The 115,343-nt window shown below is 71.9% G+C and carries 82 protein-coding genes and 2 pseudogenes (1 of these 84 running past the window's edge); 53 read left to right on the forward strand and 31 right to left on the reverse strand.

The genetic code is table 11. From position 1 onward, the window contains the following. Positions 1-399 precede the first annotated feature (399 nt). Complete coding sequence (locus ABZT17_RS02435) at positions 400-1,290, reverse strand: 2-hydroxy-3-oxopropionate reductase (RefSeq protein ID WP_356342681.1); 891 nt, start codon at positions 1,288-1,290, stop codon at positions 400-402. A 25-nt stretch (positions 1,291-1,315) separates the two neighbouring features. After that, positions 1,316-2,155, reverse strand: a complete 840-nt coding sequence (locus ABZT17_RS02440; RefSeq protein ID WP_356342683.1) for a TIM barrel protein — start codon at positions 2,153-2,155, stop codon at positions 1,316-1,318. Positions 2,156-2,300: 145 nt separating this feature from the next. Between ABZT17_RS02440 and polX the strand changes: the two genes are divergently transcribed. The 8 genes from polX to ABZT17_RS02480 all read left to right on the forward strand — a co-directional run bounded on the left by polX (position 2,301) and on the right by ABZT17_RS02480 (position 8,899). Further along, positions 2,301-4,043: a DNA polymerase/3'-5' exonuclease PolX gene (gene polX, locus ABZT17_RS02445; protein WP_356342685.1), complete on the forward strand. Its 1,743-nt coding sequence runs from the start codon at positions 2,301-2,303 to the stop codon at positions 4,041-4,043. Positions 4,044-4,107: 64 nt separating this feature from the next. Then, on the forward strand, positions 4,108-4,359 hold the full coding sequence (locus ABZT17_RS02450; protein WP_356342688.1) for a hypothetical protein: 252 nt from the start codon (positions 4,108-4,110) through the stop codon (positions 4,357-4,359). After that, positions 4,356-4,724 (forward strand): helix-turn-helix domain-containing protein, encoded by a 369-nt coding sequence (locus ABZT17_RS02455; protein ID WP_356342690.1) that lies wholly within the window; start codon positions 4,356-4,358, stop codon positions 4,722-4,724. The genes ABZT17_RS02450 and ABZT17_RS02455 overlap by 4 nt, the downstream gene beginning before the upstream one ends. A 77-nt stretch (positions 4,725-4,801) precedes the next feature. Then, entirely contained in the window at positions 4,802-5,311 is a 510-nt protein-coding gene (gene uraD, locus ABZT17_RS02460; protein WP_356342693.1) for a 2-oxo-4-hydroxy-4-carboxy-5-ureidoimidazoline decarboxylase, read from the forward strand. A gap of 48 nt (positions 5,312-5,359) precedes the next feature. Next, positions 5,360-5,773, forward strand: coding sequence for a hydroxyisourate hydrolase (gene uraH, locus ABZT17_RS02465; RefSeq protein ID WP_356342696.1), 414 nt, complete (start codon positions 5,360-5,362; stop codon positions 5,771-5,773). Positions 5,774-5,777: 4 nt separating this feature from the next. Beyond that, on the forward strand, positions 5,778-6,707 hold the full coding sequence (gene pucL / locus ABZT17_RS02470; RefSeq protein ID WP_356342698.1) for a factor-independent urate hydroxylase: 930 nt from the start codon (positions 5,778-5,780) through the stop codon (positions 6,705-6,707). Positions 6,708-6,717: 10 nt separating this feature from the next. Then, the gene (locus ABZT17_RS02475; RefSeq protein WP_356342700.1) at positions 6,718-8,097 is read left to right on the forward strand and encodes an 8-oxoguanine deaminase; all 1,380 of its coding nucleotides are present in this window, start codon (positions 6,718-6,720) and stop codon (positions 8,095-8,097) included. A 181-nt stretch (positions 8,098-8,278) separates the two neighbouring features. After that, positions 8,279-8,899 (forward strand): TMEM175 family protein, encoded by a 621-nt coding sequence (locus ABZT17_RS02480; protein ID WP_356342703.1) that lies wholly within the window; start codon positions 8,279-8,281, stop codon positions 8,897-8,899. Positions 8,900-8,937: 38 nt separating this feature from the next. Here ABZT17_RS02480 and ABZT17_RS02485 read toward each other — a convergent pair whose 3' ends face one another. Next, complete coding sequence (locus ABZT17_RS02485) at positions 8,938-9,735, reverse strand: helix-turn-helix domain-containing protein (RefSeq protein WP_356342705.1); 798 nt, start codon at positions 9,733-9,735, stop codon at positions 8,938-8,940. Between the two features lie 87 nt (positions 9,736-9,822). On the opposite strand from ABZT17_RS02485, the gene ABZT17_RS02490 reads away from it, so the two are divergent. Then, positions 9,823-10,680, forward strand: a complete 858-nt coding sequence (locus tag ABZT17_RS02490) for an NAD(P)H-binding protein (protein ID WP_356343043.1) — start codon at positions 9,823-9,825, stop codon at positions 10,678-10,680. A gap of 92 nt (positions 10,681-10,772) precedes the next feature. On the opposite strand, the gene ABZT17_RS02495 is transcribed toward ABZT17_RS02490, so the two are convergent. From ABZT17_RS02495 to ABZT17_RS02510, 4 genes are all read right to left on the reverse strand, one after another. Next, positions 10,773-11,195, reverse strand: a complete 423-nt coding sequence (locus ABZT17_RS02495; protein ID WP_356342707.1) for an acyl-CoA thioesterase — start codon at positions 11,193-11,195, stop codon at positions 10,773-10,775. A 65-nt stretch (positions 11,196-11,260) separates the two neighbouring features. Further along, positions 11,261-11,950 (reverse strand): hypothetical protein, encoded by a 690-nt coding sequence (locus ABZT17_RS02500; protein WP_356342709.1) that lies wholly within the window; start codon positions 11,948-11,950, stop codon positions 11,261-11,263. Between the two features lie 266 nt (positions 11,951-12,216). Then, the gene (locus ABZT17_RS02505; protein WP_356342711.1) at positions 12,217-12,816 is read right to left on the reverse strand and encodes a histidine phosphatase family protein; all 600 of its coding nucleotides are present in this window, start codon (positions 12,814-12,816) and stop codon (positions 12,217-12,219) included. A gap of 41 nt (positions 12,817-12,857) precedes the next feature. Beyond that, positions 12,858-14,066 (reverse strand): pyridoxal phosphate-dependent aminotransferase, encoded by a 1,209-nt coding sequence (locus ABZT17_RS02510; protein WP_356342713.1) that lies wholly within the window; start codon positions 14,064-14,066, stop codon positions 12,858-12,860. Between the two features lie 87 nt (positions 14,067-14,153). On the opposite strand from ABZT17_RS02510, the gene ABZT17_RS02515 reads away from it, so the two are divergent. Beyond that, positions 14,154-14,789: a helix-turn-helix domain-containing protein gene (locus tag ABZT17_RS02515; RefSeq protein ID WP_356342715.1), complete on the forward strand. Its 636-nt coding sequence runs from the start codon at positions 14,154-14,156 to the stop codon at positions 14,787-14,789. A gap of 46 nt (positions 14,790-14,835) precedes the next feature. Here the strand turns inward: ABZT17_RS02515 and ABZT17_RS02520 are convergent, their stop codons facing one another. The 3 genes from ABZT17_RS02520 to ABZT17_RS02530 form a co-directional block, all read right to left on the reverse strand. Next, positions 14,836-15,660, reverse strand: a complete 825-nt coding sequence (locus tag ABZT17_RS02520) for a hypothetical protein (protein ID WP_356342717.1) — start codon at positions 15,658-15,660, stop codon at positions 14,836-14,838. Beyond that, positions 15,660-16,925: a VWA domain-containing protein gene (locus ABZT17_RS02525; RefSeq protein WP_356342719.1), complete on the reverse strand. Its 1,266-nt coding sequence runs from the start codon at positions 16,923-16,925 to the stop codon at positions 15,660-15,662. Before ABZT17_RS02525 ends, ABZT17_RS02520 begins: the two co-directional genes overlap by 1 nt. A gap of 150 nt (positions 16,926-17,075) precedes the next feature. Next, positions 17,076-18,575, reverse strand: a complete 1,500-nt coding sequence (locus ABZT17_RS02530; protein ID WP_356342722.1) for an IucA/IucC family protein — start codon at positions 18,573-18,575, stop codon at positions 17,076-17,078. A 93-nt stretch (positions 18,576-18,668) separates the two neighbouring features. Here ABZT17_RS02530 and ABZT17_RS02535 point away from each other — a divergent pair, with 93 nt between their 5' ends. Continuing rightward, positions 18,669-20,147 (forward strand): IucA/IucC family protein, encoded by a 1,479-nt coding sequence (locus tag ABZT17_RS02535; protein ID WP_356342724.1) that lies wholly within the window; start codon positions 18,669-18,671, stop codon positions 20,145-20,147. 22 nt (positions 20,148-20,169) lie between these two features. Here the strand turns inward: ABZT17_RS02535 and ABZT17_RS02540 are convergent, their stop codons facing one another. Next, the gene (locus tag ABZT17_RS02540; protein WP_356342726.1) at positions 20,170-21,462 is read right to left on the reverse strand and encodes a hypothetical protein; all 1,293 of its coding nucleotides are present in this window, start codon (positions 21,460-21,462) and stop codon (positions 20,170-20,172) included. A 585-nt stretch (positions 21,463-22,047) separates the two neighbouring features. Here ABZT17_RS02540 and ABZT17_RS02545 point away from each other — a divergent pair. Continuing rightward, complete coding sequence (locus tag ABZT17_RS02545; RefSeq protein ID WP_356342728.1) at positions 22,048-25,392, forward strand: right-handed parallel beta-helix repeat-containing protein; 3,345 nt, start codon at positions 22,048-22,050, stop codon at positions 25,390-25,392. 38 nt (positions 25,393-25,430) lie between these two features. Beyond that, entirely contained in the window at positions 25,431-26,675 is a 1,245-nt protein-coding gene (locus ABZT17_RS02550) for a S8 family serine peptidase (protein WP_356342730.1), read from the forward strand. A 404-nt stretch (positions 26,676-27,079) separates the two neighbouring features. On the opposite strand, the gene eccCa is transcribed toward ABZT17_RS02550, so the two are convergent. Beyond that, entirely contained in the window at positions 27,080-31,009 is a 3,930-nt protein-coding gene (gene eccCa, locus ABZT17_RS02555; protein ID WP_356343046.1) for a type VII secretion protein EccCa, read from the reverse strand. 322 nt (positions 31,010-31,331) lie between these two features. Here eccCa and eccD point away from each other — a divergent pair, with 322 nt between their 5' ends. The 12 genes from eccD to ABZT17_RS02615 all read left to right on the forward strand — a co-directional run bounded on the left by eccD (position 31,332) and on the right by ABZT17_RS02615 (position 63,885). Continuing rightward, on the forward strand, positions 31,332-32,732 hold the full coding sequence (gene eccD / locus ABZT17_RS02560) for a type VII secretion integral membrane protein EccD (protein WP_356342733.1): 1,401 nt from the start codon (positions 31,332-31,334) through the stop codon (positions 32,730-32,732). 54 nt (positions 32,733-32,786) lie between these two features. After that, positions 32,787-34,292: a type VII secretion protein EccB gene (eccB, locus tag ABZT17_RS02565; RefSeq protein WP_356342735.1), complete on the forward strand. Its 1,506-nt coding sequence runs from the start codon at positions 32,787-32,789 to the stop codon at positions 34,290-34,292. Positions 34,293-34,513: 221 nt separating this feature from the next. Beyond that, the gene (locus ABZT17_RS02570; protein WP_356342738.1) at positions 34,514-34,852 is read left to right on the forward strand and encodes a hypothetical protein; all 339 of its coding nucleotides are present in this window, start codon (positions 34,514-34,516) and stop codon (positions 34,850-34,852) included. Between the two features lie 46 nt (positions 34,853-34,898). Continuing rightward, positions 34,899-35,222, forward strand: coding sequence for a WXG100 family type VII secretion target (locus ABZT17_RS02575; RefSeq protein ID WP_356342741.1), 324 nt, complete (start codon positions 34,899-34,901; stop codon positions 35,220-35,222). Between the two features lie 117 nt (positions 35,223-35,339). Further along, on the forward strand, positions 35,340-35,792 hold the full coding sequence (locus tag ABZT17_RS02580; RefSeq protein ID WP_356342743.1) for a type VII secretion system-associated protein: 453 nt from the start codon (positions 35,340-35,342) through the stop codon (positions 35,790-35,792). A 91-nt stretch (positions 35,793-35,883) separates the two neighbouring features. Next, complete coding sequence (locus ABZT17_RS02585; RefSeq protein ID WP_356342746.1) at positions 35,884-38,991, forward strand: AAWKG family protein; 3,108 nt, start codon at positions 35,884-35,886, stop codon at positions 38,989-38,991. Then, positions 38,988-39,437: a YbaB/EbfC family nucleoid-associated protein gene (locus ABZT17_RS02590; protein ID WP_356342748.1), complete on the forward strand. Its 450-nt coding sequence runs from the start codon at positions 38,988-38,990 to the stop codon at positions 39,435-39,437. Before ABZT17_RS02585 ends, ABZT17_RS02590 begins: the two co-directional genes overlap by 4 nt. 7 nt (positions 39,438-39,444) lie before the next feature. Then, positions 39,445-39,810 carry a hypothetical protein gene (locus tag ABZT17_RS02595; RefSeq protein ID WP_356342750.1) on the forward strand — a complete coding sequence of 122 codons (366 nt, stop codon included), beginning with the start codon at positions 39,445-39,447 and terminating at the stop codon, positions 39,808-39,810. An 18-nt stretch (positions 39,811-39,828) separates the two neighbouring features. Next, on the forward strand, positions 39,829-61,221 hold the full coding sequence (locus ABZT17_RS02600; protein WP_356342753.1) for a hypothetical protein: 21,393 nt from the start codon (positions 39,829-39,831) through the stop codon (positions 61,219-61,221). 40 nt (positions 61,222-61,261) lie between these two features. Further along, the gene (locus ABZT17_RS02605; RefSeq protein ID WP_356342755.1) at positions 61,262-62,605 is read left to right on the forward strand and encodes a ricin-type beta-trefoil lectin domain protein; all 1,344 of its coding nucleotides are present in this window, start codon (positions 61,262-61,264) and stop codon (positions 62,603-62,605) included. Positions 62,606-62,713: 108 nt separating this feature from the next. After that, entirely contained in the window at positions 62,714-63,619 is a 906-nt protein-coding gene (locus ABZT17_RS02610; RefSeq protein WP_356342757.1) for a HipA family kinase, read from the forward strand. Then, a complete protein-coding gene (locus ABZT17_RS02615; protein ID WP_356342759.1) occupies positions 63,616-63,885 on the forward strand; it encodes a SelT/SelW/SelH family protein in 270 nt (89 codons plus the stop codon). The genes ABZT17_RS02610 and ABZT17_RS02615 overlap by 4 nt, the downstream gene beginning before the upstream one ends. Before the next feature lie 25 nt (positions 63,886-63,910). Here the strand turns inward: ABZT17_RS02615 and aceB are convergent, their stop codons facing one another. Beyond that, complete coding sequence (gene aceB / locus ABZT17_RS02620; RefSeq protein WP_356342762.1) at positions 63,911-65,536, reverse strand: malate synthase A; 1,626 nt, start codon at positions 65,534-65,536, stop codon at positions 63,911-63,913. A gap of 195 nt (positions 65,537-65,731) precedes the next feature. Beyond that, positions 65,732-66,331 (reverse strand): nucleotidyltransferase family protein, encoded by a 600-nt coding sequence (locus ABZT17_RS02625; protein WP_356342764.1) that lies wholly within the window; start codon positions 66,329-66,331, stop codon positions 65,732-65,734. 215 nt (positions 66,332-66,546) lie between these two features. Here ABZT17_RS02625 and ABZT17_RS02630 point away from each other — a divergent pair, with 215 nt between their 5' ends. After that, entirely contained in the window at positions 66,547-66,831 is a 285-nt protein-coding gene (locus tag ABZT17_RS02630) for a DUF5955 family protein (RefSeq protein ID WP_356342766.1), read from the forward strand. A 4-nt stretch (positions 66,832-66,835) separates the two neighbouring features. Here the strand turns inward: ABZT17_RS02630 and ABZT17_RS02635 are convergent, their stop codons facing one another. Further along, positions 66,836-67,525 (reverse strand): DUF6304 family protein, encoded by a 690-nt coding sequence (locus ABZT17_RS02635; RefSeq protein ID WP_356342769.1) that lies wholly within the window; start codon positions 67,523-67,525, stop codon positions 66,836-66,838. Next, the gene (locus tag ABZT17_RS02640) at positions 67,522-68,316 is read right to left on the reverse strand and encodes an IclR family transcriptional regulator (RefSeq protein ID WP_356342771.1); all 795 of its coding nucleotides are present in this window, start codon (positions 68,314-68,316) and stop codon (positions 67,522-67,524) included. The genes ABZT17_RS02635 and ABZT17_RS02640 overlap by 4 nt, the downstream gene beginning before the upstream one ends. 272 nt (positions 68,317-68,588) lie before the next feature. Here ABZT17_RS02640 and allB point away from each other — a divergent pair, with 272 nt between their 5' ends. The 4 genes from allB to ABZT17_RS02660 all read left to right on the forward strand — a co-directional run bounded on the left by allB (position 68,589) and on the right by ABZT17_RS02660 (position 72,702). After that, entirely contained in the window at positions 68,589-69,926 is a 1,338-nt protein-coding gene (allB, locus tag ABZT17_RS02645) for an allantoinase AllB (protein WP_356342773.1), read from the forward strand. A 50-nt stretch (positions 69,927-69,976) separates the two neighbouring features. Further along, a complete protein-coding gene (gene alc / locus ABZT17_RS02650; RefSeq protein WP_356342776.1) occupies positions 69,977-71,092 on the forward strand; it encodes an allantoicase in 1,116 nt (371 codons plus the stop codon). Positions 71,093-71,170: 78 nt separating this feature from the next. After that, a complete protein-coding gene (locus ABZT17_RS02655; protein WP_356342778.1) occupies positions 71,171-71,986 on the forward strand; it encodes an AIM24 family protein in 816 nt (271 codons plus the stop codon). Between the two features lie 89 nt (positions 71,987-72,075). After that, positions 72,076-72,702, forward strand: a complete 627-nt coding sequence (locus ABZT17_RS02660; RefSeq protein ID WP_356342780.1) for a dihydrofolate reductase family protein — start codon at positions 72,076-72,078, stop codon at positions 72,700-72,702. 73 nt (positions 72,703-72,775) lie between these two features. On the opposite strand, the gene ABZT17_RS02665 is transcribed toward ABZT17_RS02660, so the two are convergent. The 4 genes from ABZT17_RS02665 to ABZT17_RS02680 all read right to left on the reverse strand — a co-directional run bounded on the left by ABZT17_RS02665 (position 72,776) and on the right by ABZT17_RS02680 (position 75,960). Then, positions 72,776-73,435 carry a zinc ribbon domain-containing protein gene (locus ABZT17_RS02665; protein WP_356342782.1) on the reverse strand — a complete coding sequence of 220 codons (660 nt, stop codon included), beginning with the start codon at positions 73,433-73,435 and terminating at the stop codon, positions 72,776-72,778. A 131-nt stretch (positions 73,436-73,566) separates the two neighbouring features. Continuing rightward, the gene (locus ABZT17_RS02670; protein ID WP_356342784.1) at positions 73,567-74,598 is read right to left on the reverse strand and encodes a LacI family DNA-binding transcriptional regulator; all 1,032 of its coding nucleotides are present in this window, start codon (positions 74,596-74,598) and stop codon (positions 73,567-73,569) included. Positions 74,599-74,751: 153 nt separating this feature from the next. Continuing rightward, complete coding sequence (locus ABZT17_RS02675; RefSeq protein ID WP_356342787.1) at positions 74,752-75,534, reverse strand: TIM barrel protein; 783 nt, start codon at positions 75,532-75,534, stop codon at positions 74,752-74,754. A 234-nt stretch (positions 75,535-75,768) separates the two neighbouring features. Continuing rightward, entirely contained in the window at positions 75,769-75,960 is a 192-nt protein-coding gene (locus tag ABZT17_RS02680; RefSeq protein ID WP_356342789.1) for a hypothetical protein, read from the reverse strand. A gap of 58 nt (positions 75,961-76,018) precedes the next feature. On the opposite strand from ABZT17_RS02680, the gene ABZT17_RS02685 reads away from it, so the two are divergent. The 4 genes from ABZT17_RS02685 to ABZT17_RS02700 all read left to right on the forward strand — a co-directional run bounded on the left by ABZT17_RS02685 (position 76,019) and on the right by ABZT17_RS02700 (position 79,594). Continuing rightward, positions 76,019-77,215: a DNA/RNA non-specific endonuclease gene (locus tag ABZT17_RS02685; RefSeq protein ID WP_356342791.1), complete on the forward strand. Its 1,197-nt coding sequence runs from the start codon at positions 76,019-76,021 to the stop codon at positions 77,213-77,215. Positions 77,216-77,315: 100 nt separating this feature from the next. Continuing rightward, complete coding sequence (locus tag ABZT17_RS02690; protein ID WP_356342793.1) at positions 77,316-78,386, forward strand: hypothetical protein; 1,071 nt, start codon at positions 77,316-77,318, stop codon at positions 78,384-78,386. Between the two features lie 38 nt (positions 78,387-78,424). Continuing rightward, positions 78,425-78,868 (forward strand): hypothetical protein, encoded by a 444-nt coding sequence (locus ABZT17_RS02695; RefSeq protein WP_356342796.1) that lies wholly within the window; start codon positions 78,425-78,427, stop codon positions 78,866-78,868. Positions 78,869-79,114: 246 nt separating this feature from the next. Then, complete coding sequence (locus tag ABZT17_RS02700; protein ID WP_356342798.1) at positions 79,115-79,594, forward strand: hypothetical protein; 480 nt, start codon at positions 79,115-79,117, stop codon at positions 79,592-79,594. On the opposite strand, the gene ABZT17_RS02705 is transcribed toward ABZT17_RS02700, so the two are convergent. The 6 genes from ABZT17_RS02705 to ABZT17_RS02730 form a co-directional block, all read right to left on the reverse strand. After that, complete coding sequence (locus ABZT17_RS02705) at positions 79,578-80,246, reverse strand: response regulator transcription factor (protein ID WP_356342800.1); 669 nt, start codon at positions 80,244-80,246, stop codon at positions 79,578-79,580. The genes ABZT17_RS02700 and ABZT17_RS02705 overlap by 17 nt on opposite strands. After that, positions 80,243-81,607: a histidine kinase gene (locus ABZT17_RS02710; RefSeq protein ID WP_356342802.1), complete on the reverse strand. Its 1,365-nt coding sequence runs from the start codon at positions 81,605-81,607 to the stop codon at positions 80,243-80,245. The genes ABZT17_RS02705 and ABZT17_RS02710 overlap by 4 nt, the downstream gene beginning before the upstream one ends. Before the next feature lie 26 nt (positions 81,608-81,633). Continuing rightward, complete coding sequence (locus tag ABZT17_RS02715; protein ID WP_356342804.1) at positions 81,634-82,488, reverse strand: ABC transporter permease subunit; 855 nt, start codon at positions 82,486-82,488, stop codon at positions 81,634-81,636. Next, positions 82,488-83,414, reverse strand: coding sequence for an ATP-binding cassette domain-containing protein (locus ABZT17_RS02720; RefSeq protein WP_356342807.1), 927 nt, complete (start codon positions 83,412-83,414; stop codon positions 82,488-82,490). Before ABZT17_RS02720 ends, ABZT17_RS02715 begins: the two co-directional genes overlap by 1 nt. Positions 83,415-83,841: 427 nt before the next feature. Then, the gene (locus ABZT17_RS02725) at positions 83,842-85,350 is read right to left on the reverse strand and encodes an MFS transporter (protein ID WP_356342809.1); all 1,509 of its coding nucleotides are present in this window, start codon (positions 85,348-85,350) and stop codon (positions 83,842-83,844) included. A gap of 118 nt (positions 85,351-85,468) precedes the next feature. Further along, positions 85,469-86,692, reverse strand: coding sequence for an oxygenase MpaB family protein (locus ABZT17_RS02730; protein ID WP_356342811.1), 1,224 nt, complete (start codon positions 86,690-86,692; stop codon positions 85,469-85,471). A gap of 254 nt (positions 86,693-86,946) precedes the next feature. Here ABZT17_RS02730 and ABZT17_RS02735 point away from each other — a divergent pair, with 254 nt between their 5' ends. From ABZT17_RS02735 to ABZT17_RS02755, 5 genes are all read left to right on the forward strand, one after another. Further along, positions 86,947-87,549: a TetR/AcrR family transcriptional regulator gene (locus ABZT17_RS02735; protein ID WP_356342813.1), complete on the forward strand. Its 603-nt coding sequence runs from the start codon at positions 86,947-86,949 to the stop codon at positions 87,547-87,549. A 277-nt stretch (positions 87,550-87,826) separates the two neighbouring features. Further along, entirely contained in the window at positions 87,827-88,408 is a 582-nt protein-coding gene (locus ABZT17_RS02740) for a hypothetical protein (protein ID WP_356342815.1), read from the forward strand. 90 nt (positions 88,409-88,498) lie between these two features. Beyond that, positions 88,499-88,813, forward strand: a complete 315-nt coding sequence (locus ABZT17_RS02745; protein WP_356342818.1) for a hypothetical protein — start codon at positions 88,499-88,501, stop codon at positions 88,811-88,813. Positions 88,814-89,035: 222 nt separating this feature from the next. Then, positions 89,036-90,253, forward strand: a complete 1,218-nt coding sequence (locus ABZT17_RS02750; RefSeq protein WP_356342820.1) for a hypothetical protein — start codon at positions 89,036-89,038, stop codon at positions 90,251-90,253. Between the two features lie 245 nt (positions 90,254-90,498). Next, complete coding sequence (locus tag ABZT17_RS02755; RefSeq protein WP_356342823.1) at positions 90,499-91,095, forward strand: hypothetical protein; 597 nt, start codon at positions 90,499-90,501, stop codon at positions 91,093-91,095. Positions 91,096-91,301: 206 nt separating this feature from the next. Here the strand turns inward: ABZT17_RS02755 and ABZT17_RS02760 are convergent. Further along, positions 91,302-91,430 (reverse strand): annotated as a pseudogene (locus ABZT17_RS02760) (ribonuclease); the annotation flags it as partial. Between the two features lie 140 nt (positions 91,431-91,570). Here ABZT17_RS02760 and ABZT17_RS02765 point away from each other — a divergent pair. The 4 genes and pseudogenes from ABZT17_RS02765 to ABZT17_RS02780 all read left to right on the forward strand — a co-directional run. Further along, a pseudogene (locus ABZT17_RS02765) lies at positions 91,571-91,840 on the forward strand (ABC transporter ATP-binding protein); the annotation flags it as partial. 242 nt (positions 91,841-92,082) lie between these two features. After that, positions 92,083-93,342, forward strand: coding sequence for a histidine kinase (locus tag ABZT17_RS02770; RefSeq protein ID WP_356342825.1), 1,260 nt, complete (start codon positions 92,083-92,085; stop codon positions 93,340-93,342). 79 nt (positions 93,343-93,421) lie between these two features. Continuing rightward, positions 93,422-94,102: a response regulator transcription factor gene (locus ABZT17_RS02775; protein WP_356342828.1), complete on the forward strand. Its 681-nt coding sequence runs from the start codon at positions 93,422-93,424 to the stop codon at positions 94,100-94,102. A gap of 73 nt (positions 94,103-94,175) precedes the next feature. Beyond that, positions 94,176-95,360: a cytochrome P450 gene (locus ABZT17_RS02780; RefSeq protein ID WP_356342830.1), complete on the forward strand. Its 1,185-nt coding sequence runs from the start codon at positions 94,176-94,178 to the stop codon at positions 95,358-95,360. Positions 95,361-95,594: 234 nt separating this feature from the next. Here the strand turns inward: ABZT17_RS02780 and ABZT17_RS02785 are convergent, their stop codons facing one another. Next, entirely contained in the window at positions 95,595-96,617 is a 1,023-nt protein-coding gene (locus ABZT17_RS02785; protein WP_356342832.1) for a Gfo/Idh/MocA family oxidoreductase, read from the reverse strand. 117 nt (positions 96,618-96,734) lie between these two features. Between ABZT17_RS02785 and ABZT17_RS02790 the strand changes: the two genes are divergently transcribed. From ABZT17_RS02790 to ABZT17_RS02825, 8 genes are all read left to right on the forward strand, one after another. Beyond that, positions 96,735-97,484, forward strand: coding sequence for a GntR family transcriptional regulator (locus ABZT17_RS02790; protein WP_356343048.1), 750 nt, complete (start codon positions 96,735-96,737; stop codon positions 97,482-97,484). A gap of 232 nt (positions 97,485-97,716) precedes the next feature. Continuing rightward, positions 97,717-98,865, forward strand: coding sequence for an ROK family glucokinase (locus ABZT17_RS02795; protein WP_356342835.1), 1,149 nt, complete (start codon positions 97,717-97,719; stop codon positions 98,863-98,865). Then, positions 98,862-99,443 (forward strand): sugar kinase, encoded by a 582-nt coding sequence (locus ABZT17_RS02800; protein ID WP_356342837.1) that lies wholly within the window; start codon positions 98,862-98,864, stop codon positions 99,441-99,443. The genes ABZT17_RS02795 and ABZT17_RS02800 overlap by 4 nt, the downstream gene beginning before the upstream one ends. Before the next feature lie 100 nt (positions 99,444-99,543). Then, positions 99,544-102,369: a DEAD/DEAH box helicase gene (locus tag ABZT17_RS02805; RefSeq protein WP_356342839.1), complete on the forward strand. Its 2,826-nt coding sequence runs from the start codon at positions 99,544-99,546 to the stop codon at positions 102,367-102,369. Positions 102,370-103,742: 1,373 nt separating this feature from the next. Further along, positions 103,743-105,272: an SWIM zinc finger family protein gene (locus ABZT17_RS02810; RefSeq protein WP_356342841.1), complete on the forward strand. Its 1,530-nt coding sequence runs from the start codon at positions 103,743-103,745 to the stop codon at positions 105,270-105,272. A gap of 209 nt (positions 105,273-105,481) precedes the next feature. After that, positions 105,482-106,780: a 4-carboxymuconolactone decarboxylase gene (gene pcaC, locus ABZT17_RS02815; RefSeq protein WP_356342843.1), complete on the forward strand. Its 1,299-nt coding sequence runs from the start codon at positions 105,482-105,484 to the stop codon at positions 106,778-106,780. A gap of 69 nt (positions 106,781-106,849) precedes the next feature. Then, entirely contained in the window at positions 106,850-107,485 is a 636-nt protein-coding gene (locus ABZT17_RS02820; protein WP_356342846.1) for an MBL fold metallo-hydrolase, read from the forward strand. Positions 107,486-107,606: 121 nt separating this feature from the next. Beyond that, a complete protein-coding gene (locus ABZT17_RS02825; protein WP_356342848.1) occupies positions 107,607-108,386 on the forward strand; it encodes an exodeoxyribonuclease III in 780 nt (259 codons plus the stop codon). Between the two features lie 91 nt (positions 108,387-108,477). Here the strand turns inward: ABZT17_RS02825 and ABZT17_RS02830 are convergent, their stop codons facing one another. Then, entirely contained in the window at positions 108,478-110,232 is a 1,755-nt protein-coding gene (locus ABZT17_RS02830; RefSeq protein WP_356342851.1) for an SGNH/GDSL hydrolase family protein, read from the reverse strand. 165 nt (positions 110,233-110,397) lie between these two features. Between ABZT17_RS02830 and ABZT17_RS02835 the strand changes: the two genes are divergently transcribed. Next, positions 110,398-110,805, forward strand: coding sequence for a DUF6278 family protein (locus tag ABZT17_RS02835; protein WP_356342853.1), 408 nt, complete (start codon positions 110,398-110,400; stop codon positions 110,803-110,805). A gap of 243 nt (positions 110,806-111,048) precedes the next feature. On the opposite strand, the gene ABZT17_RS02840 is transcribed toward ABZT17_RS02835, so the two are convergent. Further along, positions 111,049-112,614: a CocE/NonD family hydrolase gene (locus ABZT17_RS02840; RefSeq protein WP_356342855.1), complete on the reverse strand. Its 1,566-nt coding sequence runs from the start codon at positions 112,612-112,614 to the stop codon at positions 111,049-111,051. Between the two features lie 115 nt (positions 112,615-112,729). Continuing rightward, the gene (locus ABZT17_RS02845; RefSeq protein ID WP_356342857.1) at positions 112,730-113,491 is read right to left on the reverse strand and encodes a hypothetical protein; all 762 of its coding nucleotides are present in this window, start codon (positions 113,489-113,491) and stop codon (positions 112,730-112,732) included. Positions 113,492-113,634: 143 nt separating this feature from the next. Between ABZT17_RS02845 and ggt the strand changes: the two genes are divergently transcribed. Next, a protein-coding gene (ggt, locus tag ABZT17_RS02850) for a gamma-glutamyltransferase (protein WP_356342859.1) crosses the window boundary here: on the forward strand, positions 113,635-115,343 show its 5' portion. It continues 100 nt past the right edge of the window; 1,709 of the gene's 1,809 nt are visible here — the first part of the coding sequence; it begins with the start codon at positions 113,635-113,637; its stop codon lies off the right edge, out of view.

Consider the following 115,343-nt stretch of genomic DNA (forward strand, 5'->3'; position numbering starts at 1 on the left):
AGTACGGCTCGCTCTACGGCGCCGAGGCGGCCGCCGATCTGCTGATGGACCCGGCGGTCTGGCAGTCCATGGTCGACCAGCAGTACCGGTTGCTGTTCGCCATGAGTCTGTGAATCTTTCTCGGCATCCGACCGGCCACCCCTCATCCGGGCCGTTCGGTCCTCGCGGGCCGCCAGGGGGTCAGTCCTCGTGCACGGCGCGGACCGCCTCCTCCGCCCGCCCGCCGTACGCGGGGCCGGTGGCGTGGAAGCGGGCGGGCATCTCCAGGACGCGCGGGGACATGGTGTTCTTCCAGACGTGTACGGATGGTTGGAGCGGGAGGCATGGGTCCGGTCCGCGGCGGCGCCTGGGCGCGACAGGACAGATGTTGGCGCCGCCGCGGACCGGAGGCTCGGGAGGTCAGACCTGGGCGCCGGAGAGGCGCTCGACGGCCCGCAGCAGCGCCGAGTGGTCCAGGCCGCCGTCGCCCTGGGCGCGCAGCGACGCGACCAGCTGGGCGACCACGGCACCGACCGGCAGGGCCGCGCCGACGGCGCGGGCGGCGTCGGTGACGATGCCCATGTCCTTGTGGTGCAGGTCGATCCGGAAGCCCGGCGTGAAGTCGCGCTGAAGGAAGTTGTCCTTCTTGCGGGCCAGGACGGTCGAGCCCGCGAGGCCGCCGTTCAGGACGTCCAGCGCGGCCGTGAGGTCCACGCCCGACTTCTCCAGGAAGACCACGGCCTCGGCGCACGCCTGGATGTTCACGGCGACGATCAGCTGGTTGGCGGCCTTCACGGTCTGGCCGGAGCCGTGCGGACCGCACAGCACGATGGTCCTGCCGAGGGCCTCCAGCACCGGCTTCGCGGCGTCGAAGTCGGCCTGCTCGCCGCCGGCCATGATGGACAGCACGGCCTCGACGGCGCCGGCCTCGCCGCCGGAGACGGGGGCGTCCAGCACCCGGATGCCCTTGTCCGCGGCGGCCTTCGCGAGGTCCACCGAGGTCTGCGGGGTGATCGAGGACATGTCGATCAGCAGGGCGCCGGACCTGGCGTTCTCCAGGATGCCGTCGGGGCCGTAGCAGATGGCCTCGACCTGGGGGGAGGCCGGCACCATGGTGATGACGACGTCCGCGTCCCGTACGGCCTCGGCGATCGAACCGGCGGCCTTTCCGCCGGCGGCGGCCAGCCGGTCCAGCTTGTCCTGCTCCAGGGTGAAGCCGGTGACGTCGTAACCCGCCTTGATCAGGTTCTCGGACATGGGGGAGCCCATGATGCCGAGGCCTATCCAGGCGATCTTGGGGAGCGTGCTCATCGGGTGTGCCTTTCGGTGAGGGAGTTCAGCGCGCGGCGCGGGCCTCGCGGGGCAGCCAGTCGAAGGCCTCGGCGCTCGGACGGTCGCCCGGCTTGTACTCCAGGCCGACCCAGCCCTCGTATCCGGCCTTCGCCAGCTGGTCGAGGAGCTCTTCCAGCGGCAGCGTCCCGGTGCCCGGGGCGCCCCGGCCGGGGTTGTCGGCGATCTGCACATGACCGGTGCTCGCCGCGTACCGCTCGATCACCGACGGCAGGTCCTCGCCGTTCATGGACAGGTGGTAGAGGTCCATGAGGAACTTCGTGTTGCCGAGCCCCGTGGCCCGGTTGACCTTGTCGACGATCCCGATCCCGGCGGGCGCGCTCACCAGCGGGTAGAGCGGCGACTCCGGCCTGTTGAGCGTCTCGATCAGCAGGATCGCGCCGATCCGGTCGGCCGCGCGGGCCGCGAGGACCAGGTTCTCCAGCGCCAGCGCGTCCTGCTCGGCCGGGTCCACGCCCTCTACGCGGTTGCCGTACAGGGCGTTGAGCGCCGTGGTGCCCAGCGAGCGGGCGAAGCCGGCGGCCACGTCGATGTTGGCGCGGAACCGCTCCGACTCCTCGCCCGGGACGGACAGGGCGCCGCGGTCGGGGCCCGGGAGCCGCCCGGCGTAGAAGTTCAGGCCCGTGAGCCGGACGCCCGCGTCCTCGATCGCCTCGGCGAGGGCGTCGAGCTCGGACTGCTCGGGGGTGGGGGAGTCGACCCAGGGCCACCACAGCTCGACCGCGGTGAAGCCCGCCGCGGCGGCGGCCGCGGGGCGCTCCAGGAGCGGGAGTTCCGTGAAGAGGATCGACAGGTTGACGTTGAAGCGCTGATCCGCGAATCCCATGGGCCGCCGCGCTCCTTCCGTGTCGAGTGATTCCGTTTTCTGAATTCCGTATTACGGAAGTTCATTTCTGCTTAACGGAAGACTGCCCGTGGGGTGGGAGGGCTGTCAAGAGCGCCCGGGCAAACCCGCGGCCTACCCTGGAGGCGTGGCCCGGTCCAACGACGAGGTCGCCGCGCTGCTCCAGGAGTACGCGGACCTCATCTCGATCACCGGCGGAGACGCGTTCAGGGCACGCGTCTACGAGAAGGCCGCCCGCGCGGTGGGCGGCCACCACGCCGATGTCTCCACGCTCGACCTCAAGGGCCTCCAGGAGATCCCGAACGTCGGGAAGTCCATCGCCCACAAGGTGCGCGAGTACTTCGACACCGGCAGCGTGTCCGCCGTCGAGGAACTGCGGGCGAGGATCCCGGCCGGGGTGCGCCGGCTGACCGCCGTCCCCACCCTCGGCCCCAAGAAGGCCATGGCCGTCTACGAGGAGCTGGGCATCTCCTCGGTCGAGGAGCTCGCCGACGCCATCCACCGGGAGCGGCTGCGCGACCTCAGGGGCTTCGGCCCGAAGACCGAGGAGAACATCCTCCACGGCATCGAACTGCTGCGGTCCTCCGGCGGGCGCGTCCAGCTGGACGTGGCCGCCGAGCTCGCCGCCGACATCGTGGCCGCGCTGTCGGCGGTGAGCGGCTGTCTGCGCTGCGCATACGCCGGTTCGCTGCGCCGCTGCCGGGAGACGATCGGCGACATCGACATCCTCGCGGCCGCCAGGAGGCCGGCGCCGCTCATGCGGGCGTTCAGGGAGCTGCCGTACGTCACCGAGGTGATCGGGACGGGCGAGAAGAAGACCTCCGTGCGCACCAGCAGGGGCCTCGGCGTCGATCTGCGCGTCGTACCGCCGGACTCCTGGGGGGCCGCGCTCCAGTACTTCACCGGCTCCAGGGCGCACAACATCCGCACCCGCGAGCGCGCCGTCCACCACGGGCTCAAGCTCTCCGAGTACGGGCTCTTCGACGTCGAGACCGGCGAGAAGATCGTCTCCGAGACCGAGGAGGAGGTCTACGCGCGGCTCGGGCTGCCCTGGATCGCGCCGCCCCTGCGCGAGGACCGCGGCGAGATCGAGGCCGGGCTGCGGGGCGAACTGCCCGAACTCGTCCGGGAGTCGGACCTGCGCGGCGATCTGCACACCCACACCGACCTCACCGACGGGCTCGCCCCGCTGGAGGAGATGGCCGAGGCGGCGGCCCGGCGCGGCTACGCCTACTACGCGATCACCGACCACGGACCCGACATGGCCATGCAGCGCATGACCGACGAGCGGATGCTGGCCCAGCGCGAGCGGGTGCGGGCGCTGGACGGCACGTACCCCACGAAGGGCCGGCGCGGTGGGCTGCGGCTGCTGCACGGCGCCGAGCTGAACATCGGGCCGGACGGGGAGGTGGACTGGCCCGCGGAGTTCCTCGCCGGGTTCGACCTCTGTGTGGCCTCGGTCCACTCGCACTTCAACCAGGGGCGCGACGCGCTGACCCGGCGGCTGGTGCGGGCCTGCGAGAACCCGTACGTCCACCTCATCGGCCACCCCACCACCCGCCTCATCGGCCGACGCCCCGGCATCGACGCCGACCTCGACGCGGTCTTCGCCGCCTGCGCCCGCACCGGCACCGCCCTGGAGATCAACGCCCACCCCGACCGTCTCGACCTGCGCGACGAGGACATCCTGCGGGCCAGGCGGCAGGGCGTGCGGTTCGCCGTGAACAGCGACGCCCACGCCGTCCTCCACCTCGCCAACATGCGCTACGGCATCGGCACCGCCCAGCGCGGCTGGCTCACCGCCGAGGAGGTGATCAACACATGGCCGGAGCGGCGACTGCGGAGTTTCCTGCGCAAGGCCGGGCCGTGACCTGGGGGCCGGGGCGTTGTCCACAGGCGGCACGAAAATCCGTACAGGGCGTTAGGTTGAGCGCGTGCGATTGAGAGTGGAGTTCACGACCGAGCCCTTCGACCTCGACGAGGCGCCCGCGCACGCGCTGGTCGCCCGCCAGGTCGTCGAGGCGGCGGAGCTGGACGCGGTGGACGTCGGCCCCTTCGGCAACACGGCGGAGGGGCGCGCCGACGCGGTGCTCACGACCGTGGACGCCCTGCTGCGCAAGACCCTGGAGGCCGGCGCCACCCGGATCTCGCTGCAGGTCAACGTCATCGGGGAGGGCGCCGAGTGACCGGCACCGGGGACGAGCCGTTCATCACGGCCGTGAAGCCGCTGGTCGACGCCATGGGCGGGGAGATGCTCCCCCCTGACGAGGCCGGACCCGACGACGTCGTGCTCTCCTGGGAGGGCGTGGACGCGGTCGCCGTCCGGCTGCCCCAGCTCGCGGACTCCCTCGACCACATTCTGGCCGCCATGGAGCGCAAGCAGGGCAAGCCACTGGCCGAGCTGGACCGCAAGGCCAAGCAGGAGGTCGTACGGATACTCGAGGCGCGCGGCGCCTTCTCCGTGCGGCACGGTGTGGAGACCGTGGCGGGCGCGCTCGGCGTCAGCCGGTTCACCGTCTACAACTACCTCAACCGCGAGAAGGACAGCTGAGCGCCTCCCGGGTTTGTTACCCGGAATTTTCAACAAAGTGTTGACGTAATGTCGCGTGGAGGCGTTAGCTGACTCCCGTGACTTCGACTTCCGCGTCCGTGGGCCTGGCCCGGTTCAATGCCCTGGAGGAGCACGCGGCCTACGCCGCCCTCCATGCGGCGTGTGCCTCCGTGACCTGGGTGAAGCGACTGCTGGCCGCCCGCCCCTACGCCACCGCCGACGACCTCTTCGCCGCCGGCGACGCCGCCATGGCCGAGCTGACCACCGCGGACCTGGAGGAGGCCATGGCCGGACATCCGCCGATCGGCCGCCCCAAGGAGGGCGACCCGACCTCCGCCCGGGAGCAGGCCGGCATGGCCGGCGCCGCCGACGACCTCAAGGCGGAGATGCTCGAACTGAACCTGGCCTACCAGGAGAGGTTCGGTCATGTCTTCCTCATCTGCGCCACCGGCCGGAGCGGCGAGCAGATGCGCGACGCGGTCAAGGAGCGGCTCGGGAACACCCCGGAGCGGGAGCGGGAGATCGTCCGCACCGAGCTGGGCAAGATCAACCGCCTCCGGCTGGCCCGGCTCGTCGAAGAAGACTGAGGTCCAAGAAGACCGACGTCGAAGAAGACTGAAGAGGACGCCTGAGTCATGAGTACGAGCACCACCGCCTCCGTGTCCACGCACATCCTGGACACCAGCATCGGCCGCCCCGCCGAGGGAGTCGCCGTCGAGCTCGAGGCCCGCAGCGGCCGGTCCGCCCATTTCGGGCACGGAGGGGCATGGCAGGCGCTGGGTGGCTCCGCGACCGACGCGGACGGGCGGTGCAAGGACCTGCCGGCCCTCCCGGAGGGCACCACACACGTACGGCTCCACTTCGCCGTGGAGCCGTATTTCGAGAAGAAGCAAGCCGATGCGCAGCAGGACGCCCCCGCGAATCGGGACAGCGGTACGGCCGTGTTCTTCCCGGAGGTGGCGATCACGTTCGCCGTCGTGCCGGGCGAGCACTACCACGTACCGCTGCTGCTCAACCCGTTCGGCTACTCCGTTTACCGAGGGAGCTAGCTAGATGACCGTCAATTCCCGCCCCGGCCGCCCTGTGATCCTGGGACAGAACCAGTACGGCAAGGCCGAGAACCGAGTAGTGAAGATCACGCGGGACGGCGCCACCCACCACATCAAGGACCTGAACGTCTCGGTCGCGCTCTCCGGCGACATGGACGAGGTCCACTACTCCGGTTCCAACGCCAACGTCCTGCCGACCGACACCACCAAGAACACGGTGTACGCGTTCGCCAAGGAGTACGGCATCGAGTCGGCCGAGCAGTTCGGCATCCACCTGGCGCGGCACTTCGTGACCTCGCAGGAGCCCATTCACCGGGCCCGCATCCGCATCGAGGAGTACGCCTGGGAGCGGATCGAGCACACGGGGAAGGGTGAGCACTCCTTCGTCCGCAAGGGCCAGGAGACCCGGCTAGCGCAGATCACGTACGACGGCTCCTCGTGGGAGGTCGTCTCCGGCCTGAAGGACCTCACCGTCCTGAACTCCACCGACTCCGAGTTCTGGGGCTACGTCAAGGACAAGTACACCACCCTGCCGGAGGCGTACGACCGCATCCTCGCCACCGAGGTCTCCGGCCGCTGGCGCTTCAACTGGACCGACGACGCGGCGCCGGCGCCCGACTGGGACGAGTCCTACGAGCAGGCCAGGAAGCACATGCTGCAGGCCTTCGCCGAGACGTACTCCCTCTCGCTCCAGCAGACCCTGTACGCCATGGGCACGCGGATCATCGACCACCGCGACGAGATCGACGAGGTGCGTTTCTCGCTCCCGAACAAGCACCACTTCCTGGTGGACCTGGAGCCGTTCGGCCTGAAGAACGCGACCGAGGACGGTGCCGTGTACTTCGCCGCCGACCGCCCCTACGGACTGATCGAGGCGACCGTCCTGCGGGACGGCTGCGAGGCGAAGATCCCGGCGGACCTCACCAATCTCTGAAGGACGAACCATGGCAGCAGTCCAGCGCACCGTCATCGAGAACTGTTCGATCGCGACCGTCGACGCCGACGACACCGAGTACGGACACGGGTACGTCGTCATCGCCGGCAACCGCATCGAGTCGCTCGGCGCGGGCAGGGCACCCGAGGGCCTGGAGAACGTCGTACGCCGTATCGACGCCTCCGGTCACCTGGTGACCCCCGGTCTGGTCAACACCCACCACCACTTCTACCAGTGGATCACCCGCGGTCTGGCCACGGACCACAACCTCTTCGACTGGCTGGTCGCCCTGTACCCGACCTGGGCGCGCATCGACGAGCCGATGGTGTACTCGGCCGCGCAGGGCTCCCTGGCCATGATGGCCCGCGGTGGCGTCACCACCGCCATGGACCACCACTACGTCTTTCCCAAGGGCTCCGGCGACCTGTCCGGCGCCATCATCCGCGCCGCCCAGGAGACGGGCGTCCGCTTCACCCTCGCCCGCGGTTCCATGGACCGCAGCGAGAAGGACGGCGGACTGCCCCCCGACTTCGCCGTCGAGACCCTCGAAGGCGCCCTCGCCGCCACCGAGGCCACCGTCGGGGAACACCACGACGCCTCCTTCGACGCGATGACCCAGGTGGCCGTGGCCCCCTGCTCGCCGTTCTCCGTCTCCACCGAACTCCTGCGCGAGGGAGCCGAGCTGGCCCGGCGCCTCGGGGTGCGCCTGCACACCCACGGCTCGGAGACCGTCGAGGAGGAGCAGTTCTGCAAGGAGCTGTTCGGCATGGGCCCGACCGACTACTTCGAGTCCACCGGCTGGCTCGGCGAGGACGTGTGGATGGCGCACTGCGTCCATATGAACGACTCCGACATCGCCGCCTTCGCCCGGACGAAGACGGGTGTCGCCCACTGCCCGTCCTCCAACGCCCGCCTCGCGGCCGGTATCGCCCGCGTCCCCGACATGCTCGCGGCCGGCGTCCCGGTCGGCCTCGGTGTCGACGGTACGGCCTCCAACGAGTCCGGCGAACTCCACACCGAACTGCGCAACGCGCTCCTCGTCAACCGCCTCGGCGCCCACCGCGAGGCCGCCCTCAACGCCCGTCAGGCGCTGCGCCTGGGCACCTACGGGGGCGCCCAGGTCCTCGGCCGCGCCGCCGAGATCGGCTCCCTGGAGCCGGGCAAGCTCGCCGACCTGGTGCTGTGGAAGCTGGACACCCTCGCCCACGCCTCCATCGCCGACCCGGTGACCGCGCTGGTCTTCGGCGCGGCGGCCCCGGTCACCGCCTCGTTCGTGAATGGCCGTCAGATCGTCGAGGGGGGCCGCCTGACGACCGTCGACGAGGACGCGATCGCCCGCTCCACGCGCGCGCAGGCGCAGCGCCTGGCGCGCATCGCCGCCCAGGGCTGAGCTGCCGTACCCCCTGGTGGGTACGTGCGCCGGAAGCCGGAGATCTCCGGTCGAGGGGGACGGCCCTCGGCCGGTGGTCATGGACCCGAACCGGGTCCATGGCGGCCGTCCCCGGGGCGTGTGTGCGCACGCGCCCCGGAGACGGCCACGGTGCCCCCGGCGATGGGGCAGTCTGTCCCCCATGAACGAGTCCGGCCGGGTCGAGGCCTTCAGCGACGGTGTGTTCGCCATCGCCATCACCCTGCTCATCCTGGAGATCAAGGTCCCCGAGGTGGGCGAACACGGTGGCCTGTGGCAGGCGTTGGGCGCCCAGTGGCCCTCGTACGCGGCGTATGTGGTGAGCTTCCTGGTCATCGGCATCATGTGGATCAACCACCACCAGCTGTTCAGTTACGTGGCCCGCGTCGACCGGCCCCTGATGTTCCTGAACCTGCTGGTCCTGATGGTGGTCGCCGCGGTGCCGTGGCCGACGGCGGTCCTCGCGGAGTACCTGCGCGAGGACGCGGCCTCGCATGTGGCGGCGGCCGTCTACAGCCTGGTCATGGTCCTGATGGCGCTCACCTTCCAGGCCCTGTGGTGGCACCTCACCCGGACCGGACACCTCTTCGACGAACGGGTCGACATCCCGGCGGCGCGCGCGACCCGCGCCCGCTTCGCGCTGGGCACCCTGGGCTACCCGGTGACGGTCGGCCTCGCCTTCGTCTCCGCCCCCCTCACCCTCGCCGCCCACGGACTGCTCGCCCTCTACTACGGCTTCAACCAGGTACCGGTCCCCACCCGCCAGGACCCGGCCGTTTCATGACGCCGGCCTCGACTCGCAGTTGAGCGCCACGGCCGGGTTCAACCCCGGCGGATCGCCTGGCAGGGCGTCGCCAGTGGCAGACGGCCCGCGACGTACGAGCGGGGCGGCACGCCCATCAGGGTGCGGAAGTCGGTCGTCAGATGGGACTGGTCGTAGTAGCCGGTGGCGGCGGCCAGTTCGGCCCAGGGGCGGGTCATGGCATGGTCGAGTACCGTGCGCACGCGGTCGATCCGGGCGTAGTGCTTGGGGGAGAGGCCGACACCCTCGGCGAACAGCTTGCGCAACTGCCGCTCGCTCACGGCGAGTTCACGGGCCACCTCACCCACCTGCGCGGGGACGCGGCCGGCCCGGACCGACAGGGCGGCCACACCGGCCCGCACCAGCTCGGTGCGCGCGGGGTCCGTGGCGGCCGCGAGCCGCTCGGGGAGCACCTCCGCGAGCCGGTCCAGGGCCTCCTCCGGCTCCGATGGGCCCAGGGCCGCGGCGAGTCGGCGTACGAACGGGTCCGGAAGGTCCTCCAGCCGCACCGCGCGCCCGACGAGGTCGACGGCCGGGACGCCGAGAAGGGGGCGGACGGTGCCGGGCGCGAGCCGCAGCTCCAGACAGGACGCACGCCGCTTGCCCCGGTGGTAGGAGGCGCGGGCGCGCGGACCGACGACCAGGGCGCCGCGCATGCCGTGTTCGCCGGTGCGGACGACCACCTTGGTGGCGGTCTCCGGGAGATGGACGAAGGGCTGCGTCGGCACGTCGCCGACCCACACGGACCCGATGCCCGCGATCCACGGGCGCAGCACCTCGGGCGTGGGCAGGACCTCTCGGGACACGATGTTCGTCACCTCTCCACCGTAAGCGCGCCGCACGGGCGCGGGAGGGCCGAAGCCGTGCCGGAATTTCCAAGAGTTGCGGGCCACCTGCGGCCCATCGTGGTGGACATGATCCTTGTGACGGGTGCCACCGGCACCATCGGCAGTGACGTCGTACGACAGCTCGTGGCGCGCGGGGAGAAGGTCCGAGCCCTCACCCGGGACCCGGCTGCGGCACGGGTGCCGTCCGCGGTGGAGACGGCGCCGGGCCACCCCCGCGACCGGGCCTCGGTGGAGACGGCGATGGCGGGCGCGGAAGCGGCTTTCCTGGTGGGGGTGTTCGGGCCGGACGACGCCGAGCACGACCGGGGGCTGGTGGCGGCGGCACGGGCCGCGGGCGTACGGCGCATCGTGAAGCTCTCCGCGATCGGCACCGGCGACCCCGACCTGGGCGTGTTCGCCACCTGGCACATGCCCGGCGAGGAGGCGGCGCGGGACAGCGGCCTGGAGTGGACGGTCCTGCGCCCCTCCTCCTTCGCCTCCAACACGCTGAGCTGGGCCGCGGCGGTCCGTGAGGGCACGCCCGCGCCGAACATGATGGGCGACGGCCGACAGGGTGTCGTGGACCCACGGGACGTCGCCGAGATCGCCGTCACCGCACTGCTGGACCCCGGGCACGCCGGACGCACGTACACGCTGACCGGCCCCGAGACCCTCAGCGCCCACGAACAGGCCGCCGTCCTCGGCGAGGTGCTCGGCCGCCCGGTGCCGCTGCACGACCTCTCCGCGGAGGAGCGCCGCGCGCAACTCCTCGCGTCCGGCCTGGGCGAGACCTACGCGGACAGCATCATGGCCGCCGCCCGCTTCATCCAGGAGGGCGGCAACGACATCGTCACCGAGGACGTACGGCAGGTCCTGGACCGACCGGCACGGACCTACCGGGAGTGGGCGCAGGACCACCGAGGGGCGTTCGCCTGACACAAGGACGGACGTACGGAACGGGAGGGGGCCGGCCGCTGTGCAGCCCGGGGCGGCAGCCCGGGGCCTCCTCGCCGCGCGCCCGGCCCGGCTCAGAGACCGAACAGCTCCGGGTCGTTCGTCAACGCGCGGAAGTAGCTGCGCGGGTCGGACACCAGTCTGCGCTCCTGGAGGTCCAGGAGTCCGCCGACCGACCGCACCTCCGCGGAGAGCGTGCCGTCGGCCTTGGCTATCGTCTGCGCCATCCGGAACGTCTTGCCGTCACCCCACTCGAAGGCACAGCTCACGGCCACCTCGTCGCCCGCGCGCAGCTCCCGCGCATAGCGGATCGTCGTCTCCAGGACCACCGGTCCGACCCCCTTGGCGAGCAGCTCGGAGGGGCCCACCCCGGCGGCCTGGAGTATGGACCAGCGGGCGTGTTCCGCGTACTGCAGATAGACACTCTGGTTCAGATGGCCCAGGGCGTCGGTCTCGTATCCGCGGACGGTCACCGGGACGGAATACGGCTCGCTCACTGCGTTCCCTTCTCGTACTGGACTCTCGTGCCGGATGCGACGATCCCCCGATCTTGGCATGCTCATCACGCCCGACGCGGCGATGCCAGTAGATACCGCCTTCCTGTGCGCGGCTCCGCGTACTCGCCGACCTGCCAGCCCGCCCGCTCCAAGGTCACCGCACAGGCCCGCCTGGCCTCGGCCGAGGGTTCGTACACGGCGACCGCGTCCGGCTGCGGGGTGTCCCGCACCCGATAGCCGCCGGCCTCGGGATCCACCCCCGCCGGCCGATGCTCCGCCGCCTCCAGCGCCAGCGCCGCCGCCTGCGCCAGATGGGTCCGCTCCCATCCGCACGGCCGGTCCGTGGCCCCGTCCGGATTGGTCATCCGGCGCAGCTCCAGCAGCCCCTGCCAGGCACTGCGCACCTCCCGCACCCGGGCGGCCCCGCCCACGGCCACCGCCTCCTCGCCACCGATCCGCGCGGCGAACACCCCGCCCCGCCCGCCACCGTCCCCGGCGGTGGGCGCGACCGAGCCGGCGAACCCGGCCGGAGCCCCCGCTCCCTCGGTCCCCTCCGGCCGCCGTGCTCCCGATCCCTCCCGTATCCGATGCCCCGCCGGTGTCAGGAAGTGGTCGTGCGGCGGACGCGGATGCCGGAAGGCGAACCCCCACTTCACCAGCGCCGCCAGCTGCGTCTCGGTACCCCGCAGACGCCCGGTGACGGGATCGGCGGCATCGATGACCCGCCGCTGGGCGGCGGTCGGCGGTCGTGTCACGGCGTACTCCTCCCCGGCCTCGGGCCCTGCTCCCACCTGCTTCGAAGGCTACGGCGAGGGTCTGACAACCGAACGGGACCAGGCCTCCCGGACTCCCGGAACGGGGGACTGGGCCTCCCGGGGTCCCTGGGGCGTGTTGCGAAAGTCCCACCTGCCGGGCGACGCCTGGCACGCACTCTCGCCGCGCTCGAACAACCTCGCGCGGGGGCCCCATGACGCCGCCCGGCCCGCCCTGCGGGCGGACGACGGGACTTTCGCAACACGCCCTAGACGGCCGGCCGCACGTTCCACCCGGCGATCACGGGTCGCCCGTGCTCCGTGCCCAACCGGCACAGCGTTCCCGTCGCCAGCTGGAACAGTGCTCCGCCCGACGCCGGCAGGCCGAGCCGCCGTGCCGTCAGGACCCGTAGGAAATGACCGTGTGCCACGAGGACCACGGCGCCCTCGGTGTTGGCGAGGGCTGCGTCCACCTTGGCGAGCATCCGGTCCGCACGCTCCCCGACCTGCCCGGGGGTCTCCCCGGGGTGTTCCGGCGGTCCGGGCGCCACCCCGTCCGTGAAGAGGAACCAGCCCGGCCGCTCGCGCTGGATCTCCACGGTCGTGACGCCCTCGTAGCCGCCGTAGTCCCATTCCCGCAGGTCCACGTCGATCCGGACGTCGCGCAGGCCGATCAGCTCGGCCGTCTCCCGCGCCCGCTGCCGGGGACTGCAGAACGCGGCGCCGATCCGATGCGACCGGATCAACGGCACCAGCCCCCGCGCCTCCTCCCGCCCGCGCTCGGTCAGCGGAACGTCCGTCCACCCGGTGTGCCGCCCGGACCGCGACCACTCGGTCTCACCGTGCCGGACGAGAAAGACGTCACCCATGCGACCAGGCTAGGAGTCCGGCGCCGCGGACGCCCGGTGAGCTACTGCCGGTAACCGCTGAGGAAGCGTCCGATCCGCCCGATCGCCGCCTCCAGGTCGTCCGCGTGCGGGAGGGTGAGGATGCGGAAGTGGTCGGGGGTGGGCCAGTTGAAGCCGGTGCCCTGGACCACCTGGATCTTCTCGCGCAGAAGCAGGTCCAGGACGAACTTCTCGTCGTCGTGGATCCTGTGGACCTTGGGGTCGAGGCGCGGGAACGCGTAGAGCGAGCCCTGGGGCTTCACACACGACACGCCGGGGATGTCGTTGAGCTTCTCCCAGGCCACGGTGCGCTGCTCGTACAGGCGTCCGCCCGGGGCGGTGAGGTCGTTGATGGACTGGCGGCCGCCGAGCGCCGCCTGGATGGCGTACTGGGCGGGCGCGTTGGCGCACAGGCGCATGGAGGCCAGCATGGTCAGGCCCTCCAGGTAGTTCCGCGCGTGCTGCTTGGGGCCGGTGACCACCAGCCAGCCCGAGCGGAAACCCGCCACCCGGTATGTCTTCGACAGACCGCAGAAGGTGAGGACCACCAGGTCGGGGGCGAGCGCGGCGACGGAGTGGTGCACGGCGCCGTCGTAGAGGATCTGGTCGTAGATCTCGTCGGCGAAGACCATCAGGCCGTGCCGGCGGGCAAGGTCGAGGATGCCCTCGATGATCTCCTTCGGATAGACCGCGCCGGTGGGGTTGTTGGGGTTGATGATCACGACGGCCTTGGTGCGGTCGGTGATCTTCGACTCCATGTCGGCGAGGTCCGGGTACCAGTCCGACTGCTCGTCGCAGAGGTAGTGGACCGCCTTGCCCCCGGCGAGGGTCGTCACCGCCGTCCACAGCGGGAAGTCCGGGGCCGGGATCAGGATCTCGTCGCCGTCCTCCACCAGCGCCTGTACGGCCATCGAGATCAGCTCGGAGATGCCGTTGCCGAGGTAGACGTCGTCGACGCCGACCTCCAGGCCGAGGGTCTGGTAGCGCTGGGCGACCGCGCGACGGGCGGAGAGGATGCCGCGGGAGTCCGTGTAGCCGTGGGCCTGCGGGAGCATCCGGATCATGTCCTGGAGGATCTCCTCGGGCGCCTCGAAGCCGAAGAGGGCGGGGTTGCCGGTGTTCAGGCGCAGCACGCTGTGGCCGGCCTCCTCCAGCGCGTTGGCGTGCTCGATCACCGGGCCGCGGATCTCGTAGCAGACCTCGCTGAGCTTGTTCGACTGCCGGAACTCCATGCTCGCTCGCCCCTCCGGTTTCGTGTGTTGCTTGGTTTTACCAAGTTCGAGCTTGGAAAGTCCAACAACATGTCTAGACTGCGTCGCATGTCACGACGCCGAAGCTACGACCAGTACTGTTCCGCAGCCCGCGCCCTCGACCTCGTCGGCGACCGCTGGACCCTGCTGATCGTCCGCGAGCTGCTGGCCGGCCCCCGCCGCTACACCGACCTGCACGCGGATCTGCCGGGCGTGAGCACCGACGTACTCGCCTCGCGGCTGAAGGACATGGAGCGGGACGGGCTCAGCAGCCGGCGTCGGCTGCCGCCCCCGGGCGCCGCGTACGTCTACGAACTGACCTCCCGCGGAAGGGAGTTGCTGCCCGTACTGCAGGCGCTGAGCATCTGGGGGCAGGGCGAGCTGGACGAGCGGCGCCCGACCGACGCCCTGCGCGCCCACTGGTTCGCGCTGCCCCTGCTGCGCTCGCTGGAGGCCCTCGCGGGCGAGGGCATCGTCGAAGTCCGCCTGGAGGAGGGCGACTTCCACCTCCACGTCGGCGCCGAGGACGGACCGGTCTACGGCGACGGACCCGCTGCCGGCGACCCCGACGCACGCCTCGTGATGGACGCCGGCACTTGTACGGCCCTGTGCCGCGGGGAGTTGGGCATGCCCGACGCCGTGCGCGAGGGACGGGTCACGGTGACCGGCGACGGCACGCTCGCCAAGGCCCTGCGGGAGGCATGAGAAAGGCCCGCCGCGCTCCGGGCGCGGCGGGCCTCGTGCCGGAGGGTCAGGCGCCCGGCGGCACCCGTGAAGGACGGCCCGATCCACGCGTCAGCGCGTACCCGCCGATCCCCGCGAGCGCGGCCAGCACCGCGCCCACCCCGGTCCACACCCAGCGGTCCGACCACCAGCCGGAGTCCCAGCCGCCGTCGGGCTCGATGCTCGACAGCACCGCGGCCTTCGACGCATCACCGTCGTCGGTCGCGGACCCGGCCCCGGAGCCGGAGCGCGCCGCGATCCCCGGCACCAGCGGCTTCGCCAGGGAACCGTCCACGGCCGCCGAGCCGCCGATGTCCTTGGAGTCCACCCGGACCGAGGCGTGCACCGGCTGGCCGAGGTCGGCCGTGGTCAGGCTCAACGCCGTCAGCCGGATGTAGTAGGTGCCCGGCAGGGGGTCATTGGCCCACGGCTCGGACCAGGAGCGCACCGTGCGCAGCACACACGCCAACTCGAGCGAGGAGACGCCCTGTCCGGCCGTGCGGGTCTGTGCGCCGTACTGGCAGGACTGGCGGCGGCGCAGACCGTCGTAGACGTCGACCTGCCAGGACTGGGCCGCGTGCGCGGACGGCAGCTTCACCGTCGCCCTCACGGTGGGCCGTTGGCCCGCGTCCGCCGCGAACGACCAGTACAGGTAGTCGCCGGTGGACGCGCTCGCGGTGGCGTCCTGGCCCTGTTCGATCTCGGCCGCCGTACGGAAGGACGTGCCCGCCGTGGCCGGTGCCGAGCCGGTGTCCGAGGAAGCCGACGGCGACGGCGAGGAGTCGGCGGCCGCCGGGGCCACCGCCAGGCCCAGCATGAGCGCTGCCGCACCCAACACCCGGGTGATCCACATCAGTTGGTCCTCCAGACCGCGACCCGCCAGCGCGACAGCCAGCCCCAGATCAGACCGGCCAGGAACCCGACCAGCACCAGCACACCGAGCAGCCACCAGCCGCGGCCCAGGCCGAAGGAGGCCACGTCGCTCGCCTTCGACGGGGAGTCGACGACATCCACCGTCAGCTCGACCGGCATACCCGGCGTGGTCTTCACCCCGGCCGCGGCCGAGAAGGAGTTGGTGACCTGGAGGCACACGGTCTCGGCCGTCGCGTCGTCCTCGTCGCTCTCCGGCTTCGGGTAACGCAGGCCCGTGGAGATCACGTCCGTACGGCCGTCGCCCGCCGCCTCGCCACGCACGATCTCCCGGCCGTGCAGCGTCACCGCCCGCAGCAGCACGCCGTAGGACGGGTTCACGGCCCGGTCCGCCGCCACGCTCACCGAAGTACGCAGCTCCTGGCCGGGGTTGAGGTCCACCTTGTACCAGCGCTGCTGCCCGAACTCCTCGCGGTCCGTGTACAGACCCGACTTCAGGGCCGGCGCGTCCGTGCACTGCGCCGCGCCCTCCGTCGCCACCGGCGTCACCACCGGGTCGGCCGCCCGGTCCACCAACTGGTTGACCTTGTCGGTGAGTTCGTCGGTGTGCTCGACCGAGGTGTACGTGCCGCCGGTCGCCTCGGCGATACAGCTGAGCTGCTTGTTCAGCTTGGTGCTGGGGACCAGCCCGAGGGTGTCGATGGTCATCCCGATGCCCTTGGCGGCGATCTCGCGGGCCACCTCGCACGGGTCGAGCGGGGCGCAGGTGTCCTCGCCGTCGGTGATCAGCACGATCCGCTTGGAGCCGTCGCCGTCGGCGAGATCGTCGGCCGCCTTCAGCAGCGCGGGGCCGATCGGTGTCCAGCCGGTCGGCGAGAGGGTCGCCACCGCCGTCTTGGCCTCGGCGCGGTCCAGCGTGCTGACCGGGTAGAGCTGCGCGGTGTCCTTGCAGCCCGTCCGCCGGTCGTCGCCCGGGTAGTTCGCGCCGAGCGTGCGGATGCCCAGCTGGACGTCCTCGGGCGTCGCGTCCAGCACCTCGTTGAAGGCCTGCTTCGCCGCCGCCATCCGGGTGTCGCCGTCGATGTCCCGGGTCCGCATGGAGCCGCTGACGTCGAGCACCAGGTCGACCTTGGGACTCGCCCCGCTCGTGGGTTCGCCGGCGGCCGCCGCGGCCGGGAAGGCGAGCCCGGCCGCCAGGGTGGCGAGCAGGGCGCACACCCCTGCCGCCAGCCGTTGTGTTCTGATCATCGGCGGATCTTATTGATCAGGCGGGCTGTGATCCAAAACGAGGGGGGTGGTATGTGACATAGCACTGGGCGGCGTGGCGGGTGGGGGATGGTATGTGACATAGCACTGATCAGCGCAACAGGTCGGCTGTGGTATGTGACATAGCACTGATCAGCCCAGCGGATGCGGCAACCGCGTCCACTGGTCCCCCGGCGTCCCCGGCGACAGCCGCATCAACGTCAACGCCTTCGCCGGCAGCGGCTGTTCGAGCAGTGCCACCAGGTCGGGGGTGCGCGGCAGATCTCGTACGGCCGTCTCCAGCGCGGCCCCCAGCGCCTGCGCCGAACCCGCCGTGCCGGCCAAAGCGCCCGCCACCAGGGAGCCGAACAGCTTGCGGCGCAGGGTGGTTTCGTCGTCCGTGACGATCCGTCCGGTCAGCCCGGGGACCGGCACACCGTGCCGGGCGAGCCTCGCGGGGCTGACCCGGATGTCGGCGAGGTCGCGGTAGACCAGCCGCAGCGGGGCACCCGTCCGGTCCAGGACGACCAGCAGGTTCTGACCGTGCGCCTCCAGGGCCACCCCCAGCTCCAGCAGGCGCAGGCCGACGGTGAGGGCGAGGCGGGTGAACTCGGCGAGCCAGGACGGGGACCGGGGCAGTGCGGTGGTGGCCAGCGCCGCCACCGGCAGCACCCGCTCGCCCCGGTCCGTCGCCGCGTACGTCTGCGGGGACTCCCGTAGCACGGCCGCGAGATCGGGGGAGTCGGCGCCGGCCGCGCCGAGTGTGCGGGTGACGTGCAGCAGGCCCTCCGAGCGTGCCGCCAGCGTCTGCCCGAAGGACGACAGGGTCGCCGAGGCGCCGACCGAGTAGACCGAGATGTCCCGTACCGACGAGGTCAGCCGGGCGCTCAGCGCGGTCTTGACGTGCGGTCCGCCCGGGACGGCCAGGGTGCGCAGGGACATCAGCGGACGGGCCGGGAACCCGTTCTCGCAGCTCCGCTTGAGCACATGCGCCGCCTGCCAGGGATGCACCGGCAGCAACAGCCGCTCCCCGTCCCGCAGTTCGTCCGGCCACACCCCCGTCACCAGACACTCCGCCGCCCGCACGGGCACCGTCCCCAGCTCCACCACCGGGCGGTGCTCGGGCCCGTACGCGAGCTGCTCGGCGACGGAGAACCCGGGCCGGGAACGGCAGCCCGGGTGATACGGATGCCCGTCCACCACCCGCTGCTCCCACTCCCAGTCCGTCTCGGGCCACTCCTTCGGGCGATCCGGCTGCCCGGCCCGCGAGAGGGCCGTGGAGGCCACGCTGTGGGCCAGTTCGGCCGCGAAGTCGATGCCGTGCGGCACCGCGAGGTCCGTCATCAGCCGCGCCGGATGGTCGTACGCCACCTCCTCCAGCCGTACCTCGGTGACATACGCGGCGGTCGCGTACGGGTCCGCGGCCGGGCCGTGCAGCCGGCGGCCGTCCCCGAGCCGGACGACGAGTCCCTCCCGGCCGGGCTCCCGGCCCGTGATCCACGGCAGCGGTTCGTGCGCGAGCGCCCGCCACAGCCTGGTCAGCACGGCCGCCCGCGCACCCGGCAGTTCGGCCGCGTACCGTGACAGAAGGCCGGGGCGTACGGCGGCCAGCTCGTCGGCGACCTCGGCCTCGGCGGGGTGGGGACGGTGCACGGGCGGGCTCCTCGGCTGCGAGTAGGGCGTCACGGGCGGGGGGTGACGGCATACATACTGATCGTCTCCGCCCGAACGCACCCCAGGGAACGAGTGGATCGCGTGGAACTCATCCCCCCGCCGGAAGGCGACGACGCCGTACGCGCCGACGCGTACGCGGCCGCGCCGCTGCTGAACTGCCTGTTGCGCGAGGTCGCGGAGCCCGTCGCACCGGGTGTCCACCGGCTGCCCGGCGTCGACCGGCTGATCAGGGTGCGCGGCGGACGCCGGCCCGCCGGGCCCGAGGTGCGGGCGCACGGTCGCTGGCGGCACCTCGGCCACACCGAGCTGGTCAAGCTCGTCTCCGAGGAGCTCCGCCGCCACACGGGCCTCTCCAACCACGAGCTGCCCGCGGAGATGATCGACAGCCGTGACGCCGTGGCCGCGATCCTCGCCGCCCGCGCCCGGTCGGCGGTGCCCGAGGACCCGTACCGGCGTTCCGAGCAGTCCCTGATCACCGGCCACCCCTACCATCCCGCCCCGAAGGCCCGCGGCGGCGGACCGGTCGGCGCCTGGCTGCCGTACGCCCCGGAGGCGCACGCCTCCTTTCCGCCGGCGCTGCTCGGAGTCCGGGAGGACACGCTGGTCGAGGAGGGGGACACCTCGGCGCTGGACGCGCTGGGGCAGGCCCCGCCCGGCTATCGGCTGCTGCCCGCGCACCCCTGGCAGCTGGACCTGGTGGACCTCGCCGAGCCCTTCGCGGACGGGCGGCTGATCCGCCTGGGCACGGCCGGCTCGGACGCCTGGCCGACGGCCGCGATCCGCACGCTGTACGCGCCGGAGCGGGACCTGTTCCTGAAGTTCAGCCTGGATGTGCGCATCACCAACGACATCCGGCGGCTGTGGCGCCACGACCTGCTGAGACTGCGCCGGACGGACGAGGCCGTCGCGCGGGCCTTCGTGCCGGGTCCGGCGGTCTGGCTGAGCGACCGCGGCTACCGCACCGCCGACTTCGCCTTCGAGGAACTCGCCGTCCTCGTCCGCGACGGACTGCACGGCCGTCTGCTGCCCGGCGCGACCCCGCTGCTGGCCGCGGGCCTGGTGGAGGGCTTCGACGGCAATCCCCTCGACGCCACCGGCGACCCGGCGGCGTGGTGGGAGGCGTACCTCGGGGTGGTCGTACCGCCGGCCCTTGCCGCCTTCGCGGACCACGGCGTCGTACTCGAGGCGCATCTGCAGAACACGCTGGTCGCGGTGGACGGCGGGGGGCTGCCCGTACAGGCGCTTTTCCGGGACGCGGAGGGGGTGAAGCTGCTGCCGGAGGTGTCACGGGCGGCGGGCTGGGAGCGGCTGGTGTACTGCCTGGTCGTCAACCACCTCACCGAGGTCGCGGGAGCCCTCGCCGAACGCCACACCGGCTTCGACCCCTGGCCCGCCGCGCGCCGCGCGTTCGCCCGCCACGACCTGCCGGAGATCGCCGGCCTCCTCACCTCGCCCACCCTGCCCGGCAAGACCAACCTGCTCCTGCGCTGGACGGGCGCGGACGGCGCGGACGCCCGCTATCTGCCGCTGCCGAACCCGCTGGCCGGCTGACCGGCCGGCGGGCGCCCGGCGGTCAGTGCTGGGTCATGGTGGCCCAGATCGGGTTTCCCCCGTCGTAGATCACCATGTTGCCGTCGCCCTGGAGCCTGAGGACGGCGCCTGCGTGGCCGGGGGTCTGGCTGGCCCAGACGGGGCGGTTGTCGGAGGTGTAGACGACGAGGTTGCCGTCCGCCTGGAAGACCGCGTGGTAGTTCGAGCCGAAGGTCATGGTGGCCCAGCGGGCCTTGTCGTGCTCGTCGTAGACCACGAGGTTCCCGTCGGTCTGCATCCGCAGCCGGGTCTTCTTCGCGTTCAGGGACTGACCCGCGTTCAGGACCCGGGTCGCCTGCACGTAGATGTCCGACGGCAGGGCGGGCTGGGCGGCCGGCTTCGACGTGGCCTTGGACTTGGAGGTCTGTTTCGGCTTCGCCGCGGGCTTCCTCGCCGCCGCGGCCGTCGTCGGCCCGCTCGCCGGGTGCGTGGCGGGCGAGGCCGGGGGAGCGGCCCGGTGGGGGGTGGTCTTCGGCTTGGCCGACGGGCCGGGCGCGGACGGCGTGGAGGAGGCGTAGGCGGCCCCGCCGTCCTGGCTCGCGTCGCCGCCGAGGACGGTGCCCGTCTGGCCGGCCACCACCTCGTCGTGCTTCTGCGGCGTCCGGTCACGGGTCATCAGCAGCCCCGGTACGGCGATCAGCAGCGCGCCGAGCACCGCCGCACCCGCCAGCAGCGGGCGCCCGGGACGGCCCACGGAGGCGGCCGCACGGGCTTCGGGGCCGGGTCCGTCGCCCTCGGCGACGCTCGCGGCCGACGCGGCGCCGGCCTCGACCCCACGGCTCTCCGAGCGCGCCGATGGGCCGGCGACGGCCGGATCGGGGACGGCCGGGCCCGGGGCGGCCGGATCGGCGGAGGCAGGAGCGGGATAGGCCGAGGCGGTCGCATCAGGCGCGGCCGCGACCTGGGTGGCAGGCGCGGCTGCGGCTGCGGTTCCGGCTGGGCCGGTGGCAGAGGCAGAGGCTGGGGCGGCGGCAACGGTGGGTGCCTGCGGCGCGGGGCGCCCTGCGAGGGCCTCCGCCACGGCCTCGGCCACCGATGGCTCGGCGGTAGCCGGCTCCTCCTCGGCGACGGACTCCGCCGAAAGGACCCCGGGAGACGGATACTTCGAAGCCGTTGCCCCGGGCCCGGACCCCTTGCCCGCCGGCTCCGCCTCCGCCTCCGCCCGACCCGGGACCGACGAACCGGCCGCCTTCTCGGCACCCGCCGCGCCCGCCGGCACCGGCCCGCTGATGCCGCCCGGGCCTGCCGCACCGCCCGGGCCTGTCGGTGTCGTCACGCCTGCCGGTGTTGGCTCGCTGGTGTTGCCGTGGCCCGTCGTGCCCGGGTCGCCTGTGGGGGGCCGCTCGCGGGTGCCGGCCGCGTTCGCGGGCGCCGCTGCGGAGGGCGCCGGGCCTGTCGCGCCTGTCGGGGTCCGTTCGCCGGTGCTGCCGCGGCCCGGCGTGTGTGGCTCGCCTGCCGGGGTTCGCTCGCCGGTGCTGGTCGTGTTCGTGGGCGCCGCCGCGGAGGCTGCTGTCGAGGTCGGTGCCGTCGGGGGCGGGGTTGTCGGTTCCGCCGTCGTTTCCCCGTCAGGGGGCGCCGCCCCCGGGGTCTGTGCCGCCGTGGCCCTCGTGCCCGGTCCGCTCCGGTCCGTCATTCGCCCTGTCCGCCTCATCCGCCCAGCAGTTCCTCGTACACCCGTGTGGGCAATCCTATTCACGCGGATGTACCAACCACGGTTCCTTTCACGGGCGTTAACAATCGTGACCCACAAGGCCCCTCGCTGATACGGCAGTTGCGGGACGGACCATAATTCGCCGTGTGGCCCGACGGCATGATGGGGTTGGCCGCAGCCTACGGGTGCCGACATGAGGAGGTCAGCTGAGTGCGCCAGGTACTGACGGTCTGTCCGGAGGGCACCGGGGACGCCCGGACGATCGGCGAGGCTCTGGCGAGGGCGCGCGCGGGAGCGGTGCTGAGTGTGCGCCCGGGGACGTACGAGGAGAACCTCGTCGTCACCACCCGGGTGACCGTCGTCGCCGAACAGGCGCGTGGCACCGTCCGGTTGGCACCCCGCAAGGGGACCGTGATCTCGCTGCGCGTGGACGCCGTGATGCTGACCGACCTGGTGGTGCAGGGGCTGGACGAGGAACTGCCGGCCGTGGACGCCTCGCACGGCCAGGTCGCGATGCAGGGCTGCGACCTGTCCGGCACCGCGTGGACGGCGGTGCTGGCCCGCAACTCCGGCTCCCTGGCGATGCGTGAGTGCCGGGTATCCAACCGCACCGGCGCGGGCGTCGTGGTGACCTCGCCCACGGAGAGCTCGTTGGAGTCCTGCACCCTCGAACACCTCGGCACCAGCGGCGTGGTGATCGGTGAGCGCGGCCGGGCCACGCTGCGCGGCTGCACGGTGCGGGACGCGCGCGGCAACGGCCTGCTCGCCAACGGGGACGCCCAGGGCTCGGTGGAGGACTGCGATCTGTCGTCCACCGACAAGCCGTCGCTGGCGCTGGAGGAGCGCAGCGCGGTGCGGGTGCTGCGGACCGTGGTCCGTGACACCTCGATCGGTGTGCATGTGACCAGCGCCGCCCGCTGTGAGCTGGAGGAGGTGCGGGTCACCGGCACCAGCGGCCCCGGCATCATCGTCTCGCACGGCGCCGACCCGGTGCTGCGCCGCTGCCGCACCGCCCGCACCACGGGCAACGGCCTGCTGGTGACGGACCGTTCGCGCGGCACCTACGAGGACTGCTGGCTGACCGGTGCGCAGGCACCGGCGCTGCGGGTGGCGGGGTCCTCCTCGCCGACGCTGACCTCGCTGACCGTCCGGGACGGCGACGGCGACGGCGTGCTGCTGGAGGAGGACTCGGCGGCCGAGCTGGAGCGGGTGGAGATCGTCGACGTCAAGGGCGCCGGGGTGGTGATCCGGGGCGGCGCCAACCCGCTGCTGCGGCGCGCCCGGATCACCGGTGCCGGCGGCGCGGGTGTCTCGGTCCGCGACGCCGGCCGCGGCCGGGTGGAGGACTGCACGGTGGAGACACCGGGCGGCGCGGGCGCCGACGTCGGCACGGGCGGCAACGTCTACCTGGCCGGCTTCCGGGTGAACAACCCGGGCGGAGGCGGCGTCGAGATCGGCGGTGAGGGCACGGCGGCGATCCGCGACGGCGAACTGGTCTCGGCCGGTGGCTGCGGTGTACTCGTGGACACCGGCGGCGAGTTGACGGCGAACCGGGTGCGGGCCGCGGCCGCCGCCGAGCACGGTTTCCTGGTCCGGGACGGCGGACGGGCCTCCCTGAACGGCTGCGAGGCGGCGGGCAACGACCGCGACGGCATCCGGGTCGAGTCCGAGGCCCCGGTGTCCGTGGTGGGCTGCACGGTGCGGGACAACCGCGGCGGCGGCCTGGTGCAGGCCAGGGCGGGCGGGCGGCTCGCGGTGGAGAACCTCACCAGCACCGGCAACGAGTCCCGTGACGCCTGGGGTTTCGGCGAGGCCGAGGGCACCGATCCGGCCGGTACCGTGCCCGAGTCCGAGGGCCCCGGACGGCCGGACGGGCCGATGGCCGCGCTGGAGAGCCTGATCGGCCTGGAGAACGTCAAGGAACAGGTCCGCACCCTGGTCAACCTCACCCAGCTGGCCCGGCGCCGCGCCCAACTCGGCATGTCCGCACCGCCGATGAGCCGGCACCTGGTCTTCGCCGGGCCGCCCGGCACCGGCAAGACCACCGTGGCCCGCCTCTACGGCACGATCCTGGCCGAACTGGGCGCCCTGCGCTCCGGCCACCTCGTCGAGGTCTCCCGCGCCGACCTGGTCGCCCAGGTCATCGGCGGTACGGCGATCAAGACCACGGAGGCCTTCGAACGGGCCCTGGGCGGCGTGCTGTTCGTCGACGAGGCGTACACCCTCACCTCCGACTCCCGTGGTTCCGGGGCCGACTTCGGGCGGGAGGCCGTCGACACGCTGCTGAAGCTGATGGAGGACCACCGCGACGACGTGGTGGTCGTGGTGGCGGGCTACTCCGACGAGATGCGCGGCTTCCTAGGCTCCAACCCCGGTCTGGCGTCCCGTTTCTCACGGACCGTCGAGTTCGAGAACTACTCGGTGCCGGAACTGGTGGAGATCATGGAGAGCATGTGCGTACGCCACCAGTACGTGCTCGACGAGGAGACGCGCCGGGCCCTCGCGGTGCACTTCGAACGCATACCGAAGGACGCCGGGTTCGGCAACGGCCGTGCCGCGCGGCAGGTGTTCGAGACCATGGTGGACCGGCAGGCGGTGCGGCTGGCCGCGCTGAGCGAGGTGACCGAGCAGGACCTGACCCTGCTGCTGCCGCAGGACATCAGCGAGGAGGCGGCGCGCGAGGCCGCCGAGGGGCCGGACGGCGTCGACCGGGGTGACGACGCGCTCAGCCGGCTGGACGCGCTGGTCGGGCTCTCGGCGGTGAAGCGGGACGTCACCGACCTGGTCAACCTGGTCTCGACGGCCCGGCAGCGCGAGGCCGCCGGGCTTCCGGTGCCCCGCCTCAGCCACCATCTGGTCTTCACCGGCCCACCCGGCACCGGCAAGACCACCGTGGCCCGTCTCTACGGCGAACTCCTGGTCTCCCTCGGCGTGTTGCCGCGCGGCCAGCTGGTGGAGGTGTCCCGCGCCGATCTGGTCGGCCGATACGTCGGCCACACCGCGCAGTTGACCCGGGAGGTCTTCGAACGGGCCCTGGGGGGTGTGCTGTTCATCGACGAGGCGTACACGCTCACCCCGCGTGAGGCGTCGGGCGCGGACTTCGGGCGGGAGGCGGTGGACACCCTGCTGAAGCTGATGGAGGACCACCGCGACCAGGTCGTCGTCATCGTCGCCGGCTACACCCAGGAGATGGAGACCTTCCTCGCCTCCAACCCGGGCCTGTCCTCCCGGTTCTCGCGCCGGGTGGAGTTCGCCGACTACTCCTCCGACGAGCTCGTCACCATCGTCCGCGAGCACGCGGTGCGGCAGGGGTACGAGTGCGGGGCCGGGCTCGGGCCGGTCCTGCGGCGGTACTTCGACACGCTGCCCCGCGACCGGTCGTTCGGCAACGCGCGCACCGCCCGCCAGGTGCTGGAACGGATGATGACCCGTCAGGCGGGCCGTCTCAGCCGTCTCGCCGCCCCCAGCCTCGACGACCTCCGCCTGCTCCTCCCCGAGGACCTCACGGAGGCGTACCCCGCGTCCCCCACCTCCAGCGGGGCGGCACAGGCATGACGACGACGCGAAGGGCCGTGACGACGAGGCGAAGGGCCATGACGGCGTTGCTGGTGGCGGCCGTGTTGGGTGCCGCCGCTGCCGGGACCGCCACGGCGGCCGAGGGGAGCACGGTCCGGCTGCCGGTGCTGCCCTCGCGGGTGGACGCCGGCAAGCCGTGTACGGCGGGATCGGACCGGCGGGCCACCGATGTGCCGTGGGAGCAGGTCTCTCTCCAGCTCGACCGGGCCTGGCAGTCCGCGTCGGGCGCCGGGGTGACCGTCGGCGTGGTCGACACCGGCGTCTCGGCCTCCGCCCCCGCGCTGAAGGGACGGGTGAGCGCGGTCGGGGACGCCGGGACCGACTGTGTGGGACACGGCACGTTCGTGGCGGGCCTGGTGGCCGCCTCCGTACAGGACGGTGTGCGCTTCGCGGGCGTGGCGCGGCAGGCACGCGTTCTCGCGGTGCGCGGCAGCGACGCCCGGGGGGCGGTCACCGCCGCACGGGTCGCGGACGGTATCCGGGCCGCCGTCCTGGGCGGTGCCGAGGTGGTCACGGTGTCGGCCGCGCTCACCGACGACTCCGCCGCGCTGCGCTCCGCGGTGGCGCTGGCCGCGAAGAAGGACGTCCTGGTGGTCGCCGCCGCCGTACCGGACCCGCCCACGACGGCGGTGTCAGCCTCGCGGCGTCCGGCCGCCCGCGACTACTACCCGGCCGCCGACGACGGTGTCCTCTCCGTCCTGGACGTGGACGTCGACGGCGAACGGCCCACCGGCGCGTACACCACGGACAGCGCCGAGATCGCCGCCCCGGGGGACGGCGTGGTCGGTATCGGCCCGGCGAAGGACGGTCACTACATCGGCTCGGGGGCGTCCCTGGCCGCCGGTTACGTCGCCGGGGCGGCGGCCCTGGTGCGCTCCGTGCACCCGGAACTGACGGCCGCCCGGACCGCGGACCTGTTGCGTTCTTCCGCGTATCCGGCCGACGTGCCCCGTCTCGACCCGTACGCGGCCGTCACCTCGGTGCTGACTCCGAACGCCGCGACAGCGGGCCGGGGCGACGTGGCCCCCGATTCCCCGGTACGGCTCCCGGCCGACAAGGCGGCGGGACCGCTCCGGCGTGCCCTGTGGCCCACGGCGGCGGGCCTCGGCGTGATCATCGCGGTGGTCTGGGCGGGCCTCGTCCTGCCCCGCGGACGCCGCCTGGGCTGGCGCCCGTCCCGCCCGGACGCTTCGGAAAACACGCCGGAAACGGCTACCACCGTTCCTGCCGGCGCGGGCGCCCGGGGAAATACGGAAGGCTGACACCGGGCGCGGGGGCGCTGTGCGGCCGCCCCCGGGGCGCACGGAAGGGTGTCGGCAGGGGAGCGCGCGGTGCGTGTCGGCCCGGCCGTGCCCCGGGCCTCGACCGTCTGCCGCAGCAGCCCCCTCGCCCCCAGGGCGAAGCGGGAACGGCGGCCGCTCGCACGCCTCCCGGTCGGCGGCCGGCCGCCGTATACGCCGAGCGGCACGGTCTCGGAGTACACACCGAGCGGCACGGTCTCGGAGTACACGCCGAGCGGCACGGTCTCCGGCCGCTTCCCGCTGTCCCAGACCGTGCCGCTCCGCGATGTCGGCGCGTGCCGGCCCGCGCGGGCGCGTGCCGTTGCGCGGGGCCGGTCCGGTCGCCGTGATGTGCCGCCTTCTCAGTCCCCGTCCCAGTCCCCTGCTCAGTCCTCCGTGCCCGCCGCCAGCGCCGTCTGGATGAGTACGGGCTTGCGGCGGACGATGTGCAGGGCGCGGCCCGGGGGCAGCACCCGGGGTTTGACGTTGCCGAAGACATAGCCCTCGGACGGGGAGCAGGACATGAGCACGCCGGGGGTGTTGACCTCGTCGAGACGACGCAGCAGCTGGTCGTTGAGACCCCGGCCCGCGCCGGTCGCGGAGCGGGCGACGACGATGTGCAGGCCGAGCTCGTGGCCCAGCGCGAGGTGCTCGAACAGCGGCGCGAAGGGGTGGTCCATGACGGTGCCGCCGCCGACCATGTCGTAGTCGTCGACCAGGACGAACAGCCGGGGCCCCGACCACCAGTCGGCGAGCCGCATCCGCGCCGGGGTGATCTCCGGGCCCGGCAGCCGGGTGCGCAGCGCCTTCGCGGAGCCGCCGACCAACTGCTTCAGGGCGTCCAGCGCCACGGCGTGGCCCAGCCGGTACTCCTCCGGCACGGCGTCGACCAGCCCGCGCCGGTAGTCCGTGACGAGGATGCGGGCCTCGGCGGGGGAGTAGCGGGCGACGACCGCGTCCGCGACCAGCCGCAGCAGATTGGTCTTGCCGCTCTCGGTGTCGCCGACGGCGACCAGATGCGGTGTACGGGAGAAGTCGTGCCAGACGGTGCCGAGGGTCTCCTCGTCCTGCCCGAGGGCCAGTTTCAGGCCGTCCCCGAGCTCCGGCGCGGGCAGCTCGGCCGCGGGCAGCCGGTGGGGCAGCATCCGTACCTGCGGGGCCCTCGCGCCGTGCCAGGCGGTGGCGATCCGGTCGACCAGGTCGGCGACGCCCTCGCTGAGCGTCTCCGGGTCGGACGAGCCGTCGCCCCGGGGCAGCGCGGACAGGAAGTGCAGCTTTGCGTCCACGGTCAGACCCCGGCCCGGGACCTGGGGCACGGAGCCGGCCTTGCGGATGTCCACCACCGAGTCCATCGTGTCGCCGAGCCGCAGCTCCAGCCGGGTCGCGGACTGGTCCCGGACCGGGGCGGTCAGTTCCAGCCAGCGCGCGGTGGCGACGACGAGGTGGATGCCGTAGTTGAGTCCGCTGGTGGCGATCTGGTTGAACGTCGGGATGAACTGGTCGAAGTTCTGCCGGACCGCCGACCAGCCGTCGACCACCAGGAAGACGTCGCCGTGCGGTTCGTCGGGGAACTCCCCGGCCGCCCGGCGGCGCCGGTAGGTGGCCATCGAGTCGATGCCGTGGTCGAGGAAGAACTGCTCGCGCTGGGTGAGTACGGCGGTCACCTCGGCGACGGTGCGGCTGATCCGCTCGGTGTCGAGGCGCGCCGCGACCCCGCCGACGTGCGGCAGCCCGGTGAGCTGGGAGAGTGTGCCACCGCCGAAGTCGAGGCAGTAGAACTGCACTTCGCGCGGGGTGTGGGTGAGCGCGAGGGCCATGATGAGGCTGCGCAGCACCGTCGACTTGCCGCTCTGCGAACCGCCCGCGACGGCGACATGACCGCCGGCTCCGGCGAGGTCCACCACGAGGGGGTCGCGGCGCTGGTCGAACGGCTTGTCCACCAGTCCGACCGGAACCCGGAGCTTCCCGGCGCCCGTCCAGCGGGACGCGGCCAGCCCACGGTCCGGGTCCTCGGCGAGACCGCCGAGCAGGGTGTCGAGCGGGGAGGCGGTGTCCAGTGGCGGCAGCCACACGCGGTGCGCGGGCGGCCCGGAGTCGCGCAGCCGGTCCAGCGCCACCGTGAGCAGGCTCTCGGCGCTCTCCTCCGCCTCGGGCTCCGGGGCCGCGATCGCAGCCGGTGCCGGAGCGCGCGGCACGATGTACCCGGTCGACCAGGGCACCACCTGAGTGGCGACCCGGGCCTGCGCGACGGCACCGCCGCGCCTGCGGTAGGGGCCGGAGACGTAGGCGGCGCGGAACCGGGTGAGGGCCTCGATGCCGCTCTTGAGGTAGCCGCTGCCCGGTTGGGACGGCAGTTCGTACGCGTCGGGGACACCGAGGACACCCCGGGACTCCATCGCGGAGAAGGTGCGCAGACCGATCCGGTACGACAGATGTGACTCCAGCTGGTGCATACGGCCCTCGTCCAGGCGCTGCGAGGCCAGCAGCAGATGCACGCCCAGCGACCGGCCGAGGCGGCCGATCATCACGAACAGCTCCATGAACTCCCGGTGCGAGGCCAGGAGTTCGCTGAACTCGTCGACGACGACGAACAGGCTGGGCAGCGGGGCGAGATCGGCACCGCCGGCCCGCGCCTTCTCGTACTCCAGGGCCGAGGTGTAGTTGCCCGCCGACCGGAGCAGCTCCTGGCGGCGGATGAGTTCACCGTGCAGGGCGTCCTGCATGCGTTCCACCAGGGCGGCTTCGTCGGCCAGGTTGGTGATCACGGCGGAGGTGTGCGGGAGTTCGTCCAGGCCGAGGAAGGTGGCGCCGCCCTTGAAGTCCACCAGGACGAAGTTGAGTGTTTCGGACGAGTTCGTGAGCGCGAGACCGAGGACCAGGGTGCGCAGCAGCTCCGACTTGCCGGAACCGGTCGCGCCGATCAGCATGCCGTGCGGGCCCATGCCGCCCTGCGCGGACTCCTTGATGTCCAGCTCCACGGGCCGCCCGTCCGCGCCGACCGCGATCGGGACACGCAGCCGGGCGGAGCCGTTGTGCCGCCGCCAGATCGTGTCGGGGTCGAGGCGGTGCAGGTCGGCGATGCCGAGCAGGGTCGTCAACTCGGTGTCGCTGGACAGCGGTTCGACCGCGTCGGAGGACAGACTCATCCGGTACGGCGCGATCAGCCGGGCCAGCGACTCGGCGGCCACCGGACCCACCCGGTCGGGACGGCCGAGGACCGTGGTCTGCTCCTTGCGGCTGCGGTCGGTGCGCACCAGCGCGACGGCATCCGGGGCCACGTCGAGACGCAGTGTGGTGCGGCCGGGCCGCCAGGTGAGCGAGTCGGAGAGGTCGAGGACGATCGCGTTGCGGAAGCCTGGCCCGTCGAAACGGTGGCCGGACGGGATCGCCGCGCCGTCCACCACGACCACCACCAGCGGCTCGTCACGACCGGGCACGGCGTCCGGATCGAACGCGGGCCGCTCGGAGAACTCGCTGCCGAGCTGGTCCTCCAGATCGGTGAACGCCGAGGCCACCATGCGCAACGGCCCGGCGCCGTCGGTCTCCTGGGGGTGGTGATTGTGCGGCAGCCACTTCACCCACTCCCACTCCGCGCGCACCTCGTCGGCGGCGCAGACCGCGATCCACAGCTCCTCCGGCGGGTGGAACAGGGCCAGTTGGGCCAGCGCGGCGCGCAGCATCCCGCGGCTCGCGTCCCGGTCGCCGCGGACCAACACCCTTGACCAGGACCGCAGATACAGTGCGATGGGCTGGCCGGGAACGGTGCTGTAGGCCCGGATGAAACGCCGCAGCGCGTGCGCGCACAGCGGTTCCAGATCCTCAACCGGCTTGCTGGATATGGGAGTCAGCCGCATGGCGAGCTGCTGGTCGCCGACCGCTATCCGCACCTCGCCGAAGTCGTCGTCCTTGACCCGGCGTTCCCACAGTCGCGTGGTGCGGACCATGGTGCGCAGCACCCGCGGCTCGGGATGACGCCAGGCCAGCGCGAGCTGCTGCTCGACCACGGCCCGCTGCACGGTACGCCGACTCTGCGCCAAGTACCTCAGATAGTCGCGGCGTTCACCGCGCAGCCGCTGCTTGCGGTCGCCGGCCTTGCGCATCACCTGACCCACCATCATCGCGCCGGCGGCCATCACCATCATGCCGAGCGCGAGGTACATGAAGATGCCGCTGGACTGACCGCCCGACCGCATGAACATCATCATCATCGAGACCGACATCATCGCCATCGGCAGATACGTCCACACCGCGGACGTGTCCGGGACGGTCTCCATGAGAGTCGGCGGCTCCTGCAGAACCAACTCGCCGGCGGGCATGTCGGGTCCGCGACGGCGGGCCGGACGACGGAACAGGACCACGCTCAACGCTTGGGGCTCCTAACGGACTTCGCGCACCGCGGCGGTACGTGGGGGGCGTGCACCGGCACCGGCCTGGGCGTTCGCACGGTGGGTGGCACGGTCAACACCGTTGGTGGGGGCTCCCGTTGACGAGAGCCGCAGGGAGTGTCAGTAGTGTGCACCCCGTCAACTCCGTACGTCCATGTCACCCCCCTGCTTCACACGAGCCCCCGGCTCCCCCCACGCAGCACGCCGCGCCGCGTGCCCCCGCTTCCGATGCCCAGGAGACGTGAGCCCCGGTATGACCGACACTTCCGTGGCCGGACTGTGCCACCTGACCGTGCGGGCCCCCGGCCGCACCATCGACCTCGCCGTGCCGTCCGACGTCCCGGTCGCCGACCTGCTGCCCACGGTCCTGCGGTACGCGGGTGAGGAGACCGAGGAGAGCGGCCTCGAACACGACGGCTGGATCCTCCAGCGCCTCGGCGGACGTCCCCTGGACGAGGAGGCGACGCTGGCCGCGCTGGGACTGACCGACGGCGAGGCACTCCATCTGCGCCCGCGCACCGAGGCGTTGCCCGAGGTACGCCTCGACGACCTGGTGGACGGGATCGCGGCGGTCACCCGGGACCGGCTGCACGGCTGGAGCGCGGAGACGGCGCGGCGGCTGCTGCGCGGCCTGCTGGCGGTCACGGTGCTGGCCGGCCTCGCCCTGCTGGCCCTGCCGGACGCCCCGGCCGGGCTGCGCGCGGCCACCGCCTGCGGCACCGGACTGCTGCTGCTGGCCGGCGCGGCCTCGGCCAGCCGGGCCGTGGACGATCCGGCGACCGGAACGGTCCTCGGCCTGCTGGCGTCCCCGGCGCTGGCGCTCGCGGGGTGGCTGGTGCCGGGCGGTGAGCTGAGCGGTCCGCAGGCCCACCAGGTGCTGGGGGCACGGCTGTTGGGGGCGGCGGCGGCCTGGGCGGGCGGCGCGGTCCTGGCCCTCGCGGCCTCCGCGGCGCGTACACCCCTGTTCCTGGCGTCGGCGCTGGTGGCGTTCGCGACGGCGGTGGGTGGCGTGCTGATGACCGTGTTCGACGTGCGTGTGGCGGCGGCGGCCGGGGTGATCGCGGCGCTGACGGTGCTGCTCGGGGGGCTGGTGCCCTCGCTGTCGTTCAAGTTCGCCGGGATGCGGATGCCACCGCTGCCGACCACACCGGAGCAGTTGCAGGAGGGCATCGAGCCCTACCGGGGCCCCGACGTGACGGTGCGCACCGAGCTGGCCGGCGAGTGGATGACCGCGCTGTACGGCGCGACGGGCGTGCTCTCGTCGGCCTGCCTGGTCGCCCTGGCCCGCCGCCCGAGCCTCCCGGCGCTGCTGGTCGCGCTGGTCCTGTCGCTGCTGCTGCTCCTGCACGGCCGGGGCCTGGTCAACACGGCCCAGCGGTTGGTGCTCGTACTCCCGGGCGCGTGGGGGCTGTTGCTCCTCGCGTTCGGCTGGGGGCTGCGGCTGTCCGGCACCGAGCGGACGCTGCTGGTCGCCGGGCTGCTCGCGCTGGCGGCGGCGCTCACGATCGCGGTGTGGACCGTACCCGGCCGGCGCATGGTCCCGTACTGGGGGCGCGCGGCGGAGATCCTGCACTCCCTGCTGGCGATCGCCCTGTTCCCGCTGACGCTGTGGCTGCTGGGCGTGTTCGGCACCCTCCGCGGCATTTTCGGCTGACCGCCCGCGAGGGGCGACCCGACCAGAACCTGAACGACCGAGCAGGAGGAAAGCGTGCGGTCGAAGCGCGACCAGGTGCAAGCGCACACGTTCATGATGGGCCGACTGACCTCGGGCATGCTGCTGGCCGACCCGGACGCACCGGAGAGCCCGCTGGGCCGTACCAGCCGGGGCGCCCTGGTGGGTGTGATCGTCGGCGTGCTGTTCTGCGGTGGGGCGCTGGTGTTCGGGCTGCTCAAGCCGGGCGGCAACGACGCCTGGCGCAGCGGCGACACCCTGATCGTCAACAAGGACACCGGCGCCCGCTACCTGTACGCCGAAGGCAGGCTGCGCCCGGTGCGCAACTACGCCTCGGCCGTGCTGATCGGCGGCTCCGACCTGAAGACCACCTCGGTCGGCTCGGCGTCGCTCGCGGGCACCCCGGTCGGCCGGCCGGTCGGCATCACCGGCGCCCCCGACTCCGTACCGTCGTCGAGGGAGTTGGAGTCCTCGCCGTGGGAGGTGTGCTCCACGGGCTCCGGATCGCTGACCACCCTCGTGCCGGGCGCCCCGGTGGAGACGGCGCCGGTCGGCGCGAAGTCGGCGCTGGTGGTGAAGGGCCCGGACAAGCACACGTACCTGGTGTGGCAGGGCAGCCGGCTGGAACTGGACGAGCACTCGGGCGCGGCGGAGTCCCTCGGCTACGCGCCCGTGACCCCCCGCCCGGTCTCGGCGGCCTTCCTGGACGCCCTGGTGACCGGCCCCGACCTGGCCACCCCGAAGGTCGACGGCCGCGGCGCGGCAGGACCCGAACTCGGCGGCCGGGCCACCCGGCTCGGCCAGGTCTTCCGCGTGGTGGCGGGCTCCGGGAACCAGGAGTACCTCCTGCAGAAGGACGGCCTGCACCCGGTGACCGACACCCAGTCGGCGCTGCTCCTCGGCGATCCGGACACCCGCAAGGAGGCCTACGACGGAGGCGCGCCGAACGTCGTCACGATCGACGTCTCCGACCTGCGGGCCCACCAGGCACCGGGAACGGCCGGGACGGACCCCTCGGTCGCCGGGCTGCCGGACAGCCCGCCCAGCGCGCTGGCGCCGGCGGCGGGGGAGTCGGTGTGCGCCCAGATCGACCCGGCCGGCGGGCAGGTGCGGGTGACCTCGGTACGGGTCGCCGAGACCGCGCTCTCCCCGGCGGCCCAGGCCGACCCGACGTCGCTGACCGCGGCCTGCGTGCCGGTGGACCGGGTGGTGGCCAGGCCCGGACACGGCACGCTGGTACGGGCGTTGGGCGCGGCCGGTGCGACGGTGGGCGACACCACGTTCCTGGTGGGCGACGACGGGGTGAAGTACCGCATCCCGGACGCCGACTCGCTCGCCGCCCTCGGCTACGACGGCGCGACCCCGGTGCGGGTGCCGTCCACGCTGCTGTCGATGCTGCCGACCGGGCCGGAGTTGAGCGCCCGGGCCGCCGCCTCGGACTCGGGCGGGGCGGCACAGGTGCCGGGTGCGGCGGCGCAGTGCGGGACCGGCGGACCGGCGGCCCGACTGAGCTCCCACTCACTCCCCGCGGCGGGGAACTGACGAATTCTCGCCGATCGAGATCGTGTTCACGCCAAACCGGAACAGAGCCAGAACCGGAATCCGCGGAGTCGCGTGTTCCGGTCAAGTTGCCTAGCAGTAAAAGCATTTGACGGGAACCCGATGGCAACCTCAGATCTACCTCAGTTCGTTGCCGTCGCAACTTCCTTCAACCTAGGCTCAGTTGTACTCGTACTGTAGATCGACTGATGAAAGGTGGGACGATGGCTGGAGATGGCCAGCAGTCAAGCGAAGGCTCGACCCGGAACGGAATCCAGGCCCTGGAGAGCGCCTTCAGCGGCATCGTGAAGATCCGTCAGGACGTCGACAGCACCCGTTCCACCCTGGGCAGCGGCTACCAGGGCAGCGACGGCGGCCAGTACGGCCAGCTCCTCTCGCAGTGGGACGATCAGTGCAATGTCATCCTCAAGAACCTCGAGGACGTCATCGACCGACTGAACCAGAGCCTGGTGGAACACAACAAGACCCAGGGTTCCTCGAACGACTCCATCAACCAGGCGTACAACGCGGCCCAGTCGGCCTTCGACCAGCTCGCCGGCTGACCTCGCGTCCACGTCCGATCCCCCCATCGTGTAAGAGAGGCAAGCTGTGGCAGACAACCTGTCCGACGGTGTCATCTACGTCAGCTACAACCACATGTCGAACGCCGCGGACGACATGGTGATGCAGACCAAGGCGATCGCGCAGACGCTGTCCAACCTCGAAGCCGAACTCAGCGAGCTGTCCAAGACCTGGTACGGCAACGACGCCGACACCTACCGCCAGAAGCAGGCGGCCTGGGACAGCGCGGTACAGAACATGGAGACGCTGCTCACCTCGCACTCGCAGCTCCTCAACGAGATCTCCAACAGCTACAAGTACAGCGAGAACTCCCTCAGCCAGATGTGGTCCGAGGTCACCATCGGCCGCTGAGCCGCCCGGCTCCACCGCACCGGCCGGTCCGCCCGCGGTCGGTGCGGTCCAGGCTCCTTCCCGTTCCGTCGCCGTGCAGCACGACAGCGCCGGCGCGTTCCGCCCGCGGAGGCAACCATGGCTGATCTGACCCATCTCGACTCGACCGCGCTGAAGAACTTCAAGAACACCGACGTCGCCGACTTCATCAGCGATCTGCTGGCCATCCGCAAGGACACCCCGGCGGGCGTCCGGTCCCTGAAGAACCTGATCGCCGAGACCGGTGCCGGCTCGGCCCAGGGCCTCGCCAAGATCCTCCGCATAGGCCTGATGAACGGCGGTGACAGCTCGGACCCGGTCGGCGGCGGCACGCTCGTGGAGGCGCTCAAGACGCAGGCGACACAACTGGACAAGATCCTCACCGGCCAGAAGACGCTCTTCGACGACATCGACACGGCCCTGGACGAGACGATCACCACCCTGCTCAAGACCCAGGGCGACAGTCTCGACTCGATCGACGGCGAGAAGCTGCTGGACATCTTCGACACCGTCGACAGCGAGATGAGCGGCAGCGACTCGACGAACTCCTGAGGCCGGTGCGCTGCCCGCCGGCTCTCCGTGAGCCCCGGGCCCCGGGCCCCCACCCCCGTCCCCCCTCCTCCTCCGCAGCGGAGTCCGCCCCATGGCCGAAACCACAACCGGGACCGCCAACTACGACCCGGACGACTACTTCGCCCAGGCCGTCACCGACTTCACCGGCTACACACTCCCGGCCCGGTCCACGCTGTTCGACAAGCTGAGCAGCTCGTCCAACGACGACTTCGGCAACCTGAAGCTGTTCCGGATGGACATCCAGGGCATCAGCATGAGGTCGGTGACCGCGGCGGACTACTCGGCGATCGGCGGCTGGCAGGTCAACAAGGGCGAGGACTACGACCTGGCCTTCTACGACGCCGGCGGGGACGGCGCCCACGACAGCGTGAGCATGAAGAAGGCACGCATCGTGATGATCGGCGTCACCGTCGACGCGAACGGCCGCGCCACGCTCTGGAGCGGCGGCGAGGTCACCGGCGGCGGCGCGTTCGAGGGCTCGTACTCGCACGTCCAGTGGGACTCGGGGCCGATGGCGCAGTACATCTCGGGCAGCAAGCTGGTCCTCGACCACATCCTGGCGTCGCCGTACTCGACGCAGGGCTTCGAGTACAGCGGACTGTCGGTCATCGACGCCAACGCCGTCGACATGCTCTCCTTCGAGAACACCGGGCAGTCCTTCGACCGGGTGGTGCAGTTCTTCAAGGACCACTCGGACAAAGTGAACCAGTGGATGACCTCGCTCGGCGAGGACCAGGCGGCCTGGAAGGGCAAGGCGGCCAGCCTCTTCTGGCATCTGCTGCACGAGCTCAAGACCAACTACGACGGCTACGTCTCCCAGTTGGGCGGCAGCGACTACACGGCGACCAACACCACCCTCGGCGGCTACGTCCCGAAGTCGAAGCTGAGTGACGCGCTCGCCGCCGCGCAGACGGCGCTGAAGGACGCGATCACCGCCATCCAGACCGCGTGGACCGACTGGGCCTCGGACGGCCAGCACGACCCGCACTACCACGTCAAGAAGATCCTCGACGAGATCAGCCAGTGGGTCATCAACAACAACATCAACCACGTGCTGGAATCGACACAGTCCACCTACAGCGAGTACGGAGGCGGCGACTACACCTCCTACTCCACCGACGCCAACTTCAAGCAGTCCGTCCCCAACTACGGCGACCTCACGCAGCACACCACCTGGCAGAAGGTCGCCGACGCCGCCGTGAAGAGCTGGTCGGACCACGCGGACGCCAAGCTGAAGCAGCCGTCCATCGACGCGCTCAGCGCCGTGAAGAACGCCTGGGCGGACGTTGAGGACGCCTTCGCCAACGAGGTCACGAACAAGAACAAGGAGACGCTCTCCGAGGTCCTCCAGAAGGAGGAGAACGAGATCGCCGAGGAGGAGGCGAACAAGAACAACGAGAACCTCAACAACAGCCTGAACAACCTCGGCAACAACCTGAACGACCTCGGCAACAACTTCAACAACCTCAACAACGGGCTGAACGACAACCTCAACAACCTGGGGAACAACCTCAACAACCTCAACAACGGGCTGAACGACAACCTCAACAACCTCGGCGACGGCCTCAACAACCTCGGCTCGAACCTCAACACCAACCTGAACGACAGCCTCAACAACATCGGCGACGGCCTGAATTCGAGCCTCAACAACCTGAACAACGATCTCGGCAACAGCCTGAACAACGTCGGCAGCGGGCTCGACGACCTCAACACCAACAGCTTTCTGAACAACGACGGTCCGGGCGGCAACAACCCGACCGACCTCGCCAACGCCGCGCTGACCAGCCTCAACCCCTCGCTCCTGAACGGCGGCGACACCACCAAGAACGGCTCGACCACGCTCAACTCCCCGACCGGGGGCACCACCCAGCTCAACGGCGACGGCAGCCTCACCACCACGTTCCCGGACGGCTCCACCCAGACCATCGACCCGTCGACCGGCCTGGTCACCACCACCAACCCGGACGGCACCACCTCGGTCTCCCAGCTCAACCCGGGCACCACCATCACCAACCCGGACGGCTCGACCACCACCCTGAACAACGACGGCACCCTCACCACGAAGTTCCCGGACGGCACGAGCCAGACCCTCGACCCGACCACCGGCCAGGTCAGCACCCTCAACCCGGACGGCACCACCTCGCTGTCGCAGCTCAACCCGACCGCCGGCTCCTTCACCACCCCGGACGGCTCGACGGCCCAGCTCAACTCGGACGGCTCGCTGACCACCCACTTCCCGGACGGCTCCACCGAGACCCTCAACCCGGACACCGGTCAGGTCTCGGTCACCGACCCCTCGGGCCATGTCACCACCACACACCTCAACCCGGGTGACTCCTTCACCAACCCGGACGGCTCCACCACCACGCTCAACAACGACGGCACGCTCACCACGAAGTTCCCGGACGGCTCCGTCCAGACGCTGAACCCGGACACCGGCGCGCTCACCACCACCGACCCGTCGGGCCACACGACCACCACCGACATCGACGGCAGCGGCCTCCCCTCGTCCTCGATCGACACCAGCGGCCTGAACAACGGCAGCACCATCGACACGAGTGGCCTCGACACGAGCGGCCTGAACAACGGCAGCAGCCTCGACACCAGCGGCCTGAACACCACCGGCCTCAACAGCGGAGGACTCGGCGGCGGCAGCCTCAACACGTCCGGCGGCGGCCTGGATTCAGGCCTCGACAGCGGCTACGACGACTACGACAGCACTCCCTACACCGGCGGCCCGCTGCGCTCCGACGCCCTCGACACAAGCACCCTCGCCGCCGCCTCCACCGGCGAGCAGAGCGCGTCGGGCGGTACACCGCTCAACCCGATGGGGATGGGCGGCATGGGAGGAATGGGCGGCGGCATGGGAGGCGCGGGCGGCGGGCAGGGCGGCAACACCGAGCGCACCCGGGCCGTTCTCACTGACCCGGCAGGCGGCGCCACCCGGCGCGGCCGGACCAACCGGGCCTCCTCCGTGGACGAGGACGAGGACATCGTCTACACCCGGCCCACCACGTCCAGCGCCCCCTACCCGGTGGGCGGACCCGGCAGCAACGGCGCGGGCCAGAACGGCCGTTCCACCGAGAGCGGCGACCGTGCCCGCGACGCCTGGCTCACCGAGGACGAGGACGTCTGGGGCACCGACGAGGGCGGTTCACCGGCGGTGATCGGACGATGAGCGGCGAGTCGATCGAGCAGCGGCTGGCCAAGGCGATGGCCGAACTGGAGGCCACCGAGGCCGCGGTGGCCCGCGCTGAGGGCGAACTCGCCCACGCCGAGAGCACGGTGCGCTCCGCGGACCGCGCGGTCGAGGTGACCGTCAGCGCACAGGGCGACCTGCGCGCGCTGACCTTCCTGGACGACAAGTACCGCACGATGCCCGCCGGTCAGCTCGCCGCGAGCGTGCTGGAGGCGGTGCAGGAGGCCCGGGCCCGGATGGCCCGGCACGTCATGGCCACCTTCGAGCCCTTCACCAGGGCCAGCCCCGAGGCACCCGAGATCACCGGCTTCGACGTGGACTGGAACAAGATCTTCGGGCCCGGAGTGCTGGAGGGCCCCAAGAGCGGTCGACGGCGCGGAGCCGGCAGGCTCCGCGACGAGATCAGCGAAGACCCGGAGGACTGAGAAGACGATGTCGGAGAACGCCTACTCCGCCAGCCCGCCGGCGCTCATCGCCGGCACCCGGCAGATCGAGCAGATCAGCCGACTGGCCAATGAGATGATCGAAGAGTTCATCACCGATGTGTCGTCCACCTCCGGCTGGCCCGGACACGACGACAGCTACGCGAAGCAGATGCGGCCGCAGGAGAAGGAACAGCGGGAGGGCTCCATCAAGACCGGCTCGTCCCTCTCCGAGGCCATCGTCAGCATCGGCGACGGCACCCTGACCAACCTCAAGAGCGTGCTCGGCACCCAGAACGGCGTCCTGGACGCCATCCACGACTCCAGCGTCAACACGGGCGACACCAACAGTGGTTCGCACAACGGAAAGCACTGACGCGGCGGACCGCCCCTGATGACCATCCACGCGTCGCCCCAGCTGAACAACCTCCTGTTCGTGCTCATCGGCGAGAAGCTCCTCCAGGCCGACGAGGACATGGCCTACGCCAACGGCAAGCCGTACGAGCGGCTGGGCCGGCGTATGCGTGAACTCTCGGACCTGATCGAGCAGACCGCCGGCGGGGTCGGGCGCGCGCTGCCGCCGCAGGTCGGGAACAACTATGTGCGGGCGATGCACATGTTCCTCGACAGCGGCGGCGTCAACTACCTCAGGGACTTCGCCGACCAGCTCGACGGCATCGGACAGTCCCGCACCAAGTCCTCCATGGACATCATGGAGTCCAAGTGGCAGATCATCGCCGAACTGGTGCGCCTGCTCATCGAGTTGCTGGTCATCGCCGTGCTGTCCGCCTTCACGGGCGGCACCGCCTCCAGCCAGGCCGCGGTGGCGAAGGCCCGCAGCCGGGTCGCCATTCTGACGCTGCTCGAATGGCTGATGAAGAAGACGCACCTGATGCCCAGCGTCACCGAGGCGATCGAAGAGGCGTTCACCACCTTCGCGGTACGGCTGGCCATGATGCTCGGCGCGCCCAAGGGGCGCCGCCCCAACGGATTCGACTGGTCGCAGATCATCCAGGACGGTGTCTTCGGCGCCTTCACCGGCCTGTTCCACGGCCTGCTCAGCGACCTCGGCAAGGGTCTGAAGAACAACCTGAAGAACATCTTCGGCAGCCACAACCCGTTCAAGGACATCAGCGGCAACGGGAAGAAGTTCAACAACCACCAGTTCGACAACCCGGACGTCAACACCAAGCCGAACCCGAAGCCGAGCCCCACGCCGAACCCGAAGACCACACCCACCCCGACGCCGAACCCGCACCTCACGCCTACCCCGACGCCCACCCCGAAGCCGAAGAGCTTCGTCGACAAGGTGAAGCACGAACTCGGCGAGGACATCGAGCACTTCCTCACAGAGGGCGGCGCGGAGACGCTCGGCGAGATCGCCACGGCGTCCATCTTCGGCTTCCCCATCGACCCCCTGAACACCTTCCTGGGCAGCGGCCTCAGTGCGATGAGCGAACGCCATCTCGGCCAGGGCGCGAGCGCGGTGGGCGGCAAGTTCAACTTCAACACCCCGGCGCCGATGAACACACTCGGCACGGCGAACATCCCGAACGACTCCACCACCGAGTCCGACACGGACACCGGCCCCTCGAAGACCGGCTCGTCGTCGAACCCGTCCACCACCGACGACAACTCGACGACGACATCGGGCCCCGGTCCCATCAACACGACGTCGAACAGCGGTAGTTCGTCGACGGCCACCCCGCAACGCACCTCCACAACCACCCCACCGCCTCGCTCCACCGACCTCGACACGGATGTTCCCGACCTCGACACCCACTTCGACGAGGTGAAGGTCGACGGCGGAGACCTGCAGAGCAACATTCCGCACGGGACGACGAGTTCGGCAGGTGGGGGAGGGTCGCCGTCGAGTGCGCCCACGAGGACACCGCGGCAGGCCGACACGGACGATTCCACCCCGCACACCACGACCTCGGGAACTCCGGCACCCGTACGGACAGTTCAGCAGCAGCCGAACAGCGCCGGCGATCCGCAGAACACGCTCTCGACTCCGGTGTCCTCGACGGACGTTCCGGTCACTCCGGTCGCGAGCGCGCCCGACACCGGTGTCGCACCGACGAGCACGGGTACGAATTCGACCGGGTCCGGTGTGCCCATCCAGAGCGGTACGAACTCGGGTGGCCCGGCGGCCGGTTCCGGTACGTCCTCGAACTCCGGCGGCAATCCTCGTACGACGACGACGGGGCGCCCGGAGAAGACGACGTCCGACGACAACACCAACACCACGCACGGCACCGACGCCTCCCCGCACTCCGATTCCGGCGTGGACAACAACACTGGCACGGACACGAACACCGGCACCGACTCCGGCACGCACACGGACTCCGGCACCGACACGACCACCAGCACGGATCCCGCCGGCCTCCCCGCTGACGGGAGTACGGACCCGGGCAGCACCCACGTGGGTGCCGAGCCGCCCACGCCGATTGCCACCACCGGCAACAGCGCGGCTCCTACGGTCGGTTCGGTATCGGACACGGCAAACGCCGCCCCGGACGTGACCGCGCTCTCGGACCCCGGGACGGCCACCCCCGCACCGGCACAGGCGTCCGTCCGCACCTCGTCCGGCCCCTCACCTCAGCCCCGTACGCCTCCCCCCGACGCCACCACCGCACCGGGCCCGGACAGCACTCCCGCCCCCGCCCCCGCACCCGTGGATCTCACCCCCACCCGCACGCCCGTCGTGGTGCCCGAGCCCGGGAGTCTCGCAGCGGCGCGGGCCGGGGCGACGCCCTCGGAGCGGAGCCACACCTGGGTCGATCCGGTGTCCCGGCCCGTCGGTGCGGACGGCACGAGCACCCAGTACGTGGTGCGGTCCGGTTTCGCCGTACGGCGTTTCACCCACGACGGCGTACCGGTCACCGATCTCACCGTCACGTACCGGATCACCGGCGGCCCCCACCTCGGCCCCCACGCCGACGGTGTGCACCAGCGGCTGACGGACGGGGTGGAGCGGCTCTTCAACGCCCCCGGTCACCGGCTCGAGGACGGAAGCCTGCTGCGCGTCACCGTCGAGCCCGCCGCCCCCGGTGAGACGGCACATCTCGACGTGACCCTCACCGACCCCGCGGACGGCACTCCGGCCACCCACCACTCATGGCCGGCCGACATCTCGGAGTCGGACCTGGCCCACGAGGTCGGCCACCAGCTCGGCCTGCGCGACGAGAGCGGCCTCGATCCGGCCGCCCCGCACCGCGGCGGCACGGCCAGCCTGATGGGCGACCACACGCGGTCCACGCCCGAGCCCGACCCGGGGTACGAGCCGGGTGGGCTGAGGCCCCGTCATCTCACGCTGATCAGCACCCTGGTCGGCGATCCGGCCGACGACCACCGCGGCACCGGGAGCGGCAGGCGCGACAACGCTCCGCGAGGCCCGTTCCGGCAAGCCCCCGGCGCCGACCCGCCGGCCCCGCCCACGGTCAGCGCCGACACGACCGCCGACCAGCCCACCACCGCACCGACCCCGGTGCCCACGACCTCCACGCCCGTGCCGGTCACGCAGGAAACCGAGACGCAGGAAACGGACACGCAGGAAACGGACACGCGGGAAACCGACACCCACGGCACCGATCCGCTGACCGCCGACCCCGCGACCGCCGAGGCCGCGGCCGAGGCCGAACCCGCCCCGGCGCCCGCCCCGGTGGACGTCCCCGTCCTCACGGTGACCTCCCCGGAGGGGCACACCGGCGCTCTGCCCGAGTCGGAGAGCGGCGGCGGGCCCCGTACCTCCTATCTGGGCGGTTACGGGCGGCGCCACGACGGCCAGGTGGGACTGGTGTATCCGGAGCCCTTCGCGCCGGAGGTGGTCGACGGGGTGCACCGGCAGGTCCTCGCGGCGCTGGGCATCCCCTCGCCCCGCCCCGGGGACCCGGTGGCCGCGCAGCTGCGGGACGTGCTGTCGGCGGAACAGATGGCGATGAACCTGCCGTATCTGCGCAGCCGTGGCGGCCACCGGATCACCCTGCGCGTGAACGGCGCCGACCGGCAGGTGGACGTACGGCTGACGCTGGACGACGCGCGGCCGTCCGCCCGGCAGGGCACTCTCGACACGAGCGACCCCGACAAGCATGTGGAACGGCGTGGACAGGGCACCCGGGAGATCGTCTCGTCGCAGCCGTCCGGCACCTTCTCGACCATCCCGGTGCCGTGGACCGGTTCGATACCGATCGCGGCGGCGGGCCCGGTCCGCGGGGTGGACCTGGGGCTGTCCGCGACCCTCACCCACAACCAGGCGGACGGCTCGGCCACCGTCACCCAGGTCGTGCAGACCACCAGCGCGCAACGCAGCAACGAGCCGTCCCGCGCCTACGACTTCACCGGCGCCTGGCAGGTCCGCACGGACCTCCCCGGGGCGACGGAGGACTGGGCCGCGCCCCAGCGGCACGGACCGGTCACCGTCTGGTTCCCGCAGCACCTGGTGGACGCCGACGCCGATCCGGACCAGCGACTGCCCGCCCCCGCCGACCTCGACGACGTGCCGGTCTACGGGGTGGACTCCGTACTGGACCCGCGCCGGCTCTTCGAGGGCGCCGCGCAGCACTTCCGAGCCGACCTGGACGCCACCGCGGCGGCCCAGCTCGCCGACTTCCTCGCCGAACCGGTGCTGCGGGGCACCCTGCCGATGCAGCGCGACGGCGGGCTGTACTCGCCGGTGCTCACCGACGCGCACGGACGCGCGGTCGGCATCATGCGGCTGGACGCGGAGGTCACCCCGACCACCCCGGTGGCCAAGAGCATCGACAAGAAGATCAACCTGGAGAGCCATCTCGTCAACACGGTCAAGAACGACCAGAACACCACGTTCAACAGCGGGGTGAGCGTCACCGGCAGCGTCGGCCCGGCCTTCACCGGTGATCCGCGGCGTGGGCACCCGGACGCCTCCCGCACTGTCGGCGGCACCCTCACCGGCAAGGGCGTGGCGAGCCTCTCGGCGCAGAACGCGTTCGGCACCAGCTCTCTCGCGGGCACCATGCACGCGGTCCGCACCAACCGCAGCCATCTGCTCACCGAGGCCGACGTCGCCTACACCCTCACCCTGATCCGGCCCGACGGCAGCACCGTCGCCTACACCCCGGGGACCTGGCGGCACGGCCTCGATCTGCGGGTGCTCAGCGCCGAGGACGCGCGGGGCCACGCACCGGCCGCGGAGGAGGTCCGCGCGCTGCCGCACGAGCTGGCGACACTGGAGACGATCGGCCAGTCCACCGTGCCGCTCGGGGTGGACGGCGCGGACCCGCTGTTCACCCAGGCGGAGAACTGGCTGCGCGACCAGGGGTTCCTGCCCCCGCCCGCGACCGCCCCGCGCCGGGGCCTGCTGCCCGACGAGACCCTGGTGCAGGCCCGGTTGAACAACCTGCGGCGACTGCACGAGCTGCGTTCCCGGCTCGGGCTGCGGGCGGCGACGGACTCCATGGTGGACGGCGGCCACTCGCTGTATCTGGAGATCCCCTCGGTGACGGGTCGGCGCCGGGTGCGGCTGGAGCTCGGCGCCCACCGGGACACGGCCGCCCCCGTGGTGCACACCAGGGTGCTGCCCGGCATCCAGGTGATGGGCCTGGCCCAGGCGGCGGGCGGGGTGACCGGCCGCCTCGGCACCGGCTACGGCCTCGGCGCCGGCTTCGGCGGCGGGCCCAGCCTGCCCACCCCGCACGGCGCGTGGACCCTGAGCGGCACCGGCGACTACCAGTACGTCGGGCAGGCCACGCTCGGCAACACCACCGCCACCACGGTCGGGCACGACCAGTTCTTCATCGGCACCGGGCAGGACACCCAGGAGTTCGCGGTGCCGGCCCGTCTCACCCTCGACCTGTACGAGGGTCCGGACCAGGATCCGCTGGTCAGGTTCGGTGAGCCGGAGCCCGCGCGCCACGCCGCGGACGATCTGGAAGCGGGTCCGGCGACCGTCGCACCGAGAGGCGTCGCGGGCACGGTCCGGCTGGCCGTGCCGCACGAGCGGACCCTGGACGCCGAGGAACCGGCGCCGGCCGGAGAGCCGTACACCGTACGGCAGGTCGCGCCGCTGGACACCGAGCGGCTCGCCATGACCGACCCGGCCACCGGTGACCCGCACCCGGACGTGGTCCGTGTGCCGGACGACGCCCTGATCGACGTGGCCCGCGGCTCGGCGGCCCTCCAGGACGCCTTCCGCCGTATCGTCACGGGCCTGGGAGCCGGCCCGGCTCCGGACACCGCCACCCGCACAAGTCCCGCACCGGACACCGCCACCCATACCGGCGCCGGCACCGCACCCCCCGCCCCCGCCCGACCCGGCCGCGGGATGATGGGCGCGTTCACCGGCTTCCTGAGCAGCGCGCTCGTCGGCAGCCCGCCCGCCGACACGACCACGGTGAGCGCCGAGGCCCGTACCGCGGCGCTCTCCCCGGGCTCGCTGGTCGGCCGGGGGCACCAGATCTTCGGCGGCACCTACGTGGTCGAGGGGCTGACCCTGCCCGGTCTCGGTGCCGACGGTCAGATCGCGATCGAGATCCAGGCCGTCGCCCACACACCCCGGCTGACCCACAGCGTGAACCAGTACCTGGAGACCGGCACCTCCGTCGCCGACTCGGCGCAACAGCTCAAGGGCCTGGGCAAGACACACCAGTTCGGCCTGGCCGGCTCGGCGACCCAGAACAACCCGACGCCCTCGACGACCACGAGCCCACCGCCCACCGGCTCCGCGGCGCAGACACCGGGACCGACGCCCGCGGCGACGCCGCCGACACCGGCGACGCCACCGGCACCGTCCCGCTTCAACCCGTCCGCGCGCTACCAGTACGACCGCAAGAGCGACAAGTCCGACACCCTCACCAGCACCACCGCGACCAACCGGGTGCCCACCCAGTCGGGCCTGCAGCACCGCGTCACGGCCGACGTGACCTACCTGGTCACCGTCCGCACCGGCCACCGCAACGTGCTCGCCAACTCCCTCGGTTTCGGACCGGCGCAGACCGTCACGCTCGCCGTGGACGTGCCCCGCGGGCTCCAGTTCCTGATGACGGAGAGCCAACTGCGCCGCGACCGGCGGTGGATGGGCGCCGTGACGGGGCTGCCGGCCGACACCCCGGCCACCGGCCTGGAGAGCCCGCCGCTGCCTGCCCGCTACGTCCGGGACGGCACCCTCGGCCTCGCCACGGTCACCTCGGTCACCGAACTCGACGGCTCCGCACCCGGGCGGCTCGGACGGCGCGGCCAGTTCCACGACGACGTGAGGGAGTTGGTGGACCGGTACGCACCCGGTGCGACCACTCCCGGCCACGCCGCCTATCTGCCCGGGGTGGCCGCGCTGATCGCCGACCACACCGGTGCCGCCGGCAAACGGGCGCTGATCGGGCGCGGCGGGGGACAGACCAGGTTCAGCTTCCGGCACCACCGCTTCGGCGGGGCCGCCCTGGTCGAGGTGACGCTGTCGGCCCGCCCCACGAGCACCACCGCGGACCGGGGCGCGCTGCGGGGCACCGCCGTGCCGGGCGACAAGTCCGGTATCGAGCAGTGGGGTTCGCACACCGCTGCGGGCCGCTCCACCTCCTCGTCGGTGGGCCGGCAGCACCGGCTCACCGTCAACCCGACGGCCCGTTTCAGCCGCCCCGACAGCGACGACCGCACGGACCGGCTCGGCCCTTCCGTCCATGTGGTGTCCGCGTCCGGCAAGGCCGACAGACAGGGGCGCACCGCCGAGGACCGGTTCTGGCTGCGCACCGACAACGCCGCCGACTTCGACGGTCTGAACTATGAGCTGGTCGCCACGGTCCGCTCCACCCTGGTCCTGGACTGGCCGCCCAACGTGGTGGGCGCCCTGGTGCAACGCGGGTTCATCGCCTGGGACGACACCGACTCGCAGACCCGCTCGTGGCTGAGCCGTACCCTCTCCGGCGAACTCGGCGACCGGGCCCGCGTACCGGCCCGGGTCAGCCTGCGCTTCACCGGCAGCGAGACGGACACGCCCCCCGCCGAGCCGCCCCCGGTACCCCGTTCGGTGTCCCGGGTCGACCCCCGTCTGCTGTACAACGGCCACTCCCCGCTGCGGGAGACGGACCTGTTCCACCCGACCAGCAACGTGCCGGTGTACGGCTTCGACGCCTGGGACCAGCTGTACACGGCCCTGGACCAGGTGGCCCCGGCCACCGGGAGCGGCTGGCGGGCCCAGCCGGCCTCCACCTCCGACGAGCATGCCTCGGTACGGCTCGGCGAACTCCTCCAGGCCGGCACGCTCTCGCTGGACACCCCCCGTCAGGTCGGCGGCATGCTGCCGTCGATGCCGGGCGCGTTCCCCTTGCAGGGTGCCCCGGACGAACGGCCCACCCTGACCGTGTCGCTGTACCGTCCGAGGGCGGTCACCGACGGCGGCGACGTGGCCCTGGACCGGCTGCGGATCACCTCGGACAGCGGCGGCACGGTCTCCGGCGGCGACACCGTGACCGGACTGTCGCTGCCGTTCGTGCTGAGCGCCGACGACCCCGACCGCCATCTGCTCGGCGCGACCCCGCCGCTGCTGCAACGGCCCGTGGACGCGAGCAACTTCGGCAGCTCCGTGTCCGGCGGGCGCCGGGACTGGCTCAAGACCGGCAGCACCAGTCTGCCCGCCGAGGGCCGCGGCACCCGCAGCCACGAGGTCCGCGCCGACGTGCACATCGAGGTCTCCGGTCCCGAGGGCGTACGGCACGTCACGGGCACCGCCACGATCCGGATCGAGGAACGGGACGCGCTCGGCCACGGCATCACCGTGCCCCGGCCCGTTCCCCGGGTCTACGACCTCCCGGCCCTCCTGTCGGCCCGGACCGGCGCCGCCCCTGCGGACTGGGCGTCGACACCGCCGCGACAGCTGCCGGCCGCCCTCGCCGCGGGCGTCGATCCCGAGGACGACGGATACCAGTTCTGGGTGGCGACCGGCACCGACCCGGACGGCTCCCGGCTGTCCCTCGCCCTCTACGGCGCCTCCCGTACGGCCCGGGCCACCGGTCACCCGGTGGAACTGGTGACCCGGGGCCCCGAGGGCCTCCGTATCTGGCCCTTCGACGCGGACGGCACCCTCACCACACCCCCGGCCGGGCCGGCGGACGGCAACGAGGCCCCACCGGAGACGGACGGCTCGGCCGCCGTCTCCGCCACCGGTGTCTCCACCACCGGCGATCCGGCGCTCGACCGGGCGTGGGCGGACTTCGAGACCGCCGCCGCCGATCTCGACCGGGCCGTGGCCGACCACGACGCGGCGACCGACGACGAACGCGGGCTGCGGGAGCTGAGGCCCCTCGCGCAGGACGCCCTCGACCAGGCGGTCACGGCGCTGGACACGGCGGACGCCGCGGCCCGCCGGGCCGAGGCGGACGCCACGGCCGCCGAGCAGGCGGCCGACCGCGCCGACGCGGACACGAAGGCCCTCACCGACCGAGCCGACACCCTGGCCGGCGGGATCTCCGAGGCCCGCAGCGCCCTCGGCCTGCTCACCGACGCGATCGCCGAGGGAGAGCGCCAGGAGGTACGGCTCAGTGCCGAGACCAAGGCGGCCCGCCGCCGCCTGACCGAACTCACCAGCGCGTCCGCGGCGCCCCGAACCGCCCACTCCGGCACCCCGACGAGTGCCACGGCCACCGGCACGACGGCCGCTGCCCCGACCCCGACCCCGACCCCGACCACGACCACGACCGCGGCAGAGGCCCCTGCCCCGGACGCCGACGCGTCGGCGGTGCCCCCCACGCCGGACGCCCTCGCCGGACCGTCGGCGAACGGCGGCACGACCGTTCCCGTTCCGTCGCCCACCTCGGTGGGCGCGACCTCGTCGGACGGCGGCACCGCCGTCGCCCCGCCGCCCGCGTCGGACGGCATGCCCGGCCTCGCGGCCCCCGCCGACGGCAACGCCCCCGCCCTCGCCCCCCGTTCGGCCCGGCAGATCGACGAGGTCACCGCCGAGATCCGGGGCCTGGAAGCCGAACTCGCCCAGGTGCGGGCCGCTTTGGCGCGAGACCGTGGGACGGTCCGAGACACCCGGGCCGCCCTCGCCCGTGACGAGGCGGCGCTGAGCGAGGCGCGGGCGCAGCTCCCGGGCGCCCGGGCCACGGCGGACACCTTGCGCGCGAACGCCGGCACGGCCCGCCGGCACGCCGCTGACATGACCCTGGCCCGGGGCGACGCACGCGAAGCCCACGACCGGGCCGAGCGGGCGCTCGGCGACATCGACAGCGCGCTCGACAACGCCCTCGGCCGACGCGACGACGCCGCCGCCCGGCAGACCGCCGCGGGGACGGCGCTGCGGGGCGCGGCCGGCCCCGTGCTGGCCTCGGGCCCGTCGGCCCTGCCCGCGTCGCACAGCACACTGGCCACCACCGCCCCCCGCCGGCCCGGCTCGGGCCTGCCCCGCACGGCGGGCCCCTCGACCGGCAACACCCCACTCCCCGGCGACGAGGACTCGGACGACGACAACGACATCAGCACGGCGGACGAGGGCTCGGAGAGCGGCGACCACTCCGACGCGGACACCGAACTGACCACCCCCGACCTGCCGGCCCCCGCCCCACCCAAGGGCCCCGGCGGCCCTGCCGGAGACCCGGCCGACAGCGCCTCCGACCACGACGACAACGGCGGTACGTCCGGGAATCCCACCGACAAGGCCTTGGGCCACACGGACACGGACCCAGGCACGGACACGGGCACCCAGGAAGCCGGCAAGAACAAGGGCAAGGGCAAGGCCGTCGCCCAGGACGATCCCGCTGACCTGTCCACGGACGCCCACCGGACCGGCACCGACGACCCACAACCACACCCCGCCCCCTTCCAGGTGCGGGCGCCCCGGGGCCGTACCGTCCCCACCCGCGGCGACGGCCGGTGCCTGCTGTACACCTTCGTCGGCACCGACCCGGAGCGGGTACGGGACCGGCTGCCCGGTCTGCGCACCGAGGACCCGGCCCTCTACGCCTGGCTGGGCCGCCCGGCCGAAGTCCGCGCCGCTCTGGCCCAGTTCACCCATCGGCCGCCGAACTCCCCGCTGACCGTGACCGGCACCCGACTGACGGCGGCCGCCGAGCGCCTCCGCGCGCTGGCCGAGGACCGGCTGCTCACCGCGCGCGGCGACCGCCCGCTCCCGCACGACGCGGTCGGCCAGGTACGGCAGACGCTCGCGCTGTGGTTCGCGGACCGCACACAGGGCATGGACCGACCCCAACTCCTGGAAACCCTCCAGGAGTACGGCATCTCCGGAGTGACCGCGCCGGAGGACCTGAGCGATCTGAACACCCGCTACCGCGCCGCCCTGGCCGCAGACGGCGTACCCCACACCGGCGACCCCGGCGTACGGCAGATGTTCTCCTACCTCCAGGACACCGACCGGCTGCCCACGCCGGACGAACTGTCCGACGCGCAGCTGCTCCGGTTGCTGCGTCACGGCTACACCGACAGCCAGGCGCCTTTCACCGACGAGGAGTTGGCCCACGCGCTGGACGCGGTCGCGAACTGGTCGCGGTCGTGGGAAAGCAATCAGGGCGAGCTGTTCCTCCCGCTGCTGGCGGACACACTGGATGTGGCCGTGGAGGTGCTGCGGCCGGACCTGTCGACCGGCCTCGGCACCGTGACCCGCGTCGGCTCACCCACCGCCGACCGGGTCCTGGAGGTCCACTACACGCGTCTGAACCACTACAGCGCGAGTGATGCGGGTCCGGCTGCCGGTGCGGGGGCGACCTCGGCTTCGGCGGTGACGCCGTCGAATGCGCCCCGGCGGGCCGAGGACGCGCCCAGTCTTCAGCCGCCCGGCCGTTTCCGCCCCCCACCGCCGAGGGATCCCGACGACGATCTGCCGGCGGTGCGTGCCGCCGATCCGGTCGCCAGGGAGGACTGGTACGGGCTGCGGGCCCAGGCCCGGCCGGCGGTGTTGTCCACCGAGCGTTTCGATCCGCACGCCGACCAGAGCGATCCGCCCCGGCCGGGCACGCTCAGCGGTGCCACGACCCTCATCCGGGGCCGGGTCCGCCGTATCCAGGTGCCGGACGGCCGGCGGGTACGCGACTACACACTCACCCTTCCGGTGTCGGCGACCGACCCGGTGCTGATCGGCCGGCTCAACCAGCGCATCACCGGACTCCTGGACGCGCATCTCAACTCGGGGCTGGTGCTGCCGGTTTCGGGCGACCAGCTCCACGTCCAGGTCAATCTGGTCTCGGATCCGTCGCATCCGGAGGCGGTCACGCTCACCGAGACGCCTGCGCCGGGCCGGGCCAGTCAGCTGCGCCTCGACGTGCATCATTCCGACGCGGACCTGCTGCACGAGGTCCTGCACTATCTCGGTCTGCCCGACGAGCAGCGTGACAACGACTTCCTGCTGCGCAACCACCCCCACGCCACGGCCGTGCGCACCACCGGCGTGATGGCCACCACCCAGGCCCCGGTCGACATCCCGCGCCGCTACCTGCGCATCGTCGAGGCCGTCACGGACGCCACGACCCGGCTGTTCGACCACAGTGGGCCGGGCACCGGCACGCCCGCCGAGGATCTGGACGCCGTCCCGCTGCCCGCCGACACCCCACCCACCTGGCCCGCCTCCCACGCCCCGGTCGCACCGCCACCCGCGCCGGCCCGGTTCCCGTCCAGCTACGTGAACTCCTACGGCACGCTCCCGGACGGCACGGTCGGGCTGGTGTACGCGGAGCCGTTCTCCGACGAGGTGATCGAGGGGCTGCACCGGCAGGTCTACGACGAGCTGGGCCTGGACCCCGACGACCCGCCCGAGGCGGTGAGCGAGCAGGTGCGTGACGCGCTGAGCCGCGAGAACCTGGCGCTCCAGCTGCCGTATCTGCGTTCCAACGGCGGTCACCGCGTCACCGTCCGGGCCGGCGGCCGCGATCACACCGTCGACGTGCAGCTGACGCTCTCGGACCCGCGGTCCTCCCTGCGGCAGGGCCGCTTCGATCCCCGTGACCCGGACAAGCACGTCGAGCGGCGCGGGTTCGGCACCCGGGAGAACTTCTCCAGCCAGCCGTCCGGCACCTACCGCACGTTCCAGGTGCCATGGACCGGTACCTGGCCGATCGCGGCACCGACCGCGGTGCGGGCCCTGGACGGTTCGCTGTCGGCGGCCGTCACCCACAACCAGGCGAGCGACGCCACCACCGTCACCCAGGCCGTCCAGACCACCTCGGCCCAGCGCTCCAACGAGCCCTCGGACCCGGTGGAGTTCACCACCCACTGGCGGGTACGGGCCGACGCCCCCGCCGTCACCCCGGCGCCGCCCGCACCCGCGGCCACCGCCGCGCCCGTCCCCGCGGCCGACGGATGGAGCGCGCCGGCCTCGCACGGCCCCACCACCATCTGGTTCCCCCGTCACCTCACCACCGCCGACCCGGCGCCGGGTTCGCTGCCCGCGCCCGCCGCCCCGGCCGATCTCCCGCTCTACGGCGTCGACTCCGTGATCGACCCCAGGGCCCTGTACGAGCACGTCCACCAAACGTTCCACGCCGACCTGGACGACACCGCCGCAGGACAGGTCGCGGACTTCCTCTCCGAACAGGTGCTGCGCGGCACGCTGCCCATGCAGATCGACGGCGGGATCTACTCGCCCGTCCTCACGGACGCCGCGGGCAACGCGGTCGGCATGCTGCACCTGGTCACCGTGCCCACCGTCGGCACCCCCGAGCGGCAGAGCACCCCGGGCCAGATCAATCTCGAGAGCCATGTCGTCAACACCGCGAAGGTCGACCTCTCCTCCAAGTACACCAGCGGCATCGCGGTCAGCGGCAGCGCCGCCGCCGGCCTCACCGGCGACCACCGGCAGGGCCATCCGGACGCCTCCGGCACCGTGGGCGGCAGTCTCGGGCTGCGCGGGCAGACCCAGGCGACCGTCACCAACACCTACGGCGCGAGCAGTTCCGCCGGCACCATGCACGCCATCCGCACCAACCGGGGCCATCTGCTCACCCCGTCCGCCGTCACCCACCGCGTCACCCTGATACGGCCGGACGGGACGCAGACGGCGGCGCCCCCGCTGACCCGCACCCACGGCATGGACCTACGGGTCCTGAGCAAGGCCGACGCCACCGGCCACCCCCCGGCCGCCGCCGAGGTACGCGAACTCCCGGACTCCCTGGAGCGGCTGGACGGCGTCGGACTGAGCGCGGCCCCGCTCGACGTCACCGGCACGGACGGCATGTTCGACCGCGCGGAGGCATGGCTGCGCCGCGAGGGCTTCCTGCCGCCCGATCCCACCGCCCCCGGCGCGGCGGGGATCGGTGCCCGGCTGAGGCAGGCGGTGCGGGACCACGAACCCGAGCACCAGATCCGGCTGCACGCCCAGCTCAACAACCTGCGCCGGTTGCGCGAGGCCCGCTCCCGCACCGGGCTGCGCGCCGCCGCCGACGCCATGGTCGACGGCGGACACGCCCTGCACTTCGAGGTGCCCAACGCCACCGACACCGGGGTCCGCCGGGTCCGGCTGCTGCTCACCGCCGTCCGTGACGCCTCGCGCCAGAGCACCCACCGCCGGGTCCTGCCGGGCATCCAGGTCATGGGCCTGGCCCAGATGGCGGGCGGCGACAGCGAGCAGCGCGGCGAGTCGTACGGCGGCGCGATCGGCCCGATGGGCAGCGTCAGCGGGCCGCTGGGCGGCTGGGGCTCCCTGGGGTTCGGCGCCGACTACCAGTACGGCCACCAGGTCACCCACGGCGACACCGTGGGCGGCGCCACCGGGCACGACCAGTTCTACATCGGCACCGGCCAGGACAGCCACGACTTCGAGGTGCCGGTGCGGCTGGCCCTCGACCTGTACACGGACGACGGCGACCGGCCCGGCGAGCGGTTCGGGCAGGACGTGAACCAGGCTCTCGCCCCCGTCCCGGCCGGCGCGTCGACCGCCGCCGGCCCGCCCACGGTCCCCGGCGCGCTGCGGCTGGCGGTGCCGGACGGCCGTACCCACGCGCCCGCGGCGACCGCCGCACCGCCCGCCGCGCGCGCCGACGGGGCGCCCCGCCCGGCCGATGCCACCGACATGGCCCGGCTCGACGCGACCGACGCCACCGGCACCCCGCGCCCGGAGCTGGTGCGGATACCGGACGACGCCCTCATCGACACCGTGCGCGGCTCCGCGGCCATCGAGTCGGCCTTCCAGCGGGCCGCCGCCCGGATCCGCCGCGAGGCCCAGCCTGCGCCCGCCGCCACGGGCACCGGTCCGATCCTCCCCGTCACCGCCCCGACCGCCACCGGGACGGCGGCCGGAGCGGCGGGCCGCCCGGAGCGCGACGGTGTCTCGCCGCTCGCCGGACGGGGACTGACGGACAGCACGACACGCGCCGCCGAGACCCGGCACGCGGCGATCACCCCGGGCAGTCTCGTCGCCCACGGCCACCAGCTGTTCAAGAACTCCTACGTCGTGGAGGGCCTGAGCCTGCCGGGGACCCTCGCGGACGGCCAGTACTCCCTGGAGATCCAGGCCGTCGCGCACCGGCCCCGGCTGCTGGACACCACCCGGCAGTACCTGGAGACCGGTGTCGCGGCCACCGACAGCGCCCAGCAGCTCAAGTCCCTCGGAAAATCACATCAGTTCGGCAGGACCGGGGTCCTCACCCAGAATCCGCCCACCGCTCCCGCCGGCCCGGCGAACGCGGCCGGGCAGGGCAACACCGGCCCGGAGTCGGACGGTTCGGTCTCCACCAGCGCCCCCAGCCACAGTGCCAAGCCGTACAAGGGCCTGTTCAACCCGTCCGCGCGGCTCGGCCACGTCGCCCGCACCGACACCGCCGACACCCTCTCCGCGGCCACCGGAGTCAACCGCACCCCCACCGAGAGCGGTGCCCTGCACCGGGTGGTCGCCGACGTCACCTACCTGGTCACGGTCCGCGCCGGTTCCCGCACCCTGTTCAACGGGGTCGGCGGCCCCGGCACGATCACCCCCGTCACCTTCGCCGTCGACGTCCCGGACGGACTCCAGTTCCTCATGACACAGGGGCAACTCGCCCGGGACGCACGGTGGATGGGCTCGGTGCGCGGGCTCGCCCCGGCGCCGGCCCCCGCCCCCACGGCCGCGCTCCCGGCGCCGTACACCCGCAACCGGGAACTGGGACTCGGCGGCGTTCTCTCGGTCATCGAGTACCAGCGGCCCGTCGCCGCGCCCGTCCCCTCGACGGGGAACGCCCCGGGCCACATCCCGCTGGTGCCCGTCAGGCCCAGGGAGCGGCGCGGACAGGTGCGGCGCGAACTGCTGGAGCTGGTGGAGGCCGAGGCTCCCGGCGCGGTCACCCCGGGGCATTCCGGCTACCAGCCCGGCGTGCACAGCCGGATCGCGCAGCTCACCTCCACCGGCGGACTGCGCTCCCTGCCCGGACGCGGCCCGGACGGCACCCCGCGCCGGGCCACCACCCGCTTCCACTTCCGCCACCACGGATACGGCGGCGAGCGGCTGGTCGAGGTCACGCTGACGGCGGTGCCCCGGCGCACCCAGAACCTGGCCGCTGTCCGGGGTTCCTCGACCCCCGGCTCGGGCCTGGAGCAGTGGCAGTCGCACACCTCGTCCGGCCGCACCACCACCCGCGCCTCCGTCCGGCAGAAACAGCTCCCGGTCACGCTGACCACCCGCTATCTCCGCCCCCGTCAGGGCCCCGACCCGACCAGGGCGGACCGGGCCGCGCCGGTGTTCACCCCGCAGGCGGCCACCAGCAGATCCGCCCGGCGGGCGACCACCGCCGACAACCGGTTCTGGCTGCGCACCGACAACGGAGCCGACTTCGACGGTCTGGAGTACGACTACGTCCTGTCCGTCCGCTCGGCACTGGTCGCCGACTGGCCGCCCAATGTCGTGGGCGGGCTCATCCAGAACGGCGTCATCGCCTGGTCGGACGCGAACGGCGACGTACGCCGCTGGGTGGACGAGATGCTGGCGCGGGGCAATCCCCGCACGGGCAGCGTCCCGGTCCGGCTGACGCTCAGGTTCACCGGCACCGAGACCAACGCGCCCGTCCGGCCGGCCACGGTGACCGCGCCGTCCGTCGTCTCCGCCGTCGACCCGCGCAACACGGTGCTGCCCGGCCCCGCCCCCACCCCGTATCTCGCGGACGCGCAGATGTTCCACCCGGTGGGGCCGACCCCGGCGTTCGGCTTCGACGGCTGGGCGCATCTGGAGACGGCGCTCAACGACGTGGCGCCGCGGGGCGGACGCAGCTGGCACACACAGATCACCTCCGTCTCGGTGGAGGGACAGGCGGTCCGCCTCGGCCAGCTCATCCAGGCCGGGCGGGTCTCCCTCGACCGGCCCCGGCTGGCCGCCGACCTCACCCGCCGCATGCCCGGCACCACCCCCTTCGAGGGGGCACCGGCCGAGGCCCCGTCGATCTCGGTGACGCTCTACAACCCGCGCCGCGCCACGCACGCCGACGACGTCACCCTCGACCAGCTGCACAACACCACCGACACGGTGAGCACCGCCGCCGGCGCCGACCACTCCTTCGCCACCTCCTTCACCGAACTCCTCAGCGGCGACGACGGCAACCGGCAGCTCGCCGGACTCGGCGTACCGCTCGCCCAGCGGCAGACGCAGCCCTCCGCCTTCGGCGGCACCACCACCGGCAGCCGCCGCGACTGGCTCAAGTCCGGCAGTACCGCCGCCCCGGCGGCCGGGGCCCGCGGCACCCGCAGCCATGTCGTCGACGCCGACGTCCATCTGCTCGTGGAGGGGCCGGAGGGGACCCGCCACGTCACCGGCACCGTGACGCTCCGGGTCGAGGAACGCGATCTGCTCGGCCACGGCCTCATCACCCCGGCCGAGTCCCCGGCGAACGTCCACGACCTGCCCGCGCTGATCCCCGACTGGGCCACCGCCGCCGCGCACACCCTGCCCGACCGCCTGAACTCCGCGATCCCCGCCGGGAGTCACGGGGTGCAGTTCTGGGTCGCCCTCGGCGCCGACCCGGGAGGCGCCCGCCTCGGCCAGGCCCTCTACACGGCCTCCCGTACCGCCGTGCTCGGCAACCGGCCGGTGGAACTGATGACCCGCGACCCCCGGGGCATCCGCCGCTGGGAGTTCACGCCCGAAGGCGCCCTCGTCACCGCCGACCCCGGCCTCACCACCGCGTGGACCGCCTTCCACACCCAGGCCGAACTCCTGCACTCCGCCACCGACGTCCTCGCCGACACCCCGCGGCGGCTGAACGGCCTCACCTCCTCCCTCCAGCACGCCAACCGGGCGCACACCGACGCGGTGAACGCCCTCGGCCGGGCGGACGGCGCGGGGACGGCCGCGCTCACCGCCGAGAACGGCGCGAAGGCCGCGGCCGCCGCCTCCGCCAAGGCCGCCCGGGACGCCGAGGCCCTCGTCGAACGGCTGAAGCGGGGACTCGCCAAAGCCCGTGGTGACGTCAAGGCACTGCCCCCGGCGATCGAGCGGAGCGAGCGCGACGAGGCCCAGGGCCGCCGTGACCTCCAGACGGCGCTGGCCCGGCTGACCCAGGCCGAGAACACCGTGCGCGCCGAACGCGCGGCCGCGGCGGCGGCGAAGGGTGCGGGGACCGGGCAGGGCGGGTCGTCGAGCACCGCCCCGCCGACCGCGTCGGCCCCGCCGGCCGTGAGCGCCCCACCGCCGTCCGCGACCGGCGCCAAGCGCTCCCTCAGCCCCGCGGCCGATGTCGCCGACGACCCCCGGGTGCAGGCCGTGGTGCCCGCGATCACGGCCGCCGACGGCGCGATCCGGCAGGCCGTCGCCCGGCTCGCCACCGACCGGGCGGCCCTCAGCCGGGCCCAGCAGATCGTCACCCTCGGACCGGCCCGCATCCAGCGGGCGCAGGAGGACCACAGGAAGGCCAAGGCGGACGCGGAGCGGGACGCGGACATCGTCGTCCGCCGGGGCGAGGACCTGCGGATCGCCAGGCTCCGCCAGGCCCGCGCCCAGGGCCATGTGAACCGCGCCCAGGCCAAGGTCAGCCGCCGCAACAAGGGGCTCGCCGACGCCGTCACCGCACAACAGCGGGCCGCCGCCGACCAGATGGCGGCCACCGCCGCACTGCCGGGCCTGTCCACCGCCGTCCAGGACGCCGCCCCGACGCCCGAACAGTCACTGCGGACCACCTTCGCGACCACCCCGCCCCGCTGGCCCGACCCCGACGGCCGCCCCGCCCCCCTCCCGGCCGGCGGCCAGACCCACGACGCGACCGCGAGCCCCGCCACCACGACCGGCGGCACCGGCACCACGGGGACGAACGCCACCACGGCCGCGACCACGTCGAAGAAGACGGCCCCGGCCAAGTCCGGCACGAGCGGCGGCAAGAGCACCGGCAAGAGCACCGGCACGGGCACGAAGACCGCCACCGGCGCGAGCGGCGGCAAGACGGCGGGCAAGCCCACGGCAACGGCCACGGACAAGGGCAAGGCGACCGACAAGGGCAAGAGCACGCTCGTGCCGCCGCCCCCGCCACCCGCCACGACCACGGCGTCCGCCGCCGCGCCGTCCCCGTACGTCACGCCGCGCGGCAACGGCATCCCCACCCCCGGCGACGGCAGCTGCCTGCTGTACGCCGTCATCGGCAGCGCGCCCCAACTGGTCGGCGCACGGCTGCAACAGGCCAATCCGGCGGCGCTCGGCGCGGCCACCGCCGGCTGGCTCGCACAGCCCAACCTCGTACGGCAGACCCTCGTGGCCCTGACCCACAACCCTGCGACCGCCGTCCAGGGATCCGGTCATCTGCGGGCCGTACGGCAGGCGTTGCAGAACCTGGTGCTGGCCCGGCTCACGGCGGCCCGCAACGGCACCCGGCCGCTCCCGCCGCAGGTGCTCGGCCAGGTCCGGGGCGTCCTCGTCCGCCGGTTCGCGACGACGGTCCAGGCCATGCCGATCGCCAGGGTCAACAGCGAACTGGCCCTGTACGGCATCCATGGTGTGACCCGCGCCGAGGACATGGACCCGGTCGATCTCCAGACCCGTTACGCGCAAGCCGTCTCGACACCCGGCGCGCCGCCCGGACCGGCCGGCAGCCCGCCCAGCAACCGGCGCATGTTCACCTACCTGCGTGCGGTGAACATGCTGCCGACGCTCGCCACCATGACCCTGCCCGAGCGCCGGGCGCTGCTGCTGGCCGGCTATCACCGGAGCACCGCCGCCCTCACACCGGCCGAGGAGACAGAGCTCAGCCGTGCGGTGCAGAACTGGGCCGGCGTGTGGATGAACCAGATCGGGGACACCTTCCTGCCGCTGCTGGCCGACACCCTCGGCGTCCCGATCGACGTCTTCCAGCCGGTGTCCGCCGCACTCGCCGGTACCACCGCGACCGGCGGTCCCCGAGGCATCGTCCTGCGGTACGGCCCGACCACCAACGTGCCCGCGGTGGAGCTGTACTACACGGGGCTGAATCACTACAGCGCGAGTGACGCGGGTCCGGTTGCCGGTGCGGGGGCGACGGCGACTTCGTCGGTCACGCCGTCGAACGCGCCGCGGCGGGCGGAGGACGCGCCCAGTGTTCAGCCGCCGGGCGGTTTCCGTCCCGCCCCCGAGCGGGATCCGGAGGACGATCTGCCGGCGTTGCGTGCGGCCGATCCGGTCGCCAGGGAGGAGTGGTACGGGCTGCGTGGGCAAGCTCGTGCGGCGGTGTTGTCGACGGAGCGTTTCGATCCGCACGCCGATCAGAGCAATCCGCCCCGCCCGGGCACGCTCAGCGGTGCCACCACGCTGATCCGGGGGCGGGTGCGCCGTATCCATGCGGGGGACGGCCGCAGGGTGGTGCGTGACTACACACTCACCCTTCCGGTGGCCGCCACCGATCCGGCCGTGATCGGCCGGCTCAACGAGCGGATCGGCGCTCTGGTGGCCGCGCATCTCAACTCCGGTCTGGTGCTGCCGGTTTCGGGTGATCAGCTCCACGTCAACGTCGCCTTGGTCGCTGATCCGTCGCATCCGGAGGCGGTCACGCTCACGGACACGCCCGCGCCCGCCCGGGCCAGTCAGCTCCACCTCGACGTGAACCATTCCGATGCCGATCTGCTGCACGAGGTCCTGCATTACCTGGGTCTGCCCGACGAGCAGCGGGACAACGACTTCCTGCTGCGCAACCATCCCCACGCCACGGCCGTGCGCACCACGGGCGTGATGGCGACGACCGAGGCGCCGGTGCACATCCCGCGCCGGTATCTGCGCATCGTGGAGAGCGTCACGGACGCCACGACCCGGCTGTTCGACCACAGTGGGCCGGGCACCGGCACGCCCGCCGAGGATCTGGACGCCGTCCCGCTGCCCGCCGACACCCCACCCACCTGGCCCGCCTCCCACGCGCCAGAGGCCGCCATGGAGCCCCGGGAGCCGGAGAACCGGAATGACCCTGCTCCGGAGACATTCGTCCGTGTGCTGGCCGGGCTGCTCGGCCCCTCCGCCACCGCCCCCGCCTGGACCCGGGACCGTGACCCGCACGGCGCCCTGGTCGCCTGGGCCCGGGGTGACGTGGCGGCACACGGCGCTCCCGACGACGCGGGGCTGCCGGGCCCCGGCACCTCCGTGGAGACCGGGGCGCTGGCCGAGATCGGCGCCCTCACCGAGGAACTGCGCGCCCAGTCGATCCTCCAGAACGGCACGGTGACGGTCGCGGAGGCCGGGCTCGACGACGCCGCACGCCTCGCCCTGGTACTGGCCCGTCCGGACACCTCCGCCTACGCGTTCACCCTGGCGGCACTCGTCGCACGGGACATCGGGCGCCCGGTGCGGGTCCTCGTGCCCGGCGGCCGTAGCCACCTCTTCGGCCCGGCCGCCGACGGTGCCGCGCTGACCCTGTACTTCGACGGCGACCGGTTCTCGGCCACCCCGCCCGTCCCCCACGACGACTGACCGGTCGACACCCCCCATCACCTTTTCTGGAAGGAACCGCATGTCCGGCAAGAACAGCCCGCAGCATCAGGCAGCGACGGGCGACCCGGAGCCCCGGCCTGCCCCGGCCGCCCCTGCGGGCGGCGCCTCCCACGGGGAGCCCGGCCCGGTCCCGGACACGTCCGCGGACGGCGCCCGCAAGGCCACGGCCCCGGCAGGAGCGGCGCCCGCGCCCACGAGCGCCGGCACAGCGACCGACCCGGACGAGGCCGAACCGGAGATCGAGACGGAGACCGCCGCGAGAGCGGAAGCGGTGCTCACGGCCCGGCCCCGTCCCACCACCGAGCCCCGCCCCACCACCGAGCCCCGTCCCGCCGCCGAACTCACGGGCACGACCAGGAAGCCCGGTGCCGAGGCAGGCACGACGCCACCGACGAGCGCCGCCGTCACCGCCACACCCCCGAACGCACACCCCGACGCCGACCTCGGCGCCGGCACCCGCGCCGCCTCCGCCCCCGACACCGACACCCGCGCCGTCCCCGACACCGACGCCCCCGCCGGTGTCGCGGCCGGTGCGGGCGACGTGGCGGGTCCCGGGTTCGGCCGGCCGTCGCGGGGGCTGCTGGCCGGCGCCGCCATCGCCGGGGCGCTGCTGATCGGGGTGCCGTTCCTGGTGTCCGGGGTGCTCGGCGGGTCGGGCTCGGACGGGAAGGCGTCGGGGCGGGTGGCCGACGCCGGCACCGTGCTGAACGGGGCGACGACGGACGCCGGTGCGGGCGCGTACGGCTCGGCCTCCCCGGACCCGTCGTCCTCCTCGCCGACCCCGCCGTCCTCGCCCGCGCACCCGAGGAGCGGCGGCGGGAACGCGGCGAAGCAGGGCGGGGGAGCCGCGGCGGCCGGTGCGGGGGCGGCCGGTGGCGGGGTGGTCGCGCGCAGCTCGGCGCAGGCCCCCAAGAAGGCGTCCTCCGGCGGTACGAAGGGTTCCACCGGGGCGAAGGCGACGGTCACGGTGACCAGCGCCCCCGGCACGACCATCTACAGCCACGCCTCCAACCGGTGCATCGAGGTGGTGGGACACAAGGGCGCCGACGGCAAGCCCCTGCAGATCTGGGACTGCAACGGTCGTGACTGGCAGAAGTGGGACTTCCGTTCCGACGGCACGGTCCGCTCGATGGGCCTGTGCATGGACGTCGCCTGGGGCTCCGCCCAGAACGGTGCCGCGATCCAGCTCGCGGTGTGCAGCGGCAACCCGGCCCAGCAGTTCCGCCTCAACTCCAGCAACGACCTGGTCAACCCGCAGGCGAACAAGTGCGTGGACGTCAAGGACCAGAAGACCGGCAACGGCACCCGGCTGCAGCTGTGGGACTGCAACGGCCAGGACAACCAGAAGTGGAGCACCCGCTGACCGTGGCCGGCCCCGTCCGCACCGGTGCCCCGGGTCTCGATCATGCCGGGGCCGGGAGGGTCAGTATGCTCGTCCCATGCAGCGGTCGGAGGTGGGTGACCTGAGAACATGCTGAGAGAGGTCACCGCGACCCGCTATGTCGAGCCGCTGCGCTCCGGCGGCTCCGTGCCCGGTGTCGTCGAGGCCGACGACCTGGGTACCTACGTCGTGAAGTTCACGGCCTCCGCGCAGGGCCACAAGGCGCTGGTCGCCGAGGTGATCGTCGGCGAGCTGGCGCGGGCGCTGGGCCTGCGCTTCCCCGAGCTGGTGCTGGTCCACTTCGACCCCGCGATCGCCGCCGGCGAGCCCCACCAGGAGGTCCGCGACCTGCACAGCGCGAGCCAGGGCCGCAACCTCGGCATGGACTATCTGCCGGGGGCGAGGGACTTCACCCCGGAGGTCGCGAAGACCTTCCGGGTGGATCCGGCCGAGGCGGGCCGGATCGTCTGGCTGGACGCGCTCACGGTCAACGTCGACCGCACGGTGCACAGCTCCAACCTGATGGTCTGGCCGACGCTCGGCGTCGCACCCCCGCGCCTGTGGCTGATCGACCACGGCGCGGCCCTCGTCTTCCACCACCGCTGGGACACCACCGACCCCGCGAAGCGCTACGACTTCCGCCACCACGCCCTCGGCCACTACGCGCCCGACGTACGGGCCGCCGACGCCGAACTCGCGCCCAGGGTGACGCGGGAGCTGCTGCGGGAGATCGTCGCCGAGGTACCGGACGCCTGGCTGACGGACTTCGGTTCGCCCGCCGAGATGCGCGAGGCGTATGTCGGCTACCTCCACGCGCGCGTGCGGGCCTCCGCCGACTGGCTCCCCACCGACTTCCCCACCCGGGAGGAACTCGCCGCCGAGGAGGCCCTGCGGGCGGCCAGGACACAGCAGGCGCGGCCGCGATGGCTCAAGCGGGTCCCCGACCTGCACGGCGAACCGGCCGCGGAACACGATTGGTCGGTGCACCTCGGATGAGTCCCGTCGTACAGATCGAGTACTGCACCCAGTGCCGCTGGCTGCCCCGCGCGGCCTGGCTGGCGCAGGAGCTGCTCACCACCTTCGAGGCGGAGCTGGGCGAGCTGTCGCTCAAGCCCGGCACGGGCGGGGTGTTCGTGGTGCGGGTCGACGACGAGGTCGTCTGGGACCGCCGGGAGCAGGGCTTTCCCGAGCCGACGGCCGTGAAGCAGGCCGTACGCGACCGAGTGGCCCCGGGGAAGTCCCTGGGCCACTCGGACAAGTGACGGCTCGTCAGTTCTTCTTCGGTGCTCAGCCGCGCAGCTGCTCGTACGCCGGCAGGGTCAGGAAGTCCGCGTAGTCGGCGTCCAGGGAGACCTGGAGGAGCAGGTCGTGGGCCTGCTGCCAGTGGCCGGCCGCGAAGGCCTCCTCGCCGATCTCCTGGCGGATGTTCGAGAGTTCCTCGGCGGCGACCTTGCGGGCCAGTTCCGGGGTGGCGAGTTCGCCGTTCTCGAACTTCACTCCCGCGTTGATCCACTGCCAGATCTGCGAGCGGGAGATCTCCGCGGTCGCCGCGTCCTCCATGAGGTTGAAGATGGCGACCGCGCCGAGCCCGCGCAGCCAGGCCTCGATGTAACGGATGCCGACCTGGACGGCGTTGACCAGTCCGTTGTACGTCGGCCTGGCGTCGAGGGAGTCGACGGCGATCAGGTCGGCGGCCTCGACGTGGACGTCCTCGCGCAGCCGGTCCTTCTGGTTCGGCCTGTCGCCGAGGACCTTGTCGAAGGACTCCATGGCGATCGGGACCAGGTCGGGGTGCGCGACCCAGGAGCCGTCGAAGCCGTCGGCGGCCTCGCGGTCCTTGTCGGCGCGGACCTTCTCGAAGGCCACCTTGTTGACCTCGGCGTCCCGGCGGGACGGGATGAACGCCGCCATGCCGCCGATCGCGTGCGCGCCGCGCTTGTGGCAGGTACGGACGAGGAGTTCGGTGTACGCGCGCATGAACGGGGCCGTCATCGTGACCAGGTTGCGGTCCGGGAGGACGAACTTGGCGCCCCCGTCACGGAAGTTCTTGACGATGGAGAAGAGGTAGTCCCAGCGGCCCGCGTTCAACCCCGAGGCGTGGTCGCGCAGTTCGTAGAGGATCTCCTCCATCTCGTACGCCGCCGTGATCGTCTCGATGAGGACGGTGGCGCGGATGGTGCCCTGCGGGATGCCGACGTAGTCCTGCGCGAAGACGAACACGTCGTTCCACAGCCGGGCTTCGAGGTGCGACTCGGTCTTCGGGAGGTAGAAGTAGGGGCCCTTGCCGAGGTCGAGCAGGCGCTGCGCGTTGTGGAAGAAGTAGAGGCCGAAGTCGACGAAGGCGCCAGGCACGGCGTTGCCGTCGGCGTCGACGAGGTGGCGCTCGGCGAGGTGCCAGCCGCGCGGGCGCATGACGACCGTGGCGAGCTCCTCGTCCGGGCGCAGGGCGTACGACTTGCCGGACCTCTCGTCGGTGAAGTCGATGCGACGGGTGTAGGCGTCGGCCAGGTTGACCTGACCGAGGACCACGTTCTCCCAGGTGGGCGCGGAGGCGTCCTCGAAGTCCGCGAGCCAGATCCTGGCGCCGGAGTTGAGGGCGTTGACGGTCATCTTGCGGTCGGTGGGGCCGGTGATCTCCACCCGGCGGTCGTTCAGGGCCGCGGGGGAGGGGGCCACCTTCCAGGAGTCGTCCGCGCGGATCGCGGCCGTCTCGGGGAGGAAGTCGAGGGTGGAGGTGCGGGCGATCTCGGCGCGGCGCTCGGCGCGGCGGGCGAGGAGTTCGTCACGGCGCGGTGTGAACCGCCGGTGCAGCTCGGCCACGAAGGCGAGCGCCGCCCCGGTGAGGACCTCCTCCTGCCGCGGCAGGGGCTCGGCGTCGACGATGGCCAGCGGGGACGGCGCTGGTGCGGACATGAGCGGTCACTTCCTTCAGCGGTGGCACCGGGTGCCAGTGGAACGAGGTACGGCGAGCGGCACCCTCACAACGACAGGGTGCTTCTGAACAGTGGATACTAGTTTCCTCATTGTGGAAGTTCAATGGTTTGTTGATATCGAGATTCTCCGGGTCGAGGGAGGGTGGCGCTCGGTGCCACCGCGCTCACTCCAGGTTCACTCAAGGTGGCCCAGATCGGCCGCCGTGTCGATGTCGTACGGCTCGGCCACGTCCCCGCACTCCACGAGCGTGACCGACGGCTCGTGCGCCCTCAGATAGGCGCGGGCCCCGCGGTCCCCGGTGGCGCTCTCGGCGATGCCCGCCCAGTGCGCGGCGCCGAGGAGGACGGGATGCCCGCGGACGCCGTCGTAGGCGGCGCAGACGAGGGACGCGTCCCCCTCGTACGCCCGCACCACCCGCCGCACCGCCGCCGCGCCGATCCCCGGCTGGTCGACGAGCGAGACGAGCGCCGCCCCGGCCCCCGTCCCGGCGAGCGAGTCCAGTCCGGCCCGCAGTGAACTCCCCATGCCCTCCTCCCACCCCGGGTTGTCGACGACCACGCACCCCTCCAGCTCCGCCTCGTCCCGTACGGCGCCGGCCCGCGCCCCCAGGACCACATGGACGCGGGTGCAGCCCGCCGCGCGCAGTACCCCGACCGCGTGTTCGACGAGTGGTCGTCCACGATGCCGGAGCAGTGCCTTGGGCCGCCCGCCGAGCCGTCGGCCGCCGCCCGCGGCGAGTACGAGCCCGGCCACCTGCCGTTCGTTGTCCGTCATGGGTCCTGCATACCTGACGTCGAGGCGGGTGCCCGGTTTCCAGGGGCTGAATTTCGGTCCGCACGGTGGCGCACCCGGCCTCGGGTGGCGTTTACTGACCCGCGTCCCCCGGCGCCCGACCAACGCCACGGGGGCCCGGGGCGGGATCACCACATGACGGCGCACAGAGACGTGCGCGGGGGAGAGCTGTGTTGCGGAGCTTGGGGCAGAGGCCAGTGACCGGCAGCGACGAGGACCCGAGAGTGGCGGAACTGCGGACGGCCGTGTCCCGGCTGCGCCGTGAACTCGCCGCGCATCCGGCCGAGTTCCCCGACCGCGCCATCGCCGAGGACGAACTCGCCGCACTCGCCGCGATGACGCTCTACGGCGCCCCCGAGATCCCCCGGCTGCGGCGGTCGCTGCTGCTGATCGCGGGAGCCATCGGGTCGGTGAGCGCGCTGTCGCGGGGGCTGACGGACGTACGGAACGCCGTGGAACTGTTCGGGGAGCCGCGCCGCTAGGCCCCTAGATCCCCTGGAGGGGAAAGGAGCCCCGGTAGCCCGCTTCGGGTCCGCGGTGCTCGAACTGCTCGCACAGCCAGGTCTCCTGGACGAACTCGGTGAGCTCGTCCCAGATCGCGAAGACGCCGTGCGGTCCGTGCTTGCCGTGCACCTGACGGTAGCGGTCCCTGACGTCACGGAAGCAGGCCAGGCCGCCCATCAGCGGGGCGCCCGCCGGGTGGTAGTCGGACCAGGCGCAGGCGACGCAGGCGCGGATGCGGGATCCCGCCGGCAGCCGGCGCCCGATGTCGCTCAGCGCGTTCTCGAAGTCCGAGTGATGGTCCGCGCCGCGGTACTCGTCGTCGCCGAGGCGCAGGGTGACGGTGAGCGTCTCGGCGTCCAGACCCCGTGGCGGCCGCGGGTCGCCGAGCCGCAGGACACAGTGCAGCGCCCCGGTCCGCACGCCGCCGTCCTGCTCGACGGGCAGCGGCACCGTCCACTCCAGCACACAGGAACACAGCCCCCCGTGATGGAAGCTGAAGGCGGTCTCGGGCGGCTCCCCGTCCAGGGCGCCCAGATCGTCCATGTCGGAGCCCTCGAAGCGCACGCCCCTGATCGTCGTACGGATCATGCCCCGGCCGTCCGACTCGAAGACGACGTCCTGCGCGCCGTGCCGGTCGGTGTACCGGCCCGGCCAGCGCCGCACCGCCGTCACGCCGGGGTCTGGGTGGCCAGCGCCTCCGACAGCTCCCGCGCCACCTGCTGCAGCACCGGCACGATCCGGTCCGTCGCCGTCTCGGTGACCCGCCCCGCCGGACCGGAGATCGAGATCGCCGCAGCGGTGGGGGAGCCCGGGACGGAGACCGCGAGACAGCGGACGCCCATCTCCTGCTCGTTGTCGTCCACGGCGTACCCGGCGCGGCGCACGTCCGCCAGAGCGGCCAGGAACCCCTCCGCCGTGGTGATCGTCTTCTCCGTCGCGGCCGGCATGCCCGTGCGGGACAGCAGCGCCCGCACCTCGTCGTCCGGGACGTCCGCCAGCAGCGCCTTGCCCACACCCGTGGAGTGCGGCAGGACCCGTCGGCCGACCTCGGTGAACATCCGCATCGAGTGCTTGGACGGCACCTGGGCGACGTACACGATCTCGTCGCCGTCGAGCAGTGCCATGTTGGCGGTCTCGCCGGTCTCCTCGACCAGACGGGCCAGATGGGGGCGCGCCCAGGTCCCGAGCAGCCGGGACGCCGACTCGCCGAGGCGGATCAGCCGCGGGCCGAGCGCGTACCGCCGATTCGGCTGCTGACGGACGTAACCGCAGGCCACGAGCGTGCGCATCAGGCGGTGAATGGTCGGCAGCGGCAGTCCGCTGCTCGCGGAGAGCTCACTCAGACCGACCTCGCCGCCCGCGTCGGCCATCCGCTCCAGCAGATCGAAGGCGCGCTCGAGGGACTGGACCCCGCCACTGGTGGACTTGGCGGAGTCGGTGGTGCTGGCGCTGGACGTCGGCACGGCGCGTTCCTTTCGGGGCTGGCAGGAAGGGCAGAAGCCTACCCGGCAGTCGGTTGACTGCCCGCTGGCGCGTAGCTACGTTCTGCTTGCTGGAAGTCTAATTCCGCCTTGTGGAAACGTCCAGAGTGGAGGTGTCGGGGGCACCCTGGACAAGTGTGCCCTTGACGGCGCGAGAGCGGGAGTGAAGACTCCTTCAACAGAAAGTTGAATTCCGTTACGCGGAAGTTAAGGGCGTTTCCCCGGCGTAACGGAGGCGGCAGAGAGGGGTTCGGGTGTCCGACGGAGAACTGGTGCTGCGCTCGACGCGCGTCATCACACCCGAGGGGACGCGCGCCGCCTCGGTCGCGGTCGCCGACGGGAGGATCACGGCCGTACTGCCCTACGACGCTCCCGTCCCGGAGGGGGCCCGCATCGAGGACGTGGGCGACCATGTCGTGCTGCCCGGCCTGGTCGACACCCATGTGCACGTCAACGATCCCGGCCGCACCGAGTGGGAGGGCTTCTGGACCGCCACGCGCGCGGCGGCGGCCGGCGGCATCACCACCCTCGTCGACATGCCCCTGAACTCCCTTCCCCCGACCACGACGGTCGACCACCTCCGTGTCAAGCGGGACGTCGCCGCCGACAAGGCGCACATCGACGTCGGCTTCTGGGGCGGCGCCCTGCCCGGCAACGTCAAGGACCTGCGGCCGCTGCACGAGGCCGGTGTCTTCGGCTTCAAGGCGTTCCTGTCCCCGTCCGGGGTCGACGAGTTCCCGCACCTCGACCAGGACGGACTGGCCCGGTCCCTGGCCGAGATCGCCTCCTTCGGCGGGCTGCTGATCGTGCACGCCGAGGACCCGCACCACCTGGACGCGGCCCCGCAGCAGGGCGGCCCCAGGTACGCCGACTTCCTCGCCTCCCGCCCGCGCGACGCCGAGGACACCGCGATCGCCCAGTTGATCGCCCAGGCGAAACGCCTCGACGCGCGCGTGCACGTGCTGCACCTGTCGTCGTCCGACGCGCTGCCGCTGATCGCCGAGGCCAAGGCGGAGGGCGTCCGCATCACCGTCGAGACCTGCCCGCACTACCTCACCCTCACCGCCGAGGAAGTCCCCGACGGCGCGAGCGAGTTCAAGTGCTGCCCGCCGATCCGCGAGTCGGCCAACCAGGACCTGCTGTGGCGGGCGCTGGCCGACGGCACCATCGACTGCGTGGTCACCGACCACTCGCCGTCCACGGCCGACCTCAAGACCGACGACTTCGCGACCGCCTGGGGCGGGATCTCGGGCCTGCAGCTGAGCCTCGCCGCCGTCTGGACGGAGGCCCGCAGGCGCGGCCACGGTCTGGAGGACGTGGTGCGCTGGATGTCCGCCCGGACGGCGCGGCTCGTGGGCCTGGACAGCAAGGGCGCCATCGAGGCCGGCCGCGACGCCGACTTCGCGGTCCTCGCCCCCGACGAGACGTTCACCGTGGACCCGGCCGCCCTCCAGCACCGCAACCGCGTCACGGCCTACGCCGGCAGGACCCTGTACGGCGTGGTGAAGTCGACCTGGCTGCGCGGCCGACGCATCGTGGCGGACGGCGAGTTCACCGAGCCGAGGGGGCGCCTGCTCACCCGCGACCACTGATCCCGTTCCACCGCACCCGCAGCGGCCGACTCCCGAAAGGCATCCATCCCGTGACGGCGATTCCCAGTTTCACCGGCGACGCGAACCCGTACGGAGGCGGCGACCCGTACGCCGACTACCGCACCGCCGACTTCCCCTTCACCCAGTACGCCAACCTCGCCGACCGGCGGCTCGGCGCCGGTGTCATCGCCGCCAACGACGAGTTCTTCGCCCAGCGGGAGAACCTGCTGGTGCCCGGGCGGGCCGAGTTCGACCCCGAGCACTTCGGGCACAAGGGCAAGATCATGGACGGCTGGGAGACCCGGCGCCGGCGCGGCGCGAGCGCCGAACACCCGTGGCCGACGGCGGACGACCACGACTGGGCGCTGGTGCGCCTCGGCGCCCCCGGCGTGATCCGGGGGATCGTGGTCGACACGGCCCACTTCCGGGGCAACTACCCGCAGGCCGTGTCGGTGGAGGGCACCTCCGTGGACGGCTCGCCCTCCCCCGGGGAACTCCTCGGCGACGAGGTGAAGTGGACCACCCTCGTCCCGCGCACCCCGGTCGGCGGCCACGCGGCGAATGGTTTCTCCATCTCCGTGGAGCAGCGCTTCACGCATCTGCGGGTCAACCAGCACCCCGACGGCGGCATCGCGCGCCTGCGGGTGTACGGCGAGGTGGTCCCCGACCCGGGGTGGCTCCAGACCCTCGGCACCTTCGACGTGGTCGCCCTGGAGAACGGCGGCCGGGCCGAGGACGCCTCCAACCTCTTCTACTCCCCGGCGTCCAACACCATCCAGCCGGGCCGCTCCCGCAAGATGGACGACGGCTGGGAGACGCGCCGCCGCCGCGACCGGGGCAACGACTGGATCCGCTACCGGCTGGCGGCCCAGGCGCAGATCCGCGCGGTCGAGATCGACACGGCCTACCTCAAGGGCAACAGCGCGGGCTGGGCCTCGGTGTCCGTCAGGGACGGCGAGAGCGGTGAGTGGACCGAGATCGTCCCGCGCACCCGCCTCCAGCCCGACACCAACCACCGCTTCGTCCTGCCGGCCCCGGCGACCGGCACCCACGCGCGCGTGGACATCTACCCCGACGGCGGGATCTCCCGCCTGCGCCTGTTCGGCTCCCTGACCCCGCAGGGCGCGGCGGGGCTGGCGGCACGGCACCAGGAACTCGGCGGCTGAACCCGGGGCGCACCGGTGGGCCGGAACCGGTGCGCGTCCGCCCGGAACTCTTTCGTCCGTCTCCGGCGTTGGCTCCGTGTGACCCTTCAGCAAGAGATCGTCGGCAACGCCATGCAGATGGCGGTCGTCAACCTGCGCCCCGGCCAGACCGTGTACTGCGAGGCCGGGAAGTTCCTGTTCAAGACGGTGAACGTGACCATGGAGACCCGCCTCTCCGGCCCGTCCGGCAACGGCGGGGGCCAGCAGCAGGGCGGCGGCGGTGGCATGGGCGGCATGCTGCGCCAGGCCATGGGCACCGCCATGCAGGTCGGCCAGCGCATGCTCGCGGGTGAGTCGCTGGCCTTCCAGTACTTCACCTCCCAGGGCGGCGAGGGCACCGTCGGCTTCGCCGGCGTGCTCCCCGGCGAGATGCGCGCCCTGGAGCTCGACGGCACCCGCGCGTGGTTCGCCGAGAAGGACGCCTTCGTGGCCGCCGAATCCACTGTCGACTTCGGTATCGCCTTCCAGGGCGGCCGCACCGGCATGAGCGGCGGCGAGGGCTTCGTCCTGGAGAAGTTCACCGGGCACGGCACGGTGATCATCGCGGGCGCCGGCAACTTCATCGACCTCAACCCGGCCGACTTCGGCGGCCGTATCGAGGTCGACACGGGCTGCGTGGTCGCCTTCGAGGAGGGCATCCAGTACGGCGTCCAGCGCATCGGCGGCCTGAACCGCCAGGGCATGATGAACGCCGTCTTCGGCGGCGAGGGCCTCTCCCTGGCCACCCTGGAGGGCAACGGGCGGGTGATCCTGCAGTCCCTCACCATCGAGAGCCTCGCCAACGCCCTCAAGAAGGCGCAGGGCGGCGACAAGCAGGGCCCGACCGGCGGCCTCTTCTCGACGCACGCCGGCTGAGGTGCCCCGCGGACGACCGATGAGTTGCGGGTGCCGGCGGGGTCTGAGGTGATGACCACAGACCCCGCACCAGGAAGCAGGCACCTGCCATGGGCAAGCTCGTCTCCACGATCTTCGTCACGCTCGACGGCGTCTATCAGGCACCCGGCGGTCCCCAGGAGGACACCCGCGGTGGCTTCGAGCACGGCGGCTGGAGCTTCGTCTACGGCGACGACGACTTCGGCCGGTTCATCACCGAGGTCTTCGAACGCCCCGCCGCGTTCCTCCTCGGCCGCCGTACGTACGACATCTTCTCCTCCTACTGGCCCAGGGTGACCGACCCCGACAATCTGGTCGCCGCCCAGCTCAACGCCCTGCCGAAGTTCGTCGCCTCGGCGACCCTGACCGACCCCGGGTGGGCGCACACCAGCGTGCTCGGCGGCGACCTCGCCAAGGAGGTCACCGCCCTCAAGGAACGCACGGACGGCGAGCTCCAGGTGCACGGCAGCGGCGCCCTCGTCCGGTCCCTGCTCGCGCTCGACCTCGTGGACACACTCCACCTGGCGACGTTCCCGGTGGTGCTCGGCTCCGGTTTCCGCCTCCTGACGGAGGGCGCGCGGCCGACGAAGTTCCGGCACACGGGCGGCCGCGTCACCTCGGCCGGCGTCTCCATCCAGACGTACGACCTGGCCGGACGCCCGGACTACGGCGAGTACACCCTCCCCGAGAACGCCTGACGGGACTGTAGGGCCCTTCTGGCGGAGATCCACCAAAAGGGCCCTGGCCGCGGTGGGGCGCGTCAGTGCCGGGTCAGCGGCGGGTGCCGCAGCCCGGGCAGAACGCCGCGCCGTCCGGCAGCGCGGCGGAGCAGGAGGCGCACTGGGCGGACTGGGCCAGATGATGGCCGCAGCCGGAGCAGTAGGCGGCCCCATGGGTCTCGGTCCGGCACCGGGGGCAGACCAACTGCCGGGGCGTGCTGGGGTCGTAGGCCTGCCCGGCCTGCTGCCCGGCGGCGTACGCCCGCTGGGAGGCCATGTCGTTGAGGCCGCGCTGCTGGGCCGCCATGGCCTCGGCCGCGGTGTCCGGGGCGCAGTGCAGACACAGTCCCTGCGCGGCGTTCCAGCAGCGGCCGCAGACGTAGTCGGTGCAGCGCGCGCAGCGGTTGAAATGCCCCTGCGCGTTGTTGATCGCCCGCTGGAAGGCATGGTCGCGGGCCTGACCCCAGCCGGCCCCCGCGAGTCCGTCGGCCGCGGACGAGACGCCCCTGCCCGCACTGCCGAGCAGGCTCCACGCCATGTCGACGCCCTTGCCGAGCCAGGTCGCGGCCCGCTCACCCGCGTACGGCTCGAACGGCGAGCGCCAGGTGTCGTAGCAGCGAGAACAGGAGAACTCGAACTGGAAACCGGCACCGGTGCCGTTGCGCTCGCACAGGTCCCGGTAGTTGTTGCTGAAGTAGAGCTCGCTGCTCATGTCTTACCCCCACAGTTCAGGCCGTCGGCAACCCCTGCCCTACGACGCCGGCAGCAGAGTACTGGTTCTCGCCAACGGTCCGGCAGTTGGCCGGGATCAGCCCACCGGCCCGTCCGCGGGGGGCGACCGGTTCAGCGCGGCGGGGCGGTCGATCCGCGGACGACCAGCCGTGGCGCGACGACCCGCTCCCCGGCAGGGGGCTCCCCGCCGTCCTCCAGGCGCGCGATCGCACGGCCGACGGCGAGCCGGGCGAGTGTGGGGATGTCCTGGCCCACGGTCGTGAGGTCGATGTGGGCGAGACCGGCCAGACGGCTGTTGTCGAAGCCGACGAGGGAGATGTCCCCGGGCACCGCGACGCGGTCACGGAGGAAGACGTCGAGGACGCCCGTCGCACAGCGGTCGTTGAAGGCCAGTACGGCGGTGGGGCGCGGACGGGAGGCCGTGATGGCCCGCGCCGCCGTGGCGCCCTCCGCCTCGGTGAGACCGCCGGGGCGGATGTCGACGTGCTCGCTGAGACCGTGGCGCTTCATGGCGGCGCGGTAGCCGCGGCGCCGGTCGGCCGCGCCCGGCGCCCGGCCGCCGTCGATGTGGACGATGGCGCGATGCCCCAGTGCGACGAGATGGTCGACCGCCTGCCGGGCACCCTCGTCGTCGGCGGTCCGTACGACCTCCACGCCGGGGACGGCCGGCCGCAGCCGACGCGCCACGGAGACGACCGGCAGTTGCGCGGCGAGCTCGGCGAGCCGGGCGGTGGCCGCCTGCGGGCCGAGCAGGATCAGGGCCTCGCAGCGGTCGGCGAGCAGCGCCTCCACGGCCCGCCGCTCATCGCGCGAGGCGGTCACCGCGCTCACGGCGATCTGGTAGCCGGCCGGTTCGGCGACCGCGTAGACACTCTCCAACAGGTCCGCGTGGAAAGGCTGTTGGAGGCCGAACTGCACCCCGAGCAGATGCGAGCGGTGGCTGCGCAGCAGCCGCGCCCTGGCATCCGGTCGGTAACCGATTTCCCGTGCCGCTTCCATGACGCGCTCGCGGGTCGCCGCGCCGGCGCCCTTCGCGCCGCGCATCACGATGGAGACCAGCGCCGTGGACACGCCCGCCCGTCGCGCCACGTCGGCGAGTGTCGGCCGTCTGCCCTCGGGGACCGCCGCCCGGGTCTTCGGCACCTGGTCCTCCCCGGTCGGCCTCGTCCTCTTCCAACTCTTCCAGGGAGCCGATTGTAGATCGATCCGGCTTCGCCACGGGGGCGCCGGGGCCGGGCCCGCGGCATGCGCACCCGGTGCGCCGACGATGCCTTTTCCGCCGCCTCTGTACCCCGGTCAGACGGTGAACGCTTCCCGGAAACGGTTCAGCGCGGCCTCACTGTCGTCCGCAGCCCACGCCTCCATGGCGACGGTGCCCTCGTAACCGATGTCCACCAGAGTGCGGGCGATCGCCGGGTAGTTGATCTCGCCGGTGCCGGGTTCGCGGCGGCCGGGCACGTCCGCCACCTGGATCTCCCCGATGAGCCCCGCGCCATGGGCCTCGCGGATCAGCTCGATCAGGTTTCCCTCGCCGATCTGCGCGTGGTACAGGTCCAGGTTCATACGCAGCCCGGGCCGGTCCACGGCGGCCACGAGCGCGAGCGTGTCGGCGGCCCTGGCGAACGGTACGCCCGGGTGGTCGACGGCGGTGTTGAGGTTCTCCAGCGTGAAGGTGACGCCCGCGCTCTCGCCGAGCTCGGCGATCCGCGCGAGGGTGCGCCGCGCGGCCATCCACATCGCACCGCTCGGCTCCGCGGACACCGGCACCACGGGCAGGCCCCGGCCGTCGAGACCGGTCCCGTGGAGGTTCAGCCGGCCGCAGCCCAGATGCTCGGCCGCACCGAGGGACTCCTCGGCGGTGCGCAGCAGCTCGGCCGCCCCCTCCTCGTCGGTGAGCCGCCCGTTCACATAACCCGTCATGGAGACGATCTCGGCGGGCGTACGGGCGAGGGCGTCGAGATCGTGCTTGGTCCAGTCCCAGATCTCCACCTGGAAGCCGGCCTCGTGCAGACGCGTGGCCCGCTCCTCGATCGGCCGGTCGAGAAACACCATCTCCGCGCAGACCGCCAGCGTGTACATCTCGGCACCCCAACTCTCCGGAGATCCGGGAATCCGCGGAGACCCGGTGACTAGAACGTTCTACTTCCGCCGAGCAGTACGCCAGTCTCCGTGGGTCTCTGTCAAGCGTCCGGCACCGGTGGGGACTGGAACGTTCCAGCGGAAGGTGCGCCGAACATGCCTCGCCCCGCGGCCGGGGGTGCTGTGGGGGGCCGCGGGGCGAGGCGTGGGTTCAGGCTGTCGGGCCGACGGGTCTCAGCAGTCGAAGTCGATCAGATCGAACGTGGTGTAGTGGTCGGAGGTGTAGTAGTCCTCCTGGATCTCCTCACCCGTGATGACATCGGGTCGGAACTGCTCGATCGTCTTGAGTTCCGCCCGGATCGCTTCTCGCAGGTACTCCGGCTGGTTCAGGCCGCGATAGCCCAGTGCCTCGCTGACCGGCGCCACCCTCGCCCTGAACGACCTGCACGGCGCCAACTCCTACGCATACGGCGGTGACGCCCCGTTGACCGGCACCGACCCCAGCGGCCACTGCCTTGAGGACCTGTGCATCGGCGAGGGCATCGCACTCTACGAAGGAGCCGAGCTGCTCGGCGAGGGCATCGAGGAGGGCTACGAGGCGTACGAGAGCTGGGAGGCGAGCGAGGCCGCGGACGAGGCCGCCGAGGCGTCCGAGAGCGACTACTCCTACGAGGACGACGAAGAGGACATCGCCAACGCCAAGCGCGAGGAGGCCCGTTACGAGGAGGAGCGCTACGAGGACGAGGAAGAGGGCGGTTCGCGGTCCTCGCGCGGCGGCCGGTCCACGTACCGCTCGTCGTACCGCTCCTCGTACCGGTACTCCTACCGTGGCCCCACCGCCGCGGAACGTGCCGCCGAGGCCGCCCGCGCGGCCCGCATCGCCGCCGCCCGCCGGGCCGCGATCCGCGCGGCGATCCGCGCCCACGCGGTGAAACTGACCCACTCGATCGGCACGGCGACACTGAGCGTGACGCACAGTACGCAGCTGAGGCACACCGACCCGGTGACCAAGCTCAAGATCACGCTCTCGCTGGCGGCGGTCAGGATGGGGGCGACGGACAACTTCTACTTCTCCGGTGGGACCTCGGACGAGGAGTCGGAGGGGTGCGGAGGCGCCGGCTGGGTGAAGTACGGAGAGCGGGACAAGGCCAACGGCAACCGGGCCACGGGCGTCGACGCCTGTCTGACAGACGGCAGCATGGACGGTGGCACCCCCTCCAACGCCAGGGGCGTCCCGGGCTACAAGTGGGCCCAGTCCTATGCGACGGAACTCGGCGTCTCCGATGCCAAGTACTCCGTGAACGCGTGCCACCTCTTGGGCGACCAGCTCGGTGGCGAGGGGGTCCTGGCCAACGAGGCGACCTGCGGCCGGTCCACGAACTCCGCCCGCCAGGATCCGACGGACCCCGGTCGACCCGGCAACATGCGGGAATTCGAGGACGACACGAAGGCGGAAGTTCTGTCAGGGGCAGACGTCCACTACCACGTGGAACCCATGTACTCGGGCAACCGCACCGTGCCCTACGCCTTCGTGATGGTGGCGGCGAGCACCACCGGCGACCTCCGCACCGATGTGGTCCCCAACGTGATCTATAGTCCGAACCGGCACGCCTGGGTGAACATCGGCCTCACGTCCTGTTCCACCTGCACCCGTTCCGTGCCGGCACCCGGAGTCCGGTGATGGCGCCGGGAAGTGAGCCGCGAGGAGGACCGGAACCTGGACGTACGGCTTCAGGATCCGGTGGCGATGGGGCCGGAACAGGAGGATTCTCGTGCATCCCATGGTGAGCCGTCTGACCCGGTTGCTCCCGCCGCCCCGTAACGGAGTGGAACCACAGCCCTGGGAGGAGTTCCGCGCGGCATACGGCACGGCGATGCCGCTCGACTTCCAGGACTTCGTCGACACCTACGGTTACGGTTCGCTGGACGACGTCCTCAGCGTCTTCCCGCCGGGAAAACGGGGCCAGGAGATCCCCGATCCCGCCATGGGGGCGTTGCCGTCCGTGGCCGAGAGCGAGTTCAGGACCTTCCACGGGCCGGTGCGGTTTCCGCCATGGCCCGCACCGGGGGCACTTCTCGCCTGGGGCACCACTCCGGTCGGCTACGACCTCTTCTGGCGCCGGCTGGGCAGCGACCCCGACCGCTGGCCCGTGGTGGTCGTCGGCCATCGTGCCGGTACCGCACTCGAACTTCCCTGCACCATGGTGGAGTTCGTCATCCGCATGCTCGGTGACCCCATCGACCGTCCGGCCGACATCACCGGGATCCCCGGGCACCCGCACTCGCGGTACCTGAACGCCCGGGACGAGGCCGCGCTGGACGACGCGGGGGAGGACCCCTGGGAGTATCTCGACGACTTCTGGGACGCACGGGAGGACGTGCGGGCGTCCAGCACGTCCGTCACCTGGGTGGAGGGGCCGGGACGGCATCGCGCCGACAACCCTCCCGTTCCCCGGCTCACCGTCCAGGGATTCGGGCCGGACGGTGATGAACTGCGCGTGTCGGCGACCCTGGACCTGGACCCGGACCTGGCGCTGGGCGCCCCGGCCACCGGCACCGTGCGGATTGGCGGACCCAAGGGTGACGTGCTGCGGCTGACCGGCGTACCGGTCGCCGTGTCGGGCGGTGCCGGCGACCGCTTCGCGCTGGACGTCCGGCTGCCCGCGACGGTGAACGACACGGGTATGACGTGGCACGAGCTCGTGGATGCCATGACCCACGAGCCCGAATGGCGGTTGTCGGTCTCGGTGGCGGATCCGGCCATCGGCGCGGTACGCGCCCGGCACGGCATCGTCACCGGGGCGGGCATGCAGGAGAGCGAGGTGAACCGGGCATGGGGCGAATGGCCCTGAGCCGGAGCCGTAGACGTGCCGTTCTGGCCGTCGCCGCAGTGGCGACAGCCGGATCGGCGCTCGCCGCGTGGCCGCTGCTGGCGGGAAGCGGCGCCGAGCCGTCCGCCCCGGTCCCCGTCTCCCACATCGACACCGCCACCCGGGCGTGTCTGCTCACCTCGACGGACACGGACACGGCGGGCACCTGGGCGGCGATGCTGCAACTGGCGGGCACGAACACCGAGCACCTGATCGTCCAGCGCTACCGCATCCCCACCGGGGTGCGGCCCGCTGCCTACGTCAACTCCGTTGTCGGACTGGGGTGTTCCACGGTCGTCACCACGGGCCACGCGGCCCGCCAGGCGGTCGCCTCCCGCCTTGCCGAACAGCCCCTGCCGCACGTCCGCTTCGTGCTGGTCGGCGACCGCCCGCTGCGCGGTACGACACACCTGAGCCCGGACGCAGTCAGCGCCCGGACCCTGTCCAAGTGGGTGACCGGGTGACACCCGGCCTCGCCGCGACCGCGAACCCCGACGCGGCGGCTTCCGCGCGGCCCGCAGACTCGTGACGTGGCGTTCCTGAGCACCACCGCGTCGCCCTCCTCGGTGTGCCTGCCGTGTGAACCACGCGTTCTCGCCGCTGCCCGTTCATCCCTGCGGCAGTGACGCTCCGAGCGCGCGGCCAGTCAATGAACGTGACGCAGAACGGGGTGTCGTGCCCTCCAGCCCAGGGAGCTCATCGCGACGGCGTTGCGCGAGGGCGCGGCCGACGGGCAGGCGGACGCCCGGTCCGCGAAGGACGTGCTCGCGACCCTGCCCGGCGGCTGTCTGCTCGACGCCCAAGGCGTCACCAGCGGCATCCGGGAGTTCGAGCGGCTGAGCGAACAGGGCTGCCGTGCCATGGACGACGGGAACTTCGCGGGCGCCTCCGGCATCGGCCACCACGACCGACGCCATGGCGGCCGCTCGAGTCGCACGCCAGCGGCGGTGAACAGATCCCCCCACAGCCATCGGATCCTGGAGCAAGCCGAACCCGGCGAACCTATGCGGTCACGGCACTGGGAAATGACATATCCAGAAGCCACCATCAGCTCAACCCACCCGAGCGGCATCAAGAGTTGGCTAACCACTACGTCCTTAGAGAAGGCGTTTCGGGAGATCTCCTCCACGGCAAGTGGCTACGCGTGCACGACACCCTGGGGTGGACGGTTGGTCACTGCCTGGCTCTGACCAGCCCGGCGTCGTACGCCATGATCACGGCCTGGATGCGGTCGCGCGCCCCGATCTTGGCGAGCACCCGCCCGACGTGTTTCTTCACCGTGGACTCGGTGAGGACGAGCCGTTCGGCGATCTCCGCGTTGGTCCAGCCGTGGCCGACGGCGACCAGGACCTCTCGTTCGCGGTCGCTGAGAGTCTGCAGCCGGGGGTCCGCCGGCGCGGGTGTGCCGGTCGGTGCGAGGACCTGATGGGCGTAGGCGTCCAGCAGACGCCGGGTCAGGCTGGGGGCCACCACGGCGTCGCCCGTGGCGACCGCCTGGATGCCCGCCACGAGTTCCTCGGGGCGGGCGTCCTTGAGCAGGAAGCCGCTGGCGCCGGCGCGCAGGCCTTCGTACGCGTACTCGTCGAGATCGAACGTGGTCACGATGAGCACACGCGTGCGGCCGCCGGTGCCGACGATCCGGCGCGTCGCCTCCAGGCCGTCCATGCCGGGCATGCGGATGTCCATCAGGACGACGTCGGGGCGCAGTTCGGCGGCCAGGCGGACGGCCTCGGCGCCGTGTTCTGCCTCGCCGACGGGAGTCAGGCCGGGGGTGCCTTCCAGGAGCATGCGGAAGCCGAGGCGCTGCAGGGGCTGGTCGTCGGCGATCAGCACGGTGGTCATGGCAGATGTTCTCCCGATGGCGAGGGGCCGGGTGCGGAGGACATGTTGAGTACGACGTCCACGGCCCAGCCGTGTCCGGTGCCGCGAGGGCCGATGCTGACGGTGCCGCCGTACATGGCGGCCCGCTGACGGATGCCGACCAGGCCGTGCCCGGGGCCGTCGGTCTCCGGTTTGGGGCTCGCTTGCTCGCTCGCCCCCGGTGGTGCCCCGGTGTCGGCGATCCGTACCCGTACCGTGCCGGCGTCGACGGCCACGGTGACCTCGGCGGTGGAGCCGGTACCCGCGTGCTTGAGCGTGTTGGTCAGCGCCTCCTGGACGATGCGGTAGACGGTGAGCTGTACGCCGCTGCCCAGTGAGTCGAGATGGCCCACGGTCCGGTAGGTCACCGTCAGCCCCGCCGTGCGGACGCGAGCCAGGAGAGGGTCCAGATCGTCGAGTCCCGGCTGCGGGCTGAGTATCCGTACGTCGTCCTGTTTCTCTCGCAGGACGCCCAGCACGCGGCGCAGTTCACCCATGGCCTGCCGGCCGGTGTCGCCGAGGAGGCGCAGGGCCTCGGCGGATTGCTCGTTCCTGTTGGCGGCGAGCGTCGCGGCGCCGTCGGCGAGACCGACCATGACGGAGAGATTGTGGCCGAGGATGTCGTGCATCTCGCGGGCGACCCGGGACCGTTCGGCGGCGGCGGTGAGCTGGACGCGTTGGTCGCGCTCGATCTCCAGGCGGGCGGCACGGTCCTCCAGCGTAGCCAGATACATCCGGCGGATGCGCAGCGTCAGGCCGGCGGTGATGGCCGCTGTCGCCGTCCCCAACAGGAAGAACAGGCCGAGCAGAGGATTTTGGACCGGCAGCAGGACGGTTGCGGCCAGTACCAACTCGACTGCGGTCAGGGCGGCCGCCCAGCCCAGCGCGCGCAGTGAACCGTACAGGGCCAGGCTGTACAGGGCGACGAGCGCGCTGACGTTGGCCTGCTGCCAGATGCCCAGGGACCACTGGGTGAGGGAGATCAGCGATATGGCCAGGAATGTGGCGGCCGGGGCCTTGCGGCGCCACCACAGCGGCGCGATGAGGGCGGCGGCGGAGGCGAACAGGATCCCGGAGGGTGGTTGGCGGTAGCCCGCCGCTTCCCCGAAGGGACCAACCGTCCCAGGGGAGAGCAGGTCGGGCAGGCTGACGGCGGCGACGAGCAGGACCACCGCCGTGTCGAGCAGCCATGGATGCCGTCGGTCCAGCTCCCGCCGGTGGTTCTGGCCGCGCAGCACACAGCCCAGGAAGGGGTGCGCCCAGGCGGCGTCCAGGCCAGGGGGCGCCGTGCGCGACGTCCCCTGGCCTGTGTCGGCGGCGGTTGCCGCGCGGCTCGGACTCATGGCTTCCATTGTCACCGTTTCGCTGGTCAGGCGTCGGTCCGGACCAGTCGGAGGGCCGCCCCGGCGAGAGTCAGTGCCACCCAGCCGGTGAAGACCGCGAGTCCGGCCCCGGGCGAGAGAGTGTGCGCGGCCTGGTGCAGGTGGTAGATGGATGATCCCGCGTTGCTGGGGAGGTAGGGGTTGATCGTGTTGTACCACGAGTCGGGCAGCAGGTTGGCCAGGCCGGGAAGGATGAGCAGGATGCCGACCAGGACCGCGATGGCCCCCGCGCTGGAGCGGAGCAGCATGCCCAGGGCCACACCGAACACGGCCACGAGTCCGAGGTAGAGGCCGGCGCCGACCAGGCTGCGCAGCACGCCGTCGTCGCCGAGGGACATCGCGATCGCGTCACCGTGCAGACCCAGGGTGCCGAGCTGGAACGCGGCCAGCGCACCGATCGTGGTGGCCACCAGCGTGATGAGTCCGATGACGGCACTCTTCGTCCACAGGACCGGCAGCCGTCGTGGAACCGCGGAGAGTGTGGACCGGATCATGCCGGTGGTGTACTCGCCCGCGGACATCAGCACTCCGAGGACGCCCACGGCCAGCGACGCGAACGTCGAGCCGAGCAGGGCCAGGCTGACCGCGTCCTGGGTACCGGAGCCGGACCCGGGGCCGGGCGGCTGGCCGGTCGTGGCGTCGGGGCTGTAGGTGGCGGAGGCGATCGCCCCGAGAGCGATCAGCAGGAGTACGGCGACGCCCAGGGTGATCCAACTGGAGCGCAGCGACCAGAACTTGGCCCACTCCGAACGCAGCACCCGGCGGCCGGTCACCTTGCGGACCACGGTCTGAGCGGGGGCAGGGGCAGGGGCGGGAGCAGAGGCAAGGGCGGTGGTAGTCATCAGGCGGCCTTTCGCTCGGTCTCGGCGGGGGCGCTGTGGTATTCGACGGCGTCGTGGGTCAGCTGCATGAAGGCCTGCTCCAGGGAGACGGACTGCGGGCTGAGTTCGTACAGCGCCACACCGTGTTGAGCGGCGATCGCGCCGATCTCACGGGCATCACGTCCGGACACCAGAAGTTCCTCGTCGGCGGAGGAGCTGATCGTGACATCCGGGCCGGCCAGCAGCGAACGCAGCTTCGCGACCTGGGCGGTGGCCACCTTCACCCCGCCGCCGGCCTCGCGGACGAAGTCGTCCACGCTGGTGTCCGCGAGCAGCCGGCCCCGTCCGATGATCACCAGGTGGTTGGCGATCAACGCGGTCTCGCTCATCAGGTGCGAGGAGAGCATGACGGCACGGCCCTCCGCGGCCAGCCCGGCGAGGAGGTTGCGCACCCACAGCACGCCCTCCGGGTCGAGGCCGTTGACCGGTTCGTCCAGCATGACGACCGCCGGATCGCCGAGAAGAGCCGCGGCGATGCCGAGCCGCTGGCCCATGCCGAGGGAGAAGGCACCCACCCGCTTCCCGGCCACGCTGGTCAGCCCGGCCAGTTCGATGACCTCGTCCACCCGGCGGCGCGAGATGCCGTGGGTGTGTGCCAGGGCCATCAGGTGGTTGAACGCGGTGCGCCCCGGGTGAACGGACTTGGCTTCCAACAGGGAGCCGATCTCGTGCAACGGTGTGGCGTGCCGGGCGTAGGAACGTCCGTTGACGGTGACCGAGCCTTCGGTGGGAGCGTCCAGGCCGATGATCATGCGCATGGTCGTGGACTTGCCGGCGCCGTTGGGGCCCAGGAAGCCGGTCACCTCACCTGGTTTGACGGTGAAGCTCAGGTGGTCGACGACCGTCTTGTCCCCGTATCGCTTCGTCAGATCATGTACTTCGATCACGGGCGTGCCTTCCTCGCCTCGGCCACGGACCACCCGCGGCATCTGCCTTTGAAGCTACGGAAGTTGCCGGTCACATCTGTGGGACCACAGGGGACACTTCGGCAGGGGAGTGGTACCCCGGTCCCACTCGGGAGGGTCCTGCGGTCTACCTCTGCATCCCGGCTCGTTCGGCGTAGCGCCCGTCCGTGATGCGCTTACTCAGCGACAACATGGGCGGCGCCGACGCACGACAGCCACCTGCTCCAACTCGACCGTCCTTCTGCGGAGCGGACACGGCCCGGAGTCCGCAGGGAGCCGGACACCCGGGTCGCCGAAGGGGCCGTACCGACCCGGAAGTACTGGATCGATACGGCCCGCAGGTGGCCGACGACGTCGGCGGCCGACTGTCCGGCAGGGACTCATGCGAGGTGTGTCCCTGGCAGTGAGGTCACATGTGCACGACGGGTGCGGCGTCGGGGTCCTGCTCCGGTACACCGCGCCGGTAGAGGAGGAAGCTGACGATCAGGCCGACGGCGAAGAAGACGGCCGACCATCCGTAGGCGGTGGAGTACGCCTCCAGGCCGGCGTGGGCCTGGACGGCGGGGTCCCTGGGGTTCCTGCCGGCCAGGTAGTCGGTGGCCGCGCTGGTGGCGAGGGTGTTGAGCAGGGCCGTGCCGATCGAGCCGCCGATCTGCTGCATGGCGTTGACGGTGGCGGAGGCGACCCCGGAGTCCTTGGCGTCCACGCCGGCGGTGGCCAGGCTCATGGAGGGGGCCATCACCAGGCCGAGGCCGAGGCCCGTCAGCACCAGCGTAGGCAGGATGTCCGTGACGTACGAGCTGTTCAGGTCGAGGGCGGTCATCCAGACCAGGCCGGCGGCGGCCAGGCCCATGCCGAGCGGCACCACCGGCTTGGGGCCGATACGGGGGACCAGCACGCTGGAGGCAAGCGTGGAGGCGATCACGAGCGCGCCGACCATGGGCAGGAAGGCCAGGCCGGTCTCGACGGGTGTGTAGCCCAGGCTCTGCTGCAGGTAGTAGGTGAGGAACAGGAACACGCCGAACATGCCGGCGCCGCTGATCAGCGTGGCGATGAAGGAGGCGCCGCGGTTGCGGTCGAGCAGGACGCGCAGGGGCAGCAGGGGGTGCGAGGACTTGGTCTGCCACACGGTGAACGCGGCGAGCAGGACGGCTCCGGCGACCAGCCAGCCCAAGGTCTGCGGGGAGCTCCAGTCGTGACTCTCGGCATTGGAGAAGCCGTAGACCAGGCTGAACAGGCCTCCGCCGACGAGGACGGCGCCGGGGATGTCGAGCGTGGCGGTCTTGTCGCGGGCGGTGCGGCGCAGCAGGATGGCACCGCCGACGAAGGCGATGGCGGCGAAGACGAGGTTGACGTAGAGGGTCCAGCGCCAGTCGAGGTGCTCGGTGAGCAGACCGCCGAGCAGCAGGCCGATGGCGCCCCCGGCGCCGGCGATGGCGCCGTAGACGCCGAAGGCCCTGGCGCGTTCCTTGGCGTCGGTGAACGTCGTGGTCAGCAGCGACAGTGCGGCCGGTGCGAGCAGAGCGCCGAACAGGCCCTGGCAGGCGCGCGCGGCGACCAGCATCTCGAAGCTGTGCGCGGCGCCGCCGACGGCGGAGGCTCCGGCGAAGCCGACCAGGCCGACCAGGAAGGTGATCTTGCGGCCGAAGAGATCGGCTATGCGTCCGCCGAGCAGCAGCAGGCTGCCGAAGGCGAGCGCGTAGGCGGTGACGATCCACTGCCGGTCGCCGTTGGAGAAGCCCAGGTCCTTCTGGGCCGAGGGCAGGGCGATGTTCACGATCGTGCCGTCGAGCACCACCATGAGCTGGGCGATGCCGATGACGCCGAGTATCCACCAGCGGTGGCGAGGCGATGCGGCGGAGGACGGGAGCGGGGACACGGTGGCCGTGTCCGTTCCGCCGATGGAGGTTTGGGACATGACGAACTCTCCAGCCGAGAGAAGTGGTCGAGAGGGAGGAAGGTGCGGTGGTGCGGTGCGGACGGCTGCTTCGTCGGAGCTCGTCACGTGATGCGGCGCGCCGGCGGGAAGTGAGGGGTCAGGCCGCCGGAATGCCCGAGTGACGGATTCCTGCGGTGCGCTGAAGGACGGCACTGAGGGGAAGCACGACCGCGACCGGCTTGGCTTCCTGCTCGGGGCCGCTCTCTTCGAGGGCCTGTCGGCGAGCGGCTTGGGCCGATGCGGGGGAGAAGGTCTGCCAGTACCGGGCCTGGCGGTTCACGGTGCTGATCAGCGGTATGAGGTCGGTCGTGGCCGGGACCCCGGGGATGCCCAGACGGTCTGCTGCCAGGTCCCCGAGGGACCGCCGGAGCACGCCGTGGAGGAGATCGCGCAGTTGCTCCTCGGGCAGGATCGCGCCCGGCACGTGAGCTGTCGCGTGGGCCTGTGCGCCGACCAGGGCGGCGGTCGCGGCGCGTGAGCCGTCATCGGGTGCGGCCGTCACGGCGTCCAGCAAGTCCTTCAGGCGACGGGCGTCGGCATGGTCGGCGACGTCCTTGTACAGGCTCTCGTCGAGCCCCAGGAGATGAGCGATGTACGACCAGTACCGGTAGAGGTGGTGCTCCTCCTCGCCGGTGATGTCGATGCCGACGGCCGCCAGGGCCTCGAAGGCGATCAGAGTGAAGCCCAGCCAGGTGCGAGCCATGTCGAGCTGGCCGATCGGCAGCCCCGGGGCACCCATGTCCCAGTCCGTCAGGGATGCGGCCCGCAGACGGGCGTGGCGCAGCCGGACCTCGACGGTGGCCACGTAACCCGGCCCGCCGCGCAGCAGCCCTCCCGGCCGGATGGTCTGCCGTGCCCACACCCCGGTCTCCACGAGCCGGCGTGAAATCGTGGGCGTCGGCCTGTCGGTTCGGATCAGTTGCCGTGCGCCGGCCGGCGACGCGCAGGCGTGGACGAGCGCGCCGGTGATCGAGCAGAGCCCGAACCACAGGGGCGGGACGGACAGGCTGACGACGTCGCCACGGTGAAGCATCAGGGGGTCGACCCAGTCCGGGGTGGTCTCCACCTGCTTCAGGAGCGCCGCGACCGCTTCAGGCGGCCGCTCGTCGAGACGTGCGAGGCCTTTCCTCAGGCCGGCGTCGAGCGCCCGCCGCGCCTCGGGGCCGTAGAGGTCGAGCTCTGCGATGACGGCGTCGGCGAGCGGATCCCCGGCGGTGAGCAGAGGTGCCATGCGGTCGGCCTTCATGGTGTGTCGGCGGCCCACCGTCTCCATGCCGATCACAAGTTCGCGGGTTGCGTGAGGGGTGTGGTTCGCGGTCATTCGGGGCTCACTTCCAAGGGGGCGATCGCGGTTGCCGGGCGCACGATGTCCCAGACCGATGGGTCGTGGGGGTGGCTGCCAGAAGCGCCGTCTGACACCCGTCAGATTAGCGAGAATCTGACGGGTGTCAAGTAAGGTGGTGTCCTGTGCGGCACGAGCAGCACAGGCGTGAGCAAACAGCCATGGAGGCGGCGATGGGAGCACGAACCGAGTCCGTTCGACGGCCGGGGCGTCCCGGGGCGGGCACTCCTTCGGTGCCCAGTGAGGAGAGCGTTCTGCGGCGCGGCCTCGAGGCCTTCGCGGAACTGGGCTACGACCATGCCTCCGCCCGCGAACTGGCCCGCCGACTGGGCGTCAGCCACAACTTCGTCAACGACCGGTACGGGTCCAAGGCGGCATTCTGGCGTGCGGTGATGGACCACGCCCTGGGCCCGCAGCTGGCGCGCCTGCCTCAGGTGGATTCCGCTGTCGACGACGCTGAGCGGCTGAGGCAGATCATCACCGGCTTCTACCGGGCCGCGGCGGACACACCGCTGGTCGGACGCGTCTTCGTCGACGAGTCCACCCGGGACACCGAGCGGTTGGACTACCTGTACGAGCGCTACGTCGCCCCCGTCCTGCAGCTCATGGCGCCCAGCATCGAGCGGCTCGTCGCCTCCGGCCGCATGGCGCCCACCCCGAAGGACGTGCTGTTCTTCGCTGTCATCCCGCCCGTCGGGGGAATGGTGGACGGCCCTATGGCGCGGCGCCTGGGCAGGCCCGAGCACGACTCGCCACAGCAGCTCGCGGCGAGGGCGGACGCGCTGGCCACGCTCGTGGTCAACGGACTGCTCGGCCCGGGTGTGCAGGCCCACTGAGCTCGGTTCCGGGCCGGTCCGGCGGATCTCGTGACGAGAACGGGCCGGCCGCGGCAGCATGCGACCGGCACGGATGGCCGGTCGGGTGTTCGACCAGGAACCCCGCCATCCGCTACTCGGCCGTCCTGGGCCCATTGGTCTTCTCAGGTGGTCCGGTGATGGCGGCCGACGCTACGCGACCTGTGAGGGACTGCCGTACAAGTCCCTTCGCACGCACATGCGTTGGGTCTCCAGGCTGACCCGAGGGCCCCAAGGTTTTCCGGCGGAAGAGGCAAGCATGGACGAAGAGCCGGGAACTCCCGGTCCGGCGACGGGCGGGCTGCGGATACCCCCGATCATGCTGAAGGTCCTGGTCGCGGTGGCCGCGGGGACGGCCACGTATGCGATCGCCAATCTGATCGACGAGTCCCAGCAGGAACTGTGGCAGATCGTTCTGGCCGTGGGCATCGGAGGTGCGGCACTGATCGGCCAGTACCTGGACGACTTCGGACAGCGCCTGGCCTCCGTGGAGGTCGGCAAGCAGCTGACCAGGCGTGACCAGCGGGATGCCCTGACCGTTCAGCACCACGAGATGACGGAGCTGGTGAAGCGGGGTTTCCGGCGGGTCAGCGAGGTAACCGAGCTGTTGGGCAGCCTCGATGCCTCGGGGATGCCGTCCGACGAAATCTCCCGGCTGATCAGGAGTGCCACGCAGCTGGGATCACAGAGCCGTGGCATTGTGAGGGAGTTTGCCCACTCCGAGATCACGCGTGTGGCCTCGATGATGACGGCTCTTGCCTCGTGGGGGACGGCCGACTGGGAGGGGGAGAACAACGAACTGCTCATCGCTCTCACCCGGTGCGTCTGCGAAGGCATCTAAGCCACCAGCAGCTTCGTCGACCTGGCCTTCTGGAAGACGGCGACCGCGAAGCAGTACCTGTCTGTCCAGAGCGAGGCGATCCGGCGTGGTGTGAAGGTCAGGCGCCTGTTCATCGTGCCGACCCCGGAGGTACTCGACGACCTTGACGAAACCCTCCAGGAGCACAGGAACGCGGGCATCGAGGCCGGGGTCCTGGTGCTGTCCGAGCTTCCCTCCGCCATCCGGGTGGGCGAGACGCCGGACATCGCCATCCTGGACGGAGAGCTGTGCTTCGAGAACAAAACGGACCGTCGGCTGCCGCCACCCGTCCGCGACCGCGAGCATGTCCTGCACAGGACCGCCTGGCGACGCCATCACCAAGCCGTCGCGACGGCCTGCCACCAGCAACGACACCACCTGCCGTGACAGAGGGGCTCGATCTACTTATCCGAGAACCACGTTCGGTGGTACGGCATCCGCTTTGTACCTCCCGAGTCGGACGAACAGCATTTCACGCATGACCGCGATCCTGTGGCCTTGATTTGAGGAGGCCAATTGAAGCTTATCTGGCATCCGTAGGAGTGAATAACAGTCGCAGTGGGGAAATGAGCGCGTGGACGCGACAAGATTTATGTGTAGCGTACGTACATGACCTTGATCGTCCGCCTCCTGAGGCGCCTGCAGGCAGTGTACTTCTGGTCACTCGACTTGAGGCGGTTTCGTTGGGTTCTCTTGGCAGACTTCGTGGTATTTACATTCACTGGCGTCTGTGACTTCTTTTTGACGGGAGGTGAACTTGTCTTTTCGAGTCTCATTAGAATCGCAATTGGGATGATTAATCTGGTTGGCTGGTTCGAGGTGCGCAAATATCTGAAAACAATGGTTACGTCACTCGCCCCCTGGGGATTCCCGAGCGTTATCGCGGGTCAAGCGTCCTCGATCCCCATGCTTATTATTCCGTTCTGGATCGAGATCAGCGGCTACCTGCACGACTTCCTCGATTTCGTAGTCCTAATCATCCCCGCCTTTCTTCTATTCTTTGCAGTAGCCATTCCTCTGAGTGCCATCATTGACCACAAGGGTTCGCTAACTCTGACCTGGGGCCTCGTTGCCGCCCTCGTACCTTTCGCTGGCTTGCTGCAGTTTTGGTATGTGACCTTTTATAAGCCGGACCACGAACGGCCGCGCGTCAATGTAATTGTCGAACTTGACAAAGTGAGGCAACATCCTGGCGATACGCAAATGCGAGGAACTATTACGTTGGAGAATGTAGGCACGGCGGAGGTCGCCGTTTTGGAAGCCGTGTATGCTGTCACGGGTCACACGGTGGAGCCAGCAGGCCATACGTTGGTCCCCGCCGACGTGCGTCACGCCCTGGATAAGCATCGAGCCACCTGGGACGATGAAAGTGAATATAAAGGTCTGCTCAAAGTTGGCCGCTTTATTCGTCGCGGCGGACACCTGACGCCAGCACAGAAAGTCAAGACTTCATTCGTCTTCGACGTTAAAAGCTATCCGCGAGAGAAGCTGCGCCTAACTGCATCCCTTTCCCTAATTAACAGCAACGCCCATTTTGATAAGTTCAAACCATGTGACCCAATCCCAAATGAAACGTATGAATGCTTCCAGACTAAACTGCCGCCGCAAAGTCTTATCCGCTACCTTCTCGGGGACGGTCCCATGGCTCAAATTTCATTCTTCCAACCTACTGAGACTGTACGCGTGCCTCATTTGGTAACGAATTTTCTTGCGCTTAACTGGAAGGGGGATCCTGGTAAGGACCCAAACAGTCAAGTGAATGCTCTCGACCCTTTCCATACAAGTCGTGGTGTGACAAGTAGTGTCGAATTCAGAGTGGACCGCTAGTACTACAGCCGGTGGTTCACGCGACGTGACGGCGGAATAGTCCATGAACCTCGGGGGGCAGCCGCCGTCCGCCGGCTCCGCCCATGATGGTATTCCGAGGTTTGGCTCGCACGGGCTCAGTAAGCCGGTGAACAGGTCACATGAGGCAAAGGCCCGCGTAACCGCAGTTGTCCTTGGGGAAAAACCACCGTACTCCGAACGCAGGTTAGGTTGCCGCGGCCGATCAGCGGTCGGATTATGGCTCCATGGACTACCGTCCGCTACTCACTCAGCATGCTGTCCAGCTGACACGCGACGTACCGCGATGGGACGAAGCCGCACGACTCACTGGACTCGATCCCTATGTGTGCAAGGCGTCGTACGTCTGTGGTGTCATGCGGGAGCTCATGCAAGCCTCCGGGCTCAACTTCGCGGCCAGCTACCACCTGGGGTCGTTGTTCCTTGCCCTCGACGCCACCGAACTACTTGGCCGGGTCGTCGCCGGCAAGCGCGGAACGGATCATGTCACGCAAGTCCTTCGGGGAGGCGTGGGGTACCTGGAGAACCATGGTGACCCGGAGATTGCGCGCCTTCCGCACTCCCAGGTGCAGTACGCGAAGCCGAGGAACTTTGCTGGCCACGGTGCATCCCAGCTACCGGAAAGTGTCAGTGACGATGGCCTACTGGTACCCGGCCTCGACTCCGTGCGCCTGGGTGGAGCCCGCTGGACCTTGGACATGGAGTGGCCCCCCGAGGTGTACACCGCCATCCGTTCCCGGTCGGTGCCGGTGGGTCAGGGCGTCTTCGTCGTCGCCCCCGCCCCCGTACACGACCATGCGCCCGTTCCCCAGCCGGTTTCCTGACATCCGGTCGGCCTGCAAACCAGCAGGCCCTGTGCACGGGAATGCCTCCATCGCGGCGGAGGAGAGGAAGGAGAGAACGGGGAACATGTCGACCGCAGGACCTCCCATAACGAACCACAGGCATGCCAGCAGCCAAGTGCCGCTTACTCAAATCACCCTCACACTCGGTTCGACCCCGTTTCGACCCCGCCGACTCACAGGCAGCGCAGGTCGCCGTAGCAGATGCTGCCGACGGCGGCGGACGCCGGGGTGGCCGGGACGGTGCCGCCCACGAGCAGGGCGGACAGAAGGGCGGCCGCAGTGCCGATACGGGTGGCGCGTGGGGGGAATCTCATGCCCTCATGATGACGCGCGTAGACAGTGGCATGTGAATGACAACTCTGGAGGTTCAGCTGTCAAGTCGGATGTGTTTTCCGGGAGTTAGCGTGAGCCGCACCGATGCCGCACCTGGGTCAGGGATCGGTGAGGAAACATCAAGCGCCGCAGGATCGCGCTCGCCCGGGCCATGCTGCGGAACGCGCCGGTGCTGGTCCTCGACGAGCCCACCACCGGCCTCGACGACGCGGCCACCGCCCGTGTCATGGGGCCCCTGCGCCACCTCACCGCCGGTCGTACGACGTTCCCCATCACCCACGACCGACGGCTGACCGCCCTCGCCGACCTTGTCCTCCACCTGTCCGACGGCACACTCGCACCGCCGGTGCCGGTGCCGGCACCGGGCACGGAAGGGACCGAGGCGGCCTGAACGCCGGCCGTCCGCACGGCGCTCGCCCCTGTTTCCGGTGCACCCCGGCTGCCGGTGGCAAGCCGGTCCGTCGCCGCCCGCGGGGAAGACACGCCGTCGCCCACGCGTGTCGGGGAGGGGTGAGCCGTGGGCGACGGAAGCCCCGGTTCCCCGGGGCCGGTGCGCCGAAAGTCTGCGGTCGTGCGACTTTGGTCTGGGATCGGCCCGCGCGGGGAGGTACCGGGCGCCGTGGCTGCGTAGATTTGTCGACCGTGAGCGACGAGACGCGGGCACCCGCGGTGACGGGGGTCATAGGGCGGCGCAGATGGCTGTTCCCGTCCGCCCTGCTGCACGAGATCGACCCGGACGCCGGACGCTCGGGCCGGCCCCGGCGCACCGCGCGGGACTGGATCGTCGACCTCACCTGCTTCCTGCTCGCCGCCGCCATCGGCCTCGCGGCGGCGGACACCCTGAACAACGACCCGCACACCCCGCACGCCCTCGCCGTCCTCGACCAGCTGCTCGGCGTGCTGGCCTGCGTGGCGGTGTGGCTGCGCCGCCGCTGGCCGACCGGGCTGGCGATCGCGATGATCCCGGTCGGCTTCCTGTCCGACACGGCGGGCGGCGCGGCGACGATCGCCCTGTTCACCCTCGCCGTGCACCGCCCCTTCCGGTACGTCGCCTGGATCGGCGGCGTCCAGCTCGCGCTGGTCCCGCTGTTCTACCTGCTGCGCCCCGACCCCGACCTGCCGTACGCGGGGATCGTGGCGTTCGCCGAGCTGCTCACCGTCACGGTCATCGGCTGGGGCATGTTCGTACGGTCCAAGCGGCAGCTGATGCTGAGCCTGCGGGACCGGGCCCGGCGGGCCGAGACGGAGGCGCGGCTGCGGGCCGAACAGGCGCAGCGGCTCGCCCGTGAGGCCATCGCCCGGGAGATGCACGACGTCCTCGCCCACCGTCTGACCCTGCTCAGCGTGCACGCGGGCGCCCTGGAGTTCCGCCCGGACGCGCCCCGGGAGGAGATCGCGCGGGCCGCCGGTGTCATCCGCGAGAGCGCGCACGAGGCCCTCCAGGACCTGCGGGAGATCATCGGCGTGCTGCGCGCCGGAGAGCCCGACGAGGCGGGCCGTCCGCAGCCGACGCTCGCCGCGCTCGACGCGCTGGTCGCCGAGTCCCGCGAGGCCGGCATGAAGGTCACCCTCGACAGCCGTGTCACCGACCCCGCCGCCGTCCCGGCCTCGGTCGGCCGCACCGCCTACCGCATCGCCCAGGAGGCCCTCACCAACGCCCGCAAGCACGCGCCCGGCGCCGAGGTCACGGTGACCGTCACGGGTGTGTACGGCGACGGACTCACCATGACCGTCCACAACCCCCCGCCCGAGGGCGAGGTCCCGTCCGTCCCCGGCTCCGGACAGGGCCTGATCGGACTCACGGAGCGCGCGACCCTGGCCGGAGGGCGGTTGACGCACGGCGCTCAGGGCGACGGCGGATTCCTGGTGCGCGCGTGGCTGCCCTGGGGGTGACGGTCCCGGCGGGCAGGGGGAGGGCCCGAGGGGCCGAGGCGCCAACCTCCGTGTGCGCGGCCGTGATTACGTAGGGCCCATGACTGCGATCAGAGTGCTCCTCGTCGACGACGACCCCCTGGTGCGGGCCGGCCTGTCCCTGATGATGGGCGGCGCGGACGACATCGAGATCGTCGGGGAGGCCGCCGACGGCGCCGAGGTCGAGGCGCTCGTCGACCGCACCCGCCCGGACGTCGTCCTCATGGACATCCGGATGCCGTCGGTGGACGGCCTGACGGCCACGGAGCGGCTGCGGGTCCGCAAGGACGCCCCGCAGGTCGTCGTCCTCACCACCTTCCACGCCGACGAACAGGTGCTGCGCGCCCTGCGCGCCGGTGCCGCCGGGTTCGTCCTCAAGGACACCCCGCCCGCCGAGATCGTCGACGCGGTGCGCCGGGTCGCCACCGGCGACCCCGTGCTGTCGCCCACCGTCACCCGCCAGTTGATGGAGCACGCCGTCGGCGGCGCCGCCGACACGCGCCGCACACGCGCGCGTGGACGCATCGCCGCCCTCAACGACCGTGAGCGCGAGGTCGCCGTCGCGGTCGGCCGGGGCCTTTCCAACGCCGAGATCGCCGCCGGCCTGTTCATGAGCGTCGCCACCGTCAAGACCCATGTCTCCCGCATCCTGGCCAAGCTCGACCTCAACAACCGGGTGCAGATCGCGCTGCTCGCGTACGACGCGGGACTTCTGGAGGAATCGGGGGGCAACGGGCACTAGCGGTCCCCGCCGGACGTTGGGCAAGGCAAGGCTGCGATCGGACGGGGCGTCACGGGACCGGGGGAGCGGACACATGGCGGAACTGATCGACCTGGGGGAGTTCGGCGACGGGTTCCGCAGGGACCCGCATCCCGTGTACGCGCGGCTGCGCGAGCGCGGGCCCGTGCACCGGGTGCGGCTGCCCGGTGTCGACTCCCACTTCGAGACCTGGCTCGTCGTCGGCCACGAGGAGGCGCGCGCGGCGCTGGCCGATCCGCGCCTCGCCAAGGACGGCAGGAAGATCGGCATTACGTTCCTCGACGAGGAGCTGATCGGCCGTCATCTGCTGACCGTCGACCCGCCCCAGCACACCCGGCTGCGCGGCCTGGTCTCCCGGGCCTTCACCATGCGCCGGGTGGAGGAGCTGCGCCCGCGCATCCAGCGGATCACCGACGACCTGCTCGACGAGATGATCCCGCGAGGCCGGGCCGACCTGGTGGACTCCTTCGCGTATCCGCTGCCGATCACCGTGATCTGCGAACTGCTCGGCGTGCCCGAGATGGACCGCGCGGAGTTCCGGAAGATGTCCACGGAGGCGGTCGCGCCGACCAGTTCGGAGTCCGAGCACGCCGCGTTCACCCGGCTCGCCGAGTACCTCGTCGAGCTGATCGAGGACAAGCGGTGCGCGGGCCCGACCGGTGACCTGCTGAGCGACCTGATCCGCACCACGGCGGAGGACGGCGACCGGCTGTCCGTGGGCGAACTGCGCGGCATGGCCTTCGTCCTGCTGATCGCGGGCCATGAGACGACGGTCAACCTGATCAGCGGCACCGTCCGCACCCTGCTCGCGCACCCGGCCCAACTGGCCGCCGTCCGCGCCGACATGAGTCTTGTCGACGCCGCGGTGGAGGAGACACTGCGCTATGAGGGCCCGGTCGAGAACGCCACGTTCCGTTTCGCCGCCGAGACCCTGGAGATCGCCGGTACCAGGATCGTGCGGGGTGACGCGGTGATGGTCGGTCTCGCCGCCGCCGACCGCGACGGTCTGCGCTACCCCGATCCCGACCGCTTCGACCTGCACCGCGACACCCGCGGCCACCTCGCCTTCGGCCACGGCGTCCACTACTGCCTGGGCGCCCCGCTGGCCCGTCTCGAAGCGCGTACGGCGATCCGGACCCTGCTGGAGCGAGCGCCCGGCCTGGCTCCGGACGGCCCGCCCGGCGACTGGCTGCCGGGCATGCTGATACGGGGCGTACGGACCCTGCCGGTGCGCTGGTGACCACCCCGCCCCGGCCCCCGGACGCCCACCCGTGACTCCGGCCCCCGGGTGCCCACCCGTGACTCCGGCCCCCGGGTGCCCACCCGTGGCTCCGGTCCCGGGTGCCCACCCGTGACTCCGGCCCCCGGGTGCCCACCCGTGACTCCGGCCCCGGGTGCCCACCCGTGCCCCCGGCCCCTGGCGCCCACCCGTGACCCCGGCCCCGGGTCCCCGCCGTGCGGGACTACGGGGTGCTTATCTGAACGCCGACTCCACCCGGCCCGGGATCTCCAGCAGCGCCACCGGTCTGCGCTCGCGCCGGGACACCTCGCAGGCCTCGGCGATGCGCAGCGCCTGCAGGGCCTCGCGCCCGTCGCACGGGTTGGTCCGCCGACCGAGCACGACCTCGACGAACGCGGCCAGTTCGGCCTCGTAGGCGGGCCCGAAGCGCTCCAGGAAGCCGGTCCAGGGCTTGCCGGCGGCCGGCGGCCCGGTCGGCTCGGTGGACGCGATCGGCGTGCGGTCGTCCAGGCCCACCACGATCTGGTCGAGCTCCCCGGCCAGTTCCATGCGGACGTCGTACCCGGCGCCGTTCAGCCGCGTCGCCGTGGCCGTGGCGAGCGTGCCGTCGTCCAGGGTCAGCAGGACCGCGCCCGTGTCGACGTCACCCGCCTCCCGGAACATCGGCGGCCCGGCGTCCGAACCGGCCGCGTACACGTCGACGACCTCACGTCCCGTCACCCAGCGCAGCATGTCGAAGTCATGGATCAGCGTGTCCCGGTACAGCCCACCGGACAGCGGCAGCCACGAGGGCAGGGGAGGGGCCTGGTCGCTCGTCAGCGCCCGCACCGTGTGCAGCCGCCCGAGCCGCCCCGCGCGCACGGCTTCCCGCGCGCCGACGTACCCGGTGTCGAACCGTCGCTGGAACCCCATCTGCAGAATCGTCCCGGCAGTTTCGACCTCGGCGATCGCGTTCAGCGTTCCGGGCAGGTCGAGGGCGATGGGCTTCTCGCAGAACACCGGGAGCCCCGAGCGTGCTGCCCGACCGATCAGTTCGGCGTGCGCGGCCGTCGCGGTCGTGATCACCACGGCGTCCACGCCCCATTTGAAGATCTCGTCCACCCCCGGCGCCGCCGTCTCCCCGAGGCGATTGGCGAGCTCCTGGGCCCGCGCGGGATCGGCGTCCGTGAGGATCAGCGACCCGACCTCGCGGTTGCGGCTGAGCGTGTTCGCATGGATGGTGCCGATCCGCCCCGTTCCGATGACCCCGATGCGCATGAAAACAAAGTGGGGGTTCGGTGGCCGAGCTGTCAATGCGTATGTCCGGACAATCGGACTACACAACTTCCCGTCAACAACGTGTGGAGCTACGCTCGGCCCGTGCCGAAACCAGATGTGGACCCGACCGTCTCGCTCGAGCTCAGCGTCGACCGGAGCTCGCCCGTGCCGCTGTACTTCCAGCTGTCCCAGCAGCTGGAGGCGGCGATCGAGCACGGAGCCCTCACGCCCGGCAGCCTCCTGGGCAACGAGATCGAGCTGGCCGCCCGCCTCGGTCTGTCCCGCCCCACCGTCCGCCAGGCCATCCAGTCCCTGGTCGACAAGGGCCTCCTGGTCCGGCGCAGAGGTGTCGGCACCCAGGTCGTCCACAGCCAGGTCAAGCGCCCCCTGGAACTCTCCAGCCTCTACGACGACCTCGAGGCCGCGGGCCAGCGCCCCGCCACGAAGGTCCTGGTCAACGCCGTCGTCCCGGCCACCGCAGAGGTCGCCGCGGCCCTGGGTGTCGCCGAGGACAGCGACGTGCACCGGGTGGAGCGCCTGCGCCTCGCCCACGGCGAGCCCATGGCGCACCTCTGCAACTACATCCCCCAGGGCCTCCTGGACCTGAACACGGCCCAGCTGGAGACCACGGGCCTCTACCGCATGATGCGCTCCGCGGGCATCACCCTGCACAGCGCCCGCCAGACGATCGGCGCGAGGGCGGCCACCGCCGCGGAGGCCGAACGGCTGGCCGAACCGGAGGGCGCGCCGCTGCTCACCATGCAGCGCGTCACCTTCGACGACACGGGCAGGGCGGTCGAATACGGCACCCACACCTACCGCCCGACGCGCTACTCGTTCGAGTTCCAGCTACTGGTCAGGTCATGAGCGCCGGGCCGCGACAGTCCTGACCGATTCGCTCGCCCTTGTCGCGCTGGTCGCAATGTCAGGACAAATAGAGGCGAGGCCGCGACGCCGTACGAGGACACGTGGCCGCGCCGATACACGGCCGGGTAGGGCATCCGCGAGCCACCGGCAACCGCCGGCCGGCGCCCGTCGCGCACGCCCCTTCGCTCCCCCGCACAGCACCCCGCCCCGCAGTGAGGCAGAATCGGCGGCGATGAGCACCTACGGCAACTTCACCGCCCCCATAGGCTCCCGCCGCGCCCCCGCACTGCGCACGGTCGGCACCCGGGAACGCCGCTCCCACCTGACCGCACCCCGCGTGCCCACGGTGGGCATCGACATCGGCGGCACCAAGGTGATGGCAGGCGTCGTCGACGCGGACGGCAACATCCTGGAGAAGCTCCGCACGGAGACGCCGGACAAGTCCAAGAGTCCCAAGGTCGTCGAGGACACCATCGTCGAACTGGTCCTGGACCTCTCCGACCGCCACGACGTGCACGCCGTCGGCATCGGAGCCGCCGGGTGGGTGGACGCGGACCGCAACCGCGTCCTGTTCGCCCCCCACCTCTCCTGGCGCAACGAGCCCCTGCGCGACCGCCTGGCCGGCCGCCTCGCCGTCCCCGTCCTGGTCGACAACGACGCCAACTCCGCCGCCTGGGCCGAGTGGCGCTTCGGCGCCGGCCGCGGCGAGGACCACCTCGTCATGATCACGCTCGGCACCGGCATCGGCGGCGCGATCCTGGAGGACGGCCAGGTCAAGCGCGGCAAGTACGGCGTCGCGGGCGAGTTCGGGCATATGCAGGTCGTCCCCGGCGGACACCGTTGCCCGTGCGGCAACCGCGGCTGCTGGGAGCAGTACAGCTCCGGCAACGCCTTGGTCCGCGAGGCCAAGGAGCTGGCCGCCGCGGACTCCCCGGTGGCCTACGGGATCATCGAGCACGTCAAGGGCAACATCGGCGACATCACCGGGCCGATGATCACCGAGCTGGCCCGCGAGGGCGACGCGATGTGCATCGAGCTGCTGCAGGACATCGGCCAGTGGCTCGGCGTCGGCATCGCCAACCTGGCCGCCGCCCTCGACCCGTCCTGCTTCGTCATCGGCGGTGGCGTCAGCGCCGCCGACGACCTGCTGATCGGCCCCGCGCGCGACGCGTTCAAGCGTCAGCTCACCGGCCGCGGCTACCGCCCCGAGGCCCGGATCGCCCGCGCCCAGCTGGGCCCCGAGGCCGGCATGGTGGGCGCCGCCGACCTGGCCCGCCTGGTCGCCCGCCGCTTCCGCCGCGCCAACCGGCGCCGGGTGGAGCGCTACGAACGCTACGCGCGCTACACGGAGGCCCGCCGCTCCACCCGGGACACCGCATGACGGCATCGCTGCCCCGCCAGGCGGCACCGCCGGGCGAGCCGGGCCGTCCGGCCGAGGACCACCGCCACAGGATCCGCCGCCGGGCGCTCACGCTGCTCATCATCGTGCTCCTCATCGGTGTCCCGGCCGGCTATCTGGTGATCTCCGCCGCCCAGAGCCGCGACAGCGGCAAGGACAAGGAGGCCAAGTACGCGGCGACCGGCCTGACCAAGGGCTGGCCGTCGAAGGTGCAGCGCCGCCTCTACCAGGTGCCGATGCCGCACCCCTCGGGCAAGGTCGCCTCCTACGAGACCAACAACTGGAAGACCAGCCGGCTCTACGTCCAGTTCCAGACGCCGCTGCGCAACCTCGACGTCTTCCTGAACGACATGGGCGTCAAGCGGTCCGACCTGAAGAAGGGCGAGATCACCATCAGCGCCCGCGACCAGAAGATCACCGGCTGGGACTTCACCAGCCCCGGCCCCTGGTACGGCCTGGTCCACGAGCAGAAGGCACCGAAGCCCACCCAGTACGTCATGATGAGCCTGGGGAACAGGAACAACCCGTTCTTCTACGTCGTCTCCCGCACGGTTCCGTGACGCGGCGCGCTTCGGCGCGGCCGCCGGAGCCGATTGTCAGACCCCGCCCGTAGAGTCGAAGACATCTGATCCGGGACACGGGCGGGAGGTGACAGGTCGTATGGGTGGCACGGTCGTCGTGGACGAGCGCGAGGCGGCGGCGGTCCCCGTCCGGCTCGCGGCCGTCTTCCTCCCCGCCCCCCTGCCGAGGGACGGCCGGATCGCCTTCTGGGACCCCGACGGCGGCCCGCTGCCCGCCGAGGACACCGAGCTCACCGTCGTACGACCGCACGGCGCCTCCGGAGTGCGGCGCAGGACCGCCCCCGCGCTCACCCTCCCGGTCGCCGAGGCCCTGCCCCTCCTGGTCCGCGCCCGGCGCGATCCGGCCGCGCACCCCGCCACCGCCTGCTGGGGAGCCGCGGCCCTGCACGCGCTGCGGCTCACCGCGCGCGGCCGCCTCCTGCCCGGCCTCACGGCCACCGGCCACGACGCGTGGCGGGCCGGCCCGCTGGACCCCGACGACCTCGCGCACCTGAGGTCCGTCGCCGCCGCCCTGCCCCACGAGGGCCACGCGGTCCCGCTGCCGGGCCCCGGCCCGCTGCGGCTGCCCGAGCCGGAGGCGCTGATGCGCTCCTTCCTGGACGCGGTCGCCGACACCCTGCCCCGCACCCCGGCCGCGCCGCACGCCCTCGGCAGGCCCTTCGCGGACCGCCGTCCCCAGCGGCTGCCCGACGCCCGGGACTGGGCGGCCGAGGTCGCCGCCGGCATGGACGCGGGCGTGCGCGTCTCGCTCCGTCTTGACCTGTCGGCGTACGAGCTGTTCGACGGCGACGACGTCAGGCGCACCGCGGGCGCCGCGATCGTCCAGGTGCACAGCCTCGCCGACCCCACCCTCGTCGTCGACGCGGCGGCCCTGTGGGCGGGCGAGGCGGACGCGGCGTTCGGCCCACGCGCCCGCGTGGACGCCGCGCTGGCCGTGCTGAGGGCCGCCCGGATCTGGGCACCGCTCGACCGGCTCGCCGAGCAGGACGTACCCGACGTCCTCGCCCTCCAGGACGAGGAGCTGGGCGACCTCCTCGGCCTGGCGGCGACGCGGCTCGCGGCGGCAGGAGTCGCGGTGCACTGGCCCCGGGACCTGGCCCAGGACCTGTCGTCCGCCGCGGTCGTCCGCCCCGCACCCGGCTCGGCGACGGACGGCACGGGCTTCTTCGAGAGTGAGGAACTCCTCCAGTTCCGCTGGCAGCTGGCGCTCGGCGGCGATCCGCTCACCGAGGCCGAGATGGACGCGCTGGCCGAGGCGCACCGCCCCGTCGTACGGCTGAGGGACCGCTGGGTGCTGGTCGACCCGGCCCTCGTCCGCAAGGCCCGCAAGCGCGAACTGGGCCTGCTGGACCCGGTGGACGCGCTCTCCGTCGCCCTCACCGGCAGCGCGGAGGTGGAGGGCGAGACCGTCGAGGCGGTCCCGGTGGGTGCCTTGGCGGCCCTGCGCGACCGACTGACCGCCGGAGTCCGGCCCGCCGACCCCCCACCCGGTCTGCACGCGACCCTGCGCGACTACCAACTCCGCGGCCTGGCCTGGCTGGACCTCATGACGACGCTGGGCCTCGGCGGCTGCCTTGCCGACGACATGGGCCTCGGAAAGACGATCACGGTCATCGCCCTGCATCTCAAGCGGGCCCGCGGCGAGCCCACCCTGGTGGTCTGCCCGGCCTCGCTGCTGGGCAACTGGCAGCGGGAGATCGCCCGTTTCGCACCCGGCGTCCCCGTCCGGCGCTTCCACGGCCCGGACCGCACCCTGGAGGACCTGTCAGGAGGGTTCGTCCTCACCACCTACGGCACCATGCGCACCACGGCGCCACGGCTGGCCGAGCAGCGCTGGGGCATGGTCGTGGCGGACGAGGCACAGCATGTGAAGAACCCGTACTCGGCGACGGCCAAGGCCCTGCGTACGATCCCGTCACCCGCGCGCGTGGCCCTCACGGGCACCCCGGTGGAGAACAACCTCTCCGAACTCTGGGCCCTGCTCGACTGGACGACCCCGGGACTCCTCGGCCCCCTGAAGTCCTTCCGCGCCCGGCACGCGCGTGCCGTCGAGAACGGCGAGGACGAGGAGGCGGTGCGGCGGCTGGCCCGGCTGGTCCGCCCCTTCCTCCTCCGGCGCAAGAAGTCCGACCCGGGCATCGTCCCCGAGCTGCCGCCCAAGACGGAGACGGACCATCCGGTGCCGCTCACCCGTGAGCAGGCGGCGCTGTACGAGGCGGTGGTGCGGGAGTCGTTGCAGACCATCGAGGCGTCTCAGGGCATCGCCCGCAGGGGCCTGGTGCTGAAGCTCCTGGGCGCGCTGAAGCAGATCTGCGACCACCCGGCCCTGTTCCTCAAGGAGGAGGCGGCAGCGGGCTCCGACGGCCGTCTGCTCGCCCGTTCCGGCAAACTGGCGCTGCTCGACGAGCTGTTGGACACCCTGCTGGCGGAGGACGGCTCGGCGCTGGTCTTCACCCAGTACGTCGGGATGGCCCGGCTGATCACCGCCCACCTCGCCTCCCGCGCGGTCCCCGTCGACCTGCTCCACGGCGGCACCCCCGTCCCCGAACGCGAACGCATGGTGGACCGCTTCCAGAGCGGCGCGACCCCGGTCCTCGTCCTCTCCCTCAAGGCGGCGGGCACCGGCCTCAACCTCACCCGAGCGGGCCATGTGATCCACTTCGACCGCTGGTGGAACCCCGCCGTCGAGGAACAGGCCACCGACCGCGCCTACCGCATCGGCCAGACCCAGCCGGTCCAGGTCCACCGCCTCATCACGGAGGGGACGGTCGAGGACCGTATCGCCGAGATGCTGGAGTCCAAGCGGGCGCTGGCCGACGCGATCCTCGGCAGCGGCGAGTCGGCCCTCACCGAACTGACGGACCGTGAACTGTCCGACCTCGTCTCCCTCCGGAGCCCGTCATGACCCCGGGCCCGGCCGACGAGGCCCGCAGGGCACTACGAGAGGCACGGGAGCGGCAGCGCCGCGGCGAGGGCCCTCCCGAGGCGCCTTCGACCCCGAAGGAACCCAAGGCCCAGAGCGAGGAGCAGCCCACGCCGACCGCCACACCCTCGACCGGCACAACCACCCCCGCAGGCAGGCCGGACTCCGCCGCGCCCGACCGGGATACCGAGGCGGCTGCCCCGGGCAGCGGGGCCGCCGGCCGGGGCGGCGAGGCTGTACGGGTCAGCGGGGTCTTCACGCGGGGCGGGGAGGCCGGGCAGGAGGGCCGGGCCGCCGGCCGGGGTGGGGAGGTTGTGCGGGGCAACTGGGCCGTCAGCCGGGGCGGTGAGGCTGTGAGGGGCAGTGGGGCCGCCGGCCAGGGCGGCAAGGCTGTGCGGGGCAGCGGCAGCGGGGCTGCCGGCCGAGGCCGAGAAGCTGGGCAGGGTGGCCGGGCCATCGGTGCTCCTCAGGCCGATGAACTCGCTCCCTCCCCGCCGGCCGATGAACCCGTGGAGTCTTCGGCAACCGATCAACCCGCGCAGTCCCGGTCGGCCGATCAACCCGTTCCCTCTCCGCCGGCCGACCACACCGTGCCCTCCCCGCCGGTCGATGACACCGTTCACTTCTCGCCCGCAGATGAACCCGTGGAGTCTTCGGCAACCGATCAACCCGCTCAGCCCCGGCCGGCCGATCAACCCGTTCCCTCTCCGTTGGCCGGTGCCTCGGTTCACTTCCAGGGGGCCGATCAGCCCGCGCCTTTCCCGCCGGCTGATCAGCCTGTTGACTCCCCGGTGGCCGATCGGCCTGTTGACTCCCCGCAGGCTGACCGGCCTGCTGGCCTCCCGCAAGCCGAGCGACCTGCTGATGCACCGTTGGCCGGTGTCTCCGAACGCCTCCAGCGGTCCGATCGCTCGGAGCACTCACCACAGGGTGACGACCCCGTTCACTCCCCGCCAACCCATGACCTCCCGCACTCGCAACCGGCCGGTGAAGGTGTTCGCTCCCCGCAGGGCGGTGAGGCTTCTCATGCCCCGCCCACGAGTGGACCTCTTCATACCCCGCCCACGAGTGGGCCTCTTCATGCCCCAACGGCCGGTGGACCTGTCGAATCCTCGGCCGGCGACGATCCCGTTCCGCCGCGTGCGCGGCCCGCGCAAGTCGTGCGGGAGGCGTTGCGTGCCGCGCGGGAGCAGGCGCGGCGGGAAGCGGAGGCAGGTGAGCGCGCGGGCCGCCGTTCCGCGTCGGGACCGCGCCGCGCCGAGCGGGTCCCGGACGGGGCGCGCGGTGGTGCGTCCCGGCGCGCGCCCGGGGTGCAGGCACGTGACCTGCGGGAGCTGCTCGCCGGAGCATTCCGGATGCCTTCGGAGGAGAGTACGCCGGAAGGCGCCGACGACCGTACGGACCGTACACGGCAAGGGAGTTCGGTCCCAGGCACCTCCGGACGCAGCACGACCTCGGCACAGCCGGAGAGCGCGGCGGCCGAGACCGATGCCGAGACGGACCGTACGTCCACCGCACGCCCCTCCCACCCCGCACGTTCCGCGCAGACCGGCCCCACCCCCGAGCCCTTCTCGGCCGTCTCCGCCCTGCCCCGTTCCATGGCGGCCCCCTCCCGCGACGGCGAACTGCGCCGCACCTTCCCCGCGTCGGCGCCCGCCGCGTCCACCTCCTCCTCCCCGGTGGATTCCCCTGCCCCCTTTGCCGGCACCTGGTGGGGAAACGCCTGGGTCACCGCCCTGGAGGAAGGCGCGTTGGACCCCAAGCGCCTTGCGCGGGGCCGGAGTTATGCCGAGCAGGGGCATGTGGACGCCATCACCGTCACCCCGGGCCTGGTTCTGGCGTATGTACAGGGCAGCCGGCCTCGCCCGTATCGCGTGCAGGTGCGGTTGCGGACGCTGGACGACGCCGACTGGGCGCGGTTCCTGGACGCCGCCGCCGAGCGGCCCGGACATATCGCCGCCCTGCTCGACAAGGAGCTGCCGCAGTCCCTCGCCGACTGCGGGGTGCCGCTGCTGCCCGGCCCGCGCGATCTCGACCCGCACTGCAGCTGCCCCGACCGCGGCCACCCCTGCAAGCACGCCGCGGCCCTCTGCTACCAGACCGCCCGCCTCCTCGACGCCGATCCCTTCGTACTGCTCCTCCTGCGCGGCCGCGGTGAGCGCGAACTGCTCGACGCCCTCTCCCGCCTCAGCGCCGCGCGGGCGGCCCGGGCAACCCAGGAGCAGGAGCCCGCCCAGCTGCCGGGAGTCCGAGCCACCGAGGTCGCGCTCGCGAGCCGCCGGCTCCCGCCCCTCCCCGCCCCGTTGCCCGTGCCCCCGCACCCCGAGCAGCCCCCGGTCTACCCGGCGGCCCCGGGCGGACCGGACCCCTTCGCACTGGACCAGCTGGCCACCGACGCCGCCGCCCGCGCCCACGCCCTGCTCACCACCGGCCGTGACCCGGTGGCCGAGCTGACGCTGTGGCAGGACGCGGTCCGGCTCGCCGCCGCCCGCCCGGGTTCCGGCCTCACCGCGACGACCCGCGCGCTCTATGCCTCCCTCGCCTCCGCCGCCGACCGCACCCCGTCCGACCTGGCCCGTGCCGTCGCCGCCTGGCGGCAGGGCGGCCTCGAAGGACTCACCGTTCTCGAAGAGCCCTGGGACCCGCCCGCCGGTCGCTTCGACCGCGCCCGCCCCCTCCTGCTCGCCGCCGACCTCCCTGCCTTCCGCCCTTGGCGCAACCACCTCACCCACCCCCGCGGCCACCTCCAACTCCGTCTGGGCCGCGACGGACTGTGGTACGCCTACGAGTCCGAGCCGGGCCGCGACGACTGGTGGCCCCGTGGCACCCCCGACCTGGACCCGGTGGGCGCCCTCACCGGCCTGGGTACCCCGACCGACCTCTGACCGCCGACGACCGGGCACGGCTCATCGGCGGCTCCCGCCTCGGCCGGCCGGTCGCGACCGTCCCCAGCCCCCCAGGGACACCTCGTCGAGACCGTCGTACGGCATCCCGTGAAGACGGTGTGAGGGTTCCCCGGTGATCCGCCGGAGTCAGGTGTGAGGACTTGGGGCCCAGGGACCGGGGGCGGAGAAACGGCGGTTAGCGTGGAGCGGTGAGTGAGACGAAGACCCCCGCCCTCCAGTACCGCTTCGACGGCCCGGACGACGCCCCGGTCCTCGTCCTCGGTCCCTCGCTCGGCACCACCTGGCACATGTTCGACCGCCAGATGCCGGAGTTGACGAAGCAGTGGCGCGTCTTCCGGTTCGATCTGCCGGGGCACGGCGGGGCGCCGGCGTACCCGGCGGACTCGGTCGGTGAACTCGCCGAGCGGCTGCTGGCCACGCTTGACGCGCTCGGTGTGCAGCGGTTCGGGTACGCGGGCTGTGCGTTCGGTGCCGCCGTCGGTCTCGAACTGGCCCTGCGCCATCCGGAGCGGCTCGCCTCGCTCGCGGTGATCGCGGCCTCGCCGCGGTTCGGCACGGCGGACGAGTTCCGCCAGCGCGGCGTGATCGTGCGCACCAACGGGCTCGCCCCCATCGCCCGTACCTCCCCGGACCGCTGGTTCACCGGCGGGTTCGCCGCCGCGCAGCCCGCGATCACCGAGTGGGCCGTGCAGATGGTGCGCACCACGGACCCCGGCTGCTACATCTCCGCCTGTGAGGCCCTGGCGTCGTTCGACGTACGGGCCGAGCTCGGCCGGGTCGGGGTGCCGACACTCGTCCTGGTCGGCTCGGACGACCGGGTCACCGGGCCCGCCGAGGCCCGTACGCTGGTCGCCGCCATCCCGGACGCCCGCCTCGCCGTCGTGCCCGGCGCCTCCCATCTGGTGCCGGTCGAGCAGCCCGCCGCCGTGACCGATCTGCTGGTGCGGCACTTCTCCACCGCCTGGCAGCCCGCCGCCGATTCCACCACCGGCCAGACGGCCATCCCCGCGGCCCCCGTCAAGGCGGTCCTGGCCGTCACCTCCCAGCTGACTCCGATCGCCGAGATCGCACCGGCGGTCGTCGCGCCGGCGCCGGGGACCGGACGGCCCGACCCCTACGACGCCGGCCTCAAGGTCCGCCGCGAGGTGCTCGGTGACGCGCATGTCGACCGGGCGCTCGCGCAGGCAGACGCGTTCTCCGGGGACTTCCAGGAGTTCGTCACCCGGTACGCGTGGGGCGAGATCTGGGACCGGCCCGGCCTGGACCGCCGCTCGCGCAGCTGCGTCACCCTCACCGCCCTGGTCGCGGGCGGCCACCTGGACGAGCTGGCCTTCCACACCCGCGCCGCCCTGCGCAACGGTCTCACCCCGGTGGAGATCAAGGAGGTGCTGCTGCAGGCCGCCGTCTACTGCGGTGTACCGGCGGCGAACAGCGCGTTCAAGGTGGCCCAGCAGGTCGTCCGGGAGGAGACCACGCCCGAGGAATGATCATCGTCCGGGCAGCAGGAGCACGGGGCCGAACCACCCGACGTGGCGCGAGGCGGCAGGATGGGATCCATGAAACTCACCAAGAAGTCGCACGCGTGCGTACGCCTGGAGAAGGACGGGCGGACGCTCGTCCTCGACCCCGGAGGATTCAGCGAGGAGGACTCCGTGATCGGCGCGGAAGCGATCCTCGTCACCCACGAACACGTGGACCACTTCAGCGAGGAACGGCTGCGGGCGGCCATGGAGGCCGATCCGGCCGCCGAGATCTGGACCCTCGCCTCGGTCGCGCGGCAGATCTCCGCCGCCTTCCCCGGCCGGGTGCACACGGTCGGCCACGGCGACACCTTCACCGCCGCCGGTTTCGACGTCCAGGTCCACGGCGAACTGCACGCGGTCATCCACCCGGACATCCCGCGCGTCACCAACGTCGGCTACCTCATCGACGGCGGCAAGGTCTTCCACCCCGGCGACGCCCTCACCGTCCCCGATCACCCCGTCGAGACGCTGATGCTGCCCGTCATGGCTCCCTGGAACAAGATCTCCGAGGTCATCGACTACGTCCGCGAGGTCAAGCCGCAGCGCGCCTACGACATCCACGACGCCCTCCTCACCGACCTCGCCCGCCCGATCTACGACCGCCAGATCGGCGGCCTGGGCGGCGCGGAACACCTTCGGCTGGCACCGGGCGGCTCGGCGGAGGTCTGAGAGCACGAGACGGAGCACGAGTCGGGCGCGGGACCGAGCGTGGGTCCGGGGACGGGTCCGGGGACGGGCGGCGGCGGGCGGGGCGGTCGCGTTGTCAGTGCCGCCCGGTAGGTTGTGAGACATGCGCATCGCGACCTGGAACGTCAACTCGATCACCGCCCGCCTGCCGAGGCTCCTGGCCTGGCTGGAGAGCAGCGGCACCGATGTGCTCTGCCTCCAGGAGGCCAAGCTGGCCGAGGACCAGTTCCCGTTCGACCAGCTGCGCGAGGCGGGCTACGAGGCGGCGGTCCACGCGACCGGGCGGTGGAACGGGGTGGCGGTGCTCTCCCGCGCAGGCCTGGAGGACGTCGTCAAGGGCCTGCCCGGCGACCCCGGCTACGACGGCGCCGAGGAACCCCGCGCCATCTCGGCGACCTGCGGCAAGGTCCGCGTCTGGTCGGTGTACGTGCCGAACGGCCGTGAGGTGGACCACCCCCACTACGCGTACAAGCTCCAGTGGTTCGAGGCCCTCAGGGCGGCCGTCGCCGGCGACGCGGCCGGCAGCCGCCCCTTCGCGGTCCTCGGCGACTACAACGTGGCGCCGACCGACGACGACGTCTACGACGTGGCCGCCTTCGAGGGCCTCACCCATGTCACCCCGGCCGAGCGCGCCGCCCTCGCCTCCCTGCGCGAGGCCGGCCTCTCCGACGTCGTACCGCGCCCCCTCAAGTACGACCACCCCTTCACCTACTGGGACTACCGCCAGCTCTGCTTCCCCAAGAACCGCGGCATGCGCATCGACCTGGTGTACGGCAACGAGCCGTTCGCCACCGCGGTCACCGACGCCTACGTGGACCGGGAGGAGCGCAAGGGCAAGGGCGCGTCGGACCACGCGCCGGTGGTGGTGGACCTGGACGTCTAGTCCCCGCACCTGGTCCCCGCACCCGGTCCCGCACCTGGCCCTCGTCCTCGCCCCCTGGACGCGCGGTCCCCGCGGCCTGGGCGGGTGGTTCCTACAGCAGCGTCAGGTCCACGGACCGGGCGAGTGCCGCCAACCCCGCGTCCCCGGGATGCAGATGATCCCCGCAGTCGTAGACGGGCAGCATCCGCGCCGGGTGCGCCGGGTCGCGGAGCACGCCGTCGAAGTCGAGTACGCCGTCGAACTCGTCCGACCCGCGGATCCAGCCGTTGACCGCCGTCCGCTCGGCGTCGACGGCGGCCGTGCAGGCCACCTCGCCCTCGCACGGCAGGATCGTGGCCACCAGCATCCGCAGCCCCCGCGCGTGTCCCCGCTCGGCGATCTCCCGCAGGCCCGCGACGACCTCCCGCGCGGTCGACCGAGCGCGCAGGTCGTTCACGCCCTCGAAGACGATCAACGTGCGCGGCGAGGTCTGGTCGAGGACATCGCGGTCGAGGCGGTGCAGCGCGCTCACCCCGCCGCTGCTCGTGGACACCCCGTCGCCGGGATAGGAGTCGGTGACCACACGGTTGCCCGAGATCCCCTCGTTCAGCACGCCGTAGCGCGGCACCGCGTCCTGCTCCAGCAGGCGCCCGGCCAGCACGTTCGGCCACCGCCGGTTCGCGTCCCGGGTCGAGGTGGTGCCGTCGGTGATCGAGTCCCCGAGCACCACCACCGACCCCGGCCCGCCGCTCACGTCCACTCCGCTCAGCAGCGGCCAGCTGGTCAGCGTCCTCTCGTACGACGCCGCCGTGCTCTCCGCCGCGTGGTCGCCCGGCACGCTCACATACGACCGCTGCACCGCGACCCGGTGCAGGGGTGCGGCCGTCACCGTGTCCGGCAGATGGAAGCTCACCAGCAGGTTCGTGTCCGCGGGCACCGCGAAGGACAGCGGATCGCTGAACACCTCTGCCCCCGCCGGGACTTCGGTCCCGGCCGCGCCGCCGAAGGACACCGGCACCGGCACCTCCCGCGCCGCGGCGCCCGCCGCCTCCACCGCCACCGTCGCGCTCCCGATCCGTACCGGCGCCGCCGCGAACGTGTTCTCGAACCGCAGCCGCACCCGGGGCCCGCCCACCGATGTGTGCACCACCAGCCGCAGCGTCCGGTCGCTCCACGGACCGACGGCCGCGTACCCCGAGCTCGCCGCCGCCCAACTCCCGCTCCAGCCCTGTCCGGAGGACCGCACCGACACCGCGAACACATGGAGACCGGCGGCCCGGGGCAGCCGTACGGACGAGACCTCGCGCCCTCGCGCCAACGGCACCGTCACCACGTACAGCCGTGCCTGCCGGGCGAGTTGACCGGTCGGGGTGTTGATGTGCGGCAGCGCCACCGCCCGCGTGGCGAGCGGGCCGGTGCGCCAGTCGGGGGCCGTCAGCCGGTACGAGGAGAGGGCGCCGTCCGTGTACGACACCGAGCCCGTGCCGCTCGCCTCGGCATCGCCCGTGCCCGCGACCAGGAAGGCGAGCGCGTCGCCCCGGCCGCCGAGGCGCACCCACTGGCCGTCGGCCCGCACGTTGTCCGGCTCGCCGGGGCGCCGGTCCGGCCAGGTCAGACCCGCGCCCCGCACGGTGAGCGTGCGTCCGGGGCTCCAGCCCGCGGCCGCCAGGTCCCGCGCGGACAGGGAGGCGCCCGAGCCGTCGAGGTCGGCGGCGGCCGGGGCGGAGTCGTCGCTGACCGCCCGGTTGTCGAAGAGCCGCTCCAACGGCAGCGGTTGTGCCGCGCCCACGGCCCGTGCCGAGAACGCCGGCGCAAGGGCGGCGTACACGACGATGACGATCGCGAATCCCCGGACATGTCGACGCACGGCCGACTCCTCCCGCTCACCGGTGGGACGAAAGACGCAGGCTGAAGCTAGAGAGACGAGAGGGGCGCGGCAACGGGACATGCACGGAGTGGGCGTGAAATCGCCCCGAAGTGAGCACCCGCGCGCCTGTGGTGCGTACGCCGGTGCGAATGCCACGCTGGAGGTATGAAGATCCCTTTTCTCGGCCACCGACGCGAGGAGTACGCGGACCTCGACCCCGAGGGCATCGCCGGACTCCTCGCCGAGTGCGAGCTGCTCCGGTCGCAGGCGTCCCGTGAGGGCGTTCAACTGGACGACTCCGTCGAGTCGTTGGAGGCCCTCGACCAGGTGGTGCCGCGCTGGCGGGACGACGAGGAGGTGCTGCCCTGGCTCGGCAACGACGCCGGGCTCTATCTGGGCACGGTGATCGTGCGCACCGTGCCCGGTGCCGCCTGGGAGATCCGGTCGGACGGCCAGCCCGTCGTGCTGCTGAACACCGGCCGTGAGTTCGACGTCGTGGAGTTGGGCCAGGAGTGGGCGGCCAGTGGGGCGCCGGAACTCTCCCAGGTGTACGCCGAGGTCGCCGAGGAGTGACATGAGAGGCTCGTGTGACTCATGGTTCAACGTAAGACCGAGATAAATACGGCTAATGCCCGAAAAGTGCGTGTCGTGTACTAACTCCACTCTTGTCTGGATAGTTTGCGGCAACCACGACACAGCTGAGAGTGAGTAGGGCTGCGAATGGCCGTCGATCCGTTGATCGAACTGCGTGAAGCGAACAAGTACCTCGGGGAGGACTGAGCCGTAGAGCCCTCCCCGCCCGGCCGCAGCCGGAGATCACTGCTCGCGCAGCGGGATCGACACGTACGACGGGTCGTTCGACGGCGAGGAGAAGGTCAGCTGCGCGCCGGACGGGTTGTGCTCGATGTAGAGCGGGTCGACCGTGTCGACGACCAGGGCCAGCCGGTGCCCTGCCGGGACGTCGTAGGCCGTGGAGAACAGCTCCAGGTCGACGCCGAACGGCTTTCCCGGTGTACGCCCGTGGAAGGTGTACGGCGCGTTGCTGACCAGCTTGCCGAGGCCGAGCGGCCCCACGTCGTAGAGGTAGGCGACGAGGGTGCCGCTCTCCTCGGTCGGGGTGAGGGTGGTGTGCAACGTCGCGGTGCCGCGCACCTGTTGGACGATGGCGTACTTCTCCGACTGCCATACGGCGGCCCAGCGGCGGGGGAGCAGGGGGATCGAGGCGATCGGCGGGATCCTGGCCACCTGGTCGAGGATGCTGGAGAGGAAGACGGTCCCGCCGTCCGCGCCGGAGTCGACGTTGGTGTGGATCGTGGTGGTGCCCGCGAGGGCGATCTTCTTCCGGGTCGCGCCGACCGACTTCCAGTCCGGGTAACCCTCGTAGCCGTCGGTGGAACGGGACTTGAGCTCAACCGGTTCCTCGCGGTTGATGCCGTTGTCCGCGCCCCTGAGGTAGTGGTCGAACCAGCGCTCGGTGTCCGTCCACACGTCGTTGGGCAGCCCGAACAGGCCGGTCAGCTCGGCGGTGGCGTGGTCGCCCGGGCGGAACTCGAGTCTCTTCGGCCCGGTCAGCCTCTCGTAGAAGTCCGTGTACTGGTTGGGCGGGAAGATCGTGTCGCCCCAGGCGTTGGCGAGCATGAGCGCCGTGCCGTTCTTGTTGAGCTGATCCGTATAGGTGGCGGGGGAACGTTTCTTCCCCCAGCCGATGATCTCCTGTTCCTTGGAGAGGTTGGAGGCGTAGAAGTCGTCGAAGACCTGGCGGGCCTCGGGGCTCTGCCGGCCGGTGACCAGACTCACCCCGTCCAGCAGGGCCGCGGCCTGTACGTGCTGGGTGCGACCGGAGTAGATCGAGCCGATCAGGTCGGCCCAGCCGCTGAGCGCGGCGACCGCCTTGATCCGCTTGTCGTGCGCGGCGGCGAGCAGGCTGATCCCGGCGCCGTAGGAGACGCCCGCCATGCCGATGTGCCCCGAGTCCGCGGGGGAGTTGGCGAGCGCCCAGTCGATGACCTTGGACGCGTCGGCCACGTCCGGTGGTCCGGCCACTTCTATCTCGCCGCCGGACTGCCAGAACCCGCGTACGTTGTAACTGACCACGACGTAACCGGAGTCGGCCAACTTCTGGGCCTGGGCGAGGTATTGGATCTGGGGGAAGCCCCAGCTCGTGGGCATCACCAGCAGTGGGTAGCGGCGCGTGCCGTCGGCGCCCGCGGGCGTGACGACGTTCCCCTTGAGGACGGTGCCGCCGTCGCCGGCGATGTCGACGAAGCGGACGGTGTCCGCGGCCCGCGCGGTCGGGGCGGTCGCGAGGACGCCACCGGCGATCAGTGTCGCGGAGACGGCGCCCACGGCGGTCGTACGCAGGGCCTTGCGATGGTGTCCCACGGTCACTCCTCACTCGTGTCAGTGCAAAGTGACCAGACGGTAACCGCGACGCCTTACCGTAAGTAACCCGTCGGTAAGTTACGTGCGGGTAACGATTGTTGTCATGTGAATCAATTCAGGAGGAGCGGTGGGAGTTACGAGGAGCCGGGGCCGCCGCCGCGGGCAGCGGAGCCCGCGCCTCGCGGGTCACATCGCCGACCAGTTCCACCACATCCGGGCCGTACGCCTGCGAGTTGACCACTCTCAGCAGCAGTACGAAGGAGCTCGCGCCGTACTTGCGGGACAGTCGCTCGTGGTTGCGGGCCAGATAGCGGGTGGCGGCCTGGTTGGTGATGGCGCGCTGTCCGCAGAAGAGGAAGACGGGGCGGCTCTGCTGCTCGCCGGCGGTCAGCCGGGCCAGCAGGACGTACTCCGTGACGCCCGGGTCCATGCGGTAGCGCTCGGTGCCGACCTGGAACGCGCCCCGGTCCGGGCCGGGTTCGGGATCGATGTTCACCCGGACGCCCGGCAGCATCGCCGACATGTGCGCCACCATGCGGCGGTTGGACCCGGGTCCGCCGACGCAGAACTCGGTGCGCTCGCCGAAGCCCTGGTGCACCGCGTCCTGGGTGACCACATGGAACTGGGCCCCGCAGTCCTTGATGAGCGCGGAGAGTTCGAGCAGCGCGAACACGTCGAAACGGTGCACCGCGGGCTCGGCGGTGGCCGAGTCGCGGTTGACGACGAGCAGCGACTCCGAGTTCTCCGGCAGTCCGAGGAAGGCCTGCTTACGGCGGAGCCTGCGCCGCCACAGATAGGTACGGGCCAGCCAGCCGAGGGCGGCGCTGATGCCGGCCGCGACCACGCCCAGGACGATGTTGCGCACGTCGTCATTCATGGGCGCGCATGCTAGCGGGCCGAGATGGCTGGTACGTACCGGTGTTCGATCTGTGGCATTCGCATGACAGCAGCCGGAATGGGGCTGTCGGGCACCTGTGCGTTCTGGTTACGCTGCGCGGACGTCCCTGACTGGAGGTACGGATGCGTCGCCCTGTCGCGCGGAAACTGTCGGTCCTGGCGGTCTCGGCCGCCGTGGTGTCGGTGGGGGCGGCGGCACCGCCGGCCTCCGACGCCACCCCCGCGAAAGTTCCGGTCGCCGTCGGCTATGGGGGCGCTGTCGCGAGCGTCGACGCGGACGCCTCCGCCGCCGGTATCGAGGTCCTGCGCAAGGGCGGCAACGCGGTCGACGCCGCCGTCGCCACGGCCGCCGCACTCGGCGTCACCGAGCCGTACTCCTCCGGCATCGGGGGCGGCGGCTACTTCGTCTACTACGACGCCAAGTCCCGTACGGTGCACACCATCGACGGCCGTGAGACCGCGCCGCTGACCGCCGGCTCCGACCTCTTCCTGGAGAACGGCAAGCCGCTCGCCTTCGCCGACGCCGTCAGCAGCGGGCTGAGCGTGGGCACGCCGGGGACGCCGGCCACCTGGCAGACGGCGCTGGACGAGTGGGGCAGCAGAGGACTCGGGACGGTGCTGAAGCCGGCCGAGCGGATCGCCCGTAACGGGTTCGTGGTCGACGACACCTTCCGCTCACAGACCTCCGCCAACGAGACCCGGTTCAGGTACTTCCCGGACACGGCGAAGCTGTTCCTGCCGGGCGGGCAGCTGCCGGTGGTGGGGTCGACGTTCAGGAATCCCGAACTCGCCAAGACGTACGAGGAGTTGGGGAAGAAGGGGGTCGGGGCGATCTACCGCGGTGACCTGGGACAGGACATCGTGAACACGGTCGAGCATCCGCCCGTGGACCCCAGTTCGGGATGGAACGCACGGGCCGGAAAGCTGTCGGAGAAGGATCTCGCCGCGTACCGGGCCAAGGTGCAGGCTCCCACGAGGACTTCGTACCGCGGACTGGGCGTCTACTCGATCGCTCCTTCGTCCTCCGGTGGCACGACCGTGGGCGAGGCGCTCAACATCCTGGAGAACACGGACCTTTCGAAGGCGAGCGAGGTCCAGTACCTGCACCACTTCATCGAGGCGAGCCGGATCGCGTTCGCGGACCGGGGGCGGTGGGTCGGGGACCCGGCCTTCGAGGACGTACCGACCAAGGAGCTGCTGTCGCAGCGGTACGCCGACTCACGCGCCTGCCTGATCAAGGACGACGCGACGCTGACCAGTCCGGTCGCGCCGGGGGACCCCCGCCATCCGGCGGCGTGCGGGGCCGGCGGTACGGCGGCTCCCACGACGTACGAGGGGGAGAACACCACGCATCTGACGGTCGCCGACAAGTGGGGGAACGTCGTCTCCTACACGCTGACGATCGAGCAGACCGGTGGCAGCGCGATCACGGTTCCCGGGCGCGGGTTCCTGCTGAACAACGAGCTGACCGACTTCTCGTTCGCGCCGGCCAACCCCGCCGTGCACGACCCGAACCTGCCCGGACCGGGGAAGCGGCCGCGGTCCTCCATCTCACCGACGATCGTGCTGGACAGGAACAACCGGCCGGTGGTGGCGCTGGGTTCGCCCGGCGGCGCGACCATCATCACGACGGTGCTGCAGGTGCTCACCGAGTTCCTGGACCGGCATCTGCCGCTGGTCGACGCGATCGCCGCGCCACGGGTGAGCCAGCGCAACGCGGCCAGGACCGATATGGAGCCGGCGCTCTACAACGACACCGGTGCGGCCGGGCTGAGGGCTCGACTCGAGGCCATCGGGCAGTCGTTCAGCCTGAATCCCGAGATCGGGGCCGC

The organism is Streptomyces sp. NPDC005648, from assembly GCF_040605395.1.
GTDB lineage: Bacteria > Actinomycetota > Actinomycetes > Streptomycetales > Streptomycetaceae > Streptomyces.

What these genes read in the sequence shown, in the direction of transcription:
- ABZT17_RS02435 (WP_356342681.1), bottom strand. Translation starts at nt 1,290, where the DNA reads ATGAGCACGCTCCCCAAGATCGCCTGGATAGGCCTCGGCATCATGGGC.
- ABZT17_RS02440 (WP_356342683.1), bottom strand. Translation starts at nt 2,155, where the DNA reads ATGGGATTCGCGGATCAGCGCTTCAACGTCAACCTGTCGATCCTCTTC.
- uraH (WP_356342696.1), top strand. Translation starts at nt 5,360, where the DNA reads ATGAGTACGAGCACCACCGCCTCCGTGTCCACGCACATCCTGGACACC.
- pucL (WP_356342698.1), top strand. Translation starts at nt 5,778, where the DNA reads ATGACCGTCAATTCCCGCCCCGGCCGCCCTGTGATCCTGGGACAGAAC.
- ABZT17_RS02475 (WP_356342700.1), top strand. Translation starts at nt 6,718, where the DNA reads ATGGCAGCAGTCCAGCGCACCGTCATCGAGAACTGTTCGATCGCGACC.
- ABZT17_RS02480 (WP_356342703.1), top strand. Translation starts at nt 8,279, where the DNA reads ATGAACGAGTCCGGCCGGGTCGAGGCCTTCAGCGACGGTGTGTTCGCC.
- ABZT17_RS02505 (WP_356342711.1), bottom strand. Translation starts at nt 12,816, where the DNA reads ATGGGTGACGTCTTTCTCGTCCGGCACGGTGAGACCGAGTGGTCGCGG.
- ABZT17_RS02510 (WP_356342713.1), bottom strand. Translation starts at nt 14,066, where the DNA reads ATGGAGTTCCGGCAGTCGAACAAGCTCAGCGAGGTCTGCTACGAGATC.
- ABZT17_RS02515 (WP_356342715.1), top strand. Translation starts at nt 14,154, where the DNA reads ATGTCACGACGCCGAAGCTACGACCAGTACTGTTCCGCAGCCCGCGCC.
- ABZT17_RS02520 (WP_356342717.1), bottom strand. Translation starts at nt 15,660, where the DNA reads ATGTGGATCACCCGGGTGTTGGGTGCGGCAGCGCTCATGCTGGGCCTG.
- ABZT17_RS02525 (WP_356342719.1), bottom strand. Translation starts at nt 16,925, where the DNA reads ATGATCAGAACACAACGGCTGGCGGCAGGGGTGTGCGCCCTGCTCGCC.
- ABZT17_RS02550 (WP_356342730.1), top strand. Translation starts at nt 25,431, where the DNA reads ATGACGGCGTTGCTGGTGGCGGCCGTGTTGGGTGCCGCCGCTGCCGGG.
- eccCa (WP_356343046.1), bottom strand. Translation starts at nt 31,009, where the DNA reads ATGCCCGCCGGCGAGTTGGTTCTGCAGGAGCCGCCGACTCTCATGGAG.
- eccD (WP_356342733.1), top strand. Translation starts at nt 31,332, where the DNA reads ATGACCGACACTTCCGTGGCCGGACTGTGCCACCTGACCGTGCGGGCC.
- ABZT17_RS02570 (WP_356342738.1), top strand. Translation starts at nt 34,514, where the DNA reads ATGGCTGGAGATGGCCAGCAGTCAAGCGAAGGCTCGACCCGGAACGGA.
- ABZT17_RS02580 (WP_356342743.1), top strand. Translation starts at nt 35,340, where the DNA reads ATGGCTGATCTGACCCATCTCGACTCGACCGCGCTGAAGAACTTCAAG.
- ABZT17_RS02585 (WP_356342746.1), top strand. Translation starts at nt 35,884, where the DNA reads ATGGCCGAAACCACAACCGGGACCGCCAACTACGACCCGGACGACTAC.
- ABZT17_RS02590 (WP_356342748.1), top strand. Translation starts at nt 38,988, where the DNA reads ATGAGCGGCGAGTCGATCGAGCAGCGGCTGGCCAAGGCGATGGCCGAA.
- ABZT17_RS02595 (WP_356342750.1), top strand. Translation starts at nt 39,445, where the DNA reads ATGTCGGAGAACGCCTACTCCGCCAGCCCGCCGGCGCTCATCGCCGGC.
- ABZT17_RS02600 (WP_356342753.1), top strand. Translation starts at nt 39,829, where the DNA reads ATGACCATCCACGCGTCGCCCCAGCTGAACAACCTCCTGTTCGTGCTC.
- ABZT17_RS02605 (WP_356342755.1), top strand. Translation starts at nt 61,262, where the DNA reads ATGTCCGGCAAGAACAGCCCGCAGCATCAGGCAGCGACGGGCGACCCG.
- ABZT17_RS02610 (WP_356342757.1), top strand. Translation starts at nt 62,714, where the DNA reads ATGCTGAGAGAGGTCACCGCGACCCGCTATGTCGAGCCGCTGCGCTCC.
- ABZT17_RS02615 (WP_356342759.1), top strand. Translation starts at nt 63,616, where the DNA reads ATGAGTCCCGTCGTACAGATCGAGTACTGCACCCAGTGCCGCTGGCTG.
- aceB (WP_356342762.1), bottom strand. Translation starts at nt 65,536, where the DNA reads ATGTCCGCACCAGCGCCGTCCCCGCTGGCCATCGTCGACGCCGAGCCC.
- ABZT17_RS02625 (WP_356342764.1), bottom strand. Translation starts at nt 66,331, where the DNA reads ATGACGGACAACGAACGGCAGGTGGCCGGGCTCGTACTCGCCGCGGGC.
- ABZT17_RS02660 (WP_356342780.1), top strand. Translation starts at nt 72,076, where the DNA reads ATGGGCAAGCTCGTCTCCACGATCTTCGTCACGCTCGACGGCGTCTAT.
- ABZT17_RS02665 (WP_356342782.1), bottom strand. Translation starts at nt 73,435, where the DNA reads ATGAGCAGCGAGCTCTACTTCAGCAACAACTACCGGGACCTGTGCGAG.
- ABZT17_RS02675 (WP_356342787.1), bottom strand. Translation starts at nt 75,534, where the DNA reads ATGTACACGCTGGCGGTCTGCGCGGAGATGGTGTTTCTCGACCGGCCG.
- ABZT17_RS02690 (WP_356342793.1), top strand. Translation starts at nt 77,316, where the DNA reads ATGGTGAGCCGTCTGACCCGGTTGCTCCCGCCGCCCCGTAACGGAGTG.
- ABZT17_RS02705 (WP_356342800.1), bottom strand. Translation starts at nt 80,246, where the DNA reads ATGACCACCGTGCTGATCGCCGACGACCAGCCCCTGCAGCGCCTCGGC.
- ABZT17_RS02710 (WP_356342802.1), bottom strand. Translation starts at nt 81,607, where the DNA reads ATGAGTCCGAGCCGCGCGGCAACCGCCGCCGACACAGGCCAGGGGACG.
- ABZT17_RS02715 (WP_356342804.1), bottom strand. Translation starts at nt 82,488, where the DNA reads ATGACTACCACCGCCCTTGCCTCTGCTCCCGCCCCTGCCCCTGCCCCC.
- ABZT17_RS02725 (WP_356342809.1), bottom strand. Translation starts at nt 85,350, where the DNA reads ATGTCCCAAACCTCCATCGGCGGAACGGACACGGCCACCGTGTCCCCG.
- ABZT17_RS02730 (WP_356342811.1), bottom strand. Translation starts at nt 86,692, where the DNA reads ATGACCGCGAACCACACCCCTCACGCAACCCGCGAACTTGTGATCGGC.
- ABZT17_RS02740 (WP_356342815.1), top strand. Translation starts at nt 87,827, where the DNA reads ATGGACGAAGAGCCGGGAACTCCCGGTCCGGCGACGGGCGGGCTGCGG.
- ABZT17_RS02750 (WP_356342820.1), top strand. Translation starts at nt 89,036, where the DNA reads ATGACCTTGATCGTCCGCCTCCTGAGGCGCCTGCAGGCAGTGTACTTC.
- ABZT17_RS02755 (WP_356342823.1), top strand. Translation starts at nt 90,499, where the DNA reads ATGGACTACCGTCCGCTACTCACTCAGCATGCTGTCCAGCTGACACGC.
- ABZT17_RS02775 (WP_356342828.1), top strand. Translation starts at nt 93,422, where the DNA reads ATGACTGCGATCAGAGTGCTCCTCGTCGACGACGACCCCCTGGTGCGG.
- ABZT17_RS02780 (WP_356342830.1), top strand. Translation starts at nt 94,176, where the DNA reads ATGGCGGAACTGATCGACCTGGGGGAGTTCGGCGACGGGTTCCGCAGG.
- ABZT17_RS02785 (WP_356342832.1), bottom strand. Translation starts at nt 96,617, where the DNA reads ATGCGCATCGGGGTCATCGGAACGGGGCGGATCGGCACCATCCATGCG.
- ABZT17_RS02795 (WP_356342835.1), top strand. Translation starts at nt 97,717, where the DNA reads ATGAGCACCTACGGCAACTTCACCGCCCCCATAGGCTCCCGCCGCGCC.
- ABZT17_RS02800 (WP_356342837.1), top strand. Translation starts at nt 98,862, where the DNA reads ATGACGGCATCGCTGCCCCGCCAGGCGGCACCGCCGGGCGAGCCGGGC.
- ABZT17_RS02805 (WP_356342839.1), top strand. Translation starts at nt 99,544, where the DNA reads ATGGGTGGCACGGTCGTCGTGGACGAGCGCGAGGCGGCGGCGGTCCCC.
- ABZT17_RS02810 (WP_356342841.1), top strand. Translation starts at nt 103,743, where the DNA reads ATGCCTTCGGAGGAGAGTACGCCGGAAGGCGCCGACGACCGTACGGAC.
- ABZT17_RS02820 (WP_356342846.1), top strand. Translation starts at nt 106,850, where the DNA reads ATGAAACTCACCAAGAAGTCGCACGCGTGCGTACGCCTGGAGAAGGAC.
- ABZT17_RS02825 (WP_356342848.1), top strand. Translation starts at nt 107,607, where the DNA reads ATGCGCATCGCGACCTGGAACGTCAACTCGATCACCGCCCGCCTGCCG.
- ABZT17_RS02835 (WP_356342853.1), top strand. Translation starts at nt 110,398, where the DNA reads ATGAAGATCCCTTTTCTCGGCCACCGACGCGAGGAGTACGCGGACCTC.
- ABZT17_RS02845 (WP_356342857.1), bottom strand. Translation starts at nt 113,491, where the DNA reads ATGAATGACGACGTGCGCAACATCGTCCTGGGCGTGGTCGCGGCCGGC.